Genomic DNA, 109784 nt, shown 5'->3' on the forward strand with positions numbered 1-109784 from the left:
GAAGGAAATGTCCGATCCTCAGCCCAGTCGCGTCGCCAGCCCCCCGGTGCACCGAACCTCGTCGCCCGCGGTGATCAGCAGCCCCTCGACGTCCGGCAGCGACTCCAGCCACGCCAGCCCCGCCCTCGACCCCATCGCGAACGCCGCCGTGGCCCAGCAGTCCACCCACGTCAGCCGTGGCCCGACCACCGTCACCGCCACCAGGTCCGTCACCGCCGGCCGGCCCGTGCGCGGGTCCACGATGTGCGCCCCGCGCTCGGCCGTACCGGAGGTCGCCACCGACAGTTCGTCCACCCCCGCGGCCGAGATCACCGCCGCCAGACCGCCCGGACGCAGGGGGTCGGCCACCCCCACCCGCCACGGCCGCTGCGGCTGCGGCGCACCCAGCATCTGGACGTCCCCGCCGCCGTTCACACTGACCCCGCACACCCCGTCCACCGCGGCCAGCAGCCGCGCCGCCCGCTCGGCGGACCAGCCTTTGACGATCCCGGTCGGATCCAGCACCCCCTGGTACCGCGTGCTGAACCACCCCTCGCTCACCCGCTCCGCCTCGACCGCCAGCTCCAGCACCTCGGCCACCTCCGGGGCGCACTGCGCCACGGTCAGCTCGTCGCGGGCCAGCCGCGACACCTCGCTGTCCTCGCGGTAGGTGGAGAAGAGCGCGTCGGCCCGGTGCAGGCCGGCGACCGCCAGCTCCAGGGCCTGACGTACCGCACGGGGTTCCCCGCCGCGGACGTCGAAGGAGAAGACGGTCCCCATGACCTCCTCCGCATGACGTACCGCGGCGGGAGCTTCAGCCGGCTCGGCCACGGTCTCAGCCACCGGCCTGGTCCAGCGCCGACTGGAGCGACTGCTTGTAGCCGGTGCTGGTGTAGGTGGCCCCGGAGACCGCGTCGATGTTCGCGGTCCCGGCCGCCACGGCCTCCTGGTTGAGCCTGGGCACGGCGAGCGCGGTCTTCTGGTCGCTGAGGCCGCCCTTGGGCGCCTGCACCGCCTCCGCCTCGGTGATCTTCCCGTTGCCGACCGTGATCCGGACCTGGACCGTGCCGTACTGGGTCTGGACGGCCTTGCCGGTCACGGTACGGGTCCGGGCCGAGCCCGAGGAGGAGCCGGAACCGGAACCGGACGACGAGCCGGAACCGGACGACGAGCCTGTGGACGCGCCCGGCGACGAGGACTTCGCCTTGTCCAGCGCCGACTGGAGCGACTTCTTGTACCCCGTGCTCGTGTACGTCGCCCCGGACACCGCGTCGATCTGCGCACTCTGCGCCGCCACGGCCTCCTGGTTGAGCTTGGGCACGGCGAGCGCGGTCTTCTGGTCGCTGAGGCCGCCCTTGGGTGCCTGCACCGCCTCCGCCTTGGTGACCTTCCCGTTCGCGACGGTCAGCCGCACCTGCACGGTCCCGTACTGGGTCTGGGCCGCATCACCGGTCACCGTCCCGGCGGACGGCGCACCGCCCGCCTGACCGCCCTGCGGCGACTCCTGCCCCGCCGGGTTCTGCTGCGCAGCCGCGCCCGCCGCCGACGCCGCGGCCGGATCCGAGGAGGGCTTGAGCGACAGCAGCAGCACGACACCGGACACGGTGGCGGCGGTGGCCAGCACGACGCGCCGGATGGGGTGGCTCTTCCTCATCGCTTGACAGCTCCCGCTCACATCTCGAACGACTCGTGGTGGATACGGCGCGCGGGGACCCCCGCGCCGCGCAGTGCCTCGAACACCGACTGAGCGAACCCGGGCGGGCCGCACATGAACACGTCGTGGTGATCGATGTCGGGGATCTTCCGCTGGAGGTTCTCCGCGGAGATGTCCGGCCGCTCGCCCTCGGGGCTGTTGACCGCGTACATCAGCCGGGCGCCCCGCTCCTTGGCGATCGCGGCCAGCTCGTCCCACAGGGCCAGGTCCTGGGTGGTGTTGGCCCGGTACAGCAGGGTGATGTCACCGGCCGCCCCGGGCAGCGTCTCGAACAGCGCCCGCATCGGCGTGATGCCGACCCCGCCCGCGACCAGCAGTACCTTGCCCTTGCTGCGCCGCTGCGCGGTGAGCGCGCCGTACGGGCCCTCCGCCCACACCCGGGTACCGGGGGTCAGCTCGCGCAGCCGGGCGCTGTGGTCGCCGATCGCCTTCACCGTGATCCGCAGCATGTCGGGGCGGGGCGCCGCCGACAGCGAGTACGGGTGCGAGCTGAAGCGCATCCCGGGGGCGAGGAAGCGCCAGCGGAAGAACTGGCCCGCCTCCGCGCCCATGCGGTGCAGCCTGCGCCCGCCGATCAGCACCGACACGATGCCCGGCGTCTCCTCGATCACCGCCTCCACCCGCATGCGGTGACGGAGGTTCAGCCGGATCGGGGTGAGGATCCGGTACCAGAGCACGAGCGCGGTGACCGATCCGTACAGCGCGTACCAGAAGGTCTTGGCGACGGGCTCGACCGCGAAGTCGTTGCCGGTGCTGATCTGGTGCCAGAACGTCAGGTACACCGCCGCGTACGTGAACAGGTGGACGTGGTACCAGGTGTCGTACGGGAGCAGACGGCGGATCCAGCCGGTCGACGTCAGCCCGATGACCACGAACAGGCCCATGCCGATGGCGGCCTTGCCCATGTCCGGCAGCTGGTCGACCGAGTCGATGGTCTGCTGAACGATGTCGCCGAGCGACTTGCCGGCCTGGAGCGCGTACCCCCACATGGTGAGGAAGACGTGCGCGACGATCAGGCAGAGCGTGTACCGGCCGCTCATCGCGTGCCAGCGGGCCACCCGGTCGGACCCGACGCGCCGCTCCAGCGCGGGAACGCGCGCCATCTGCAGGACGACCAGCGCCATGAGATAGCCGGCCAGCAGGCCGGTGATCCGGCCCGCGTTCAGGATCTTGCTGTTGTCGTCGGTGATGGACGGGGTGTTGTGCCACCAGAGCCACAGCACGGCCACCGCGCCCGCCCAGACCGCGAGCAGCAGCGGTACGGCCGGGGAGCGGCGCGGGCGGATGCGGCGCATCGTCTGGCGGCGGGCGGCACGTCCGCCTGCGAGCGTCGTGGTCACGGTTCCTCCGGTGGGACTTGACCCTTGGCCCACAGATACGCACCGCATGCGCCGAGTGTTCACAGGCCCGCGGAGTCGAGGGCGGACTGGAGCGATTGACGGTAGCCGTCGCTGGTGTAGGTGGCTCCCGAGACCGTGTCGATCTGCGCGCTCTGGGCCGCGAGTGCCTCGCGCCGCAACTGGGGGAGGGCGTAGCTGTTGATCTCCTGGTCGCGGGGGTTGTCCTGCGGGTAGCTGATGGCGGTGACGTCGGTCAGCCGGCCGCCCTTCAGCGTGACGCGGACCCGGACGGGGCCCCACCGGGTCCGGACCGTGTTCCCGGTGACCGTTCCGGTCCCCGTGGCGGAACCGGCTGCCGGGCCCGGACCGGCGGACGCGACAGGTGACTTGGTGCCCGCCGTCGCCACCGTGGGAGGCGTGTGCGGCTTCAGCGCCAGCAGCAGCACCATTCCGGAGACGGTCGCCGCACCGGCCAGCACGATGCGGCGCAGCGGGCGGTTCCTGTTCAACGCGTGCACGGCGGCCTCACATCTCCCGACACTTCGGTCCTCACAGCTCGAACGACTCGTGGTGGATGCGGCGGTCAGGCACCCCGGCCTCCCGCAGCGCCGCGTACACGTCCTGCGCGAAGCCGTGCGGGCCGCAGAGGTAGACGTCGTGGCCGGCCAGGCCCGGGAAGGCTGCGCGCAGCGACTCGGCCGTGATGCGGGGGCGCTCCCCGCGCGGCCCGTTGAGCACGTACCGCACCTGCGCGCCGCGCCACCGGGCGATGGCCTCCAGCTCGCCGCCGAGCGCGAGGTCCTGCGCGCTGTGCGCCCGGTACAGCAGGGCGACCTCGCCGGGCAGCGTCTCGAACAGCGCCCGCAGCGGGGTGATGCCGACACCGGCCGCGATCAGCAGGGACCGGGAGCCGGCGGCCCGGTCGGCGGTCAGGGAGCCGTACGGCCCCTCCGCCCACACCCGGGTGCCCGGCCGCAGCAGCCCGGCGGCCGCACTGTGGTCGCCGAGCGCCTTGACGGTGATCCGCAGGCGGTCCGTTCGCGGCGCCGCCGACAGGGAGTACGGCGTCGACGTCCGGCCCATGCCGTCGCCGAGGAACCGCCAGCGGAAGAACTGCCCGGGCCGCGCGCCCAGCTCGTCCAGGCGCCGCCCGCGCACGACGACCGAGTGCACGCCGGGCGCCTCCCGGTGCACCGACTCCACGCGCATCCGGTGCCGCAGGTTCAGCCGGACCGGGACGAGGATCCGGTACCAGACCACCAGGGCCGCCGCCGTGAGGTACAGCGCGTACCAGGCGGCGGTGGCCGCCGGCGCGCCGTTGAACTCGTCGCCGAGGGCCACCTGGTGCCCGAAGGCCAGGAAGACGGCCGCGTAGGTGAGCAGGTGGACGTAGTACCAGAACTCGTGGCTGGTGCGGCGGCGCACGGCCCGCACCGAGGTGACGCCGACCGCGAACAGGATCACCGTCCCGGCGGTGGCCTTGAGCATCTCCGGGTAGTCCAGGACGACCGTGACCGCCTCGTGCCACAGCGGGGCCCGGTCCTGGGCTGCGTATCCGGCGAGGATCAGCACCACGTGCGTGACCAGCAGACAGAGCGTGTACCGGCCGGCCATCGCGTGCCAGCGCGCGGCCCGGTCGGAGCCGATCCGCACCTCCAGCAGCGGCACCCGCGCCATCAGGCCGACCAGCACCGCGCAGGCGTAGCCGGCCAGCAGCCCGGCGATCCGTCCGGCCCCGGTCAGCCAGCCCGCCGCGGCGACCACGGGCCCCGCATCCGCCCACCAGAGGCCGATCACGGCCGCCGCCCCGGTCCACAGCACGGCCAGGACGAGCACCGCGGGGGAGCGGCGCGCGGCCGGCGACACGGGCGGGGCCGTACGCCGCTCGTCCACGGTGCTCATGACGCTGGTCCCTTCGTTCGTCGTGCTGGGCCACTGTGCGCGCCGAATCTCTGAGCGGCCTCTGAGCAGCCGCCGCAACCTGCAGACTCAGAGAAAACTCACAGCTGCCCGCCCGGCCCGCCGCCGTCCGCACGAGCGATGCTGGGAGACGCGATGAACACCACCCGCTCCGGCCGCCCGGCCCTCGCCCGCCCCGACGGCACCCCGCTGCGCGTCCTGGTCGTCGACGACGACCCCGACCTCGCGGAGGTGCTCACCGGCGCGCTGCGCTACGAGGGCTGGGAGGTGCGCGCGGCCGGCGACGGCGCCTCGGCGCTCACCACCGCGCGCGAGCTGCTGCCCGACGCCGTCGTCCTGGACGTGATGCTGCCCGACACCGACGGCTTCGCCGTGCTGCGCGGGCTCCACGAGGTGCGGCCGGACGTCTGTGTGCTCTTCCTCACCGCCCGGGACGCGGTCGAGGACCGCATAGCCGGCATCACGGCGGGCGGCGACGACTACGTCACCAAGCCCTTCAGCCTGGAGGAGGTCGTCGCCCGGCTGCGCGGACTGCTGCGCCGCGCGGGCATGGCCCGCCTGCTGGAGGAGGGCCCGCGGCTGAGCGTGGGCGACCTGGTCATGGACGAGGAGGCCCGCGAGGTGACCCGGTCCGGTGAGCTGGTCGAACTCTCGCCGACCGAGTTCGAACTGCTGCGCTTCCTCATGCGCAACCCGCGCCGCGTCCTGAGCAAGGCCCAGATCCTCGACCGGGTCTGGTCCTACGACTTCGGCGGCCGGGCCCATGTGGTCGAGCTGTACATCTCCTACCTGCGCAAGAAGGTGGACGCGGGCCGTGAGCCCATGATCCACACGGTGCGCGGCGCGGGCTACGTCCTGAAACCGGTGTCCCGGTGAATTCCGTGCGGCGCCTGCCCCGCCCCCGCACCCTGCGCGCCCGGCTGACCTTCGGCCTGGTGGTGCTGCTGGCGGTGAGCTGTGCGGCCGTGGGACTCGCCGCGGTCGTCGAACTGGACGGCTTCCTCACTCGGCGCCTCGACGAACAGCTCGCCCAGGCCGGCACCCGCTTCCCGGAGAGCCTGGAGCACCGGGGCGCGCTGCCGGACGACCACGACGGGGACGAGCAGGGCGACACCCGCCGGATGGCCACCGGCACCTTCGGCGCCCGTCTGCTGAACGGCACGGTCACCAACAAGGGCCTCATCCGCGGCGGTGATCCCTCGGCCGACCTGAACGCCGACCTGTCCGCCGCGGACCTGCGGCGGCTGGCCGCCGTACCGGTCGACGGCAGACCGCACACCATCGGTCTCTCCGCCCTGCACGACTACCGGGTCGTCGCCTCTGAGGGACGGGACGGGGACGTCCTGATGGTCGGTCTGCCCCTGGAGCCCGTCCAGGCCACCGTCCACCGCCTCGAACTGGTGGCGGGAGTCGTCTTCGGCCTGGCCCTCGTGGTGACCGGTGTGGCCGGTGCCTGCTGGGTCCGCTGGTCGCTGCGCCCGCTCAGCAGGGTCGCCGGCACCGCCACCCGGGTCAGCGAACTTCCCCTGGCCAGCGGCGAGGTGACCCTGCCGCCCCGCGCCCCGGACCCCGACCCCCGCAGCGAGGTCGGCCGGGTGGCGGCGGCCTTCAACCGCATGCTGGGCCACGTCGAGGACGCGCTGACCAAGCGCCATGCGAGCGAGGAGCGGCTGCGCCGCTTCGCCGCCGACGCCAGCCATGAGCTGCGCACCCCGGTCGCCTCGGTCCGCGGCCACGCGGAGCTGGCCCTGCTGCACCCCGGACCGGTGCCGGCCGAGGTCACCCGCGCCCTGGAGCGCATCGCCGCCGAGTCCTCCCGCATGGGCGAGATGGTCGACGACCTGCTCCTGCTGGCCCGCCTCGACGCGGGCCGACCGCTGGAGAGCCGTCCGGTGGACCTGACGCACCTGGTCCTGGACGCGGTCACCGACGCCCGCGCCGCGGGCCCCGGGCACCGCTGGGGCCTGGACCTGCCCGAGGACCCGGTGACGGTTGCGGGCGACGCCCACCGCCTCCAGCAGGTGCTGGCCAACCTGCTGGCCAACGCGCGTCTGCACACACCTGCGGGCACGAAGGTGACGGTGACCCTGGAGTCCGCGCAGGGCGCGGCCCGCCTCTCGGTCCACGACGACGGCCCGGGCGTCCCCGAGGACGTCCGGCCCGACGTCTTCGAGCGCTTCACCCGGGCCGAGCACCGCCGCCGCCCGGATGCCTCCGGCGCCGGAGCGGGGCTGGGCCTGTCGATCGTGGCGGCGGTGGTGGAGGCGCACGGCGGGAGCGTGGGCCTGGAGAGCCGGCCCGGGGACACGGCGTTCACGGTGCTGCTGCCCCTGGGGGAGGACGTCAGTACCGTGTGAGGGCCGTGGCACCGTCCACGGTGCCGATCGCGATGTGCGGCTTCGCGGCGGGATCCGCCCACGTCAGGATCTGCTGCATCGCGTCCTCGGGAACGGACACGCACCCGGCCGTCGCGGCCTGCCCGTTCACGTGCAGGAAGATCCCGGCTCCCCGTCCCCGCACGGGCCGGTCGTAGTTGAACCCGACGACCAGCCCGTACGCGTACTGGGTGCCGTAGGAGCTCATCTTCTCGGCCTCCGAGGACCGGCAGTCGGCCGGTAGCGGGTCCACCCAGCGGTTGTACGAGGTGGAGTCGTTGTCCTCGCACCACCAGGAGCTGTCCTGCACCGCCCGGTAGGCGACGCGGGTGCCGGCGGGCGCGGGCTTGATCCCGAACCCGAACGGGAGGTCGTACAGACCGGTCGGCGTCGTGCTCGTCCCCTGCACCCGCGCACCCCCCTCCACCAGCCCTTTCGACCCGAACCGGGCCGGTGCGGTCCCGGCCTGCACCCACTGGCCGTCCTTGAGGTCCCACCAGGTGAGCGTGCCGGACGTGGCGTCGGTGCCCGGTGCCTGGGCGGTGATGAGCTGGGTACCGCTCCCGGTGTCCGCCATCTGTGCGGGCAACGAGACCACCGTGGGGTCGGGCGCGAGGGCGAGGCCGCACAGGGACGCGGACACGAGGGCGAGGGCGAGGGCAGGGCGCATGGCTCAGAAGCTAGACGGCGGCAGCGGCAACGGCAGTGCGGGCAGGCCGTCCAGGCTGGTCGCGATGTGCTCCTTCCTGGTGAAGTACGCGCTCAGCGAGGCGTCGTCCTCGCGGGCGAAGCGCTTGCCGTGCAGTGTGCGGTCCTCCTCGTAGGCCATGTGGGGTACGGCGTAGCCGCAGCTGTCGCGGACCAGGTCGGCGCGGACGACGATGATCGCGCGCAGTCCGTGCTGCCGCGGGTCGATGCCGGGAAAACGCGCGAGCAGGTCTGTGAAGCGCGGGTCGTCGCGGAAGACCGGCTCGCCCCGGCCGTGCACCCGCACGATGTTCGGCGGACCCTGGAAGGCGCACCACATGAGGGTGATCCGGCCGTTCTCCCGCAGGTGGGCAATGGTCTCCGCGTTGGATCCGGCGAAGTCGAGGTAGGCCAGGGTGAATGCGTCCAGCACCGCGAACGAGCCCCTGAGGCCCTTGGGGGAGAGATTGATCGTGCCCTCGTCGGAGAGGGGGGCGGTCGCGGTGAAGAAGAGGGGCTGCTCCTCGATGAACGTCCGGAGCCTGCCGTCGATGCGCTCATAGGTCTTTCCCATGTCTAACGATTATGGGCGCATGTCGTTCGCTTGTCTAAGGAATTGCCGGATCCGCATGCAGGGAGCCGCCCCGGTCGCCCCGGTGGTCCCAGCCGTCCCGGCCGCCGCCCTCCCGGGGTGGTCATGCCCTCCCGGTCGGCCCGCTCGCGAAGCGCCGGGCGCCCGAGGGCGTCGATTGACGAATCATGCAGAGTTCTGCATACTCATGCATGTCAGCAAGTGCAGTGTGAGGAGAAACCCGTGACCGAGCGCGTCGTACTCGCCTACTCGGGCGGTCTGGACACCTCCGTCGCCATCGGCTGGATCGCCGAGGAGACGGGCGCCGAGGTCATCGCCGTCGCGGTGGACGTCGGCCAGGGCGGAGAGGACCTGGACGTCATCCGCAAGCGCGCCCTCGCCTGCGGTGCCGTCGAGGCCGAGGTCGCCGACGCCAAGGACGAGTTCGCCGACGAGTACTGCCTGCCGGCGATCAAGGCCAACGCCCTCTACATGGACCGCTACCCGCTGGTCTCCGCCCTCTCCCGGCCGACGATCGTCAAGCACCTCGTGGCCGCCGCGCAGAAGCACGGCGCCACGACCGTCGCCCACGGCTGCACCGGCAAGGGCAACGACCAGGTCCGCTTCGAGGCCGGCATCGTCGCCCTCTCCCCCGACCTGAAGTGCATCGCCCCGGTCCGCGACTACGCCATGACCCGGGACAGGGCGATCGCCTTCTGCGAGGAGAAGAAGCTCCCGATCGCCACCACCAAGAAGTCCCCGTACTCCATCGACCAGAACGTCTTCGGGCGCGCGGTCGAGACGGGCTTCCTGGAGGACATCTGGAACGCCCCGATCGAGGACATCTACGAGTACACCTCCAACCCCGCCACCCCGCGCGAGGCCGACGAGGTGATCATCACCTTCGAGCAGGGCGTCCCGGTCGCCGTCGACGGCAGGCCCGTCACCGTCCTGCAGGCCGTCCAGCAGCTCAACGAGCGCGCCGGCGCCCAGGGCATCGGCCGGATCGACATGGTCGAGGACCGGCTGGTCGGCATCAAGTCCCGCGAGGTGTACGAGGCGCCGGGCGCGATCGCGCTCATCACGGCCCATCAGGAGCTGGAGAACGTCACCGTCGAGCGCGAGCTGGCCCGTTACAAGCGGCAGGTCGAGCAGCGCTGGGGCGAACTGGTCTACGACGGCCAGTGGTTCTCCCCGCTCAAGCGTGCCCTGGAGGGCTTCATCAACGAGGCCAACCAGCATGTCTGCGGCGACATCCGGATGACCCTGCACGGCGGCCGCGCAGTCGTCACCGGCCGGCGCTCCGCGTCGTCCCTGTACGACTTCAACCTCGCCACCTACGACACCGGCGACACCTTCGACCAGGCCGCGGCCAAGGGCTTCATCGACATCTACAGCCTGTCGTCGAAGATCGCGGCCAAGCGGGACCTGGCCTGACGCGGGCGGCGTCGTCCGCGCGGGTCACCCGGCCCGTATCAGCCTGACAGCCGCCTCCCCGCCTGGAAGGGTGGGGAGGCGGTCGCACACAGCCAACTTCCCGAGGAGCAACGCAAGTGAGCAGCAACAGCGGTGACGTACGGCTCTGGGGCGGCCGTTTCGCCGACGGTCCCGCCGAGGCCCTGGCGAAGCTGTCCGCGTCCGTCCACTTCGACTGGCGGCTCGCGCCCTACGACATCGCCGGTTCACGCGCCCACGCGCGCGTGCTGCACCGGGCGGGCCTGCTCACCGAGGACGAGCTGACGCGCATGATCGCCGGCCTGGACCGGCTGGAGGCGGACGTCACCGACGGCTCCTTCGTCGGCACCATCGCCGACGAGGACGTCCACACGGCCCTGGAGCGCGGTCTCCTGGAGCGCCTCGGCCCGGACCTGGGCGGCAAGCTGCGCGCCGGCCGGTCGCGCAACGACCAGGTGGCGACCCTCTTCCGGATGTACCTGCGGGACCACGCCCGGATCATCGGCGGCCTGATCGCCGACCTCCAGGACGCGCTGACCGGCCTCGCCGAGGCCCACCCGGACGTGGCGATGCCCGGCCGCACCCATCTCCAGCACGCCCAGCCGGTGCTCTTCGCCCACCACGTCCTGGCCCATGTGCAGTCCCTGTCCCGGGACGCCGAGCGGCTGCGCCAGTGGGACGAGCGGACAGCGGTCTCGCCCTACGGCTCCGGTGCCCTCGCGGGCTCCTCCCTCGGCCTGGACCCGGAGGCGGTCGCCAAGGACCTCGGCTTCGAGCACGGCAGCGTCGGCAACTCCATCGACGGCACGGCCTCCCGCGACTTCGTCGCCGAGTTCGCCTTCATCACCGCGATGATCGGCGTGAACCTCTCCCGGATCTCCGAGGAGATCATCATCTGGAACACGAAGGAGTTCTCCTTCGTGACCCTGCACGACGCGTTCTCCACGGGCTCGTCGATCATGCCGCAGAAGAAGAACCCGGACATCGCGGAGCTGGCGCGCGGCAAGTCGGGCCGCCTCATCGGCAACCTCACCGGGCTCCTTGCCACCCTCAAGGCCCTGCCCCTCGCCTACAACCGCGACCTCCAGGAGGACAAGGAGCCGGTCTTCGACTCCTGCGACCAGCTGGAGGTGCTGCTCCCGGCCTTCACCGGCATGATCGCGACCCTCACCGTCAACCGCGAGCGCATGGAGGAACTGGCCCCGGCCGGCTTCTCGCTGGCCACGGACATCGCCGAGTGGCTGGTCAAGCAGGGCGTGCCGTTCCGTGTGGCGCACGAGGTCGCGGGTGAGTGCGTGAAGGTCGCCGAGAGTGAGGGCAAGGAGCTGGACGGCCTCACGGACGAGCAGTTCGCGAAGATCTCCGCCCACCTCACCCCCGAGGTCCGCTCCGTCCTCAACGTCCCGGGCGCCCTCGCCTCCCGCAACGGCCGCGGCGGCACGGCCCCCAGCGCGGTCGCCGTCCAGCTGGCAGAGCTCAAGGCGGACGTGGCGGTCCAGCACGAGTGGGCGGCAGCCAAGAAGCACGGCTGACGGCAGCGCCGGACAGGGGCGCGGGGAACTGCGCGACCGGCCACGGCCTCCGGTGCGGGCGCCGTCCAGCTGGCCGAGGCCACGAGTGGGCGGCGTCCAGGAGGCACGGCTGACGGCAGCGCCGGACAGGGGCGCGGGGAACTGCGCGACCGGCCACGGCCGACGCGCACCCGCCGACGGGCCGGTACCACCCGAGCTCCCGGGCGCCCGGCTCCCCGAACGAAGCGTCCTCGCGGGTTACGTTGGTCGCAAGCCGTACCGGAGCCGACCGAACGGAGCCCGCGATGCCCTTCGCCCGTCTCGCGCACGCCACGACGCCGACCGCCCACATCGGCCTCGGCCTCGCTGCCGTCGGCCGCCCCGGCTACATCAACCTCGGCCGGGACCACGACCTCGGACAGGACCGCAGCGTCGACGCGCTGCGCACCCGCACCCATGAACTCCTCGACGCCGCCTACGCCCAGGGCGTGCGCTACTTCGACGCCGCCCGCTCCTACGGCCGCTCCGAGGAGTTCCTCGCCGACTGGCTGAAGGCCCGCCCGGACGTCGACGACGTGGTCGTCGGCAGCAAGTGGGGCTACACCTACACGGCCGGCTGGTCCACCGACGCCGAACAGCACGAGGTCAAGGACCACGGCCTGGCGACGTACGAGCGGCAGCGCGCCGAGACCGACGCCCTGCTCGGCGACCGGCTCGATCTGTACCAGATCCACTCGGTGACCCCGGACAGCCCGGCCCTCACCGACAAGGAACTGCACGCCAGGCTCGCCGAGGCGGCCGCCGGGGGCCTCAGCATCGGCTTCTCCACCAGCGGCCCCGCCCAGGCCGAGGCGATCCGCGCCGCCCTCGCGGTGACCGTCGACGGCGAGCTCCTCTTCCGTACCGTCCAGTCGACGTACAACGCCCTGGAGACCTCGGCGGAACCCGCGCTCGCCGAGGCGCACGACGCCGGACTGACCGTGATCGTCAAGGAGGGCATGGCCAACGGCCGGCTCGCCGAGCCGTACGCCCCGGACGCGCTGAAGGCCGTGGCCGCGGAGACCGGCCTCGGCACCGACGCCGTCGCACTCGCCCTGATCCTGCGCCGGCCGTGGGCGGGTGTCGTCCTCTCCGGCGCCGCGACCGTCGCCCAGCTGGCCTCCAACCTCCACGCGGCGGCCGTGGACCTCGACGCGGACCAGCTGACCCGTCTGGCGACCCTGGTCGAGGACCCCCACGCCTACTGGGAGCAGCGCGGACAGCTGCCCTGGCAGTGACACTCGGCGCCACTGACACCACTTGCCACTGACACCACTTGCCACTGACAGCTGGGTGCGCCTGACACTTCAGCTCCACCGAAAACTCAGCGCGCCTGACACTTCAGCTCCACCGCCCCCACCCAGTGGCGCGGGCAGCTGCCCCGGCACGGACAAGTCGGCGGCTCTGACCAGCGTCGATGAGATACCCATGCCCACCATGAGACAATGATGTCTCACATGGGCTATGCTTGTCTCATGGCCTTGGATCGTGACCACGTGCTGCGCAGCGCAGCCGCCCTGCTGACCCGCAAGTCCACGGCGACCATGGACGAGGTCGCCAAGGCCGCCGGGATCAGCCGGGCCACGCTGCACCGTCACTTCGCCGGACGTGACGCGCTCGTACGGGCGCTGGAGGCGCTCGGCATCGCGGAGTGCGAGGCGGCTCTGGACACGGCCCGCCTGGACGAGGGTCCGGCGGGCGATGCCGTACGCCGCCTGGTCCGGGCGATCGAACCGGCGGCCGCCCTGCTCGCCTTCCTCTACACCGAGAACCAGCTGTTCGAGGGCGAGGAGCAGAACCAGGGCTGGACCCGCATCGACGAGCGCCTGACGGCCCTGTTCCGGCGCGGCCAGGAGAGCGGCGAGTTCCGTATCGACCTCACCCCGGCCTGGCTCACCGAGGCGCTGTACGGCCTGCTGGGCTCCGGCGCCTGGGCGGTGGCCGAGGGCCGGGTGGCCGCCAAGGACTTCACCTACATGATCGTCGAGCTCCTGCTCGGCGGCGCACGACGTACCGACGCACGACGTACGGACGGGCCACGTCGCGATGCACCACCACCCACCGATGCAGCACGCACCGATGCACCAGGCGCCGACGCATCGAGCGGCGACAGACCGCGCACCGAAACACCGCGCACCGACGCCCCACGAAGAGAGGAATCATGACCAGCACCCTGCAGCCGGCCCGCGCGGCGGAGACGGAGAAGCGCCCGGGCCGCTGGCTCGCGCTCTCCGTCCTCGTCCTGGCCGTGCTGCTGGTGGCCGTCGACGCCACCGTCCTCGGCCTGGCGACCCCCTACATCAGCGAAGACCTCAACCCCTCCGGCACCCAGCTCCTGTGGATCGGTGACGTCTACTCGTTCGTCATCGCCGGTCTGCTGGTCTCCATGGGCAGCCTCGGCGACCGCATCGGCCGCAAGCGGATCCTCCTCGGCGGCGCCACGGTGTTCGGCGCGATATCCGTCCTGAACGCCTATGCGACCACGCCCGAACTCATGATCCTGGCGCGGGCGCTGCTCGGCGTCGCCGGTGCCACCCTGATGCCCGCCACCCTCGCCCTGATCCGCAACATCTTCCACGACCCGCGCGAACGCAGCCTCGCGGTCGGCATCTGGGGCGCCACCGCCTCCGCCGGTACGGCCGTCGGCCCGATCACGGGCGGCTTCCTGCTGGAGCACTTCTGGTGGGGCTCGGTCTTCCTCATCAACCTGCCGGTCATGGCAGTCCTGGTGCTCGTCGGCATCCGCACGCTGCCCGAGTCCCGCAATCCGAACCCCGGCCCCTGGGACCTGATCAGCGTCGTCCTGTCCCTCGTCGGCATGATCGCCGTCGTGTACGCGGTCAAGGAGGCCGCCACCCACGGGTTCACCCTGCCCACGCTGGCCGCGGCCCTGCTCGGCGCGACGGCCCTGTACGGCTTCGTACGCCGGCAGCTGACCATGCCGGCCCCGCTGCTGGACATGCGGCTGTTCGGGCGCCGTGGTTTCAGCGGGGCGGTCCTCGCCGACCTGCTGACCGTGCTCGGCATGTCCGGCCTGGTCTTCTTCCTCTCCCAGTACCTCCAACTCGTCCAGGGCAGGCGCCCGTTCGAGGCGGGCCTGGCCGAACTGCCCGCCGCCGTCGGCGCGGTGGCCGCGGGTCTGGTCGCGGGCCGTGCGGCCCGGCGCTACTCGGTGCGGGCCGTGGTCTCGGGAGGGCTCGCGGCCGTGGGCATCGCCCTCGCCGTCCTCACGACCGTGGGCGGCTCGACCGGCTACCCGGTCCTGGGCGCCGCACTCCTGGTCGTCGGCATCGGCGCCGGCTTCTCCTTCACGGTGACGGCCGACGTGATCCTCTCCAGCGTGCCCAAGGACCAGGCGGGCGCCGCCTCCGCGGTCTCCGAGACGGCGTACGAACTGGGCGCTGCCCTCGGCATCGCCCTGCTCGGCTCGATCGTGACCGGCGTCTACCGCGACTTCACGGGCCCGGCCGGAACCCCGGCAGGGGCGCACGAGTCACTGGGCGCGGCGGTCGAGGCCTCGGCGCACATGCCCCACCACACGGCGGAAGCCATGCTGGACGCGGCCCGCGCGTCCTTCGTCCACGGCCTGCACCTGGCCTCGGGTGCGGGAGCGGCGGTCCTGCTGGCCACGGCACTGGCGGCCTGGTTCCTGCTGAAGGGCCAGAAACTGGAAAGCGCCGGGTGAGGTGACCGACCCAGGGGCGCGGGGAGCTGCGCGAGAGACCACGACGCACCCGCGCCCGCCGGACGGACAGAGCCACCAGGGCGATCAGGCGGCCTTCGCCTTCGTCGCATACATGTCCACGTACTCCTGCCCGGACAGCCGCATGACCTCGGCCATCACGGAGTCGGTGACGGCCCGCAGCACATAGCGGTCCCGGTCCATCCCCTCGTACCGGGAGAACTCCATCGCCTCGCCGAAGCGAACGGTGACCTTGCCGGGGCGCGGCATCCCCGCCCCGCCGGGCTGCAGCTTGTCCGTGCCGATCATCGCGAAGGGGACCACGGGCGCGCCCGTCATCAGCGTCAGGCGGGCGATGCCGGTGCGGCCGCGGTAGAGGCGGCCGTCGGGAGACCGCGTGCCCTCCGGGTAGATGCCGAAGACCTTGCCCTCCTCGAGGACGCGGCGGCCGGTCATCAGCGCCGCCACACCTCCGCGACCACCGTCCCGGTCCACCGGGATCATCCCGACGCCGGTGAAGAACCAGGCCATGAGCCGGCCCTTGAGGCTCTTGCCGGTGACGTACTCGTCCTTGCCGATGAAGAAGACCTGCCGGTCGCAGACCAGGGGCAGGATCATCGAGTCGATGAACGTCAGGTGATTGCCGGCCAGGATGACCGGGCCGTCCCCGGGGATGTGCTCCACGCCCTCCACCCGGGGGCGGAACATCAGGCGCATGATCGGTCCGAGCACTGCCTTGATGAGCGCGAAGCGGGACAACGGGTCCTCCGATGTCGAGGGAAGCGATATGTGTCTGTGCAGGTGAGGACATTACTCGCGGCTCCGTCGGTAGCGCACATCGGGTGCGCCCGGTTCACCGAGGTCTTACGTATTGTTGACGTTGGTTTACCTGCGGTGACGTCCCGGGGTGGCCCGTGACGCCCCGGTGGCGGTGTGACGGACATCGCGCGCGGAGCCCGTTCGGCCGGGTGCCCGCCCCGCCTCCGGTCATGCCGACGCCTCGTCACTTCCCGCCGCGCATCTGCCATACGGCGTCACCCGCGTGTTCGGTCCAGGGACTCCCGTCCGTCATGTGGACACCCCTACGATCGGCGCGCACTGAAAGGGCGGACGGCAGGAGAGCGCTCATGGACAAGGACCAGGCGAACGAGCAGACGCAGGGAACGGGACGGCGGGCGCTCCTCGGCGCAGCGGTCCTCGGCGCGGGCGGAGCGGTCCTCGGACTGCCCGGAGCCGCCAGAGCGGCCGAGCCCCGTGCCGCCGCGCACGGCGGGCGCGGGGTGAAGAGCCTGCCGAAGCCGACGATCATCGGCCACCGGGGTTCCAGCGGCTACCGCCCCGAGCACACCTTCGGCTCGTACAACCTGGCTCTCGACCTCGGCGCCGACGTCGTCGAGGCGGGCGACCTGGTGCCCACCAGGGACGGGCACCTCGTCTGCCGTCACGAGCCGGAGATCGGCGGCACCACGGACGTCGCCTCGCACCCCGAGTTCGCCGGCCGCAGGACCACCAAGGTCCTCGACGGCGTCCCGACCACGGGCTGGTTCACCGAGGACTTCACCCTCGCCGAGCTGAAGACGCTGCGCGCCGTCGAGCGCATCCCGGCGAACCGTCCGCACAACACCCTCTACAACGGGCGGTGGGAGATACCCACGTTCGAAGAGGTTCTCAAGTGGCAGGACGAGCAGACCCGCAGGCGCGGCAGGCAGGTCTGGATCTACCCCGAGACCAAGCACCCCACCTACTTCCGCAAGCTGGGCCTCGGCCTGGAGGAGCGGGTGGCGAAGCTGCTGCGCAAGTACGGCAAGGACGGGCGGAACTCGCCGGTCATCCTGCAGTCCTTCGAGCCGAGCAGCATCCAGAAGCTGAACCAGCTGGTCGACAACCCGCTGGTGGTCCTGCTCTCCACGGCGGACAGCCGCCCCTACGACTTCGTCGAGGCGGGCGACCCGCGCACGGTCGCCGACCTGATCACGCCGAAGGGCCTGAGGGAGATGGCCGGTTATGCGCAGGGCATCGGCCCGACGCTGGACCTCGTCATCCCGAAGAACGCCGACGGCACCCTGGCCGAGCCGACCACGCTCGTCGCCGACGCGCACAAGGTGGGCCTGATCCTGCACCCGTACACCATGCGCAACGAGAACCCCTTCCTCCCGGCCGAGTACCGCAAGGGCACCGCCCCGGACGCCTACGGCGACGTCTTCGGTGCCTTCAGGACGTACTTCGCGACCGGCATCGACGGGGTCTTCACCGACAACGCCGACACCGGCGTCCTCGCCCGCGCCGACTTCCTGGCCGGCTGAGCCCACCGCCCTGCCGGACCGCCGTCCCGTCGGCCCACCACCCCGTTCGCCCACTGCCCTGTCGGCGAACCGCCCTGCCGGTCCGCCGCCCTGTCGGCCGACGGGCCTGTCGGCTCGTCAACGGCGAGGCCGTACGGCACCCCGTTCGGGCTGACTCCCCGCCGCCCCGGAAACCTGCCGCCGGGGCGGTGCGTCGTTCCGCATATGACGCACGACCTGGTGACCACCCTGGGCCCGCTGCTCACCGCGGAGGCCTCCGCCGAGGCATGTTTCTCCGGAAGCGAGCCGGGCGACCTGGAACAGGCCGTCTGGCTCCGCCTCCTGGAGCGGCTGCAGGCCGACGGGCCTCCACGGGATCCGCAGGGCTGGCTGCGCAGGGCCGTCCGCGCCGAGGCCCGCCGCAGCCGTCGCACCACGCGGCGGGAACGCCCCTACGGCACCGAGCCGGCCGACGACCTGCGCCCCGGCCCCGAGCAGCTCGCCCTCACCGCCGCCCGCCACCGGGCCCTGCGCGACGCGGTCCGCCGGCTGCCCGGCCGCTGCCCCCGCCTCATGGAGGCGCTGCTCTCACCGAGGGACCTGACATATCGGGAGATCGCGGGGGAGTTGGGTATCTCACAGGGCAGTCTCGGACCGGAACGTTCCAGATGTCTTGGATGTCTGCGGCGATTGCTCGCGCCGGAGGTTGCGGCTCGCGAAGCGCGGGGATAGGAGTGGGGGACGACAGGCGATCAGGTGAGCGGGAGGCATGCGCACATGGGCATGAGCGTGACCATCTCGGTGGCGACCGAGCAGGACGCGGAGCAGATCTTCAAGCTCCAGTACCTGTGCTTCCAGAGCGAGGCGGCGCTGTACGGCAACTACCGGATCGACCCGCTCGTCCAGAGCCTCGACTCGGTGCGCCAGGAGGTCGGTGCCGACTGCGTCTTCGTGGCCCGCCTCGGGGAGGAGGTGGTCGGTTCGGTCCGCGGCAAGGTGACCGAGGACCAGGCGGCCGCCATCGGCAAGCTGTGTGTCCACCCCCGCCTGCAGGGCCACGGCATCGGCGCCAGGCTGCTGCGCGCGGCCGAGGCGGCGCTGGCCGAGGAGCGGGGCGCCAAGACGTTCCGTCTTTTCACGGGCCACCGCAGCGAGGGCAACCTCCGCCTGTACCGCCGCTCCGGTTACGAGGCGGTGGGCCGCTCCCAGGGTGCCGACGGCGTGGAGCTGATCGTCCTGGAGAAGCCGGCGGGGGCCTTCGTCCAGACGGCGTGAGGCGTAGCGCCCCGTGAGGGGCGCGGGGAACTGCGCGAGGAACCACGAACCGCCCGGACCCGCGGACGCTCCTCAGGCGCCCCTCTCCGTCCGTGCCTGCCGCAACCAGTACATCGCGGAGAGCGGCAGCAGCACGGGAATGAAGATGTAGCCCATCCCGTAGTCGGACCACACGGTCGCGTCAGGGAAGGCGGACGGCTCGACCAGCGTCCACGTTCCCACGACCAGCACACCCACCAGCTCGGCCGCGCAGCACACCTGTGCCGCCCTGCGGGCCGTCTCCCCGCCGCGGACCAGCGAGTACGTGATGAACCCGTACACGAGACCGGCCACCGCCGACAGCGCATAGGCCAGTGGCGCCCGCCCGAAGTCCGTCGCGATCTGGTACGCGGAACGCGACACCGCGCCGACCACCATCACGCCGTAGAACCAGACGAGCAGCATCCCCGGCCCGCTGATCAAGCGGGTCGGCGTCTCCTGCGGCGCCGTCATCTCAGCCTCCCCAGATGTCATAGAGCCGCACCTCCAGCACGGCCAGCACCACGCCGCCGGCCGCCACCGTCACCGAACCCCAGCGCGTGCGCTCGGCCAGCGACATGAAGCCCGCCGCCGGCACGCACGCGAACGCGCCCAGCAGATACGCCACGAAGATCGTCGTGCCCTGCTCCGGCTTCTCGCCCCGCGCCAGCTGCACGATCCCGACCGCCAGCTGGATCACGGCCAGCACCGACACCACGGCCATGCCGATGAAGTGCCAGTCCTTGGTCGGCTGGTCCCGGTGGGCGGCCCAGCCGCACCAGGCGGCGAGCAGCAGCGCGGCGACTCCGGTCACCAGCGTCAGGGCATTGAGCATGCGGTGACCTTATTACGGCCGAAATGGCCCGGCGCCGCCGACCCCGGCGTACGCCGTAGGGTCTAGACCATGACGATCCACGCGCAGGCCCTCCTCTTCGACAACGACGGCACCCTGGTCTCCTCCCTCGCCTCCGTCGAGCGCTGCTGGACGCGCTGGGCCGGGGAGTACGGCATCACCGCCGAGGAGTTCCGGCGCGTGGCGCTGCACGGGCGGCCGGCGGCCGAGATAGTCGCCGACCTGCTGCCCGCCCGTCTCGTACCGGAGGCGGTCGCGCGGGTCGAACAGCTGGAGGTCGAGGACGTGCCCGACGGGGGCGTGGAGCTGCTGCCCGGGACGCGGGAGTTCCTCGACCCGCTGCCCGCCGACCGCTGGGCCGTGGTCACCTCCGCCACCCGCCGGCTCGCCGAGGCCCGCCTCGACGCCGTCGGCATCCTGCCCAAGACGCTGATCTCGGCCGACGACATCACCCGCGGCAAGCCTGACCCCGAGCCCTATCTGCTCGCCGCCCGGCAGCTCGGGGTGGACCCGGCCCGCTGCGTGGTCTTCGAGGACGCCCCGGCCGGACTGCAGGCGGGCCGCGCGGCCGGCATGACCACCGTGGCGTTGGCCACAACCCACCGGCCCGAGGAGCTGGACGCCGACCTGGTGGTCGGGGACCTGTCGGCCTTGTCCGCACTGGTCACCGACGGGGGAGTGGAGATCACCGTTCGCGGTTGAGAACTGTCCGCCGCTGTCCAGCATGCGGACAGCGGCGGCGGGTCAGCACCGTAGGTCTGCTTTACTGATCACATGACCACGACGAGCTGCCGCACCCCTGCGACCGAGGCGACCCTGACGCCCGGTGCTCGTTGTCTGTGTCCGCGTCGAATGTGCGCCTTCTAGAGGGCCCCTGCACCATTTGAGCCTCGCGCCCCGAAGCGAGAGCCGTGGCCTGTCCGACGCCGATTCCCGGCATACGGACTGACGCCTTCCCCACTGCCTGCACGGCAGGGGGACCCCAGCGCACACGAAGTTCTCCCCGGTTCACCGCCACAGCGAGAACCGTGCCGCGTCCCTGAACGAATGCAACGCATGCACCCGTGCCCGGGCACACCCACGCCCGCGCACTCGACAGTGACGGAAATCCCTGTGATCACCACCTCGGGCCTGAGCAAGGTCTACCGCTCCCGCGGCCGTGAGGTCACCGCCCTCGACGGCGTCGATCTCCACGTCCGCGAAGGCGAGGTCTACGGCGTCATCGGCCAGTCCGGTGCCGGCAAGTCCTCGCTCATCCGCTGCGTCAATCTGCTGGAGCGTCCGACATCCGGGACGGTGACCGTCGCCGGACAGGACCTCACCGCGCTCGCCGGGCGCGGCCCCCGCGCCGGCCGCGAGCTCCGCCGGGCGCGCAGCCGGATCGGCATGGTCTTCCAGCACTTCAACCTGCTCTCCTCCCGGACCGTCCGGGAGAACGTCGAGCTCCCGCTCGAAATCCTCGGCAGGTCCGGCGGGGAACGCTCCCGCAAGGCGCTCGAACTCCTCGACCTCGTCGGCCTCGCCGACAAGGCCGGGGCCTACCCCGCCCAGCTCTCCGGCGGACAGAAGCAGCGCGTCGGCATCGCCCGCGCCCTCGCCGGCGACCCCAAGGTGCTGCTCTCCGACGAGGCCACCAGCGCCCTCGACCCCGAGACCACCCGCTCCATCCTCCAGCTGCTGCGCGACCTGAACCGGCAGCTGGGCCTGACCGTCCTGCTCATCACGCACGAGATGGACGTGGTGAAGTCGATCTGCGACTCCGCCGCCCTGATGGACAGGGGCCGGATCGTGGAGTCCGGCACGGTCAGCGAGCTGCTGGCCACCCCGGGCTCGGAGCTGGCCGCCGCCCTGTTCCCGGTGGGCGGCGAGGCCACCGGCGCCGACCGGACCGTCCTGGACGTCACCTTCCACGGCGAGGCCGCCACCCAGCCGGTCATCTCCCAGCTCTCGCGCACCTACAACATCGACATCTCGATCCTCGGCGCCGCCATCGACACCGTCGGCGGCCTCCAGATCGGCCGCATGCGCATCGAACTGCCCGGCCGCTACGAGGAGAACGTGGTGCCGATCGGGTTCCTGCGCGAACAGGGCCTGCAGATCGATGTCGTCGGCCACGAGGGCCAGGAGTCCCTGCTGGTGAAGGAAGGCGCGAAGTGACCTGGTCGGAGATGCAGCCCGTGCTGTCCCAGGCGTGTTGGGACACCCTCTACATGGTCGGCTGGTCCACGCTGATCGCCGTCGTCGGCGGGCTTCCGCTCGGCGTCCTGCTCGTCCTGACGGACCGGGGCGGACTGCTGCAGAACGTCGTCCTGAACAAGGTCATCGGGCAGGTCGTGAACATCGCCCGCTCGATGCCGTTCATCATCCTGATGGTCGCGCTGCTGACCTTCACCCGCTGGGTCACCGGCACCACCATCGGCCGCGAGGCCGCCATCGTCCCGCTGGCCGTCGGGGCGATCCCGTTCTTCGCGCGCCTGGTGGAGATGTCGGTGCGCGAGGTGGACGGCGGGCTCGTCGAGGCGGTGCAGTCCATGGGCGGCAGCACGTGGAAGGTCGTCCGCAGCGTCCTGGTGCCCGAGGCGCTTCCGTCGCTGATCTCGGGCGCCACCACCACGGTCGTCGCCCTCATCGGCTACTCGGCCATGGCGGGCACGGTCGGCGCCGGCGGCCTCGGCGACGTCGCCGTCCGCTACGGCTACCAGCGCTTCGAGACCGGCATGATGTGGATCACCGTGGCCATCCTCGCCGTCGTCATCTCCCTGCTGCAGGTCGTCGGCGACTTCGCGGCCCGCTCCCTGCACCGCCGCAGCGGCAGGTCCGGCGGCCTGCTCCTGTTCCGGCCGCTGAAGGGCGTCTTCCCCGGCACCGTCGCCGCCGACGCCGTGAAGAAGAACTGACCTCCCCGAGGAGAGAGCCGGGACGTCCCCCGTCACCCGGCAGTCAACCCCTCAACGCCGGCGCTTCGCGCCGTCGCCCCGAGACCCGGGGTCGCACCACCCTTAAGGAAAGGCACTTTTCGTGCGTAACACCGCCAAGTTCACCACCGCCGTCCTCGCCGCCGGAGCCCTCACCCTCGGGCTCACCGCCTGCGGCTCCGGCAAGGACTCCGCCTCCTCCGGCGACTACAGCGGCCCGCTGGTCGTCGCCGCGAGCCCGACCCCGCACGCCGAGATCCTGACCTTCGTCCAGAAGAACCTGGCGAAGAAGGCGGGCCTCGACCTGGAGGTCAAGGAGTTCACCGACTACATCACGCCGAACACGGCGACCGAGGACGGCTCGGTCGGTGCCAACTACTTCCAGAACCAGCCGTACCTGGACGACTTCAACAAGAAGCGCGGCACCCACATCGTGCCCGTCGTCACCGTGCACCTGGAGCCGCTCGGCCTCTACTCGCACAAGGTGAAGAAGGCCGACGCGCTGAAGAGCGGTGCGACCGTCGCCGTGCCCAACGACGCCGTGAACGAGGCCCGCGCCCTCAAGCTGCTCGCGGCCAACGGGCTCATCACCCTCAAGGACGGCGCCGGCACCGAGGCGACCCCGCAGGACATCGCCAAGAACCCCAAGAACCTCAAGTTCAAGGAGGTCGAGGCGGCCCAGACCCCGCGCTCCCTGGACGACGTGGACGCGGCCGTGGTCAACGGCAACTACGCGATCTCCTCGGGCCTCAAGCCCGCCAAGGACGCCCTCGTCCTGGAGTCCGCGAAGAACAACCCGTACGGCAACTTCCTCGCCGTGAAGAAGGGCAACGAGAAGGACCCGCGGGTCAAGAAGCTCGCCAAGCTGCTCACCTCGCCCGAGGTGAAGAAGTTCATCGAGGACAAGTACCACGGCTCGGTCATCCCGTCCTTCTGAGCCCGCTGACCAGCGGCTGACCCGGAACTGACGGCACGTAAGCGGCGTATCGCCACGCACGGGGTCCACTCCCTCACCCGGGGTGGGCCCCGTCGTGCGGTTCAGTGGTTTCATGCTGCATGCTGGGCAGTTCAGCGGGGTCCCGAGGGCCCTGATGCTCTCTCAAGTTTTTCCGAAGGTTACGGAGCGGCGCATGACTAGCACCTTCCCCACCATCTCCATCAGCACGGAGCGGTTGGTGCTGCGTCCCCTCGACGAGGACGACGTCCCCGCCCTGGCCGAGATGATGAACGACGAGCAGATCGCCGCCTGGACCGACGTCCCCCAGCCCTTCACCGAGGCGGCCGCCCGCCACTGGATCAGCGAGTACGCGCCCGCCGAGCGCGCCGCGGGCCGGGGCCTGGACCTCGCCGTCACCGAGTTCCTCACCCAGCGGCTGGTCGGCATCGTCCAGCTGGGCAAGACCGACTGGCACATCCGCTCCACCGAGCTGTCCTACATCGTCGCCCCCTGGGCGCGCGGCGAGGGCTACGCCTCCGAAGCCGCCCTCGTCACCGCGCAATGGCTCTTCGGCGACCAGAAGTTCGAGCGCATCGAGATCCGCACCGCCGCCGACAACACCGCCTCCCAGCAGGTCGCCCAGAAGATCGGCTGCATCAGCGAGGGCGTGCTGCGCAACGCCTGCATAGCCCACCACCGCACCGAGGACGGCGCCTGGGCCGACGTGCGGACCGACTTCATCATATGGAGCCTCCTCCCGGAGGACCTGGAGGGCGCCGACGGGCAGCTCGCCGACACCGGCGGCTTCGGGTCCTACCCCGACTGGAACTGACGCCGGCGAAGCGAGCCCGCAGCCGCCTGCGATCCCGGCCCACCGCGCGTCCGCTACCTTCACCGGGTACGCTCACGGAGCCCGCCCACGGGCCCGTACCCATGACGACCTGCGAAAACCTGGAGACTGACGACGATGGCCGACCGGGTCACGGTGATCGGCTGGGACGGCTCGCCGCTGACCGATGCGGCACGCGCCGCCCTCGGCGCCGCCACGCTCGTGGCCGGAGCGGCCCACCACCTGGCGCTGCCCGAGGTCCCACCCGCCGCCGAGCGCATCCGGCTCGGCAGCCCCGCCCTGGCCGCCCGCCGGATCGCCGCCCACCGTGGCACCGCGGTCGTGCTCGCCGACGGTGACCCCGGCTTCTTCGGCGTCGTACGGACCCTGCGCGCCCCGGAGTTCGGCCTGGAGCTGGAGGTCGTCCCGGCCGTCTCCTCCGTCGCCGCCGCCTTCGCCCGGGCCGGCATGCCGTGGGACGACGCCCAGGTGGTCGTCGCCCACCCGCGCACCCTGCGCCGGGCCGTGAACGTGTGCCGCGCCCACGCCAAGGTCGCCGTCCTTACCTCGCCCGGCGCCGGCCCCGCCGAGCTCGGCCTGCTGCTGGACGGAGTCCACCGGACCTTCGTCATCTGCGAGGAACTGGGCACCGAACGCGAGCAGGTCAGCGTCGTCACCTCCGACAAGGCCGCCGACCACACCTGGCGGGACCCGAACGTCGTCATCGTCATCGGCGGCCCCACCGGAGGGGGTGCCGCGGCCGAGAGCGGCGGCTGGATCTCCGGGCGCGACCCGGGCGCCGGACCGCGCGGCTGGGTACAGCGAGACGAGGAGTACACGGCGTACGCGGCCCAGGGCAGCCGCCTCGCAGAAGGGGAGACGGAGCTGCTCCGGGCCGCCCAACTCGCCCGCCTCGGACCCCGGATCGGCGATCTCGTCTGGGACATCGGCTCGGGCAGCGGCGCGTTCGCCACCGAGGCCGCCCGCGCCGGCGCGGCCGTCATCGCCGTCGACCGGGATCCCGGCGCCTGCGCACGCACGGAATCGGCCGCACGCCGCTACGGCGTCCAGCTCCAGGTCGTGCAGGGCACCGCCCCGCATGTCCTGGAAAACCTGCCCGAACCGGACGTCGTGCGGGTCGGTGCCGGAGGCGCGGCGGTGGTCTCCGCGGTCGCCGACCGGCGCCCGCAGCGCATCGTCGCCCACGCCGCCACCCGCGACGAGGCCGAGCTCGTCGGCCGCGGTCTGACCGAACACGGATACCGGGTCGAGTGCGCTCTGCTGCAGTCCGTCGAGCTCGACACCAGGGCCTGGACGGAGACCGAGCGGAACGTAGCGTTCCTGCTCAGCGGCGTACTGCCGGATCGCGCCCCGTGATCCTGTTGTCGTACTGCGCGCGGTAGGCTGGCCGATCGTTGTACCGCTCTGGTGGCCCGGAAATTCGTTCGTCAATGTCCGGAAAACACGCCCGTTTTGGGGTGGGTGTGGTACGGCAGAACCCGAGGACGCGCAACGTGGCGCAGTCCACAGCGGGCTGTCGCGGATCATGCTGTCGCGACGGCGGAACGGCCGGGACAATGCCACTGAATGGCTTTGTCGCCTTTTTTGGGCGGGTCGTTCGTGCCGCTGGGCACGCACGCTCGTTCTTCACTGCGGGGCGGTCGGTGCGCCGTCCCGGGTGAGCTGGACGTAGGAGCACTAACCGATGGGCGAGGGGTACGCATGACCGACACCGGCCAGGTCCCGGCCGAAGGGCAGCCGGAGAGCGCAGGCATGGTGGAACAGCCGGGCGTTCCTGCGCACGGCGCGTACACCTACCTCTCCGAAGCACCCGCCGAGGACGAAGACCTGCTGCTGCCGGGTGCCCAGGGCGCATGGGGCAACGAGGTGCCCCCTCCTGCCCCGGAACCGGTCGTCGAGGCCGTCCACGAGCCCGGCCCGCACGAGGTGAACGGCCGGGACAGCGGCTCCGTCGACCTCAGCGGCGTCCGGCTGCCGAATCCGGCGCCCCCGTCCGTGCCTCCCTCGCCGATCCTCTCCACCCCGCACGACCCGGCGGCGGCCGCCCAGTCGTCGCGACGGCCGCTGCACCTCGGGCCGCCGATCCCCGACGCCTCCGCCAGCCCGGTGCGCTCCCTCGCCGACCGCGGGCCCGCGGGCGCCCCGGTACGCCAGCCGATGGCGCCCCCGTCCGGCCCGGAGTACCTCGACGCCCAGCCGCTGCGCGACATGGCCCCCCAGAGCGCGGCTCCCTGGGGCGCCGCCCCGGCTGCCGTGGCCCAGGCCGCCACCGGGGCACCGGCCGCGCAGACGGTCGGTCCGGCCGCCGGTTCCTTCGCCGAACCGGACGACGCCGCCCAGGTCGCCATGGCCCGCCTCGCCACCCAGGCCGTCGCGCAGACGCCGGGCGAGGCCCCCCAGGACCTGGCCCAGGCCGGTGTCGTCCACGGCCACGACGGAGCACAGCCCGCCCACGGTCACGACGGTGTGTACGCAGCTCCGGTGGAGCGGGGCCCCGACGGTGCCCCTGTCCGGGCGGGGCAGGCTCCCGGCGACGTCCAGGCTGCCGCGGAGGCCGGGCAGGAGGAGCCGGTCGTCGCGCAGGCTGCGCAGGACGTACCGGCTGCGCCGGCCGGGCAGGTACCGGCCGAGGTGATGGAGGTGGATGCGGGCGGAACCGGCGCCGCCGATGCCGACGGCGCGCCCGTGGCGCAGATGTCGGCGGTTCCGGAGGCCGGACAGGTTCCGGAGGCGGCACAGCAGGCTGACGGCACGGCACCGGCGCCGACGGCCACCGAGGCCGGGCACGGCACCGAGACCGGGCATGGCACCGAAGCTGCACCGGTCGCGGAAACTCCGGCCGGTGCGCAGGAGTTGCCGGGCGGGATGCCTTCTGCCCCGGTGCAGGAGATGCCCCCTGCCTCTGTGCACGAGATGCCCCCCGCCGCCGTCCACGAGATGCCGCCCGCCCCCGTCCAGGGGACGCAGGGCGAGGCCGTACCGGGACAGCCGGCGCAGGCCGGGCAGGCAGCGGACGCCGTTCAGGTGCCCGAGGCCGCCGCCGTACAGAACGAGGGCGGCCTGCCGCAGTCCATCGAGGGCGCGCCGGTCGGCGACGCCGCGCAGTTCAGTGATGCCGCGCCGCTCGGTGACGCCGCGCAGGAAGCGGGTGCCGAGGGCGCCGACGCGGTGACGGGTGCGGCCGAGGCCCCGGCCCAGGATGCGGGTGCCGCCTTGGCGGCGCCCGTGGCCCAGGGTGCGGATGCCGGCGTCGCCGAGGTCGTGCCTCCGGTCGGGGGTGCCGTTCCGGCCGACGCCGAGGCGCAGGGTGCGGACGGCGTTCCGGCTCCGGCTGGAGCCGAGGGGACGGCCGTGGTTGAGGCCCACGGTCCGGCCGAGGACATGGGCGCGGTCGCCGCCCGGGCCGTGCCCCACGCGGCCGATGCAGCCGCCGTCGAGGGTGTGGCCCCCGCCGTCGTCGAGACCGTGGCCCCCGCCGCCGGTGCGGTCGCCGCCCAGAGCGTCCCCGCGGCCGCCGACCCCGCCGCTGCTCCGATGCCGCCCGGAGCCACCGGTGCCGTCGGGGCCGTCGAAGCCGCTGGAGCCGTCGGGGCGCAGACCGACCTGCAGACCCCCGACACCGTGGCCGGGGCCATGGTTGCCGAACCCGGCCCCGTTGCCGAGGGCACCCCCGCCGTCGAGGGCACCCCCGCTGCCGAACCCGCGCAGGCGCCCGTGCCCGAGCAGATCGCCGACCCCGGCCAGGCCCTCGCCGCCGCTCCCGCACAGAACGCCGGACCCGCACAGGACGCCGGCCCCGAGCAGGCAGGTCAGGCAGTGCCCGCCGAGCCGGTCGTCGCCACCGCGGCCGCCGAGCCGCAGGCGGAGACCGTTGCCGGCCCGGAGCAGGGTGCCGTGCAGGCCCCGCCCGACGGCGCCGCGACGCCCGCCGCCGGCACCCCCGCGGCCACCGAGGTGCCCGAACCGGTCCTCCTGCAGGCGCAGGGACCACAGCTGGCCGCAGCCGCATTCCACCAGGCCGCGGCCGTGTCGAACGAGGGTGAGGCCATGGCCGTCGCGCAGGAGCCGTCGCACGCGCAGGAGGCGGCCGCCGAAGGCGTCGCCACGGCCCCGCCGGGCCGGCCCTCCGAGTGGGTCCAGCCGTCCGAGCCGGTCCACTTCTCCGAGCCGAGCGGCCCGGCCGCCCCGGCCGGGCCGCAGATCCGGTCCACCGAGGCGGAGCCGGCCGTCGAGCAGGGCATCCCCGGGCAGCCCGTGCCCGGTGCCCCCGCGGACCCCCTGCCGCCCCACGTCCTGCTGGAGCCGCAGCCCGAGGAGCCACTCGGCCGGTTCGTGCCGGTCGAGGGCTCGGTGCCGACGGCCCCGCACCTGGCGCCGACCCCGCCCCAGCCGATCGTGCTGCCCGCCCAGGAGCAGCAGGAGCCCGTGGTCACGGTCCCGGCGCCGCGCGAGGCCGAGCCCGCCGCCGCGCCGGACGCCGAGCCCGCCCCCGATGTCGTACAGCACGCGGAGGACCTGGAGACCAGGGCCGCCGACCAGGAAGAGAGCACGGCCGCAGTGGAAGAGGTACGACAGTCCACCGGACCGGCCGCGCCCGCCTACGACGACGCCGAGCGCGAGGCCGTCCTGAAGGTGATGCGCGAGCGGCGCGACATCCGCAACGGCTTCCGCAACGACCCGATCCCGCACGAGGTGCTGCTGCGGGTTCTGGAGGCGGCCCACACGGCCCCCTCCGTGGGCCACTCGCAGCCCTGGGACTTCGTCGTCATCCGCTCCGCCGAGACGCGCCGCGCGATGCACGAACTCGCCCAGCGCCAGCGCGAGGCCTATGCCAAGTCGCTGCCGAAGGGCCGGGCCAAGCAGTTCAAGGAACTGAAGATCGAGGCCATCCTCGACACCCCCGTGAACATCGTCGTCACCGCCGACCCGACCCGCGGCGGCCGCCACACCCTCGGCCGGCACACCCAGCCGCAGATGGCGCCGTACTCCTCCGCGCTCGCCGTCGAGAACCTCTGGCTCGCCGCGCGGGCCGAAGGCCTCGGCGTCGGCTGGGTCAGCTTCTTCGACGAGCGGGAGATGGTCCGCGCGCTCGGCCTGCCCGAGCACCTGGAGGTCGTCGCCTACCTGTGCGTCGGGTACGTCGACGAGTTCCCGGACGAGCCCGAGCTGATGCAGGCCGGCTGGTCCAAGCGCCGCCCGCTGTCCTGGGTGGTGCACGAAGAGACGTACGGCCGACGCGCCCTGCCCGGAGAGGAACCCCACGACCTGCTTGCCGAGACCGTCGCACAGATCCGCCCGCTCGACGCCAAGGCGCTCGGCGAGGCCTGGGAGCGCCAGAAGCGCATGACCAAGCCGGCCGGTGCGCTGGGCATGCTGGAGATCATCTCCGCGCAGCTGTCCGGGCTGTCCCGGCAGTGCCCGCCGCCGATCCCGGAGCCCGCGGCCGTCGCCATCTTCGCCGGCGACCACGGTGTCCACGCCCAGGGCGTCACCCCCTGGCCGCAGGAGGTCACCGCCCAGATGGTGGCCAACTTCCTGGGCGGGGGAGCGGTCTGCAACGCCTTCGCCAACCAGGTCGGCGCCGAGGTGTGCGTGGTCGACGTCGGCGTCGTCGCCGACCTGCCGGCCACGCCCGGTCTGCTGCCCCGCAAGATCCGTGGCGGCACGTCCGACATGACCACGGGCGCCGCGATGACCCGCGAGGAGGCCAAAGCGGCCATCGAGGTGGGCATCGAGACCGCCCGCGACCTGGTGGCGGCCGGCAACAAGGCGCTGCTCACCGGCGAGATGGGCATCGCGAACACGACGGCGTCCGCCGCGCTGATCTCCGTCTTCACGGGCGCCGACCCGGCGGAGGTCACCGGCCGGGGCACGGGCATCAACGACGAGACCCTGGCCCGCAAGACCGAGGTCGTCCGGCGTGCCCTGGAACTGCACCAGCCGGACCCGGCCGACCCGATCGGTGTCCTCGCGGCGATCGGCGGCTTCGAGCACGCGGCGATGGTCGGCCTGCTCCTGGGCGGCGCCTCCCTGCGGACGCCCGTGATCCTCGACGGCGTCAGCGCCGGCGCCGCAGCCCTCGTCGCCCGCGCCATCGCCCCCGAGGTCCTCGCGGCCTGCATCGCCGGCCACCGCAGCGCCGAGCCCGGCCACGTGGCAGCCCTCAACAAGCTGGGCCTGCGTCCCCTGGTCGACCTCGACCTGCGCCTCGGCGAGGGCACGGGCGCGCTCCTGGCCCTGCCGCTGGTGCAGAGCACGGCCCGGGCGATGCACGAGGTGGCCACGTTCGATTCGGCGGGAGTCACCGAGAAGTAGGCGTCACCGCCGTGGGCGGTCCGGTGCCCAGGTGCCGGACCACCCGTGCGCCGGGACCCGCCCACACCTTAAAATCCGCACGTCAGGGCCGCTCCGGAGCCGCAGCGCGCCTACCGCACCGCGTCCGAGGAGCCGTCCCTCATGGCCGAACACCCCGCCTACCCCGTAGGCCTCCGCCTCTTTGGCCGTCGCGTGGTCGTCCTCGGCGGCGGTCAGGTCGCCCAGCGCCGCCTCCCGGCCCTGATCGCAGCGGGAGCGGACATCCTCCTCGTGTCCCCCGAGGCGACCCCGTCCGTGGAGGCGATGGCCGACGCGGGCGAGATCACCTGGGAGCGGCGCCCTTACGCGGACGGCGACCTCGCGGCGGCCTGGTACGCCCTGATCGCCACCAGCGACCCCGAGGCCAACATCCGGGCCTCCGCCGAGGCGGAGCGCCACCGCGTCTGGTGCGTCCGCTCCGACGACGCCGACCGGGCGACGGCCTGGACCCCGGCGACCGGCCACAGCGAGGGCGTCACGATCGCCGTCCTCACCACGGACGCCAGGGGCCGCGACCCGCGCCACACCGCCGCCGTCCGTGACGCGGTGGTCGAGGGCCTGCGCGACGGCACCCTCGTCGCCCCGCACCACCGCACCCGCACGCCCGGCGTGGCGCTGGTCGGCGGCGGCCCGGGCGACCCGGACCTCATCACCGTCCGCGGCCGCCGGCTGCTCGCCGAGGCCGACGTCGTCATCGCCGACCGGCTCGGCCCGCGCGACCTGCTCGCCGAACTCCCGCCGCACGTCGAGGTCATCGACGCCGCGAAGATCCCCTACGGCCGCTACATGGCACAGGAGGCCATCAACAACGCCCTCATCGAGCACGCCGCGCAGGGCAAGTCGGTCGTACGGCTCAAGGGCGGCGACCCCTTCGTCTTCGGCCGGGGCATGGAGGAGGTCCAGGCGCTCGCCGAGGCCGGCATCCCGTGCACCGTCGTGCCCGGCATCTCCAGCTCGATCTCGGTGCCGGGCGCGGCCGGCATCCCGGTCACCCACCGGGGTGTCGCCCATGAGTTCACCGTGGTCAGCGGCCATGTCGCCCCGGACGACGAGCGTTCCCTGGTCGACTGGCCGTCGCTGGCGAAGCTGACCGGCACACTCGTGGTCCTGATGGGCGTCGACAAGATCGGGAAGATCGCCGAGACGCTCGTCGCGCACGGCAAGTCGCCCGAGACCCCCGTCGCCCTCGTCCAGGAGGGGACCACCGCCGCGCAGCGCCGCGTGGACGCGACGCTCGCCACGGTCGCCGCGACCGTACGCGCCGAGGACGTGAAGCCCCCCGCGGTCATCGTCATCGGCGACGTCGTGAACGTAGGCCCCGAGCCCGCGGCTTGATCACCCGTAACCCGGGGTAACCCAACCCCTTCCCAGCCGTTGGCACCACACCCAGGACAAGGCAGTATCACCCTGTGGCCGATCTCATCACCGTTGAGGATCCCGACGACCCGCGCCTGCGCGACTACACGGGCCTGACCGACGTCGACCTGCGCCGCAAGCGCGAGCCGGCCGAGGGCCTGTTCATCGCCGAGGGCGAGAAGGTCATCAGAAGGGCCAAGGAAGCCGGCTACGAGATGCGCTCCATGCTGCTCTCGGCCAAGTGGATCGACGTCATGCGCGACGTCATCGACGAACTCCCGGCCCCGGTGTACGCCGTGAGCCCGGAACTCGCCGAGCAGGTCACCGGCTACCACGTGCACCGCGGAGCCCTCGCCTCCATGCAGCGCAAGCCGCTGCCGACGGCGGCGGAGCTGCTGCGCTCGGCCCGCCGGGTGGTGGTCATGGAGTCGGTCAACGACCACACCAACATGTGTGACACAGAATCATACACTCATGAACAAGGGCCTCTGACCTGCGACGATGCAACCCCGCCCCGCCGCATCGCCGTGCTGGAGGGCATCGTCGACCACACGAACATGGGGGCCGTGTGGCGAAGCGCCGCTGCCCTGGGCATCGACGCCATCCTGCTCTCACCCGACTGTGCCGACCCGCTGTACCGCCGGTCGATCAAGGTCTCCATGGGCGCGGTCTTCTCGATCCCCTACGCCCGACTCGACGACTGGCCCCGCGGACTCGAAGTTGTCCGAGACGCCGGCTACCCCATCTACGCTCTGACGCCGGACGAAAAGGCGACGCCGCTCAACGAGATGCCGGCAGAACACCTGGAAAGGTGCGCCGTGATGTTCGGATCCGAAGGGCACGGACTTTCCGCGGCAGCCCTTCGCGCAGCGGACGAGTGGGTGCGCATCCCGATGGCCCACCAGATCGACTCGCTCAACATCGCAGCCGCGGCTGCCGTCACCTTCTATGCCCTCGGGACTAGAGTCGGCTGAGTCCGGAAACGACGAAACCCCCGTGCTCCAGAAGGAGCCGGGGGCTTCATCACTTGCTTAGCCTGGAACGTTATCGCCGCTTGTCCCAGGACTCACGGACCTCTTTCTCGGCGCGAGCCTGTTCAATCTCCAGATCCTCAAACGCGCCAAGCGTGTGCAGCGACAGCTTCCCCATTGACGAGGTGAGGTCGAGGTCGTCCCATTCCACCACGTGCACCGCGACGCCGTGATTTCGTGCCGTCTCGGCTAGCGCGACCACCTTCGCCGTCCGCTGGCTGAATCGGTTGGTCTTACTGGCCACAACAGCGTCGAAGCGGCCGGCGGCGATGTCATTCAGCAGGTCGAGGAACTGGTCATCGCTGCCAGTGGACTGGTAGACGTGAGCTACTTCCATGCCACGCTTCTTGGCCCACTCCGTGCAGTCCTGCTCCTGCAAGGCGAGATCCTCCGGACCGCGACGCCCCTGACGGGTGTACACCGCCACGCGCTTCTCTTCGATCATTGCCTATCTCCCCGCTCTATGCCGGAACGTACCCGACGCTCAGGCGCCACCATTCTCCACCGCCCGGAGTGATCCGCCGGCTGATGTCCTCCGGCAGGAACGACGTCATCTCCGGGAGGAACCACACCGCCAGCGTCCCGCCGTGCGCGAGGGCCAGGGCCGCCCACCGACGGACACCCTCGTAAGGGGCGAGGGCGATGTGCGCGGTGCCGTCGTCGGCCAGGAACGTGACCGTGATCCGGCCGTCCGGCTCGATCGTCCACCGAGCCTGCGAGTCTCTCGCCCGCGCGACCTCGTCTCGCGGAGCGAAGTGGTGTCGCTTGAGAAACGCGTCGATCTCCTCACGCGAATCCTGCGCCGTACCCACGAGCGCGAGCGCCAGTTCCAGGCTCCCGTCGGCACCGGGCGCTCCGCTCGGCACGGCGGCCGTGGCAGGGATCCCGTTCATGGAGATGGCCGACACTTGCTGCTGTCTGCCCTTCTTTGTCACTCGCTCGCCTCGTCCTTCTTGCGGACCCACTCGGCATGGGCCTCGGCGATCCGCGCCTTCCACTCCTGCCACGCCGCGTACGTGGGCAGTTCGTTCGGGACGCCCTCACCGATGAGCGCGTTCGCGAGGTCGCCCAGGACGATCTCCGGCACCCCGCTGGAGAGCCAACCGTAGTGGCGGGCGCCCCGGATGGTGGTCTGTGTCGCCGAGTCCTCCTCCAGCACCTGGCGGATGAACCGGGGGTCAGGGGTGAAGCGCCAGTCGTGCTTCACCATGACCCGAAGCGTGTCCATCTCGTCCTCGGTCAGGCGGAGTCCCCGCCTGTGCTCGGTCATGCTCTCGCCTCTCAAGGAAGGGAGCCTGCCAGACGCCGCTGACAGGCTCCCAAGGGACAACTACCTGACCGGACGGACAACCACGTCCGCCGGCCCGCTTCCCGGCTCGTTCAGCCGGTGAGCGTTCACCCAGTGCGCCTTGCGCCACTTCAGCTTCGCCACCGAGCCGCCAGGGCCCGTGTGGTAGGTCTGCCACGTCGGTCGGCGCCTGTGAGGCCGAGGGCTACGCCTGGTCGCACCGTCACCGACCGGAGCCCGGCCAGCCTGCTCGTACCGCTGACGCTCCGCCCACAGCTCCGGACCGAGCCTCCAGCCCACCTTCACGAGGCTTTCGATGTCCCCGGCCCGCGGTCGGCGCTGCTTGCGGGCCTTCTGCTTCGCGGGGGCGGCCGGCTGGTAGGTCTCGACGTCCGGCTGGTCGGTGCACACATACAGCACCGAGCTGAAGACCTGCGTGACGTACCTCCGCAGCCACGCCTCCAGCCGGCTCGGGTCGGACTCCCCGAGGTCGGACGACCAGCGGAAACCCTTGACTGTCGCGGCCACGGCGTCATCGACGGACGTCCTGTCACCATCGAGCGGGACACTGCACCGAAGCACCAGGAAGTTCTCGGCCCCGTTGTCGATGATCTCTCCGGCGAACATGATGCCCAGGACATCCAGCCGCGGATCCGTGGTCGAGCACATGTACCTCCCACCGTCCCGCTTGCCGTAGACGAACGCGCCGGCCGGCAGCCCGATGTGGGTGCGGTAGTAGCGCGTCTCCTCGTCTTCGAAATCCGGGGACGGCAGCAGGACGAACGGGTTCGCGTGCGGGAGATCCCGCAGGATGTCCGTCGGAACCTTGTCTGCCGAGGACTCACTCAGCTCACCAAGCAGATAGTCGTCCATGGCATAGGCGACCTTGCTGCGCTCGAAGAGCCGGTAGATGGCCGCATCCGCCGAGTACGCCCGCACCTGACTGACCGTGCGCGGGTCGTCCTCGTAGACGGCGAGCTGACGGCTGAGATGTTCGGGAATCTCCGAGTCGCCGAGTGCCATCCGCTCGGCCAACTGCCGGACCACCGGGTAGCGCGCCTGCCCATCCTGCTTGTGGTCGGCGACGGACCCCAGCACCTCACGGACGCTGGCCAGAGCCTCCTTGTCCGTGCGTCGATTCACTGCTCTCTCCTCTCACAGAGCACAAAGAAGAGGGCCCCGCCGGAACCACCCGGCAGGACCCTCTCTCTGCTGCGTTGGGCTACTTGCCCTTGTTCGCCTTCTCGAAGGCGTCGCGGACCTCGGCCGGCACGCGACCGCGGCTCTTCAGGTCGGGCCAGCCGTTCGACCTGGCCCAGGCCCGGATCGTCGCCGAGTCAGCGCCGACCTCGACGGTCTTCGTGGCAGCCGGCTTCCGACGGCCCGAGATCTTCCGCCCCGCCCCCGTGTAGGGCTCCAGGACTCCCCGGAGCTTGTCCGCGTTGGCCGTGGTGAGGTCGATCTCGTACGTCTTCCCGTCCAGCGCGAAGGCGACCGTCTCGTCCGCCTCCCCGCCGTCCAGGTCGTCGACCAGCAGAACCTGAACCTTCTGTGCCACTTGCTCGCCTCTCCTCGCACTTCGTTGCAAGGCAAACTACCTTGCATGGGACCTTCTACTCCTGGCCCCTTCAGGCGCTCCCCGCCGGAGAAGAGAGCTGTGGTGACGGCGGGGAGAGCCTGAACGGATCAGGAGATGGTCGGGGCCTCCGGGAGGAGAGGTGTGGTGACCGGAGGCCCCTGGTGCCCGGACGGGGGATCGAACCCCGCTGCTGCCTCCCCGATCGTGAAGACTCGGGGCCGGGCGGTAGTGCTAGATGGTGTTCCTCGACACGAGGAGCTTGATCAGCTCCGTGTCGTGCTGCTCGTTGGCTCGCGCCAGTTCCGCGTCCAGGTCATGGTTGACCTGCTCGCCGTTCTCCGCGTTCCAGACCAGCCGCTTGACCGCGCCGTCGTAGGCGCCGAGGCGGCGCTCCAGCCGGCTGATCTCCAGCTTGAGCTTCTCAACGTCGTCGTCCGTGCCGTGCTCCTGCTCGTAGCGCTTGAGCAGGGTGGTGCAGACCGTGCAGTCCTCCGCCGGGAACTCGTCCAGCTCGGAGTGGATCAGGCAGTTGCCGTCGTTGCCGACCGGCCAGCCGTGGCGGTGCTCCAGCCAGTCGTTGTAGTCCATGCCCGTCAGTCCGAGGAACTCGTACTGCTCGGTGGGCTGCGCCTCCCACTGCTCGCGCAGCTTGGTCATGAACTCGGTCTTGCTCGGCTCCGTGTTGCCCACGAAACCCCCTCCTCTCACTGCTGCGGGCACCACGCCCGCATGGCGCCGGGGCGGGGGATCGAACCCCGCTGCTGCCTTCCCGATCGTCGAGACTCGGGACCCGGCGGTACTGCTAAGCGCGACGTGGCAGCATCAGATACGCCACCACGCCACGAGGGCCCACACCACAATCAAGGTCCAGCCCAGGTGCTTCAGCCAGACTCTGAACTGCTTCACGCGGACCTCGGGCGACGGCAACAGGCGCTTCCCGTCGTTTTCGTCGTTCACTGCTTCCTCCTTGGCACCACACGGCGCGCAAGGGGAACGTCAGTAAAGAACACCTCTGCGAGCCGTGTGGGTCTCTCTCCTCTCACGGCTGCGACAGAGGTAATGCCGCATGGCGCCCCGGCCGGGGATCGAACCCGGCGCTGCCATCAGGGCTGCTCTGTACCCAGAGCGTCTTGCATCTTCGCCACCTCTTGCGCGAGGTGCCGGCGCAATGCGCCGCGCTCCTCGTCAAGCTGGTGACGTCGTCGGAGAACCGCTGCGAGCTTGTCGGACAGCTCCTTCTCCTCCGCAGCCAACTTTTCGTCCTGCTCGTTCAGGGCTTGGAGGCGCTCCTGCGCGCGGGTCGCTGGCGAACGCGGGGTGGCGGACTTCTTGGTCCGCGCCTGGCGGGCGACCTCTTCCTGTATCCGCCGGTACTCGTCGAACTCCGTGGTGACGTAATACTTCGTGGTCACCGCTCCCCGCTTCGTCATGACGATGTCCGGGAAGTTCGCGTGCCGGCGGATCCAGCTACTAACGGTGCTGGGGTCGACGCCCACGCGCTTGGCCAGTTCTGTGACAGTGGAAAGCTCAGCCTCGCGGCCCTGAAACTCTTCCCGGTGCCACTCGACCTGCTCTTCCACGGCACTCCTCTCAGCAACGGCGGCTGGCATAAACCTACCCCCGCGCTGCGAGCGTGCTGACCAGGTCAGCCGCCCAGGATCGCAGAACATCGTCCGACATCGTCGGCCGGTACTCGGCGACCAGCTCGTCGATGCGGACCTCCCGCTCCATGCCCGCGGTCAGCTCGGCGTCCACGTCAGCGGACACCACGACACTCGGGTCCAAGGTGGTAATGCCGAGCGACACCGTCTGGCCGTCGTCGCCCAGAAGGATCGCGGCGTCCGCCAGTGGGCGCACCCCGTCCTCGCCGATCTTGACGAGACGGAGCCTGTTCAGTTCCTGCATGTTCTCTCCTCTCAAAGCTGACCTCAGCGGCTGCCGTCGTCAGGCCACGGGCACCACCCCGTGACGACCCCCGCAGGGGTTTCGGCGATGTGGAACAGGGTCAGAGGTCGACACCGATGCAGTGCCAGGGACCTCCGTTGATCGAGCGGTACAGCTCGCGACAGTGACGGACCACGTCCTTGTGAAGCCAGGACCGGTGCACGACCTTGATCCGGATATCTTTCACGCGGACGTCACCGCGGTCGTCTCGACGGGCTTCGCTTCGCCGGCCAGAAGGTCACGCCACGCCTTCGTCAGCGCGTGGCCGTCCTCCTCGTTGAGGCCGTAGAACCCGAAGCGTTCGAGCACATCACCGTCCGTCAGGAAGTCCAGGTGAGCCAAGGCGTACTCGTAGCCCTGGCCGTTCCCTTCCTCGGCGTAGACCTGACCGAGCACGCAGAAGTACCCGTGGTCGATGTCGAGCAGGCTGAGTTCGACCCGCTCACGCCAGTCCTCCGGACCAACGCGGTTCATGAGTACGAACCCGTTGGACGCGCGCTGCACCACGGACAGAGTGTCAATACTCAACTGATCTCTCCTCTCAAAGCTGACGGCTGCCGTCGTCAGGCCGTGGGCACCACCCCACGACGACGCCTCCCGGCGTTTCGGCATGTTGGATCAGTTCTCGGGCTTCTTGATCGAGGGGAGGACGGACAGCAGCAGCGCCGCCGCCGACTTCACCTCCTCGCTCACGTCCCAGAACTTCTGGAACCACTCCGTGACGATCAGCTTGTCCAGCGCCTCGGAGTCGGTCTCGTCACCGTGCTCGTCGCGGTACTGATCGCGGATGTCCACCCACGCGCCGTCCACGGACTCCCACGCCTTGACCTTCTCCGCGAGGCCGACAAGGTGCATCTCGGACGCCGGCTGGATGTCCAGCTCGTCGATCGCCTGCACGAGGTCGTACTCCTCGCGGTTTTCGTCGCTGTACATCAGGTGCTCGCGCACCTCGGACTCGATGTCCCCGATCACGTTCCGGACCACGTCCTCGGTCGTCCGTACCGTGCCCTCGCAGTCCATCAGGGAGGCGTCGACCACGATCTTTCCCGTGAAGTAGATGGCGACCTTCTCCGTGGGAACATCAACGTCGTTGCTCATGTGATCTCTCCTCTCAAAGCTGACTTCAGCGGCTGCCGTCATCAGGCCGTGGGCACCACCCCACGACGACCTCCCTCCGGGAGGTTTCGGCGATGTTGAGCTACTTGCTCGGAAGCACCTCGGCCGCGACCCTGCCGAGCCACTCCACCTTCTTGTCAGCCAGGTACCGGAAGTCGGTGACGGAGCGCTCCACACCGACCCGGTAGGCGTCCACCAGGTAGGCCACCAACTCGGGGGAGCGGGGGATGTCCAGGACCTCGGACAGGGAGTAGTCCTCGACAGGCGGAACCATTCCCAGCCTCGTGAACGCCTCGACCAGGGACCACCCCCACCCAGCGGACTTCTCCGTCGGGCACAGACCGGTCTCCATGTCGGCGTGCGTCATCACGAGGCAGACAGGCAGATCGGAGATGGCCTCCGCCATCTCCTCCAGCTCCATCTCGGTCTCCCAGGAGAACGAGAAGTAGCTGTTGTCCATCGGTCCGTTGCCGTCGTTCCCGATCACCATGTACTCCTCGGCGGGGTTCCTCAGCTCCACCTCACCGGTTGCGATGTCCCACGGGTCGTCGAACTCGCCCACGAAGTGGACGTGCCGGCCGGCCAGAGGCTTCAGCTCCGTCACGGGGGTCCGCTCGGGCTCCGGCACGTGGGACCAAGTCCACGCCCCTCCACCGATGTCGTACAGGTCGTCGTGGTCGGGGTCGACCACCGTGGTCATCTGCGAGGGCCTGTCCGACGAGTCCCACTCCCAGCTCACCCACAGAACGAGGGCTCGCCTTTCGGTGAAGTTCTCGTCGCCGGACCTCGGGAAGTCCATGTCGACGACGTGCACGCACTCCCAGCCCGTACCGTGCTGGCGGGCCATCGACTGCGTGTACTCGGCGACCTTGCGGACCTGGTCCAGCGTGAACCGGGGCCGCAGGTAGCCGTTCCACGTGTCGCCCAGATCGGCCATCGCCTCGAACAGGGGCGAGTCCTCGATCCGGACGCGTACAGACTGCATGCTCATGTGCTCTCTCCTCTCAAAGCTGACTTCAGCGGCTGCCGTCATCAGGCCGTGGGCACCACCCCACGACGACGCCTCCCGGCGTTTCGGCGATGTTGATCGAGGTCAGGCGACGATGGCACCCAGACCCTTGATGAGCTTCTTGACACGCTTCGCGGCGCGCGGGATGTCGTCCACTCCCCAGTCGCCGGCGAGGACCTGCTCGCCCTCGCGGTCGATGGACCAGGCCCAGTTGGGCCACGTGGTCACCCACAGGATGTCCTTGTCGGTGAGCTTGATGACCGAGGCCCAGCAACCGCCCCCGGTGCTCTCCAACTCGGCCTTGACGCCGAGCCGGATCAGCTCCTTGGTCATCTGCTCGCACTCGTCGTGCTCGGACAACTCCTTGGGCTCCTCGTCCTCGTCGTCCGGAAGGGAAACGGGGGTGAGTTCGCCCTCGAACGCAGCGGCGATCTTGTACTCGCCGTGCAGTTCCGTGAGCATCAGGTCGTGTGGCAGGCCGGTGTCGACACCGGGAAGTCCGCCGTCGCACTCCCCGTAGTACCGAGGGAACGACCGCTCGAAGACGTCCTGCGGGCTGTCGCCTCGGTCCGTCCACACGATCGGCTTGAAGTCCGGGTCGTGGTGCTTGATCACTACGATCGTCCACGACTTCCGCTCTTCGCCCATGTTGCTCTCTCCTCTCGTGAACTGACTTCAGCGGCTGCCTTCATCAGGCCCACGGCACCACCCGTGGACGACCCCCTTCCGGAGGTTTCGGCTTGTGTCGGATCAGATGTGACCGGCGTAGTGGGCGAGGTCCTCGACCATCGGGAACGCGTCCATCTCGTAGTTCCCGACCAGGTCGTCGTGGTCCTCCTGCTTCTCGTCGATGAGGTAACCGTCCTCGTCCCGATAGGGCTTGTCCTCCTCGTCGAACTTCTTGATCAGATCGACGATCTCCTGGAGCTTGGCCCAGAACGAGGACTGGAGCCGGAGGTCGTTCCAGTGGTAACCGCAGTTCTCGGCCGGCACACCCTCGTGGGACTTCTCGGGGACGATGAAGCAGTCCACGGACTCTTCGCGTCGGATGTGGGTCGACAGAGCCGTCGCCCACGCCTGCTGCTTCGTCTCGGCGGAGACCACGTACGTGTACGGAGCCTCGCCGTCGTGGCGCTCGGAGCCGGCGATCGTGACCGTCCAGTCTCGCTTCTCGCTCGGGTCCTCGTAGTGAAGCCCCTCGTAGAGCGGGTGGCTGTCGAACAGATCCGAGACCGAACCGCCGAGCAGGTTCCGCGTGTACAGAACGATCGAGGTGCTGGCCGCCTGCGCCCGCTTGTACGAGCGGAAGCCGAACACCTTCAGTCCGTCCCGACCATGAGGAAGCGCAGCCCAACCGCGGTTGGTCCTGCCCACGTACCCGAAGCCCTGGTTACCCAGGAGCGGGTCACCAGCAAGCAGGTACTCGTTGTCAGACATAGCTCTCTCCTCTCAAAACTGACTCAGCGGCTGCCGTCGTCAGGCCACGGGCACCACCCCGTGACGACGCCTCCCGGCGTTTCGGCATGTGTTGGATCAGACGTCGCGAAGGTCCCACGTCAGCGTCGGGAACAGCCGGCGCACCTGTGCCTCGGCCCAGGGGTGGACCGTGTCCCACGCCTCCTGGCCCGGCTCGGCGTGCCAGAAGTGCCAGCCCTCCGCACAGTCGGCGGACTCCTGCGCAAGGGTGCGCATGACGTCCTCGACCGTCAGCTCCTCCGGCAGCGGAGTACCGCTCTCGAAGGGCTTGCTGTACGCGGCGTAGAGCTTGGCGGCGATGTCGCTGCCGTCCATCGGATAGGTAACGGTGACCTTTGCGATGAGCGCCCCGTCCAGCTCCACGATCTCGTGGGCGGCAGGCTCGACCTTCGGTCGCTCGATCTTGACCATCTGTTCTCTCCTCTCGAAGCTGACTTCAGCGGCTGCCTTCATCAGGCCCACGGCACCACCCGTGGACGACGCCTCCCGGCGTTTCGGCTGTTGATCACAGTTCGAAGTGGACCTGGTCGTTGCGGATGAACAGGCGACCGACCGGCCACCGGCCCGCATCCCTATGCAGCGCACGTCGAGCCTGCTTGGGGAGTCGCCGGTCCACCCGGAAGCTGCGACTGGGGAATCCCCAGCGCCCCCGCTTGGACTGCCAGAACAACTGGCCCGCCGACTCTGCGGGGATGTTCGCGAGGTGCTCCTTGTGCTTCTCCACGAACTCGTGGCACATGCGCATCCAGCGCTCGCGCGCTCGGGCGTCGGCGATGTCGGCGACGGTCAAGTGCTCGACCGACTCCCACTCGTGCCCGCCCACCCCGTCCAAATTGGGGTCGGACTCGAACCACAGCGCCTCGCCCAATGCCCAGCGAGCGAACTCCTGGACGTAGGAAGACCACTGCGGATCGGCGACGTACGGGACCGGCTCGCGCCAGTCCTGCCAGTGCGGGGCCTCGATGCCGACCACGTTCGGGTCGATCAACCAGTAACCCTCGCACCCGACCACGACAGCGGAGCCCGCCATCACATGTCCGTCCGGATCGCACGGGGGGATGTGCGTGTCGCACTCCGTGCAGACGGAGGTCAGGTATGACTCGATAAGACCCAGCGGCGCCTTACGGACGGCCTCCAGGTACTCCTCCACCTTGGCTTCCATGTGCTCTCTCCTCTCAAGACTGACTGCGCAGTTGGCTGCCTTCGTCAGGCCGTGGGCACCACCCCACGACGACGCCTCCCGGCGTTTCGGCGATGTTGGAACGGATCAGGGGACGTTGATCCCCTCGACGAGCTTGAGAAGCGCGGCGATGTTCCGCGCGGCCTGAGCCGCATCGGTCTTCGGCCACGTGCCGCCGAAGACGCTCTCCTGATCGTTGTTCAGGATCTCCCAGACGTATCCGACGTCCGTTCCGTCCGGAGCGGAAGACCACAGGAAGTAGCCCGCCTCCAGCTCGATCTGGGCAACCATGCAGTTGCCCCCCGTGTGATACGGGTCGGCCGCGACGTCGTGCGCCTTCAGCTCCCGGATCAGCGCGGCGACGTCGTCCTCGTGCTCGACCTGGCCGTCCACGGAGTCCGGAATGGACTCCTGGAACTCAGCCCAGGCGTGCGAGAAGTCGAACTGCCGCTCCGTCCACTCTCGTCGGCTCGGAGCCGACGGGATGTAGCGGGGGAACGTCTCGAACAGAGTCGGGACGGCCACCGCCGTCGGAGTCTTCGCGCTCTGGCGGCCGGACATCCACTTGGCCGCCATGTCCTTCGACAAGTACTCCTGCATCCCGCTGATCGCCGCGTCGCGGACCTTGTCCTCGGCGCAGCCGTTCAGCCCGACGGTGACCTCCAGGACACCGACGAAGGGGATCGTGAGCTTCTTGTCCCTCATGGACTCGTGCATGTGCTCTCTCCTCTCAAAGCTGACCTCAGCGGCTGCCGTCGTCAGGCCACGGGCACCACCCCGTGACGACCCCCGCAGGGGTTTCGGCGATTGATTTGGGCTAGTTGGGTTGCTCGATCTGCCCCAGACCCCTCATGAGGGCACGGATCCGCTTGGCGGCCTTCTTGGGACCGATGCCCGGACCCCACCCACCTTGCGGGTTGCCGCCTGCCTTCTCGTGCTCGATCCCGTAGTAGTAGCCGTACTCCGGACCGTCGGGGCGGGACGCGCAGATCCGCCAGTCGTTGTTGAGGTGGACGTTCACGACCCAGCAGCCACCGCCCGTGTAGGAGATGTTGCTGTCGATGCCGAGCGCTTTCAGCGCTGCCTGCAACCGTTCCGTGCCGTCCTCATCCTTCTTGGACTTGGCCATCTGTTCTCTCCTCTCGAAGCTGACTTCAGCGGCTGCCTTCATCAGGCCCACGGCACCACCCGTGGACGACGCCTCCCGGCGTTTCGGCAATAGGGCATGACGGACCCGCCGGCCGGCGCGCATGGCAAGCCGGCGAGTCCTCTGCGTCTCTGTGTGTCAGGCTCCCTGGTGCGTGTCGATGCCACCGGAAGTGCACGCGGGGCACTTGCACGCCTGCGCGTTGTGCAGTTCGCGCGGGAAGTAGGCACCCTCGCGGCGCCACGGACCGGAGTCGTCAAGGAAACGCAGGACGACCATCTCGTCGCCGAACGTCTCCTTCACCTCCGCACGGGCGGTGAACGGGGAACGCTTGGGACGGAAAGATCCCGGACCGGACGGCTCGTGGTAGTACGGCCGGACGGCCACCACACGACCGACCAGCGACTCGCGCGCCTCGTCGGCGTGGGTCACCGGAATGAGGTCCTGCGCCTCCAGGGCGATGCCCTCGGCGACCTCTCGGAGGTGCTCGTCGCGGAGCGACTCCACGGACTCGTACCTACCGAAGTGCCAGCCCTCGATGACGATCCCCCACAGCGCGGCCTCATATCGAAGCTCGCCGTGGACCACGGCCACCATGCCGCAGACGGTCCACGCCCCGGACTCCAGCTTTTCGCGGCACTCGTTGATGAGCGCGTCGGAGTCGCTGAAGTTGTCCAGGTCGAAGTCGTCGTCCTCGACGATCGCGAAGCTGACCACAGTCGAAGCAGTCTGCATAGCTCTCTCCTCTCAACGCTGACTCAGCGATTGGCTGCCTTCGTCAGGCCGTGGGCACCACCCCACGACGACCCCCGAGGGGGTTTCGGCAAAAGGGCACGGCAGAGCTGCCGGCAAAGGGCACACCTCGCCGGCGAGTCCGCTACCGCGGTTCAGAACATGTCGGCGTCCGCATAGGACATCAGGATCAGTTCGCCCATGTCCCAGACGAACGAGAACCCCTCCGGAGCGTGGTCCTGGAGGTACTCCGTCGCCTTGTCGGACAGTTCGCCCTGACCGTGAATCGCGTCCCAGTGCTCTTCTTTCTCGGCGAACGAGAACGAAGAGCCGGACTCCCTGTACGCGTCCATCGCATCCCGATACTCCTCGGGCACGACGAACCCGTACTCCTCGGCCCGGAGGACGACACGGTAGGCGTTGTGCCAACCCATGTGCCCATCGAGCCAAGTTCCGGCCATGTCCGGAGTGATCTCCGGAGCCATGACATCGCTCATTGCTCTCTCCTCTCAGACCGACAATGGCTGCCATCGTCAGGCCCACGGCACCACCCGTGGACGACCTCCTTTCAGGAGGTTTCGGCATGTTGGATCAGGCGTTGATGGGCACGGCGTCGCGCTCGGGCTCGAAGTGACCCATGGCCTTCTCGATCAGGAAGTCGACGTCGACCCCGGCGGAGTGCACGAGGTGCAGGAAGTCCGCCAGGAAGTCGGTCAGAACCTCGTACGCACCATCCATCGGCTCCACGTTGCGCAGGTCGGACTCCGTGAGGTCGGTGGCCATGTGGCGCTTGCCGTACTCACGGACCGCCGAGAAGAGACGACGTCCCTTCTCGGCAGACTTCGACCCCGTGTAGATCCCGTCGGACGCGATGTACTCGCCCATGTGCTCTCTCCTCTCAAATAACCGACAATGGCTGCCATCGTCAGGCCCCGGAAACCACTCCGGGACGACCTCCTTTCTGGAGGTTTCGGCATGTTGGATCAGGCGTGACAGTCGAGGATGTGGTAAGTTCCCCCACCCTCGTACTTCACGTAGTAGTCCCCACCCATCAGGTAGTCGTGCGCCATGGACTCGGCGACGGCCTGTGTGTGGCTCTTGAACCTCTCCGGGAGTTCGGACTCGATCTCGTCGTAGAGGTACTCGGCGAGCGCCTTCGTGTCGTCACCCCAGCAGTCCTTGATGGTCGCGATGAAACCCTCCTGGATCTTGGGAAGAACCTCTTCCGGCTCCAGGTGGGAGTTCTCCGTGAAGTAGTGCGCGACCACGACGGAGGGGTACTCGTCCAACGCATTCGCGATGGCCGTGATCTTCTTCAACGACTCGTACTCGCCGAGGTTGAACTCCCCGAACCCGTCGTAGTCGTGAATGGCGTACTCCTCCGCCACGTCGCCGTACTGACGGGCCACAGGGGACGCCTTCAGCATCTCGGCGATCTCTTCGTGGATGGTGTCGACATCCTGATCGGCGTCTATCCAGCGTCCGTGGAGAATGCCGTTGTTGTAGTCGGACAGACTCGCCACGTAGATACGCAGGTCAGACATAAGCTCTCTCCTCTCGACACTGAATCAGACATTGGCTGCCATCATCAGGCCCCAAGCACCACCTTGGGACGACCTCCTTTCAAGGAGGTTTCGGCATAAGGGAATTCAGAACTGTGCGGCTTCGACACGCAGGTCGGTACCGCACTTGGGGCAGACGGGGTTGGCGACCAGGTCGTCGAACGACACCTCCGTGCCGTCGTCGATCTCCTCGCCGCTCTGGTCGATGCGCTTGACGCGCTGGCCGCCGGACTCGATGTCGAACACGACGTCGTCACACGAGGTGCAGAACACCGTGGCCTTGTCGTCGTCCAGCAGGTAGCCAGCGTCGTGACAGGACACGTGGAACACCATCGGACGCGTACGCGCTCGGTATCCCGTGCACTGCTGCCACAGGGCGACGTACGTCTCGTCCTCGTACCGGAAGAACTGGCCCTTGACGCCGTTCGGCATGAACGACTCATAGCCGTCCGTGTCGATGCCGGAGACGTAGGGGGATCCGAAGTACTCGTCCGTAATGGACTTTGCCCAGACTTCCAACGATTCTCCGTCCGCAGAGGACGGGTCACCGTAGACCGGAAAGTTCTGGCGGCTGTCCATGATCCACTGGACGAACCTCTCGTCCAACTCCCGGTGGTAGTCCACGCGCTTGGCGTAGAACTTCACACCGTCGATGACGATCGTGTCGTTGCCCTTGTCGAAGCGCGCGTCGACATGCGGCTCCGTAGCCGGCGGGGCCATGAACAGTTCGCTCAGGGCCTCCTCCGTGGAGTCATGCAGGAAGTCGGACGCAACCATTTCGAGGGTCTGCGTAGACATAGCTCTCTCCTCTCAAGCTGACTCAGCGATTGGCTGCCGTCGTCAGGCCCCAGGCACCACCCTGGGACGACGCCTCCCGGCGTTTCGGCAATTGGAATTCAGGCTGCACGCGCATAGCGCCGCTTCCACGCCCGCCGGATGACGGTATGGATGTGCTCCTCCTCCTCTTCGGAAAACCCGTAGAGGTGAGCGGACGGCTCGACACGCATTCCGTGCAGGTTCCACGAAACGTACGATCCGTCGCAGTGGTAGAACCAGTCCGCACCCTCGTCGTAGGCGCAATCCGCATCGCGGATCGCATCTATGGCGAGCTTCACCGGATTGTCTTCCGGTTCCGATGCCCAGGAGGGGGTGCAGTCCTCAACCTCGTACGTGTACTGAGGTCCCGGACCGAACTTCCCGTCGGGCAGAATGGACTGCCCGAGATCACCGTCATGGACCATGTCCTCATTGAAGTACGTCCGGTAGACCAAGACGAACTTGCAAGGAGTGCCATCCTTTTTGGTGTGCTCGGATCCACGCACGTTGCGACGCCCGCAGTTCTCGCAGGACTTACGCGCCGGAGCCTTCCGGCGGTACGTGATTTCCATAGCTCTCTCCTCTCAGAACCGACTCCGGCGGCTGCCATCATCAGGCCCCGGACACCACTCCGGGACGACTCCCGCAATTGGGAGTTTCGGCATTCAAATTCGGGCACGGGAAGGCAGGCCGGCATGAGGGCATACCCCAGCCGGCTTGCCTAGCCCGATTGTTTAGACCGCCTTACCCATCATGATGTCGTTCCACTTGGTCCGGCGCGTCGTTGCCGACTTCCAGATCTGAGAGGAGCGCGTGACACCGTCCGTGGTACGCGTGATCCAGAAAACCTCACCGTCGGGATTCGTGGCGGAGTGCTGCCGATAGATGGAGCCACCCAGCACGAATCGCTTGTCCTCCCCGGCAAGGAAAGCCGGGGACGTGACCATGACGGTCGTGAATTCCTCTTGCATTGCTCTCTACCTCTCAAGAAAGACAGGGCACCACCCCTGCCTCGCAGCACTGCTGCGACCCCGCACAGAGTGCGGACGCTCCCGGCCTAACGCCTATTTAGAGTCGCCGGGACGACTATCAGCCGTGATCCATGAAGAGCACACCGTAGGGCGTCTCTATGAATTCGGACATGCAGCCGTGATGGATGTCATCCAGCACAGCGGACCAGTTCGTCTGCCCGTTGTCCCCGACATTCTTGGGGTCCACGGACAGTTCTCCACTCCGGGCCGCATCCATGACCGCATCTATCTGGGTCTGACCGATGCCCCGATAGCGCTCCTCGTTTCCGAGGAACCACGAGAGATCGTCGTCCCAGTTGTACGGATCCTTCTCCACGGCTTTCTTGGCCGCCCACATCAGCGCGGAACGCTTGGACAGCACCATTTCAGCCATAGCTCTCTCCTCTCGAATGGCAGGACACCACTCCTGCGACCCCGACCCAATGGGTCGGACGCTCCCGGCCTAACGCCTATTTAGAGTCGCCGGGACGACTGATTTTGGGCATGGCAAGGCAAGCCGGCGAAGCGCATACTCCTCCGACTAGAACTTGATGGGTTCGAACTCGATCGGATCCGCGTACAGCTTGGTTTCGGGGTCCAGAACGGAAACTCTCACCTTGTCCACGCCCTTACGGTCCACGATGTGACGGGCATGACGGGCGGCATCCTCCGCAGACGCACCCGTGTGCATCTGGAAGGAAAAACCGCCCATGCTCAGCCACTCATTCCACGTATTGTTCGGGTCGAGCTTGACGTCGACCAGCACGTAGAACGGAGGGATAACCGTATTCTTGGGCATAGCTCTCGCCTCTCATGTGCGACCAACGGATACCAAGCCGTTGGCTCTCGGCTACAGCAGGGGATTCGGCTAATGAGACCTAGCACCCTGCTGCGCCGTAGTGCATGAGATTGTCCGTCGGTAAACGGACCAAACAGAGAGGGTAGGGGGCGCCTATTGCATAGGCGTAGTGTGGCCGGGACGCCCTCTCGGGCCCGGTACCCGTCGTCGCCTTGGTGAGCCGTTACCTCACCAACAAGCTGATAGGCCGTGCGCGCACCTCACTTGCGGGATCGGACATGCCGACCACTTACGCAGGGTTTTGGACTGCTGCTACGCACGTATTACTCCCACACATTGACGCCATAGGCGCCCCAGATCGCACCCGGATAAATCCGGGGCGATTGAGAGAGAGTGACGCTACGGGTAACGGTGGCGGTACCTCTGTGTTAGCTCTAGCCACCACGTATCCACTGACTGTCTGTCCCCAGTTCTGACAAAGCAACCGGACGTCCAGCCACGCGCAATATGGTCCACCCCTCTAAGGGTTCGGCGACAGTAGGCATACATCACCCCTGTGGCTTGCGCGCCCTATCGACTCGTTGGCCGATAGTGGGGAGTCCTCACTCCCCTTGCAGAAACGTCGTTACCGTTCCCGTGCGTCTTTATCCACTGTTGAGTTCTCAAGTAACGGCCGCTGCCTTTCTACTGACCCCGTAGGGCTTTCGTCCGGGCGGTTTTGCTGTCTTCCCTCGCCCCCCCGTTTCCGGTGGCCGCTTGTTCCGACACAGAGAACATTAGGGGGTGCCAGACGTCTGGCACTACCCCCTAGCGCCATTTGGTTGGCATGCAAGCCTCGCCAGGTACTTTGCACCCCATCTGACCTGCACTTTTATGGCTAATGTGACGTGGCTCACATTCCCTCGAATGCCCTTCGGCCACTGACCGGCTTGACCGGCGATGACCGGCTATATCCGTTTTGTTCCGCGAGGGGTCGCCGGCGACCTCCGCATGACCTTATGTGTGCATACCTAACTGAATGTCCGTTTCTTGCGCTGCTCGTCGGCAACGCTCGGCATGCCGCCGCATGCTCCGCAGCAGCTGCTAGCCACCCTGAAAATCGGGGGGTGAGGGGCGGTCGGCATGCTCCCTACGGCATGCACCACGTAGGGCATAGGCACGGCTCACGCTGCCTCGCTACGGCTCACGCTGCCTCGCATGCTCGGTACGCCTCACAGCGGCTCACAGCGGCGCCTAGCGGCTCACGTCCGGCACGCTGCCTAGCGGCGCCTGTAGCGGCTCACGCTGCCTCGCTACGGCTCATGCTCCGCCACATGCTCACGCTGCCTCACAGCGGCGCCTAGCGGCTCACAGCGGCGCCTGTAGGGAATTCCGGGGGAAGGGGAAGGGTTCGGCACTCTCCCCACACTCCCCATACACACAGTGAGGCAGTGACTACGTTGTGCCATGCTGCGCCGTGCGCACGCTCGGTAGCCAAGAAAGGTACTTTCGCTACTTTCTGCTATGCCGGCTCTCTGTAACTGCTGACATAGGTAAGCCTAAGTAGCTGACGCCTCATTGGTATAGTGCGCACGGTGACCGGCTCTAAGCCTGCGACCTGCACATATACACGTTGAGTAACTCTTTGCGTATCTGACGGTCCGTTTGTCAGGGGGTGGCCCCACAACCCCGCAACCCTGGGTTGACAGTACCCGTTCACGGTGCGTGACTATCGACTTTATGCAGAAAAAGGTGCTGCAAAAGGGTTGACGTGCGACCTGGCGACACTTTCTCAGATGGCCCGGCGAGGTTTTCCCAGTTGAGGGCGTACCCAAATGGGAATTTGGGAGTAACCCTTTTCGGGCAAGCGTCGACCTAAGCGACGTAGGGTGCGAAACGGGCACATGCACGTGCATGGAATAGTATGCAGCGCTCGGCATAATATGCATGCGCGTACAAAGGTGCGAAACGGACACCCCCACCCTTAAACGGGCAAAGCCGGCGAGTGCCCCCTGATGAGTCATGTAGCCGCCAGGTCGAGCAAATCTGACAGTAGCCGTGCGTGACTGGGGTGGGTTTCGCGATTTCGTAGACGGAGAGCCACGAAAGTCGTCGAAATGGTCACGCTGAGCATCTTTCTAGCACACGAGCCGGCAGCGCTGTCGAGTCGGGCTGCACTGAGCGTCACTATGGCGTCCGTCACACGATCGAGCGACGATGGGCGAAGGAGCTGCAAACCGCGGCTGGCCTGTGACAGATTCGGAAGCGTCTCCGTTCGCGATACGGAGACGGCCGTCCTAACGGTCAGCTTGTGTATCCGTGGTTCAGCTACAGGCTGTGCGGCCTGCCAGCCGTCAGCAGCGAGGGCCCCGCTTGGGAGGTAGCCAGGTGGGGCTTTCGTGTGTCTGGTGACGGTTCGGTCACGGTTGGCCTGGGCGAGTAAGTCCTGTGGAGGCGTAGCCGGCGCTCCTGGCCGTACGTTCCGCGCATGAGCGATGAGTTGCAGAGAGAGCAGGATCGAGCGCTGGTCGAACTGGCCGCGGAGAAGCTGCTGAAGACATCGAGCGCGGCGGTCCAAGAGCAGGGCCGGCGGCGGTACGTCCAGTCGCAGACGCGGGGGAGTGGTACCCCGGTGGTGGTCGACGACGTCGAGCGGCCGAGCTGCGTGATCGAGGTGTTCGCGCCGCGATACGAGTTCGTCCTGGAGCACCTGGCGCTGGTTGGTTCGCCGGGGGTCGGGTGGTCGATGGCTGTGTGGCTCGGGACTGTCGTGCGGCGTTGGGACGAGGCCAGTCGGGAGGAGCGGCATTCGGCGGTCGAGGTGGCGGCGGAGCTGCTGAAGTACCAGAAGCGGGACCTGGGCTTCGGCCGGCACCAGTGGATACCGATCCGGGCAGCCGCGGGCGAGGCTGCGTGAGCACCTGGCCGTCGAGCTGGGCGTGCGATGCGTCGGTCGGCTATGAGAGCGGTGGAGCCGCGGGTGCCTCGGTGCGCTGCGACCGCTCTGGCCGGCCGATGGGGCATGTGGTCGTCGTTCGATTCGAGCGGGACGTGGCCGGCAGTCCTTACTACGAGGTGGCCAACGTGCTCGCGACGGCGATGAGGGCCTTTTGTGCTGGCGCGCAGGCGCCTCTTATCTATGGAGACCTCGACGGTGTCGGTCGGGGGCTGAGGACGCTGCGGTCGTGGGGGCCAGCGGGCTACCCGGATCGTGTGCCGATGGAGCTGCGCCGGCTGCTGGAGGTGCTCGGCCCGGCGGTGGAGCGCATTCAGTACGAGCGTGTGCCGCGCAATAGCACGGAAGCGATGGCTCTGGTGGATCGTTCGGCGAGGTCGGCGATGCGTGGCCGAAACGTGCGGGGTGACGTCTGTGAGACCTCGTGCGCTGTGGTGGTGGAGAGCTACGAACGGCTCGTCCTGAAGCGTTAAGGGAGTACTAGATTCCGTGGTCTAGACCGGCGTGATGGTTCTGTGAATGCACAGGTCAGGTGTCCCGTACTGGTCGGTCGGTGAGCGTTAAGAGAGGGTTAACGGGCGCCTACCGGCGCCCGTTCATGTGAGCCTCGTCACTACAACCTCTGGGTCACCCGTGCGTCCCCGTGATCACTTTCTGGTGGCTGAATCGACACTGTCAGTGGCATATGCCCATGTCAGGCCGCTGTTACCTGTGGTTGCACCCCCTTACGTAACGAACATGGGGCGCTTTCGCGCCTGACGGACAACTAGAGGCACAACATGGTCAACAAGTAGTGCCGGTGATAGATGTGGAGCCCGCCATTCGGGAGGCCGACCGGAGGGGCAGGGGAGCATCGTTCACACGGGCGTGTCAGACGTCCGTATCGCTGGGGAGTGTGCGGCATGAGTGTGGTCGTCGGGGTGGAGGACTCGGGTGCGATTCCGGTCCTGACGGATGCCCAGCTGGGCCGGCTGGGGCCGTTTGTGCCTGCTGACGAGGACGTTCCCCATGAAGGAGCGCTTCCGAATCTGTATGGCCTGGAGGCTGACGCGGTGATCGAGGAAGCCATTGAGGCTGGTGGACTGCGGTGGTCGATCAACCTCCTGACGGGGGAGACGGTACTGAGCGTTCGAACCGAATAATCGAACGCCTGAATGGTTTGTGACCCAACTGGCTCTAGGTTGTGGAACAAGTAGGCGCACAAGTTGACCAACTCGTGGTTTATAGTTGCGGGCGTCGCTGCATGTAGTGAGGTCCGCCCAGAGCGGGTCAGCTTGAAAAATGCGCCGCTGGGCATCTCGCGGCACGGAAGGAGTACGCCATGGCGGAGACGCCAGGAGCGGCAAGGCATTGCAACCGGCTCGAAGGCCATGACGACACTGGTCGCGAGATCATCTGCGGCAAGCCGATCCCCGGTGCGCCGACGTACGTGATGATCAACGGCTCGCGGGCGATGAACCTGCTGCTGTGCCCGGAGCACAAGGCTGAGTGGTACGAGCTGAACGCTCCGTGGTTCTCCCGCGCCGAGGCCGCGAAGGTCGCGCTCTACAAGCTGTTCGAGGACCACCAGGGGAACCTGTTCACCACGTCCGAGATCCGCGACTATCTGCGGGCCATCTTGCAGAAGCGGGACGAGCTGCTGAAGAGCCCGCAGGAGCGCGAGCTGATCGAGACGCTCCAGGACAAGGGGAAGCTGAGCTTCGCTGTCGAGGACCTGTTCAAGGAGGTTCGCCGGCGCGAGTCCGCGCTCGAAGGTGACGACTGGGAGGAAGTCACTCCCTCCAAGGTGCGTGAGTACCTTAATACCGCGTTCGAGAACAAGGACCCGCGGCTGTCTCCGCAGGACATGCGTTTGATCGTGATGATGCCGGACACGGGTATGCCGGCGCAGCCGCTCATGGAGCTGTATGCGCGACTGCGTCGTGCGGACCTTGGGCTGGACGAGAACGAGGGATCGGCGGTACGGCGGTGAACTTATTACGGCGCCGCTCGGGCGGCCGTCCGAATCGGGGGAGGACCTAACTCAACAGGGGCCGAGGCGCTCGGGAGACCGAGGCCAGGCCCCTTTGCTGTATCGCTGACAGGAGATGTTCGGATGGGCGACTTCGAGGACCGTACCTCCGCGTTCGACAGGGTGATTCACCACGGCGCGGACTCCTGGCATCGGCTGGAGCGCACGGAGACTGCGGCGCGCAGGGAGCGCTCGGCGCGGAATCGTTCAGCCTCGCTGCGCCGGAACTCGCGTAACGGCCGTACTCAGACCACGGTGAAGGTGTGGCCGGAGGTTCTGAAAGTGGCCCTGGCGCAGGCCGGCGGGGATGCCAGCCGGCTGAGGATCGTCAGCGACACCGAGGTCTGGGTCATGTGAGCAACAACTTGAACAACAACTTGTGCCACAAGTTGTTCTTCTAGTAGGCTCGGAGAGTCACCAAGCAGCGTTGGGCAACGCGAAGCGGTGACATTCCGGGCCTTCTTGCTTGGCGGGCACCAAGCGCCGAGGGCCTTCCCAACTGGACGGTAGGAAGGCGGACATGGGCGCTCAGCTCGCTCTCGTAGAGAACGGTCGTATACAGCCGATCGCCGTGGCCGGCGCTTTCCTCCTGACCAAGAACGGGCGCACCCGCGAGGAGTACAGGCGCGACCTGCGCCACTACCTCACCTGGTGCTCCGAATACGGCCTGGACCCGTTCAACCAGAAGCGCGCCCAGATGGACGCCTTCAAGAACTGGCTCCTCGACCACTACGGCAACGGCTCGGTGAACCGTCACCTGTCCGTGGTGTCGGGGATGTTCAGGTACGCCATGGCCGAGCTGGAGGACGTCGTCTTCCGCAACCCGGCCGCGCTCGTCGACCGCCAGCCCGTCTCCACGATCAGCCAGGCCACCGGTCTGACCTTCGAGGAAGCGGAGCAACTGCTGCGCGGCGCCGAGGCGTACAACCCGCGGTGCTCTGCTCTCGTCCACGTCCTTCTCCTGACTGGCATGCGCGTGAGCGAGCTGGTCAACGCGAGCATCGAGGACCTGGGCGAGGAGCGCGGTCACAAGGTCCTGCGCATCACCCGCAAGGGCGGTCACACCCAGACCATCGTCATCCCGCCGAGCGCATGGGCGGCCCTGGAGAAGTACATCGGCGAGCGCACCAGCGGACCGCTGATCGTCACCTCCACCGGCCGACGCATCACCCGGCAGGGAGTCTGGGACACGATCAAGCGCCTCTGCCGCCGGGCCGGCGTCCGCACGATCCGCACCCACGACCTCCGCCACACCGCCATCACCCTGGCGCTGGAGAGCGGCAAGTCGCTGGAGTCGGTCCAGGACATGGCCGGTCACGCGGACCCGCGCACCACCCGGCGGTACGACCGCGCACGCAACAACCTCGACAACTCCCCGTCCTACGCGCTGGACGAGCAGCTCCGCGCCGTGGCCGCCCGCCGTGAGGCAGAAGCGGTGCTGGACGAGGCCGTCGAGGTCCTGGTCGACGAAGCTCTCCGCGAGGTGCTTGCCGCCGCGGAACTCGTCGCCGCCTGATCCGTGAGAGGAGAAAGCATGCCCGAGGTTTCACCGGACACGGTCCGGCTCTTCCGGGAGGACTACCCGTCGAGCGGGTCGTGCCCGGCCAAGGCCATCGACGACCCGTCCCAGCACCACGTCTGGGAGCGGACTCAGTACGGCAACGTCTCGTGCGCCGACTGCTTCGTCCCGCACCCGGATGAGCCGCTGGAGCGGCTCAGCCAGTCGGACCTGGACTTCCTTCAGAGCGTCTGTGACGCCACCGGGCCCCTGTACGGCGGGCGGTTCAACGCCGCACGCGGGATGCAGGAGTTCCACGGCATCGAGCTGTTCGACGATGAGGAGGGGGAGGACCTCACCTTCTACCTCGTCGCCCGCAACGCCATGCCCGCGCTCATTCACGCGTACCGCTGCCTGCTGGCGGAGACGCAGGAACGTTCTGGCGAGGTCATCAACGTCGTTCCCCTGCGGGAGGCGGCGTGATCCAGATCCCGGACACCTTCATAGGGTTCGACCTGGAGACCACTGGAGTCGACGTAGAGACGGACCGCATCGTCACGGGAGCATGGGTCGAGGTCCTGCACGGCTCCCTGCGCCGCTCGCGGAAGTGGCTTGTCGACCCCGGCATCCCGATCCCCGCCGAGGCCACGCGCGTCCACAAGATCACGACGGAGATGGCCCAGGCGGAGGGCATGAACCCCATCCGGGCGACCGCCCAACTCGCCGGCCGTATCTGGTCCGCGCTGAGCGAAGGCACCCCGCTGGTCATCATGAACGCCCCGTACGATCTGACGCTCCTCGACCGCGAATGCCGGCGCCACGACGTCACGCCCATCACCGAGATGATCGCCTCCGCCAAGGACGCCGTCATCCTCGACCCCTACGTCCTCGACCGCCGCATCGACCCTTTCCGCCCCGGCAAGCGGCAGTTGGAAGCGCTCGCCGGCTACTACGGCGTGACGCTGAACGGCGCCCACGAGGCCGGCGCCGACGCCCTGGCCGCGGTACAGGTCACCCAGCAGATCCTGCGTACCGCCGAGGACGAGCGCGCATTCAGCCGCAGCACCTACCACCACGAGGTGCACGGCCGCGACCTCGGCGAGCTGTACCAGCAGCAGAAGCTGTGGTTCGCCGCCCAGTCCGCCGGCTATCAGGACTGGCTGCGCCGCACCAAGAACCCCAACGCCGTCATCAACGGCTCCTGGCCCGTCATCCCCGCCCCCGAGAACGCCCCGAAAGTTGCTCATGTCGCCTAGCACCGCCCCCGTCGACTTCGAAGGCGCCGTCGCCGAGTTCCACCGCGCGTTCGACGTCGACAACCGCATCACCGACCCCGAGAAGCTCCGCGCGCTGTTGGAGGTCCGCACCACACTGATCACCGAGGAGTTCGAGGAGGTGCTCGACGCCGTCGAAAAGGCTCAGGCGGGCGTCGGCAACTCCCGATTTCCAGTGTGGGCGTTCGAGCACCTGGCCAAGGAGTTGGCCGACCTGCTGTACGTCGTCTTCGGCAGCGCGGACCTGCTCGGCATCCCGCTGGGCAAGGCGTTCGCCGAGGTGCACGACAGCAACATGTCGAAGCTCGGCGAGGACGGCAGGCCGATCCTCCGGGAGGACGGAAAGGTCCTGAAGGGCCCGCATTACCGGCCGGCCAATATGACGGATGTCGGAGTCGACATCCTCACGAATTACATCGGACAGCAGATCGCTGGATAACACAATGTGAAGTAAGCCGCATAGCATTGAGGGCGTGAGTCCTTGACGCTGAAGGCGGTTTGAATGCTTCACCACCTGCTCGCAGCAGCGGCCTCAGACGGCGGTGTCAATTTCGACAATCCGCTGATTCTGGGGCCGCTTGCTGCGTTTGTCTTCGCGATCTTCGTCAGCGAAGTCGTCGTCCCCGGAAAGACCTATCGCCGGGAGGTCGACGAGAACGCGAGGCTGAGGGATCTCGTGGAGCATGTGATTCCCCTGGCGGAGTCGATGACGACGACCGCACAGGAGATGGTCTCGGCGACAACCCGCGTCACTGACGTGATGGACCGCGTCGTCAACACACTGGCCGATCCCCGCCGTAACGGCTGAAGGGGGCGACCGTGGCCTTCTGGAACACCAAGCGTCGCCAGCACAACTCGATCGACCTAGCGGACGCCTCAGCACGCATGAAGGACGCAACCAGCGCGTTGCGCATCACCGCCATCAGGGCACGCCACGCCTCCAACGACGCCCGACGCTTCACCGACCGCGTCGAGGCCCAGATCGTGAACAACCAGGGAGCAGCATGACCGCCACCACTACCCGCAAGACCACGAAGGTCGCCGAGGCCGAGCCGCGCCACCACTGCGACAACCACCCCTCGCGCCCGGCGGCCCTGAGCACCACCAGCGGTGGCGCCCACAGCCAGGTCCACCTGTGCAAGGACTGCGCCAGAGCCGCAGGGAGGCTGTGATGCAGGTGTCCACGTGCGTGTGGTGGCAGGGCAAGCATGTGCAGGCCGGCCGCTTCTGCCCGCACCGCCCAGGCGTCGATGTTGACCCCGAGGGCCAGGAGCACCCCGTCGGATGGACCGTCCAGAACCCTGGAGGCAAGGATGCCTAACCGCGGATGGAAGCCCCCGCCCGTAAAGCAGTTGCCCGAGCCGGCACTCGGCGGGAACCGGTACTCCAAGAGGCAGGTCGACCGACTCCAGGCGTACGACGAGCGGGACATGCGGCCGAAGACTCGCGCCGCGCTGGAAGAGTTCCGGGCGACCGGCGACACCGACAAGCTGCTGACGTTCCACACCTGGCCGAACCACACCATCGACCGGAACCGGCCCCGCACGGTGTCCGCCGGCTATGACTCCAAGAGCCACACCCTCCGTGTCGAATTCCGTAACGGTGAGGACGGCCGAGGAAGTCGCGGCGGCCCTATCTACGAGTACTACCGCGTCGATCCGAACGTGTGGAAGAACGTCCGCCGTACCGGATCCGAAGGTCGGAACATCATCAACAAGGCCCTCGAAGGCCACCCCTACCGGCGGATCCGTTAACACATTCGGAGAATCGACATTAGGGTGCGGCGCATGATCAGACTTCCTTTCTTCATACGCCGCGTTCCCACCCTCAAGGGCTGGCCTTTCACCTACAAGACCTGGACCACGGAGGTGTCGGAGCCGTTTCGCCGCGGCGCGACCCGCGTGTTCCGTCTTCCGTTCCGGCAGGGATTCGGCATCGGCCGGTGGACCGAGACCCTCCCGAGCGAGGATCACGCCCTGGTGGCGGTCCTGGGCCACCCGAAGCCGTACATCCCCGGCCGCGATGACTGACGAGGACCTGGCCCGCCGGCAGGTGGCACGCAGGAGCGAGGACGCGGACGAGGAATGGGAGCTGCTAGAGATGCTGGGGCTGGACGGATGAAGCTGAGACGACTACTGGAACGACTCTGGCCGGCACATCGGCTGATGGAGAAGGCGGAGCGGCGGGTCAAGCTGCTTCCGCTCGTCGAGCTGCTCGACGCGGCCGACGTCACCGGCTCCACGATCGCCGCGGCGCTGTACCGGCACCGCAAGCAGCCGAGCGAGGAGGCCCTGGCCGAGGCCGTGGACGGAGTGGTCGCCCTCGCCGTCATCGTCCGCGAGCTGGAGGATCGCCAGAAGGCGTAGCAGAGCCCCAACCCGGGCTACCAGATTGGGGATGCTATGTCGATCAGCCCTGTTCGCAAATGCACCCCTTACAGTGCCGACGTTTTCTCCCGCGTGCTACCGGCTTACGGAAGTCCAGCCGTACTGGCCCAATGCGTACGCTCTCAAAGTGATACCGCGCAAACAGCGTGAGGTATCCGATGCTAGCGACTGGTATGGCGCCCAAATGCAAGATCTCTTGCATAGCCCAACTCCTCCTCCTTTTGGGAGCCTGAGCTGAGAACTTAAGCGCCCTGCACGAATGGCTGTGTGCACGAGGGGAAGTAGGTAACTCGCTGTTCGACATGTCCAGTCTGCGCCTGCCAGCACCGTTTTGTCCAGCATGGTGGCCACTAGGTAAGCGGGAACGCCCAGGAGACGCAGAAGATGTAGAAGACGAGGCTCGACGCGGCGATAGTGCCGGAAAGCGTGAGCAGGTGGACGCCGCCCTGTGCCCGGCGCAGCGATGCCTCGACGCGGCCGGCGTACGGGCCGACGTGGAAGCCCGCCCAGCGCCTGCGGCGGGTGAGGCGGAAGGCGATGCCCGTGTAGATGAGCACGGTGAGCGCCATGGGGGCGAGGGAGTCCCGGAACGAGCCGGAGGCGTGCCAGGTCTGGGCGCCGACGTAGACGGTGAGCACGGTGAAGAACGCGACGGCAGCCCGGTAGGCGAACACGATGCGCCGCTCGATGACGTTGCCGGCGGCCACCAGGTACGCCTGACGGTCGGTGAGTCCGTGTCCCGGCTCGGATCTGACTCGGTCGGCCTGTCCTATGACGGCCTGTGCGAAGTCGTCCTCGGCCCCCCAGTTGATTCCCATTTCCCGCCCCCTGCGTATGTGCGTGTTGTGTGAAGCAAGCGTAGTCCTGTTGTGGGCTTGACGTGCTAACACAATTCTCAAGTCCCTTTTTACCCTGATTGCACCGAATTGGAGCAATGTGGGGTAATGCATGACATCGACGGTTGAAGACGGGGCCCGAATAGATGACGACGAGGAGTTCAAGCTCCCTGTCAATGCCGAGGTGTCCCAGGAGACCGTCGACCGCATCATCGAGAAGATGCTGCTCGTCATCGACGAGCTGAGCGGACACCCCCTGCGCGACTACCAGGTGCCGCTCGCGCGCCGGATCCTGGAGTCGATGATCCTCGGCGACACCGCCAAGATCACCGCCTGCTGGGCCCGCCAGTCCGGGAAGTCCGAGACCCTCGCGAACACCCTCGCCGCCATCTTGATCATGTTCCCGCGCCTCGCGCCGATCTTCCCCAACCTGCTCGGCCGCTTCCGTGAGGGCGTCTGGCTCGGAGCCTTCGCGCCGGTCGACGACATGGCGGACAACATCTACGGGCGTATCGTCAGCCGGCTGACCTCCGAGCGCGCCCAGGAGCTGATGGCCGACCCCGAGATCGACGAGAAGGTCGTCGGCAAGGGCAAGGAACTGCGCTTGGTCAAGTGCGGCAGCCTCGTCCGCAAGCAGACCTGCCACCCGCGCGCCCAGATCGAAGGCCGCACGTACCACGTGGTGTTGATCGACGAGGCCCAGGTCGCCGACGAGAAGGTCGTCAACAAGAGCATCTCGCCCATGCTCGCCTCGACCCGAGGCTCCATGATCTTGACTGGGACCCCCACTTACACCAAGGGAATCTTCTACAAGATCATCCAGCAGAACAAGCGATTCGCCACCAGCCGCGGCGCACGGGCGAACCACTTCGAGGCCACCTGGAAGGACGTCGCGAAGGCGCACCCCGACTACGGCGTCTACATCCGCGGCGAGATGCTCACGATCGGCGAGGACAGCGACGAGTTCCGCCTCTCCTACCGGCTGCAATGGCTGCTCGATCGAGGAATGTTCACCACCTCCGAGCGGATGGAAGAACTGGGGGACCGGTCGATGCAGATCGTCCACGCCTGGCATCGCACGCCGGTCATCGTGGGCATCGACCCCGCCCGCAAGCAGGACAGCACGATCGTCACGGTCGTCTGGGTGGACTGGGACCGGCCGGACGAGTTCGGCAACTACGAGCACAGGGTCTTGAACTGGTTCGACCTGGCCGGCCTCGGCTGGGAGGAGCAGTACTACCGCATCTGTGATGCGCTGGCGAACTACAACGTCCTGGCTATCGGCATCGACGCAGGCGGCATCGGAGACGTGGTGGCCAGCCGGCTGCGTGTCCTTCTGCCCGGCGTCGACATCATCGACCTGCCCTCCGACCGCGGCGCCCAGTCCAAACGGTGGAAGCACCTGATGGAGCTGATGCGTACGGACAACATCTCCTGGCCGGCGCACTCCAAGGTCAAGCGCACCAAGACCTTCCAGCGCTTCCGCACTCAGATGGAAGACGCCGAACTCGACTTCCAGGGGCCGAACGTCATCGTCCACGCGCCCGAGGAGGCCGGAGCCCACGACGACTACGTGGACTCCCTCGCTAACGCCGTCTACATGACCGCCGACCTGTCCATGCCCGAGGTCCAGGAGGAGTCCAACTTCTTCTACGCCAGAGCTGCCTGAAAGGCCCTGCATGCCCCGTCCCGACGCAATCGTCACCGAGACGACCGGCGCCTCCAGATCCAACGACTCCTCCTACACCCGCACCCAGTACGACCCGCTCGGCGCGGCCGACCAGGTCCTCGCCCAGGCGAAGGCGTACGCCGACATCGCTGTGTCCTCCGGCGGCACCACAACCGGCGCGGTCCTGATCGACGCTGTTCCCGGCACCCTCGCCACACTGCCCGCCGGCCGCACCGGAGCCACCGCCACCGGACTGAGCCTCGGCTCGACCTACCCCAGCGACGACGTCGCAGGCGGCATCGACGGCACCGGCCGGCTCAACCTCTACAGCTACCAGCGCGCCTACGTGAACGGATTCGGCGAAACAATCCGCCACTTCCTCATGCGCAAGGACGCCAAGGCCATGGAAGCCTGGTACATGCCCAAGAACGGGTATGACGCCAACCGGGACCCGGTCGCCGGCTCCTGGCAGGCCGTCGCCTGGACGGGGGCGCACTTCGAGGCCAACTCCCACAGCGGACTGCACGCACACTGGGAGCTGGAGATCCCCGACTCCACTGGAGCGCTCCAGGGGCGGCTCGAAGCACCCTTCGCGGACCAGACGACCGGCGTCATCGGCCTGGACAAGACACAACTGCTGACCAACCTGGCCGATTTTGTCGTCCGCTGCCACGGCACCAGCTCAACGGGCGCAGACATGGTCCAGGTCCTGCGCCTCCAGGCCACCGCCGGCTTCGAGAAGTCGTTGGACTTCTCCAACGACACACAGGGCACCCAGCGGCGCTTCAAGATCCGCGTCACCAGCGACCCTGAGACCGGAGCCAACGCAGGCGCGAACTTCCAGATCCTCCGCTATGACGACGCTGGCACCAACATCGACCAGCCCTTCATCATCACCAGGTCGACCGGTGCCACAACGATTGGCGGACTCACCGGAACGGCCGGCGGGCTTGTGGTCAACCGCAACGGCACCGCCGCAGCACTCCAGGTCAACACCCTGTCCATCGCCGGCATCGGTATCGGCGTCACCACAATGGACACCACCGGCCGCGTGATCCAGGGCGACGTGACCGGCGACGCCAACCGGCGCCTGGTCATCTACGCCGACGGCAAGCACGAATGGGGCGATGGGACCACCACGCGGGACACCACGCTCTACCGCTCCAGCCCCAGTGTCCTCAAGACCGACGGCACCTTCCACGTCGTCGCCAACATCCGGGTCAACACCACCTCGGTCGGCAGCGGCGTCGGCGTCATCGGCATGGCCAACGCCACCACCATCCCCACCACCAATCCGAGCAGCGGCGGCGTGCTGTACGTCGAAGGCGGCGCGCTGAAGTACCGCGGCAGCAACGGCACCGTAAGCGTCCTTGCTGCGGCCTGATAGAAGGAACACCATGCACGCGCACGACCCCGAAATCGACCTGCCCGGAGAACCCTCCGCCTCCGCCACCGAGATCGACGCACTCACCGCCGCCCGCGCCCTCCTCGCGCAGGAGCAGCAGGACCGCATGCAGGCATGCGCCGGCGAGATCGAAGCCGTCCTCCAGCGCTACGGCATGCGCCTGGAGATCACCCCCGCGCAGATCACCCTCGCGCCGGCATAACCGCCAGGGGAGCAGATGACCATCGACCCCAGTTACCACAGCTACGACCCCAACGACCCGTACAACATCCCCGGCTGGACGGCGATCAACCAGCTCCCCGGCGTCGGAACCCCGACGACCAACCCGCCGGCACCCTTCCCCGCCGACGTCGCCGTCCAGAACGTCGTGGCGACCTACATGGCGGAAGGCGGCCAGCCGCTGCCCGGCAGCGTGCTCGTCCAGGCAGACCGCCGATACCGAGACAAGGCGACCGGGGACCTGGTCGTCCCCAACGCTCGCCGGCTGAAGGTGGTCAACGGAGCCCTCAGCGTCGACCTGCCGGCCAGTAACGACCCGGATCTCGACGAGCCGTTCTTCTACAGCGTGCACGAGGTCGTCCCCGGCGGACGGAAGTTCATGATCAGCGTCCCTTACAGCGCCACCGGTCCGCTCCGGCTCCACGACCTGGTCGTCGAGATGGACTACAAGGAGATCCAACCGCCTCGCATCTACTCCCTCAGCCCGCCGACAGGCGGCTTCTAACACATGAGCGCCCCGCCTCCACTACCGGAAGCGGGGCGCTCTTCGTCGTTCAGGCCCGCAGGTCCTTGACCATCACGGCGTACAACGGCGAGTCGGCGAACGGCCGCTGCTCGCCGACCTTTGCGTATCCCCAGGACTCGTACAGGTCCTGCACCTTCGGGTGGGTCACGTCGACCAGGAGCACGGCCAGGTCCTCGGTGCGCTGCTTCAGCAGGGCTTCATGCAGTCGATCGGAGATGCCCTGCTTGCGCCAGCGCGGGCGCACCATGACCTCCGAGACGGCGTAGGTAGAGGTGTAGCCGTTGTTGGGCTGGTAGTCGGTCTTGCGCCACCATTCGCGGCCCGGCTGGAGCGGGGCTCCGTAGGCGAAGCCGGTCGGCTCCTCGCCGTCGAATGCCACGACGCAGTTGAAGCCATTCATGGCCGACCAGTGGTCGACGAACCAGGGGAAGCGCTGGTTGAACTCGTCGTCCATGGCGTCGGCGTAAGCGTCCGCGTGCACGTCGATCAGCAGTTGCTTGAATCCCTCTGGCAGACTGCCGTGCTGGTAGTGCCGCAGGTCGATCACGCTGGTCACGCTCGACTCCATTCATCTCGCATACGATCTGCCCAGTCACGGGCGTAGGACGTGGACGGCGCCAGGCGGAATAGGTCTCGATGAAAGTCTCCAACCAGGGTCCGCATTCGTCCAGGTAGTCGCGCGCCATCCATGATGGCGAACACGTTAGCGGCCGTTTGCGTCGCCTGTTCCGGCTCGCCTTGCTGGAGCTGTGCGTGCGCGAGCTGGCACGTGGCCAAGGCCCGGTTGCGGCGGAACTCGACCGGGATCCTGGCGAGCGCCCGATGCGCCATAGCCTCGCCGTCGGCGTACTGCCCGTTGCGGTTCATGACGATCGCTGCGAGGTGGTTAAGCTCGGCTGTGCCGTAGAAGGCAGTCCACCGCGGGCGCTCTTCGTCAGCAGCCCTTCGGAACGTCTCTTGGGCGGAGCCGAGGGAGCGCTCGGCGGCCTTCGCGTCCCCGAGCGTCGCGTACGCCAGAGCGACTCGGACGCGGCCCATGGACCTGAAGAACGGATCCCGCCGTGCGGCCAGCGACGCCTGGGCCGCCTGGGCTGCCGCGAGTTGCTCCGGTCCGTTCTTGCGCTGGTAGGCGAGCATGGTCTGGTTCATCCAGACCCGCATCTCCGTCGGCGGATCCTGCGAGAGGCCGGCAAACGTCGTCGCCTCGTGGAGGTGCTTCTGTGCCTCGTCCAGTTCCCGCAGGTCGATGTAAGCCCACGCCGCGATGGTGGTGAACTCTGCGGCCAGCGCGTACAAGGCGTTGCGCACGCGCTGGCTGGCGTTGCGCTGTTGAAGGTCAAGGACCTCTGATCGTCCTTCGAGGGCAGCCGCCGCCAGCTTCGTGTGTCCGCCTTGGCGGTCGTCCGCTTCGATGAGCGCGTTCATCCCCGCCGTGGCGCGCTGCACGTCGGACATGCCGACCCCGCGTCGCTGTCTGATGAGGGGAGCCGCGCCGGCTGCCGATCCGGTGGTTGAGGCGAGGAAATCGCGACGCCGCACAGGGTCCTCCGGGGGGTGTTGCATGGAGCGTGGTGCGCTGAACCCTAAATCCTCGACGGGGCAGCCGAACACACGCTCAAGCGCTACGCACGTACGGCCGATCGGCCGCCGACTCGATCCATTGAGCAGGTTCCGGACCGTCCGTGCAGAGATATCCCCTGGTCGCCCAGTGATGTCCCAGAGCGCATCGTTGAGCTTGAACGCCAACTCGTCCTGATTAAGCCCGAGTTCATCCATCCTGCCTTTGAGGGCGAGGTTCACTCCCATGCAACGACGGTAGCCCCGAGTGACAGTCCGCGACCAGGTGTTAGGTAATGAGAGCTTAAAGTCTTCCGGTTGGGGTGCTTGCTACGAAACAGAAGTCTTCCTGTATTTCGTCGCGCGGCGGCCGTTGACTGGACATCAACCGCCGGGGCTTGCCATCCAGGTTCCCCCTACCCGGCGTTGTGGAGAGAGCCCGGCCCTGATCATCCGCCGACGGGGCCGGGCGACCCACCCCCACGGAGGGATCACCTCGTGACGATGACTGTTGCCAGAGCCGCTGGGACGGACGTCCCCAGCTACACAGAGACGTGGCCGTGCGAAGACGCGTCGGCGCCCAAGGCTCGCCAACTCGTCTCGGTGGCCCTGTCGTTGTGGGGGATAGGCGCGTCGGAGCGCGCGGAGGACATCCTCCTGATCGCCTCGGAACTCGTCGCCAACGCGATCACGCACTCCGGCCGTCGGGCCTTCCGGATCAGGGTGTCGCGGATCGACCGGACGACCGTCAAGGTCATTGTCGGTGACACGAACCGTGCGGTGCCGACACTCCAGCAGGAGGACTTCGACTCGGAGAACGGTCGCGGCCTGCGCCTCGTAGACGCGCTGAGTACCAACTGGGGGTACGACCCCAAGCCCTGGGGCAAGGTGGTCTGGGCTGAATTGCGGGTGCCGAACGAGTCCGCGTGCACGCAGGAGTCCTGATGTCTCAGCCCGTGTTAAGCCTGCATCCGAATCCAGACGTCATACCGAAGTGGCAGCCTCCCTTCGATCCCAGCCAACTGCGCGGCGTGCTGGCGAAGATGAGCGGGTGGCGGCCACTCGATCTGGATGCCGTCTACGACGACCTGGACCAGGTCCTCGGGGAGCACACGCCAGCGGCCGAAGACCTTGGCGCTGTCAGTGATCGTCTGCGAGATGTTCTCCGACAGCTCAGCAACATCGCATACGCAGACCCCGTGTTCAGCCCAGGACCGGAGATCACCGCGCTCGTCCAGCGCGGAGAAGAGCTGCGCAGCGAGGAACCGTCCCGTGACTACCGACAAGCCCTCGGGCAGTCCCGGCGGCTCGCCTTGACGACATCCGACCTCATCGACCGTCTCATCGAAGAGCGGCACATCAAGGACGACGACCAGACATGACCAATGCCTGCGGCACCGACCGAGAACGTGTGGCGGCCAACCTCAGACGCATCGCGGCACTACTCGACCCGCCGCCTCCCACCGTGAAGGACCGCTGCCGCTCCGCACGATACGCAGCGTGCGAGTGGTGGAGTCGGCACGTGACGCACCGCAAGCTGTACCGGCAGTTCGACTCAGTCCAGCGACTGATGGAGCTGAAACGGCAGCGGGACGGCCTGCCACAGATCGCCGACCCCACACGTCGGTTGAGAAACGACTTGTCCGTCGTACTGAGCGACCTCGACGACGGACCCATCTAAGCCCCCGCCCCGGTCGGTCTCACTTGGACGGTCGCCTGGCCGGGGCGGGTTCTCTGTTCCACCACTGCGATCCATAGGGAGAGGTATGTTCGTCCACTCTGACCGCTTGCCCGCCAGTCCCGCAGTCCCGCAGGGAACCATCACCCCGCGTCCGTGGGGGGTGAGCCGCATGGCGCCCTACCCCACGATGGCCCCTGGGTACGCGACCGCCGAACTCGACCCGAACACCCAGACCACCATCTTCTTCAACGGCGCCGGGCAGGTCATGGAGATGCCCGGCCACGGCACCAGCACCGGCACCACCCCGTCCACCGGCACCAGCCCCGACGGGCAGGGTCAGGGCAACACGGACTCCGACACGGGGAGCGACGGCGACCAGTGAGTGATCCACGTCCGGTGTTGGTCGTCACCAGCCTGTACGACCCCACCGCCGACGTGGTGATCAGCGAGCTGCACGACCGGGACATCCCGGTCGTGCGGCTCGACTCGGGGGACTTCCCCGCATCACTGTCGGTGGAGGCAGAGATCACCCCGCAGGGCATCCAGGGCCGCCTCCTCACGCCCTCCCGCACTGCGGACCTGGCCCACGTGCGTGCCCTGTACTACCGCCGGCCGTCGGGGTTCGCCTTCCCGCACCTGAGTGAGCAAGACGCGCGGTTCGCTGTCACCCAGGCCAGATACGGACTCGGGGGAGTGCTGGCGGCGCTGCCCGGCTGCCTCTACGTCAACCATCCGCACCGCATCGGGGACGCCGAGTTCAAACCGGCTGGGCTCGCGGCGGCAGTGGAAGCAGGCTTCTTGGTACCGCCCACGCTCATCACGTCCAGCCCCGACGCAGCCAGGGCGTTCGTCAAGCGGCACGACTCCGTCATCTACAAGCCGCTGTCGAACCCCGTGTACCTCATCGACGACGTTTCCTCCGTCGTCAAGGTCGCAGAGGTGGGGGCCGAGGACATCGACGAGAGCGTGGCCGGCACGGCGCACCTGTTCCAGCAGCGAGTCCCCAAGTCGGCTGACGTCCGTGTGACCGTCATCGGCTCCAAGATGTTCTGCGTCCGCATCGACTCCGACCTCCTGGACTGGCGCACTGACTACAGCCGGCTGCGCTACACGCCCGTGGAGCCGCCGCCGAGGATCGAGCCGGCACTCCACCACTACATGCGCCACTTCGGACTCGTCTTCGGGGCTTTCGACTTCTGCATCGACGAAGACGGGCAATGGTGGTTCCTGGAGTGCAACCCCTCCGGCCAGTGGTACTGGCTGGAGCCCGAAACGGGTCTGCCAATGCGCGCAGCCCTGGCAGACCTTCTGGAGAGGAAGACGTGACCGACGAAGCACACCTCCGCAAGCAGCTCCTCGACGCGCTCACGGCCAACGGCAGTCTGCGCACGGAGCCGTGGAAGCGCGCCGCCGAGAGAGTGCCCCGGCACGAGTTCCTGCGGGGCGGGTTCTTCCGCCGCGTGGAGGGGGCAGTACCCGGCGCGTGGGCGCCCGTCATGGAAAACGACGCCGACTGGCTGAGCGCCTGCTACGAGGACGAGTCGCTGGTCACCCAGATCGCTGGCACCGTCCTGCCTGCCGACATCCGCGGCCAGATCATGCGAGCGCCGACCAGTTCCAGCACGCTGCCGTCCCTCGTCCTGCGCATGCTGGAGGACCTCCGCGTCGAGCAGGACGCGCAGGTACTGGAGATCGGTACCGGCACCGGCTACTCGACCGCGCTGCTGTGCGCGCGGCTGGACGAGGAGCGCGTCACATCGATCGAGTACGACGAGACCGTGGCCTCGCGGGCACGGACCGCCCTCGCCAGGCAGGACATGTTCCCGGTGATCGTCACCGGAGACGGCCTCCTCGGCTACGCCCCATCAGCTCCGTACGACAGGATCATCGCAACCTGCGGGGTACGAACGGTACCCACCGCGTGGATCGAGCAGACCCGGCCGGGCGGGCTGATCCTGACGACCATCGGCGGCTGGCTCGACTCGTCGGAGCTGGCCCGGCTCACCGTCCATGACGACGGCACAGCGTCCGGACCACTCCTGAGCGGCCAGGTCAGCTTCATGCTCGCGCGCCCGCACATGGCTCCGTCCCTCGGTCTCCTCCCCGACCTGAACGAGGGCAAGGAACGCGAGGCCGTCATCGGCAGCGACGTGCTGGCCGACTGGACGACCCGCTTCGTCGTACAGCTCGCTGCGCCTCGCGCTCAGCGGCTGACGATGGAACGGGACGGACACCAAGAAGACGTACTGATCGACGCGGAATCCGGCTCCTGGGCAGCCATCTACGAGGACGCCGGCCGATGGATCGTGCGGCAGGATGGTCCCGAAGCCCTGTGGGACGCAGTCGAAGAACAACTCGGACGCTGGCACGCCGCTGGTACTCCGGCACTGGAGGAGTTCACGGTCAGCGTCACACCGGAAGGCCAGACCATCACCTGGTAGGTCCCCAGAGCGGCCCCGCCCCTCCGCTTCCCCCGTGGCGGACGGGCGGGGTCTTGCACCTTGTCTGACCAGGCTTACCGGTCTGCCGCTACCATCTGAGCGGCCAGTACCGACGTAAGGAACAGCCGGATGGACGACGAACCGCTGTCAGAATGGGCGGAGCGCCGTGACGCGAAGATCGGCCGGCTTCGAGCCGTCCCCATCGTCTCGGGCGACGGCCCCAGCGGTTCGCACCTGAAGCCGGATGCACCACGTGCGATCGAGCGGTGGAACGGGCACGCTTGGGAGCCCCACGGATTCGCACAGAACCTTGCCGAGGCGCAGCGCATCCTGTTCCCCGATGCCCAAGTGGCTGCGGCACCAAGCCCCGTGGTGAACCCGCTCAGTGCCGGCAAGGGCAGGCACAGGAAGCCGCCGGCATCGCGCTGACGAAGTCCTATAACACTTTCCTGAAATGCACCTCACCCTTGATCTGAGACGTCTCGCAAGGAATTGAGGAACGCATGGCAGGAAATCTCGCCCCGAACCCGAGTTTCCCGGAGAAGGGACAGTACGACTACGGCGTCAAGTCTGGCGTCAACACCGCCCGTCGGGGCCGCCTCCGTTTCGAGGAGGGCGTCGCCACCGACACCGACATTCCGCAGGAATTCGGCAAGGGCGTGATGCAGGGGTACAAGACTGCGCCGGGCCGGAACAACCACAACGAAAACGTCTTCGAGAAGCCGGCGGCCGAGACCATGCGCGAGCGGGCCCACGTCGGTTCCGCGGCCTGGCCCGAGGCTCCCGAGTTCCTCGGAGGCTTCGCCCACGGCGCCGGCCACGGCGCGGAGCAGCGCTTCGAGATGGTCGTCCGCGACGGCCGGCACCAGGAGCGACCGAACTACGCCAAGACCACCGACTGAGATCACACTGGTCAAGGCTGGTCGCAGGGCGCCTGCCGGGTGAGGATGGTGATGCACCACCGTTCCGCCAGCAGGAGGCACCATGGCCACCCCCGCAGACCTCTCCAACCCGACGCTCGTCAAGGAGTACGTCCTCGGCAGCACCGACGAGGCGATTGCCGCGAAGTACGGCCTGGACGCCGACGAGGTGGCACGACGCCGACACGCGATCGGGCTGCACAAGGTTTCGCCGCAGTAGCCGACCCGGCTTCCCGCAAAGGCCCTCCAACCGCTGGGGGGCCTTTGTGCTGCGCTAACACTCCCAGCGGCCCCCGTGTGAGGATTGGGCATAGCGCAATTCGTCACATCCATTCGTAGCACCGCGCCTCCCTACAGGTGCACCATTCGGTGCTTAGTCGAGGATGTGTCGGTTGTCCTTCGCCTTCTTTCCGCCGAATCAGCGCGCGGCTGGCTCGGACCTCACCATCTCCATCAGCCCGCTCGGCCTGGTGGAATTGTCGGATCAGGACTTTGAAATTCATGGCCCGCGCCTGAACCGGTATGCCACCAACTTTGCTTTCTTCCTCGGCCACCACTGGGCCTACAGGAGGGAAGCCGGCGAACCGCAGATCACCCTGAACTATGTGGCGACGTTCGCGCGCTACATCAACAACTTCTGCTTCTCCAAGGGTGTGAAGTTCGCGGTTCCCAAGCGGTACGAGCACATCGTGCCGGCGCTCCTGAAGCGGGTTTGGGAGGTAGACAACAGCAAGCAGGCCCTGCTGAACACCATCGGTGAGCAAGGTGGTGTCACGGGCGATTCTTTCGTCAAGGTTGCGTACGAGCCCGCGTGGGTCGATTCGGCTGGCGGTATCCATCCGGGCCGCGTCCGCATCCTTCCCCTGAACAGCGCTCACTGCTTTCCGGAATACCACCCGCACGACAGAGATCGTCTGGTCGCCTTTCGCCTCCGCTATAAGTTCTGGACAACTGGCGCAGACGGGGCTCGGGTAATGATGACTTACACCGAGCGGCTGACCGACACACAGATCGACGAGTTCCTCAACGACGAACTGATCGACTCCCGCCCCAATCCGCTCGGCATACTTCCGATCGCGCACATCCGGAACATAGCCGTGTCAGGCTCCCCCTGGGGACTCTCCGATATCGGCGACATCATCTCGATCAACCGTGAACTGAACGAGAAGATGACCGACATCAGCGACATCATCAACTACCACGCGTCGCCGACCACGATCATCCAGGGCGCCAAAGCGACCAACCTGGAGCGTGGTCCTCGGAAGATCTGGGGCGGCCTGCCGGAAAAGGCCAAGGTCTATAACCTTGAGAACGGTGTCGACCTTGCCGGCCCTATGGGATACGTCCAAACCCTCAAGACCGCCATGCACGAGATCATGGGCGTCCCGGAGTCGGCGCTCGGGCAGATGCAGCCGATCTCGAATACCAGTGGCGTGGCTCTGTCAATTCAGTACCAGCCACTGATGAACCGTAACAGCATCAAGCAGATGAACTACGGCATCGGCCTGAAGCGCATCAACGAGCTGGTGCTCCGGACGCTTTTCTGCCACGAGCCCGAGACGCTGCTGTACGACCCGCGCACCGAGGGCATCAAGACCGAGGAAGAGCAGCCGGACCTCATCGACCCCAATGACGCCGAGGTCTACAACGTCGACTGCGTCTGGCCGATGCCCCTGCCGGTTGACAACCTCGTCAAGCTCAATGAAATCCAGGCCAAGCTCGCCATCGGCCTGGAATCCAAGCGCAACGCCCTCGTCGAACTCGGTGAGGAATTCCCCGACGAGCGTCTGGAAGAGATGTTCAGCGAGCAGCGCCGGGATGTCATCGAGCAGGGGGCCCTGGAGCTTATCAAGGCAACCATTTCCTCTGCTATTCTCCAGATGACTGGAATTGCTACTGAGGAAAGTGGTAAGCCAGCCCCGTCAAGCGGGGGAAACCCGGACCAGTCCGGATCTCCCGCTGGCAATGCTCAGACCGGAGTTCTTCCCGGAGCAACCGGGATCGACCTCGGTGTGGACACCAAATCGTTGATCGACCAATTCGTGACCATGGCGTACGGCACAAAGCTGCCGCAGAGCCGGAATTCGGAGGATGCCAGTAACCAGGAGACGAGCTAATGACTGTTCCGGCCACCGCCACCGCCCCTGCCCCCAACAGCAACCTGAACGAGCCGGTGATCACCGTCCCGATCGTTCCCCAGGAGCCGACGACCCCGCCGGCTGAGGGCCGCTTCACCGCCGAGGACCTGGAGAAGGTCAGGCGCGAGGAGCGCGAGAAGCTGTACGGCCGCCTGTCCCAGCAGGACGAGATCCTGAAGGCGACCAAGGAGGAGCTGGAGGCCGTCCGCAAGGCCCGCGAGGAGAAGGAAGCCTCCGAGGTTTCCGCCCGCAAGAAGGCCGAGGACGAGGCAGAGGCGAAGCGACAGGCGGAGCTGTCCGCCAAGAGCCTGCTCAAGGAGCGCGAGGAGGAGTGGGAGCGCCGCTTCACCGACCTCCAGTCCAAGTACGAGCAGGACCGGGAACTCTTCGCACGCGAGCAGGAGTTCCAGCGGCTTCAGGCCGTGCGCAGCGAGCTTCTGGCCGCTGCTGCCGACGACATCGCGCCCGAGCTGGCCGATCTCGTCCAGGGCAACACCGAGGACGAGCTGCGCAACAGCGTCGAGTTGATGAAGACCAAGAGCGCAGCCATCGTCGCCCAGATCCAGCAGACCCAGGTCGCAGCGCGGGCCTCGATGCGAGGCACCGCTCCCACCGGTTACGGCGTCGGTCCGGCCGACACGGACGCCGGCTACCGCCAGTACTCCGCTGGCGACATCAAGAACATGTCCATGGGCGAGTACGCCAAGCTCCGCGGTCAGCTCCTGCCGGCCGCCGGCAACGCGGCGCGTCAGGGCATGTTCGGCTAATCCGCCGCACAAGTAAGGAAGCAAAGTATGGCATCTGCCATCACCGGTACGCCGCGTCTGTCGGCGTCTCCGACCAACTACTCCGGCTCGAACTCGCAGCTTTCTCCGGCCATTCAGGAACTCTGGTCGAAAGAAATCCTGTTTCAGTCGATGCCGATTCTCCGGTCTCGGGCCGCCTGACCCAGTGATGGGTCAGTGAGAACCACGCTGTATCGGTGAACCCCTCCTCCTCGTAGCACTCATTCGTAGCACGGGGAATACCGAGGGAACCCAACACCTGGGACTCCGTAGAGACTACACGCGAGGCACCTCCAACAGGTCCAGCTCTTAGGTGAGAAGTGAGCTGGAACTGGAGGCGAAGATATAGTCCGATCTTGCGGGATGGAAAACCGTAAGAGCCAGGCAGAAATGATCTGGCCCCGCATCCAGCGGGTAACAACGCGAATTGTCGAGCAGTTCGCAGTCAAGAAGACCGAGCTGGGCGTTTCCCCCGGCCTCGTGATCCACTTCATGCGGTACGACAACCTGGGCTCGGCGAGCCAGCTCGTCGAAGGCGTCCGCATGGAGACGCACGCGCTGACGGCGTCCCAGTTCTCCATCACCGTCTCCGAGCACGGCTACGCCATCGCGGTCAGCGAGTTGCTCCTCAACTCGTCCTTCGACGACGTGCTCGCGTCCGGCTCGCGGCTGCTGGGCCGCAACATGGCCAAGTACCTCGACGAGCAGGCGCGCGACACCCTGCTCCAGGCGTCGTCCGTCCTGTACGGCTACGACAAGTGGGCCACCACGGGTAACGCGATCACGCGTGTCTCCCCGTATGACAAGGGTGCGCCGGCCGCGAACCGCGCCGGACTGACCGGCAACTACCGCTTCACCTCGGCCCTGGTCAAGGACATGGTCGAGACCCTCGCGACCCGCAACATCCCGCGTCTCGGCGATGTGTACGTGTGCTTCGTCCACCCGCACCAGTCGCGCTGGCTGCGTGAGGACCCGACCTGGATCGAGTCCTCGAAGTACGCACAGCCGGGCGCGTTCAGCCTCGGCGAGATCGGCCGCATCGACGACGTGATTTTCATCGAGACCACACAAACGAAGAAGATCGACAACGGCAACGGCACGACCCCTGCGGACGTCTACCAGAGCATTTGCATTGGTGACAACGCCTTCGGTCACGCGATCTCCCTGCCGGTCGAGCTCAGGGACGGCGGTGTCCAGGACTTCGGACGAGAACACCTTCTGGCCTGGTATTCTATATTTGGACTCGGTCTAATCACGGACGCGTCCGTGGTCATCGCCGAGACCAACTGAGGCATTCGCCATAGCGAAGTAATTCCTTCGCATCTCTCTGACGAGCAGGCTCCGCATTGGAGCCTGCTTGTGAGAATCCCACAACACTGTCTTGAGTAGGAGAACCACATGGCGACTGCCCGCAAGCCCGCCGGAGACCTCACCGGCCGCACGGCGGAGAAGCTCGCGGCGGAGCGCGACGCCGAGGCCAAGGAGCGCGCGAAGAGCATGGCGACGGCGACGATCGTCGCGGAGGCCGAGAAGTCCAACACGGTCGTCGACTACGTCGACAAGCCCCGGCCCGAGGTGGAGGAGCAGCCGGTCGTCGTCGAGGAGTCACCGCGGGAGATCCGCGTGAACACCAACCTCACCGACGTCGTCATCGGCCAGGGCAACTACCTGACCTTCGAGGTCGGCGTGCCCTACCGGGTACCGGCGTACGTCGCCGACCACCTGGAGGAGAAGGGCCTGATCTGGCACTGAGCCAGCCCCTGAGCCCACGGGGGAGAGGGGTCTCCCTCTCCCCCTTTTCGTCTGCGCCTTTCCAGGAGAAATCTCGTGAGTGACATCCAGCTCGGTCAGCCCTATGTGCTGACGGCTGAAGGCGGCTACGGCAACGGTGTTGGCTCCGTCCCACAGGGCTCCGTGGTGACGCCGTTCGAGATCGTCCCGCCCGGCACAGCCGGCGTCGGCTACTGCGTTGAAGACGTCGTCCTCTCCGCCTACGAGGACACGGTCACCTTCCCCGGCGCGTCGGTCGACCGCACACTCGCCATCGCGGTCTCAACGTTCGACGGCGCCTTCACCCTCCAGACGGACCTGCCGGCCGCGCCGACCGAGCCGGAGCAGCCTGTCGTTCCGTCCGCCCCGGACCCCTCCCCGACGGGCGGTGTGTGATGGCCAGCGGATACCTCACCCGGCAGGCTGCGCATGCGCTGCTCACCCTCATGACCGGGGGCGGGGAGGACAGCACCTCCGGCACCGACGCCGTGGCCGACCGGCTGCTGAAGGCGCACCAGATTCGGCACTGGGGCGGGGGAGATGCGAGTGCCCCAGGAGCCTGGGCACCCAAGGCGTACCTCCTTCACCTCCTGGACCAGGTCGACGCGATGGGCTCCGCTGCCGTACGGACCACGGTTCAGGCACTGCCGGACGACCCGAGCGGGTCGGTGTACCTGGCGCTGTCGACGGCCGATCCGGGAGACATCGCCGCCAGCCTGGCGAACGAACTTGCGGCAGCCGGCTATCAGCGGCAGGTCGTACCCCTGTCCGCGCCCAAGACCGGTGGACAGTTCGTCATCCAGTCCGGGACACCCTCCGAGGTCGACCTCGTCGGCAGCGTCGTGTTCGGTCCGTTCACCGATCCCACCGGTTCCGGCGCTGCTGTGACGCACATGGCTCTGGTCACAGCTCCGACCGGCACCGACTACGCCGTGCTGGCTGTGTGGCCGCTGGACGTTCCTGTCACCGCCGCCCAGGGCGAATCGCTGCTGGCTCAGTCCGGCTCACTGACGATCAAGGTGAACTGATGCCCGGGTACCTCTCTCAACTCGCCGAGCGCGCTGCCCTCCAGTACGTGACCTCGACGTCCGGCACCAGCCTGCCCTCCCAGTCCATGCTGCGGAACTACATGATGCGGGTCTACCAGCAACAGGGACTGACGGGCCTGGCCGCCAGTCTGCCGGTCGCCTTTCTGAACTCTTTCGCCAGTCAGGCGAAGGCGGACACCAACGGCTCATGGCTGAGCGGCCTGATCGCTGGCCGGACAGACGTGAGTGGCTCCGCATACCTGGCCCTTCTGACCAGTGATCCGGGAAGGGCCGCCACGGCGACGGACCTTGCAGCAGTGGAAGTGTCCGCTACCGGTTACAGCCGGCAGCCGGTGACCTTCTCCCTGGCGACATCTCCTAGCGGTGGAGGTTCCGGTACCAGCAACTCCGCAGCCGTGATCTATGGCCCCTTTACCGGCAGCAGCGGCCTGGGCGCGGTCGTGACGCACGTGGCCCTGTCAACCGTCCCGGCAACCGGCGGAGGACTGATCGCTGTGTGGCAGCTCGACGTCCCCGTCTCTGCCTCCCAGAACGAAAACCTCATGCTGAACACCGCCGGCCTGGCGATTGGGCTCGACTCATGGCAGAGCTAACCCGACTCCTCGCCCGCATGCGCTCCGAACTCGGTGACTTCGGAAGCGGCTTTCGCGACGTCCTCGCCGGTACGGGGGAGTTGACGGACTACGACCTCAGTTCCGTCAACGTCACCCTGTCCCGCGTCAGCCTCCTCAACGGTCAGGCCCTCACCGACCTGGTCGCCGGCACCGACTACGAGGTCGACGGTCGCGAAGGGCGCATCACGCTCCTCGGCCAGCACGCACCGCTCCCGCTCGGGCAGACACTCATCGTCGAAGGCTCGGCCGCCGGCATGTTCACCGACGAGGAATTGGCTCAGCACCTGCGCGATGCCGTGCTCCAGCACTGCCACAACCGCCACGTCACTGTTCGGTACCGCTCGCCGAACGGCTTCATCCGGTACGCCGACGAGGCACTCACGCTGGACAACCTCCCGGACGTCGAGGAGCTGCCGCTGGTGCTCCTTGCCGTGGTCAACGCGCTGTGGGCGGTCGCCACCGATGCCTCAAGCGACGTTGACATCAGCACGGGCGAAGGCACCCACGTCAGCCGCAGCCAGCGCTACACCCAGGTCCTGCACCAGATCTCGGTGATGACCGACCGGTACGAGGAACTGTGCCGGCAGCTCAACATCGGGCTATTCAGGATCGAGATGGCCAACCTCCGCCGGGTCTCTCGCACCACCGGCCGCTACGTGCCCGTCTACGTCGACCGCGAGTACGACGACAACGCATACCCGGAGCGGGTGCTGCCGCAGATCGACAAGCATGACGTCGACCCCTCCGGCATCCCCAACCCCACCTACAACGGGTGGGCCGCATGAGTAGAGCCGACTGGAAGCGCGGCCGGTTCTCCGCCACGGAAGAGGGAGAGCGCATCGACCAGGGGCTGCGCGCGTGGCAGCGCCACGTCGGGGACGTCATCGCCTACTGGCGCTTCTCCCACAGCCGTTCGGTGAGCCACGACATCTACGACGAGAGCGACGAGGGTGGCCTGGCCTACGACGGCCCGTGGCCCGTGCCCGTCCTGCACGCCACACACGTCGAAGCCGGCGACCAGGAGAACGACCGCGGCTTCTACACCGTCGACACGCTGGAGATCTCGGCTGTCTTCGCCCAGGTGCAGAAGATCGGCCTCACTCAGGCCGACATCCACAACGACCAGTACCTACGGGACCGGATCGCCTACGACGGCCGGCTCTTCCGCATCACCCAGATGTCCATCCTCGGGCAGATCCGCAGGCAGGACGTCCTCGTGTCCATCACCGCCGTCGAGGTCAAGCCCGACGAGCTGACCGCGGACTCCGTCTTCGCCCAGTACATCCCCGCCGCGGGAGCCGGCGAGCGCTGAGCGCCCGGCACATCAAGGAGCCCCATTGGCCACCTACGAACGTCCTGACGCCTTCGTCGAGGAGCGTCTGACCACCTACGCGGACACCGTCACCACCGGCACCACCACCTCCACCGACTACGTCACCTCCGACCAGGCCGACGCCCGCTACCAGCAGCTCGGCCAGCCCGTGAACCTCACGCTGTCCGCGAGCCAGGGGCAGGCCATCACGGTGAAGCAGACCTCCGACACCAAGCCGCGCCTCCAGGTCGGCTCGGACGCCGTCGTCGCGTTCGGTACCGGCTCTGCGGACCCCGACGTGAACCTGAAGCGCGTCGGCCCTGGCCTGCTCGGTACGGATGGCTCCCTCTCCCAGGGCGGCCACACCGTCCTGGACGTCTCCCAGGTCGCCGTAGCCGGCGGGCTCGCCTCCCTCGGCACCGACGGAAAGCTCCTCGCGAGTCAGCTCCCGGCCAGCGCAGGGGGCGGCTCGTCGAACCCGAACACCGCCCTCGCCACCACGAAGGGCTACTACGTACCGCCGAGTTGGGGCGAGTTCTGGCGGGTCAAGCGCGACGCAGCGAAGACCGGGGCAGGCAAGGCGACCGTCGCCGTCGTCGGCGGTGCAGCCGCCGCAGGCTTCCCCGCATCCAAGCTGCGCGCCAAGGGCTGGCCGGGCGTCCTCACCACGTCGCTCCAGGGCACCTATGGCGACGGCGGAAGCGGCTACTACACCTCCCTGCTCAGCTCGCTGGGCATCATGGGCTACACCAGCACCGCCTCCTGGACCAGCGAACTGATCGGCCAGGTCGGCACCTGGGCCATCGGCGGCTTCATGGCGGGCCCCGGCTGGGGCTACGTGTACTCCAAGACGCCCGGCGACAACCTCACCTTCACGGTAAGAGGCACGAGCGTCACGATCTACACGCTCGGCGCGGACGGCCAGCACTCGCCCTGGTCCTACAGCATCGACGGCGCCACGGCGGTCGCCGTCACCGACACGGCCACCACCGGCCTCGCGGTCATCACCACCAAGATCACCGGCCTGGCCGTCGGCACACACACGGTCAAGCTCACGCACACCGGCACCGCGAGCCAGTACCTCTCCGTCTGCGGTGTGGCCGGCGAAAACGCCACGGGCGTCGTGCTCAACAACTTCGGCCGCCGCTACGCCATTGCGAGCGAATACCTGCCGACGCTGAAGGTCCCGTGGAACGGCGGACCGTCCTACCCGGCCGACGTCGTCATCTACGCGGTCAGCCTCGACGACATCGTCAGCGGAATCGACGCAGACGCCTGGGCGACCAACGTACGCCAGCACCTCAGCAACATCCGAGACGGCGGAGCCGCAACCGGCGCCACCGACATCGTCATTGTTCTCCCTCACGTCGGAACAGCAGACACCGCGACCTTCTGCTATCAGGACTTTGTCGACCGCGCCCACGCTCTCGCCCGCACTTTCCAGGCGGCAGTCATCGACCTCTGGGCTCTCGGTCGGAACTCGTGGAACTACTGGAACTCCCTGTCGTACTGGGGCGATACCGCAAATCCGGGCGCCGCAGGTACGGACGCATTCTTCATGTCAGACGCCGGCCACTCCTACGTCGCAGGAGTCATCAACGCGCTCCTTTCGAGCTGACAGAGAGTTCCCATGGTTATTCCTCAGATGCCGCTTGTCATAGCGGTAGCCAAGAGCCAGGTCGGCGTTCACGAAGGGTATGTCGAGGGCGGCTGGAACAACCTCACCCGATACGCCTACGAAGTCCCCACCCTCGCCTGGGCGGATGGCCAGTCGTGGTGTGACACATTCGTCTCGTGGGTAGCTATGCGAGCCGGTGTCGCCAGCCTCTTCCCTCGCACCGCGGATTGCTCTGCCTCCATTACCTGGTGGCAGGCGGCCAACCGATGGAGCTGGTATCCGGCGGTCGGGGCACAAGTCATGCTGGGCCCAAGTGGAGCTGACCACACTGGGCTCGTTTACGCCTTCGACTCCGTTTTCATTTACACGATCGAAGGAAATGGAAACGTAAACGGTACCGACGAAGGCGACGGCGTCTATCTGCGAAAGCGGAAGCGTACGGACACCAACGTTTACGGGTACGGCTTGCCGGCGTACGGCGAGGGCATCATCACCGCAGACTCCTCGCTGAAGGGCCTGGCGGGCTACATCTACGCGACCTCCCACACCGGCCCCGGTCCGGCCACTCTGCGCCAGGGCGCCTGGATGGTCGACAACCTGGTCACCGGCACGCTCGCCATCAACGGGCCCGCGAACGCGGGTCGCCTGTTCATCCAGCAGAACGACCCCGACACCGTCGGCCTGGAGGTCACGGCGGCGTCTTCGCCCAACCAGTCCCTCGTCAAGTTCCGGGACACCAACGGCAACGTCGCGTTCGAGATCAACGCCGCCGGCCAGATCATTCACCGAGGCCAGGCACTGCACACCAGCAGCATCCAGATCGGCTCCGCCACCCCCGACCTCGGCGGAGGCGGCGGTGTCCTCGGCATCAAGGACGCGTCCCCGGCCCCGACGACCAACCCCACGGGCGGCTCACTGCTGTACTCCGAGGGCGGTGTCCCGAAGGTGCGCACCGCGGGTGGTGCCGTCGTCGACCTGTCCACCGTTCCCAGAAACGAGTGGCGCCCCAGCGATCACGGCCTGGTCGCCTGGACGATGGACCCGGCCTCCTGCTCCACGGCCGGCACCACCCTCAGCACGGGATACATCTACTTCGTCGAGATCGTCCTGCGGAACGCAGCCACGATCACGAGCCTGTGCGCGAACCTCGGCAGCGGTGGCACCGGCCTGACCGCGAGCCAGTGCCTGGCCGGGCTCTACACCTCCAGCGGCACGCGCGTTGGCGTGACGGCCGACATGTCGACGACGTGGAATTCCGCAGGCGACAAGACCATGGCGCTCACGTCGTCGTACAGCGCGGCGGCAGGTAAGTACTACATCGCCTTCCTGGTGAACGGGACGACGAGCCCCACTTTCGCGTGTGGCAGCACCCTCGGCAGTTTCACCCCCGGAAATGCTCACCTCACCGCCGGCAATTACAGGTTCTGCCGTTCCGCGTCGGGCCAGACCTCGCTGCCGACGAGCTACACGATGACGAGCGCGACTCCGGACGCGAACAACGTCTGGGCTGCCGCTGCCTAAATCCGGGCCTGTAACAGATTCCTGCGAATGCTGTAATCCTGACTTCGGAGGAATCGTGACGTAATCACCGGAAGGCCCGAATAATGCCCTGGATAACCAACGAGGATGCCGCCATCAAGGTGAAGCTCCAGGGTTTGGTTGTCAAGGACACCAACGCACCCGTCGAGGGCCTTCCGGTCGATGTCCGATTCCGTCTCCCCGAAAACGAGCTGGCGACAGCGACCTTCCCGCTCATCGTCATCGAGCGCACCCGCGTAGAGCCCGACCACGATCGGGAACACCGCGGCACCGTCGAACTCGGATATACCCCGGAGGGATACGACAGCACCAAGTCCTACTTGGCGGCGGATCCCATCCCGTACATGTTCGAGTACCAGGTCACCGTCTACACGCGAAAGCAGCGGCACGCGGCGAACATCGCCCAAATGCTCTCCGCTAGGGACTATCTCCACCCGCGCTGGGCCTACCTGGAAGTTCCGCAGGACGGAACCGTAAGGCGTCTCGAAGTCGCAGGCGGACCCGAATTCAACGAGGGCCGCGACTCCCAGGGAAAGCGCCTGTGGCAGGTCGACTACCTGCTGCACGTGAGCGCTGAACTCCTCGACGAGATCGCCGAAATCAAGCCCGTCCAGACGGTCGAACTCACCACTCATCCCCTCGGCCAGTAGGCCCTTAAAGGAGCTTTCTCTATGGCGACTTTCCTGCGCCCCGGCATCTACGTGGACGAGACGCTGGATGCAATATCGAACCCCGTCACGTCGAGCCCCGGCGAGGCCATCGCCGCGTTCGTCGGCGCCCACAACTTCGGTCCGGCCGTCCCCACGCTGATCACCTCCTGGTCGCAGTTCAACCTCGTCTACGGCGGCTGGGGCAACGGCACCAACCTCCTGCCCTACGCGGTCTACTCGTACTTCGCCAACGGCGGTGGCAAGGCGTACGTCTGCCGCGCTGTCCCGTCCGACTCGGTCGCCTCCCACGTCACCCTGAACGACCGACAGGCAACCCCCGAGGCGCTGCTCACCCTCACCGCCCGCGCAGCCGGCGCCTTCGGCAACCAGATCTACGTCGACATCTCCAACGCCAACACGGGCGCCGGCCGATTCAACATGGCCGTCAAGGTCGGCGGCACCGGGGACGCGTACATCGCCGACCGGTACAACGACGTCTCCCTCGACCCGGCCGACTCCCGGAACCTGGTCGCGATGATCAACTCCCCGGTCACCGGCAGCGCGTTCGTCAAGGCCGACTATGTAGCCACCGACGCCTGGTCCGCCGCCCTCACCCCCGCCCTCCAGACCGGTACGCCACTGACGGGCGGTATCGACGGCAGCGCCTCGCCCGACCTGGTCGCCGCGACCAAGCAGCTCGAAGCGACCGGCGAGATCGTCAACATCAACCTTCCGGGCGTCACGGACACCGCGGTCCTCAACAACATCATCAGTTGGATCGAGGACTACGGCTACGGCTTCCTGGTGGTGGACGCACCGCAGACGGTGTCGCTGGACGCTCCGACGGCCGTCACCAACTACGCCAAGCTCTCGCCCGCGGCGAACTCCGGCTCCTCCCCGGCGCCTCTGACGTCCAGCTCGTATGTCGGCGTCTACGGGCCCTGGCTGGTGAGCGCGGACCCGGCCTCGGTCGCGTCCGGCGCCACCCGGATCCTCCCGCCCGGAGGCGCGGTCCTGGGCAAGATCTCCCAGACCGACACCCTCTACGGACCGCACCAGTCGGCCGCCGGCACCCTGAGCCGTCTCAGCGGGGTGTACTCCACCGAGCTGCGCTTCACCAACGCCCAGCTCGACAACCTCAACGCCTGGGGCATCAACGTCATCCGGCAGATCCCCCAGAGCGGCATCTGCATCATGGGCGCGAGGACCCTCAAGTCCGGCTACCCCGACCGCTACATCGCCGTTCGCCGGCTGCTGACGTACACGCGCAAGATCCTCGTCGACCTCACGCGCTCGGCGGTCTTCGCGCCCAACACGCCGGACCTGTGGCACTCCATCGCGGCCACCCTCACCCAGCAGCTCACCACGCAGGCCCAGGCGGGCATGTTCGCCAGCGCGACCCCGGACTCCGCGTTCCAGGTGATCTGCGACGACACCAACAACACCACCAGCACGGTGGACAACGGTGAGGTCCACATCGACGTGGGCATCGCGGTGGCACGGCCGGCCGAGTACGTCGCGATCCACATCAGCCAGTACGACGGCGGTGCGACGGTCACCGAATCCGCATAAGGAATCGGGGCCGGGTCAGTAACTGGCCCGGCCCCGCCGTAACCCCTTGAATCCCCACTCGGTCACCGCACACAGAGCACTACCCGGCGCACCTCGTGCTACGGGAGTAGTGAATGGCATCCACCCTCAAGACCGTCTCGCAGAGCCAGAGTCTGGCCGCGCGACAGACGGACCCCCTCCGCTCGTTCAAGTTCCACGTCCAGATCTCTCAGGTCGGGAAGCTCTCGCAGGCTTACCCGAAGCTGGGCTTCATGTCCGTCAGCGGGCTCAGCGTGACGACCGACGTCATCGCATACCGGGCCGGTGGCATGAACACGACCACCCAGAAGATGCCTCGAATTGACTGGGCCCTCGCTGCGTAAGTAGCGAGTGAAAATCCCGAGAATTGCTGGGACGTCCTGTTAGACCTCGGCGCCACAGCGTGGGGCGAAAGCCCGAGCGCGACGGCTTGAGAAGTCCGAGGGTAGGGAAAATCAGCAGCCGAGCCCGCCTGGGAAACCGACGGGAAGGTTCAGAGACTATGTACGGGACACCCCACAGGGGTGAAGATAGAGTCCGAACTCACGTGAGAGCGTGAGAGGCTGGCAGAAATGACCAGCCCGCTCCGGGAAACTGGAGAGGTAACAGCACCTGGGTCAGAGCGACTTCAGCCCCGTCACCCTTTCCAAGGGAATGATGCCGGGCGACCAGAACCTCGTGAACTGGATGTACCAGCTCTTCGATGTCATGCAGGGCAACGGCTCTGGCAGTGACACTGGCAGCGAATTCCGGGCCACGATCGACATCATGCTCATCGACCACCCGGTCACGAAGAGCAAGGCCGCCGTAAAGGCAGTGTGGCGTCTCTACAACGCCTGGCCTACCTCGGTTGCATTCGGCGACCTCGACGCCGGAAGCAATACATTCGCCGTTTCCCAGCTCACGTTCGCGCATGAGGGCTGGGACTTCAAGGTGGCCGACTCCTACGGCCCGAACTCCTACGCGGTCATCAAGTAATCCCCGGCACAAGGAAATCACTCATGTCTGAAATGCAGTACGACTGGACCTTCGATTCCCCCGCTGGTGGCCGGCAGGTCGACGTCCTCGGTGACACGCAGGGCGCGACCGCCGCCATCCAGAGCCTCCTCACCGACTCAGCCGGCGAGCCGCCGGCCATCCCTACGCCGCCCGACTGCCTCATAACCCTCCCCGCCGGACTGGTCCGCGAGAACCACGTCATCACCGAGGCCGAGGTGCGCGAGCTGACCGGCGCCGACGAGGAGGCCCTGGCCCGCGTCCGATCCAACCCCCTGCGCCTGCTGGAGACACTGCTGGAGCTGGGCACCGTCCGCATCGGCGACGTTCCGGCCACCTCCGATGTCCTGCCGCAGCTCCTGCTCGGCGACCGCGATGCCCTGGTCGTCGCCATCCGCAGGGTCACCTTCGGGGACGAGATGGAGTTCTCCGAGATCATCTGCCCCACATGCGGCGAGGACTTCGCGGCCACCATCTCCCTCGGCGACATCCAGCCCAAGACGGCAACGTCCAGCCGGCTGACGATTCCGATGCGCAAGGGCGGCTGCGCGATCGTGCGCTACCCGACCGGCGCCGACCAGGCCGCCATGCTCGCGCTCACCAAGGCGAACGACGCCGAGCGCAACTCCTTCCTGCTGGGGCGCTGCCTGGTGGAGGTCCGAGACGCACAGGGCAACGTCACGCCCGGCAGCGCGGACCTGACCAGGACGCTCGGCATGGGAGACATTCGCAACATCCTCAAGCAGCTCGCCGCCACCCAGCCCGGTCCCCGGCTGCTGGATGTGTCGATCGAGCACGAGGCGTGCGGAGGCGAGGTTCCGCTGCCGCTCTCGGTAGCGGACATCTTTCGCGATTTCTGACGCCCGAGCAGCACGGGCTGACTACACCACCCTCGCCTACGCCCACCCCGAGTGGCAGCTCAGCGAGATCAAGCAACTGACCGTCAGCGAGCGCGAGTACTGGCGCGACCTGGCCATGTGGGTCAAGGAGAGAAGGGAGGCGGCTTCCAGTGGCTGAGGACAACGAGATCAACCGCGGCGAGCCCACATTCGGGGGTCGCCTCCTCGGTACCAACGGGATGCAGCGGGCGGCCGACAAGGTCGCCAGCGACATCGACAAGCTCGGCGCCAACGTCGCAGCCCTCAACCGAGCCCTCCAGGGTGCGATCAACTCGGCCACGCGAGGGGCGGCCTTCCGTGGCATGCCGACGCAGGCATTCCCCGCCGCCAACCAGACGACCCGCATCAACCCTGCCCCGATCTCCCACCCGCCGGCCAACACCGTCACCCAGGCCGGGGGCACCTTCACGCACCCGACGACGGGACGGGTCTACAGCGGGCCCATGGCCGACCGCCTGGCCGCGCGGCACCAGGCCCAGATCGCGGCGCAGCAGAGTCTGTCTGCCGCGCGAGTCTCGCGGCAGGAGGCGTTCAGCCAGCAGGCCATGGTCGCCGCGCAGGGCTGGGGCTACCAGGACAACGGGCTGTCGCAGCACATGTCCGCTTCGTTGGCAGCGGCGCAGGCTCGGGAGGCCGGCCGGCAGCAGCGGGCGAAGATGCAGGCCCAGATGCAGGCCCAGTCCGCACAGGCGCGGGCCAGCCGCCAGCAGATGGTGAACCAGCAGGGCCTGGACGCGCAGCAGAACTTCGCGGCCACCTACGGTTCGCAGGCAAGCCAGCAGTACCAGCAGAACATCTCTGCGTCCCAGGCGGCAGCCCAGGCTCGCGCGGCGGCGCGACAGTCTCGTCAGCAGAGCCGGAACCCTGGCATCAACCCGGCCCTGGTGTCCCGCGTTACGCCGGAACGAGTGGCGCAGGCCCGTCAGACGAACGCCGACGCCTACTACGGCTCCCTCTTCGACGAGGCGATACGACGGCAGAACATTGCCAACAACCCGACGTACGGCCTGCGCATCGGCCAGCGGATGTGGTCCTACAACCGTAGTGCCGGCCTCTCCAGCGCCCGAGTCAGCGGCGGCGGCGTCTACGCCACCCGTAATGGCTCGGTCCTGAACCTGGGCCAGCAGCAGCAGAACTACACCGCGCCTCCGCCGCAGGGCTTCTCCGCGACGGTGCCGTCGGACGAGGCGACCAACGGCATCGACGGCAGCCCTCCCTCGACCCTGGGCAAGGGGCCGGCCAACGCCGTCTACCAGCAGGCGGTGAAGTACGGCGACCGTATGAAGCCGCAGATGGAGGAGATGGACCGGTACACCAACTGGGCCTCCATCGCCTCCGGTGGCGCGCCGTCGGGCTACGACAAGTGGGGCTGGAAGAACGCAATCCGTGACCACAGCTACGGCATGGTCGTCGCCAAGTCCACCGAGGACGCCAGCAACGCGAACTTCCTCCTCGACAAGAACTTCGGCCTGACCTACGGCACATCCGCGCAGTCCGCTGTGCGCGGCAACGCCTTCGGTGCCGCGTACGTCGCCGGCTTGGACGCGGAGACCGGCGCCAAGCTGTACTCCAGCCTGTACAACCCGCAGGCGTCGCTTGCGGCGAAGCGTCTCGGCTACGGGCCCACCATTGGCCGGGGCGGCAAGGCGACGGGCATCGGCACGCTCGCCGACAACATCATGTCCCGCACCTTCGGGTCGAAGTCGATCTCCAGCAAGAAGTTCGCGGCGGCCACCGCTTCGGGCCAGGTGCTCGACTACAACGTCGACCAGCTCGGGCAGGCATCCGGCTGGGACGCCGACACGATCGACAACCTCAAGGAGTACATGCGGGGCAGGAACACCTTGCTCCAGAACTCCCACATGTCCTCCGCCGCAGCCGACAAGCTCATCGCCGACGCATCACAAACCGGCAAGAAGGGCGAAGCGGCCCGCAGCAAGCTGAGCAAGTACGGCGTCTCCGAGAGTCTGGGGCAGACGCGCAAGGACTTCGAGGCGCAGGAGCGGCAGCACGACGCCAACATGGGCGACTCCTTCGCACACAACCTGGAGACGGCCACCCACGCCGTCCAAAAGTTCGAGGGCGCGATCAACAGCTTCCTCGAACTGCCGGGCATCAAGCAGGTCGTCGGTGCCTCGGGTGCGTGGGCTACGGCCACCAAGGAGCCGGTTAGCCAGATCAAGAGCATCTGGAACTTCGGCAAGAGCCTGCTGCCCACCGGCATCTTCGGTGGTGCCGCAAGCTCCGCGTCCTCCTCGTCCTCCGGCGGCCACGACAAGACCTCCAAGCCCACCGCGGGCCATGTCGCCAACGGCAACGCCGGCAAGGCCATCTCGGCTGCCCTCACCCAGGTCGGCGTCCCTTACGTATGGGGCGGCGAGCAGGAAGGGAAGGGCTTCGACTGCTCCGGACTGATGCAGTGGGCCTTCCGCTCGGCTGGCATCAACCTGCCTCGGACATCGCAGAGTCAGATGAAGGTCGGCGTCGAGGTCGACAAGCAGCACATCCAGCCCGGTGACCTCCTTTTCCCCGAGCCCGGCCACGTGATGATGGCGATCGGCAACGGCAAGCTGGTCGAGGCGCCGCACACGGGCCTGGATGTACGCGTTCGCTCTTACAGCCTCGGTGAGATCAAGGCCGTCCGCCGGGTCGCCAGTTCTGTCGGCGCCGTGGCGGACTACAACACCGGAACCAACCAGACTGATGCTGACGGGTCCGGCAACTCTGGCTCGTACGCGGGAGTGGGCACCAGCGCCAGCCAGGAGGAAGTCGACGCCATCGCCGCTGCTCTCGCCGGCGGCGGGGCCTACACCATGGGGCCCCAGACCAATGGCACCGGGACGTCGATCAACGCCGACAGTGCCACCACTGTGGCCAGCGCCCCCTCGAACCCGAAGGGCAACGCCGCACTCGGCAAGAAGCTAGCGGCGAAGCGCGGCTGGACGGGGAAGGAGTGGAACGCGCTTTACCAGCTGTGGGACCACGAGTCCAACTGGGACGAGAAGGCCACAAACCACAGCTCAGGCGCGTACGGCATTGCCCAGGCGCTGCCTGCGAGCAAGTACGCCTCCAAGGGCAAGGACTGGAAGACGAACCCGGCCACGCAGATCGAGTGGGGCCTGGACTACATCGCCGAGCGGCCGGACTACGGCAAGCCGTCGAAGGCGTGGGAACTGTGGCAGAAGCGCAGCCCCCACTGGTACGCCTCGGGCGCCTGGGAGATCCCCCAGGACCTCACCGCGCAGGTCCACAAGGGAGAAATGATCATCCCGGCGGCCAAGGCAGAAACGATTCGCCAGGCGCTCATCAAGGACTCGGTCAACGTCGTATCCCCGGCCGGCGCCGCGGCATCGGCTGCCACGGGATCGGCGGGCGGCGGTGTGTCCCTCTCCTTCGCCCAGGGCGCCATCCAGATCCACGTCACTGGAGCGATGTCCGACCGCGCGGCTTCCGACGCCGCCAAGAAGGTCGTCGACTGCATCGCCGCAGACAACCGCATCAAGCAACTCGGAGTAGGTGTCTGATGGCCGTCAACCCGAAGAACCCGCAGTTCGACCCCCGCATGCGGAGCATCCCGGCACTCGGGGTGGCCGCGAAGAAAGACTCGGGGTTCTGGCGAGGATCTATCTATCGCGAAGAGAAGACCGTCACGGGCGGCTACCTGACGCTGGACTTCCTGTTCAACCCGTCCACGATCAGCATCAGCCACAGTCTGGGATACAACCTGTCCGCGGCCGACCGGTCGACGGACGGAAACGTCATCGGCGCTCAGGGCATCGGTACGCTCCAGTTCGACTTGCTCTTCGACCGGACGTACGAGATGTACGGGGCCAGCCCGAACTTCTACGACGAGGCCGCAACGAAGGGCGTGCTCGCCGATGTCGAGGCCCTCTACAACATCACCGGGGCCTACGACGTCACCGCGAAGGGCGCGCAGCAGAAGTCGCTCCAGGCGATGCAGCCCAACGCATGCAATTTCTTCTTTGGCGGGTCGTCGTCCGGTGCCGGCCTGCTGGCGAACAACACCCTGTCGTACTACGGGACTGTGACAAGCCTGACCGTCACCTACACCCATTTCTCGCGAGAGATGATTCCCCAGCGCTGTGCTCTCAGTCTTTCGGTTGACCTGTCGACGAAGGTGAACTAGTAGCCGTGATTCCCGCGAACTCTCGATATGCGGCCAGCGCCACCACGATCATTACCGGAAGCGACGGAAAGTCCCGTAACGTGATCCTTCCGGAGGGTCCAGGAGTTCTTGCCGCAACAGTGCAGATATACACCTGGGCTGAAGGTGACAGAGCGGATCTGGTGGCCTACCGAAACTACGGCGACGCCTCCCAGTGGTGGCGGATAGCCGAATTCAACCCTCAGATCCTGGACTGGACGGAAATAGCCGTCGGCACAAGGGTGAGGATCCCGATTGTCTAGCAAGTGGCCGCTCATATCCCTGGAAACCCCCGCGCTCAGCGGAAGGAAATGGGTCACGGATGCCGTGATCACCCAGGGAGAAGCGCTGCACGAGGTCGCCCAGATCACGGTGCTCCACCAGGTGCAGCGCGGCGTCTCCAGCAGCTCCGGCTGGTCCCTGGACCTCACGGGCGTGATGACTGAGGGCACACCCGTCGCCCTACGCTTCGGCGACACCGTCCGTTCCACGACGTTCTACGGATACGTCTCCTCGGTCGCCGTCCGGGGCAGCGACACCCACCAGTCACTCGCCGCGTCCGTGAACGTGCCGGTCGTCTACACCTGCATCGGGCCGACCTACTACATGCAGTCCCAGACCAACCGGCTGTGGCCCTCGGCGACCGCGTCGTACGTGGCGCGGAACCTCACGCGAAGCGCCGGCCTGCGCCCGCAGGTGCAGCAGAGCAGCAGGCTGTTCGAGAACCTTCCCCAGCAGGCCACGAGCGACTTCCTGTTTCTCCGGGACCTGGCCGACGAAGTCGGGTTCCGGATGGTCCCGAACGGAACGACCATCTCGGTCACCGACCCCCTGGTGTCCCTGCGCGAGACGGGGGAAGACCGGCCGGCATTCAACTACGCGAAGGCACCCACCGACTCGGTCAAGACCTGGAAGTCGACTGCCGGGCAGCTCGACCCTCTGGGCGGCACCCGCACCCGACGCGAGGGCTACAGCTTCAACACCACCACGGGCGCGCTCGTCCGTGTGGTCGCCGACGGTACGCAGGACGCCACCGTCACGCAGTACAGCACCGGACGCCCGTTCGCGTCGCAGGCAGAGGCCGCAGAAGCACTCGCCGCCGAAGTCCGCCGCGAACGCCTGTGGGTCCACGGCGAGGGCACGCTGCGCGGGGACAGCCGGCTACGGCCCGGCGTCGAGCTGGAGATCGACGGCAGCGCGCTCGGCCCCAACGACGCGGGGCTGTGGATGGTGCGCTCGACCACACACCGCATATCCGTGATGCCCAACGAGCCGTCAGCCGGCGTGTATTGGACCGACGTCAGCCTCGGCCGCAACCGCATCGACGGACTCGACTCCGTCCCCAAGACCGGGCTGGTCGACGTCATCCAAGACGGCTCATCACTGATCGACGGGCGCTGGCGCGCTCGGCACGTTGGGAGGGCCTGACCCATGGCACTCGCCTCCACCAGCACCGACATCTACGGTGCGATCATCACGCACGCCCAGGACCCCCAGGGCCTCGGGCGCGTCCGCCTGCGCATACCGCAGGTCTCCGGAGACGCCGTCACCGGCTGGGCCTACCCGTCCGGGCAGGTCACCCGGCAGGCCGCTGTCGGCGAACGCGTCTGGGCCACCTACGACGGCGGCGGCCGGCGCCTCGTGTACTGGCCAGCCGAACCGGGACAGGTCACCGGCCCACAACTCGCCGCGAACGCCCTCGACGGCATGATGGTGTCGGCCAGCAACCCTCTGCGCGGCAGCGACACATGGACCAACCCAACGCTGACGACCGGCTGGGCGACGACCACCGCCTTCGGCGGAACCACAGGTGTCCAACCCATCCAGTTCCGCCGGGACTCCTGGGGCAACCTGCACATCTGCGGGGCCCTGACCGTGACCGACGCGGCAGCAACCTCCACCGCGTTCACCGTGCCCGACGGCTACTACAACCCCAACTACCGCGTCGGATACCCGGTCGTGGAACAGAAGACCGACGGCACGTTCATCACGACCTGGGGCTACGTCAACGCCATCGGCGCAGTCCACTTCGACAAGCCGGCCGGCTTCACCCGCAATGCAGGGGACGCCTTCTACGTCAACGCGCGGGTCCACCTGGGCATCATCACGTAAGGACCGTCCCCTTGAGCGACACCTACTCCAGCTACGCAGACCTCGCCGCGCACCAGACGTTGGGCACCGATTACCTCATCTCATCGCGGGTCGTACCCGAGGCGCGCGGCGCGCACATAGCCATCCACGGTGGCGGCATCGAAGCGCCGACCACCCAGCTCGCCGACTACTGCGCCGCCACCCAGACCTCGTCCTTCTACTCGTTCCAGGGCATCCTGAGCAGCGGCAACTCGACACTGCACATCACCAGCACCCGGTTCGACGAACCCACCATCTTCCAGGTCCTGCGCAACGTCGAGTGGACGGTGTCGTGGCACGGCACCAGCGGCAGCGACCAGACCACGTACCTGGGCGGCCTGGATACAGAACTCGGGGCCGCGATCAAGGACCGCCTCACCGCGGCAGGCTTCACCGTCTCCGCCTCCCCACAGGAGATCGACGGCAACGACCCGCTCAACATCGCCAACCGCAACTCGCGCGGGCAGGGCGTCCAGCTTGAACTCAGCCGAGGACTGCGGGAGAGCTTCTACGTCGGCGGCAGTCTGACCCTGGCGTCCATCGCCGATCCCTCCCGGCGCACCGACCTCTTCTACACCTACGCCTCAGCGGTCATGGCGGCCGTCGCCGAGACCTGGCCCCAGAGCCGTCCAGACGCCGGCTCGACGAACCAGCCTGTCGCCGGCACCGAGACAGTCACCAGCGTCGCCGGCTACCCAGGCGCGGGCTCCGTCCAGATGCGGATGCCCTTCCAGCTCGACGCCATGGGCCGGGTCGCCGTCATCACCAACCCCGACAAGATGCTCGTCCAGCGCTCGCGGGCTGTGGTGGCCACCGTGCCCGGCGAGTACGTCGGGGAGCCCGCCTTCGGATCCAACGTCTCCGCCGCACTGTTCAGGCCCAGCGACCCCATCGCGCCGGCCATCCTCGCCGAAGCAGTACGGGACGCCATGGCGCGATGGGAGCCCGGCGCCGTCATCACCGAGATTCGCCCGGTCGTCAACGACGACCAGGAGGGCATCGTGGACGTCGAGGTAGGCGTCGCACTGACCACCACGCCGGCCGCCGAGGTGGAACAGACGGAAAGCGTACGCATCGTGCCTGGCGGGCGCGTGGTCGGCGGCTCCCTATAACACTCCGGGTTTCCGGCCTCATAAACTGATCCACATACGGTGCACGAATTGGGACCCATTCCGCTGTCCCAATTCAGGAGAAACTCACCGTGGCGGATCTTACGTCCAGTTCGCCGGCGATCGACTACACCTCGAAGGACTTCGAGGGCTTCCGGCAGGCCATGCTCGACCACGCCGCGCGTGTCTATCCGGAATGGTCCGGCCGGAACACGGCAGATTTCGGCGTACTGCTCGTCAACCTCTTCGCGTATATGGGCGACATTCTCTCCTACTACGGAGACGCTGCCGCGCGCGAAGCCTTCCTGGAGACCGCCACCCAGCGCTCCTCCGTGCTCGCGCACGCCGCACTCCTCGGATACACACCGGCTTCTGCGGCCCCGGCCACCGGATCCGTCACCTTCGTCACCGACGCAACCCAGACGACGGATGTCATCATCCCGGCCGGCACACAGGTGACAACCGCGTTCATCGAGAGCCTCGACGCTCCGCTCACCTTCGAGACGGACGCAGCCGTCACCGTCCCTGCGGCGGCTGGCAGCGCCACGGTCGCCGTCACCGAGGGGGCGACGGCCGGATCGCAGACCATCACACTCAACGCGGACACGGTCACGGAGACCCTCGTTCTCGTCGACAGCCTCGGCACGTCCGACGGCACCGGCAGCCAGGCGTTCACCCTGCCGTCCGCTCCCGCGCTCGTCGACAGCGTCCGCGTCTTCGTCGGCAGTGATGCGCCTGTCGAGTGGCAGGTCTCCACCGACATCCTGACGGCAACGGCCACGGACAAGGTCTTCACTCTGACCAGTTCGGACACCGGCACCGTCACGATCACCTTCGGGGACGGAACGCTCGGCGCCATCCCGGACCTGGACGTCCCCATCTACGCCGCCTACCGGGTCGGCGGAGGCGCCCGCGGCAACATCGACGCCAACCAGATCATCGACATCTCCGTAGGCATCGCCGGCATCTACATCGCCAGTTCCTCCGCCATGACGGGTGGCCGGGAAGTCGAGAGCACCGAGTCGATCCGGACCAACGCACCCAAGGCGTTCCGCGCGCAGGACAGAGCCGTGAGTCTGCGCGACTTCGAGGACCTGGCCCTCGCCGTTCCCGGCAACGCGAAGGCCAAGGCTGTCGGCGCCCACTACAGCGCCATCACCATCGCCACCGTCGGCGCGGACAACGCCGTGCCCTCCGACGACCAGCTCACCGCGACGGCCCGCTACGTCCAGGCGCGCACCCTGACCGGGGTGTATGTCGACGTCGTCCCCGGCACGCTCGTCGGCGTCAACATCGGCTCGACCAGCAGCCCTGTGGTCCTCGGCATCTACTCCACCTTCCGGGCCTCCGAAGTTGTCCTGGCCGCGCAGAAGGCACTTCAGGACCTCCTGTCCAGCCAGCGCTCCTCCTTCGGCCAGCGCATCCCGGCATCCAAGCTCTTTGCGCTCCTCGACTCAGTCCCCGGTGTCGAGTACGTGACCATCCCGCTCCTGGCCCGCGCCGACGGACAGCAGAGCGGTGTCCAGGACATCATCTGCCGCGACTGGGAGATCCCCGTGGCCGGCCAGATCTACATCACTTCAGACGGCGGCCAGTAAGGACACCATGAGCAAGGTCTACCCCAACGCGATCCGTACGTTCCCGACCCACCAGGACGGCCGGGACTTCGTCCTGGCCGCCGACGTCAACGAGATCCAGGACGAACTCACCGGCGTCGAGACGGCCTTCGGGACCAAGCCGCAGATCTACACCGACGCGGCAGGCAAGACACATGCCTACAAGGACGTCGCCAGCCGGCTGGACGCCATGCAGCGCTACGACGACCAGGTCGCCACCACCGTGAACCAACTGGTCGACGCCAGCAACACCGGCTGGAACCTCCCCGTCGGCTCCGTCCGCTCCACCGGCAGTTCCATCGCGCCGACTGTCGACCAGCTCGACGTCGACATCACGAAGGACTGGCACCCGGTGACCTGGAACCGGAAGTTGACCGACCTCGGCATCCCCACCAAGTTCTTCCCCTGGCTGAACAGCCCCACCATCACCTGCCCGCGAACCGGCTGGTGGATCATCACCATGCGCCTGATCGCCACCATCCCCACCGGGCCGAACTCCCTGGACCACATGTGCTACGCGCGCATGTACCTGTCCGACCACGACACCGACGTGGCGACGGGGGAGTCCACCAACCCGCGTGGCACCCACGGCTACCACCGAGCCGACCTCACCTACAGCGGCGAGTGGTTCCAGGGCGAGCGGCTCCAGCTCCAGATCCGCCACATGGACTCCATGCGGGTCCACAACCGTGCGAGCTACCCCAACCCGGTCGGCAACATCACCGCCTGGGCCTGGTGCGGCATGACCTACATCCGGGCGCTTCCCGGTGACATGACCAGCCGCCCCATCGACGACATCGACCCGGCCCTGCCGTCGGCCTGAACACGGCTCACACCCAGGAGACACACACATGGCCGTGTACGGCTACGACTACTACGGCAAGAGCCTGTACGGCGCCGACACGGCAGTCCAGTACAGCGTCGAGCCGGTCACCGCGACGTCCGTCGCCCCCGGCCACATCCAGCTCGCCTGGGGAGCCGCGTCCCAGAACACCTGGAGTGTTCTGCGGATCGTCCGCAACGCCTACGGTGTGCCGGCGCACGGCGATGACGGCACCGTCGTTGCCGAGATCCCGCAGAGCGCTCCAGGCCGTACCTGGGACGACCTCGACCTGCCCCAGGGCCGGGTCTTCTACTACGGGATCTTCCTGGGCGTCACTGCCTGGTCGAGCACCGCCACGTACGCAGCAGGCGACGTCGTCAGCTACAACGGCGTGAACTACGGCGCCATGGTCGGCAGCACCGGCATCACACCCGGCAGCGACACCAACTACTGGGAGCCGGCCACCCTCACCGAGGACTGGGTCCGGGCCGGCGCAGCCGCTGGCCTGTCCGTACTCGACGCCGGCTATGCGCTGCGCCTGTACGAGTCGATCCCTCGTGCCTACCGCCTCGACACCACCGAGGTCACCGGCTTCGAGGACGGCGTCACCAACCCCGAGCTGTACAAGTTCCTCTCGATCTTCGGGCACCAGCTCGACACCATCGCCACCGAGACAGGCATCCTGCGCGACCTGCGACGGATCGACACGGCACCGAACAGTGCCATCGAGCACCTGGCGCACCAGTTCGGGGTGTCCACCGAGGTCAGCGACGAGCCCCTCCGCCGCCGTCTGCACACCCGCAAGGCCGTCGACCTGGCTAGAAGCCGGGGCACAGATGCAGGCATCGCCGACCTCATCAACACCCTCACCGGCTGGGACGTCGAGATCGACGACAGCAGCAACCTCATGCTCAACCAAGACCAGGCCACCTTCGCCAACCCGATCTACCTCGACTGGAACAAGGACCTTACGTACCAGGGTGGCGAGGTCGTCGACCACAACGGCGCCCTCTGGACCGCGGTGAAGTCCGTCAGCACCCAGACGCGAGCCGACACCCTGACCGTGGCAGCAAGTTCGGGCACCGTCACGAAGAACCCATCCGGCGGCACCGCCCAGGGCACCAACGGTGCCTTCATCCTGAGCGTCAACCCCAACCTCTCGCTCAGCGGCCCGGTCAACTCCTACGTCACGCTGAACTTCACCATCGCTGCGGACGGCGTCTACGACCTGTCCGTCGCCGCCATCGACGGCACGTCCTACGGCAAGACGAACTACTACATCGACGGCGTGCAGAGCAGCATCGGTACGGTCGACCACTACCTGTCAACGCTCCTCGGCAAGCCGCGCATCTGGTACTCGACCCGCTACCTCGGCCGCTACACCCTGACTGCGGGCACGCACACCTTCATGATGAAGGTCGTCAGCAAGAACGCGGCGGCGACGGGATACAACGCCGGACTCAACACCTTCATCGTCACCGGCACCGTCGACCCCTCGCACGGGCAGGAACCCGTGGCCGGCAGCGGATGGTGGAGCAAGGTCACCGACTCCACCCGGCTCGACGTCGGCAGTGCACTGACCAATCCCATTACCCTGTCGCCCTCGACGTGGAGCCTGCAAAACCTCACGACGGGCGCCTACCCCGGCGGCCTGAGTGTCGCCGCGGGCCTGACCGCCGTCACCGGGACCGCCACCGACAACAACGCTGGCACCGTAACCAACCAGGGGGCGTCCGCAGCCACCCTCGGCGTCCGCTCGGTCGGTACGCCCGTGGCGCCGACCTGGTCGTCGACCACGGTCTACGTCCTCGACAACCTCGTTCGGGACTCCGGCGGTACGGTCTGGCGAGCGCTGGTCAAGAACACGGGAGTACAGCCCGGAACCAACCGTGATGTGTGGGAGGTCGCCGACACTCAGGGGAGCGCTCCGCTCCCGATGCAGACCATGGTGCGTCAGTGGGGTGCCCCGCTCAACCGGAACCCGCAGTGGAGTCCCCAGGTCGGCTACGTAGCCGGCGACCGCGTGGCCTACAACAACTTCGCGTACACGGCGCGCGTGGACTCCCGGAACAAGCAGCCGGACGGAGACGCGGCGGACAACACCTACTGGGCCTTCGCCGGTTCGGCGCAGCAGAGCTTCACCGTCTCTGCGTACACCAAGCTGCTCGCCGGAACCACCAGCACGGTCGCGCGGCCCTTCGTCGAGTGGTACGACGAGCAGGGCAACCTGGTGATCACGAACTACGACCAGCGCACCGTCGGCCAGGTGTTCTTCCAGCGCTTCAACGAGCCGAACTCCAGCCTCAGCGGAGACCGCAGCTACTCCATCAACAGCTCCTTCTGGCTCACATCGAGCGCCTGGACGACGAGTGGCACATGGGTCGTCTCCGACGGCATGCTGTCCCCGGTCACGCCGAGCACCACCCCGTACAAGGTGTGGGCTCTGAACACGATCCCGTGGGGCGCCCCGATCGGTGACCAGCGGCTCTTCATCACGTTCATGAGCCGGCCGCGGCTCGGCGCGGGCGCGGAACACGGCATCGTCTTCCGCTGCAACAGCGACGCCAGCAGTTTCTGGATGGCCTCGCGCACCCGGCTGACCAAGACGGTCAGCGGCACCATCACGGTCATGGCGACCTGGCCGGAGGTCCCCGACGGCGGACGCATCTACGTCAACCACGTCGGCAGCCTGATCGAGGTCTACCAGTACGTCGGTCCCGGCATCGCGCCGCGCAAGCTGGCCTCGGTCGCACAGGCCACACCCGACGGCGCGTTCTTCGGCCTGCTCGAAAGGAGTCTGTGATGCCGGTCCTGTCTACCCAGCCCATCCAGGCGACCACCTCGACCACGGGCAGCGACCCCGTCGTCCAGTACTCGCTGGTGATCAGCGGCACAGCCACGAGCACCTCAAGCGGCACGGGCGCCATCAACACCCTCATGCCGGCCGGAGGGTTTGCCGACCTCGGCATTGCCAACCCCGCATGCCCGGACCCAGCCATGTCGTGGATCGCCGGCTCGGAGGCGCTGACCGCCGTGACGTCCGCGTGGCAGAGGACCAGCCTCACTGCCACAGCGCCGATCGACTACAACCGCGGCGAGGCAGGCACGCTGTGGAACGGGGCCGCCTACGCGAGTGTGGGCCTGCGCTGGGACGGCATGCCGGCCTCCAGCACGATGGCGTTCGACCGCATCCAGCTCGCCCAGGCTCCGTTCGGCAACCTGCTGGACCGCTCCGCGGCCGTGCACGACGACCACATGTGCTACGAGTCGTACAACGGCACCATCGCCACCCGCACCCAGGAGCGCGCGATGGTCGGCGCCTACTCCGCCAAGTCCACGATCCTCTACATCCCCAGCGGCTCGACCGGATGGGGACTCGACCCGCACACCGACGCCCTCGCCCCGCTGAAGGCCGGCAGCGGACGGATCGCCGCTCGCGTCTCCGTGTCGACGGATGTGTCCCGGAAGTGGCGCGTCTGGGTGCGCTGCTACGACGCCAACTACAACCTGGTCTACGACGGCCTCTCGTCGGCTGCGGACAACACCAGCCTGCCCAACGGCATCTGGTCGACCGCGCAAGTCAGCGTCACGGCCCCGAGCACAGCCCGGTACGCGTGCGTGACGCCCTTCGTGTATTACGGTTCCGGGTCTCCCCAGATCGGCTGGTATTTCTACGCCGACGCCCACTTCATCGCATACGAATCCGCAGACCCCGCTTACCAGGTTCCGGACTGGGTGGCGCCGAGAAAGCTGAACATCAAGGTAAAGCCCAAGCGGGTCAACCTCGTCAACAATCCCGGATTCAATTCCGGCACCTCCCGCTGGGGATTCTTCGGTCCTTCAGGAGTGACCAACACATTCACCTGGGACAGCGCCACCGGGCGGACCAAGAGCGGGTCGGTGAAGTTCCAGAGTCCGGCAGGTGGGACTCCGGGGTCCCAGGTGGGCATCGCCGCGCTCGGTGGCATCAACCCTGGCACCAAGGGCGGAGACCTGCTGCATACCGGCGTCCCGCACACGATCTCGGCGTGGGTGAACGTCCCCGCCGGCTACCCGCCGGTCAGCGCCGCCGTCTGGGATCCGCTCGCCGCGGCCTACCAGTTCGGGCCCAACTCGGACTGGATCAAGGCCAACCGACCCGACCTGGTGGACGGGAACTGGGTCCGTGTCTACAACACCTGGACCCCGCCGGCCACCAGCACCCGACAGGTCTACGGGGGCGTCATGGTGCCCAAGGCCACGTACCAGGCGAGCACCAACGGCGTCCTCTTCTGGATGGATGACGTCCTGCTGGAAGAGGGTACGGAGCTGGGTGATTTCTTCGACGGGTCCGACCCTTCTGCGGATTACCTGTGGCAGGGAACGAACGACGCCTCGAAGAGTCTGTATTTCCCCGGAAGGGCGCGGCACGCGCAACGCCTCACGGAAATTCTCCAGGACAATGTGCCGTGGGGGACAACGTTCAATCTCGACTTCTCGTAAGAATTCCGGAGTGCCAATGGACAAAGTAAGCCTTGTCAATGTGCTGGTCGGTGCCGTCCTTCCCCTGCTGGTCGCTTTTGTTTCCAAGGAGAGCTGGGCCGGCTGGGTCAAGGGCACCATCCTCGCCGCGCTGTCTGCGGCCGGTGGTCTGGGTACCGAGTACGTGGCTGGCCCCGCCAACTTCAACCTGACCATCGCCGGCTGGTCCGCAGCCTCGGCCTTCGTCTTCGGTGTCGCTGCGCACTACGGCGTCTACAAGGACACAACCCTCCAGGAGCTGCTGGCCAAGGCGCTCTACAAGGCTCCGGTCCCGGCGGACGCCGAGGGCTGATCGAGCACGGCCGTCCACGAGCCCGCCCCGGATTCCGGGGCGGGCTCACTTGTTGGTCAACTTGTTCCACAAGTTGAAGCACTTGTACGTTAAGATGTTCCACAAGTCTTTGATCTTCCGGCGCGTCCGTCCGGACGGCGTGACGTGCCCGTACAAGGAGCACATTTGGCCACCATCCACATCGCAGTCGCCGGCTACGGGCCCGTTGACAAGGGCACCGTCACCGAACTGTTCGACGACTGGCTCGGCATCGACAGCAAGGGCCGTCCCACCAACGACGACGAAGTGCAGCTCGTCCTCCCCGCTGCCGCCGAGCACGTCACCCCCGCCGTCAAGGCCGTCTACAACTGGTCCGGCGAGGTCGACCCCGAGGTGCCCTACACCGCGGTCGTCGCCCAGACCCTCGACAAGGCGTCCAAGGTGATCCGCGACAACGCCGAGAGCGCGGTCCCCGCGCGGGACGAGGAGGTGTACACCGTCCTCGGCAGCACCCTCGCCGAGCGCGACGGCGACCGCTACCTCGTGGTGGCGGGCGACGAAGGCGACGACGACCTGCGCGACCTGGTCGAGTACGCCCACGGCGAGGACATCACGGTCCTGGACCTGCGCGACGCGCTGAAGCAGATCAACCCGCCGGAGCCCGAGGCCGAAGCCGACGAAACCGCGGGGGAGGACGAGGGTCCGGCCGACGACGAGGGCACCACCGAGGAGGAGCCCGAGGCCGACGAGGAGCCCTGCGCGGGCGGCACCCAGACCCTCGTACCGCTCCCCGAGCAGCCGCCGGCCGTCGAGCCGGAGGGGACGCTGGAGGAGGAGGTGGCCGCGGCGCACCGCGACGTCGTCCACATCGAGCGCTACCAGCAGCCCAACGAGGACGTCGTCGAGGTCCTGGAGGCCGTCGTCCGGCACCTGCGCCTGGTCGACGAGTCCAACGCCGCCGCCAACCTCGCCGAGGTCCGCTACCGCCCCATCACCGCCCTGGCCATCAAGGGCCTGGAGAAGGTCAAGGCCGGCGCCGTCCAGGCCGCCGAACCGGTCCTGTCCGAGGCGGTGGAGGAGCCGGCGAAGCGGGCCACCGGCAAGGTCCGCAAGGAGTGGCTGAACCCGAAGACGCAGCAGTGGGAGCCCCTGCGCGGCCGACCCCGCAAGGACGTCGAGATCCGGGAAGTCGCGGCCTGACAAGGCCATTCAGCGGGGCGGTTCCGGCCGCCCCGCTTCCCCTTGCCCCACCGCTATCGAGGTGACCACATGAGCCACGACGACTTCCCGACGGGGACCCTCCAGGGCTGGGCCAACGCGCCCGTGAGCATCCCCCGCGAGATCGCCGCCGACACCCGCATCTCCTGCGGAGCACGCGGCCTGTACGCCTACCTGCTGACCCGCGAGGAGGGCGCCACCATGACGCCCGCAGCACTCGCCGAGGAGCTGCCCGACAGCCTGCCGAAGATCAACGGCTGGTGGATCGAGCTGAAGTCTGCCGGCCTGATCACCTCTGCGGGTGGCCGGTGACCGACGCGCAGCAGGAGGACACGCTGCAAGCCCACGAGCTGTGGGTCAAGGCACCGCACGTCTTCATCTTCGACACCAGCATCTCCGAGCAGGCGCGCATCTTGGGACTCGCCCTCGCCAAGTACGCCGGCCGCAACGGCTGTGCCTTCCCCAAGCAGAAGACGCTGGCCGCAGCCTTGTGCTGGTCCCTGCGCACCGTCAACCGCCGCATAGCCGAGCTTCGTGAAAGCGGCTGGCTGCGCGTCGAGCGGCGCTGGGCGGGTGGCCCGTGCAACTACTACCTGGCAGACCCGGAGGAGAAGGCAGGTCACGCCAAAACTGACGTAGGGGTCACGCCAAATCTGGCGCAACAAGAAGGAGATTCAAAGAATCTCCTTCCTTCGGAAGGGCCGCACGCTCCGCGAACGGCGCCGCGCAGGGTCTCTCGACGGGCCGAGGAGCAGCAGCGGGCGGCTGAGGAGGACCAGTACGACCCGGCCAAGGCCATGGGCCTGTGGGACGACGAGAAGCCTGCTCAGGGCGACTTGGAGGGCTCGCGGGGCAGCTGGGGTGCCGGTCGGGGGGATCGGGCCTCCAGTGGCCGTCGGCCGGGTCCTGACACCGGCCCTGGGCTGGCCCGGCACTGGCGCGACACCGTCGGGGCGCAGCCGTGGGCGTTCGGCCTGGAGTCCAATGTGAAGGCGCTCGCCAGCCACTTCGTGAAGTTGAAGCAGGCCGGCTTCACCCCGGACGAGCTGCGGGCAATGTCGGAGCTGTACGCCACCACGGAGGGCCTGCGGAACCCGCGTGCGCTCCCGTGGCAGGACTTCATCGGCAAGCGTGCGCTGCTCATCGACGCGGTGCGCAAGGACCGTGAGGCGCGGGCCGCGAACGAGCGCCCGGACGAGGTCTACCACGGCTGGGACAAGCCTGCGGAGAACCAGCCGGCGGCCGAGTGGACGTGGTGAGTAACAACTTGTGCTTCAAGTTGAGCAACAAATTGTGGTTCAATGTGGTCCTCAACCCACCGGAGGAGGAGGACCGTGCAGACCGCCGAGGCACCGGCCAAGGACATGAGCCTTGTCTGGAACACCGCCAAGCTCCCGGTGCAGCACTGGGGGCTGGGGATCGACACCCTCACCCGGCTCCAACCGCACGTACGCAAGGCCGTCGAGGACTTCGTCGCCACCTGGCGCCAGAGGCACATCCCGGACGGCTCGACCATGGCCGACATCCCGGCAGACCGCAGCCGCATAGGCCGGGGCCTGCTGCTCTTCGGCAACGCCGGCACCGGCAAGACGACCACGGCATGCGCCCTGCTCACCACCATCCGGCAGCAGAACCCCGGCGGCGCCGGCCGCATTCTGTTCGTCCCGTTCGCTGACTACGTCCAGGCCCTGATCGAGCACCGCAACTGGCGCGACCTCTACCAGGCCACCGGAGACGAGTACGCCCGCGAGAAGTTCATGGCCCTCCAGAAGCTCCTGGAGAAGGTCCTCACCTGGCCCCTCGTCGTCCTCGACGACATGGGCAAGGAGCACCACACGGCATCCGGCTACGCCGCCGACGTCTTCGACGCCCTGATCCGCGGCCGGTTCCGCAACGCCCGGCCGACCATCCTGACAAGCAACAACAAGCCCGGCGACTGGGACAAGGTCTACAACGCCTCGATGCAGTCCTTCCTCTCGGAAGCGTGCGACGTCATACCCATGACCGGCGAGGACCTGCGGCGTGCCTGAGACCTGCGACGGAGCCCACCTCTACCAGCACAGCTTCGAGCTGCCGGCCTGGCTGCCTCGGCACCAAGTGCGCCGAATCGAGCGCTCCGGACTCGCAGTCATCCTCGCCCAGATGCGCCTGGATGGCGTCGAGCCCGACTGGTCCACCTTCCGGCTCCACGTCGAGTGGCCGAAGCGCACAGGCAAGACGGTCCTGATCAACACCATCATCACGGCACTGAAGGGGGGAAGCGCGTGACCGCGGTCCTGTCGCACGAGCACAAGCTCCTGTGCAAGGTCATCGCCACGGGGGACATCACCACGGTCCTCAACGCCAAGATCAAGCCGAGACACATCACCAACGGCGACATCCGGCGTGTCTTCGAGGACATGATCGCCTACAACGCCGAGTACGGCACGGCGCCCACCCTCGACGCCGTTCGGGCCGACCACCCCACGTTCGAGGTCGCCCAGGTCGACGAGCCGATCGACTACCTCATCGACCGGATCCGCGACCGACGCCGCACCGCTCTGACCGAGCGCGGCCTCAACGCGGCCGTCGAGGCGCTCGTCAGCCAGGGCGACACCGACCACGCCCTCGACATCGTCCGAGCACTGATCAGCAAGGTCGCCGAAGACACTCCGGTCGGGAACGACTTCAACTGGGCGCGCACGGTCGACGACCGCCTCGCCACCTACCGCTCCTACGCCGAGCGGGAGGAAGGGGAGCTGATCGGTCTTCCTACCGGCTTCCCCTCGCTCGACCGACTCACCCTCGGCCTCCAGGCCGGTCAGATGGTCACCCTCACGGGCCTGGAGAAGTCGAACAAGACCACGACCCTTCTGGCCATCACCCGCGCCATGCACTCCGTCGGTGCTCGCCCCCTGCTCTTCTCCTTCGAGATGAGCGCCATGGAGATCTCCGAGCGCCTGGACGCCTTCCTGGCCGGCATCAGCCAGCGCAAGCTCCGAGCTGGCGAACTCAACGAGCTGGAGTGGAAGCGCCTGGAGAAGGCCATGCGGAAGCTGGAGGGGATGGGCGACTACATCATCGCCGAAGACCCTTCCGCCCGGATGACCCTCGACAACGTCCAGGCCAAGATCGACGAGTACCAGCCGGACTCGGTCATCATCGACGGCGCGTACTTCTTCGTGGACTCCGTCTCCGGCGAGCAGCAGACCCCGCTGGCCATGACCAACATCAGCCGCGGCATCAAGCGCATGGCCGCCCGCAACGGGCTGCCGTTCGTCGTTACCACGCAGGCCCTGCGCTCCAAGCTCGGCTCCAACGGCCTCAACTCCGGCTCCATGGGCTACACCTCGGCCTTCGCCCAGGACGCCACCCTCGCGCTCGGCGTCGAGCAGACCGACGACCCCATGTTCTACAAGCTCAAGGTCCTGGCCGGCCGCAACGTCCCCAAGGACGAGTGGTTCGTGAAGCTCGACTGGGAGTCCGGCTCCCTGATCGAGCAGCAGGGCGACCCCTTCGGTGAGGAGGCGAACGACGATGTCCCGGCGTACGCGGGCTGGTAACGAGGACCTCTTCGACGCACCCATCCCCGGCGACGTCATCTCGGCACTCGGGAAGCTGGGCATCGAGATCGTGGGGGAGGACTCCGAGAACTGGCGGATCCCCTGCCCCGCACACCTGCGGCGGAAGGGGAAGGAAGACCGAAACCCTTCCTGCTACGTCCACAAGGACACCGGAGTCTTCCTCTGCTTCTCCTGCGACTTCCGGGGCCCCTTCGTCCGGCTCGCCGAGGAGATCCGCGGCCAGGGCGAGGACGACGCCGTCCAGTGGGTGAGCGACCAGGGCGTCATCGACCGGGCTGTGCGCCTCCTCGCCGGCGAGACGTACGCCAAGAAGCGGGAGGCCGAAGAGGTCACCGAGTCGCACCTGGCGCTGTTCACCGAACCGCCGGCCAAGGCCCTCGCCGCCAAGGGCATCACCGCTGAAGCAGCGAATCGCTTCGAGATCCTCTGGGACCCGAAACGGCAGTACTGGATCTTCCCCGTCCGGGACGAGCGCGGGAAACTTCTGGGCTGGCAGGAGAAGGGGAAGGGACACTTCCTCAACTACCCGGAAGGCATGCAGAAGGGCGACTCGCTCTTCGGCCTCCAGGCCCTCGACGGTGAGGAAGGCGTGCTCGTCGAGTCGCCCATCGACACAGCCGTCCTGTGGACGGCAGGTGTAGCCGGCGGGCTCGCGAGCTACGGCGCCATCCTCACGCCCAAGCAGTTCCACATCCTCGGAGGGCGCCTCAACCGGCTGGTCGCCGCCCACGACAACGACCACGACGGCAAGCGCGAGCGACGCAAGGTCTTCGACCACTTCCACGGCACCGGCTTGATCGTTCGCTACTTCGACTACGGCGACCTGACCGTGAAGGACCCCGGCGAGATGACGCCCGAGCAGAACCGGGCCGCATACGAGGCCGCCTACCACCCGATGATGCGCCGCCTGTCCGCCTTCGGGAGGCGCTGATGTTCGTGGGACTCCTGCACCCCTACCAGGCCGACGACGTCGACCGCATCGTCGACCGCGGATCCATGCTCGCCGCCTACGGCATGGGAACCGGCAAGACCGTGATGGCCATCGCCGCCGCAGAGATGCTCATGGACACCGACAGGCACATCACCTGCATGGTCGTCGTGCCGGCCGCCCTGAAGTGGCAATGGGCCGAGCGCATCGCCCAGTTCACCGACGTCGACACCAAGCACCGCAAGGTGGGCAAGGCCCACATCGTCGTGCCGGCCGACCACCACTGCACCGTCATCGACGGAACCCCGCAGCAGAAGAGGAAGCAGTTCGACTACATCCAGCAGCACCAGCCGGACTACGTCGTCACCGCCTACGAGAACCTCGTCCACGACTGGGCCGACGTACGGAAGATCAAGCCGGGCATCGTCGTCGCCGACGAGGCGTCCCTGATCAAGACATTCAACGCCGAGCGGACCCGGAAGATCAAGCGCATCAAGGCCGACCACCGCATCGGCCTGACCGGAACGGTCATGGACAACGGCAACCCGGAAGAGCTGTTCAGCGTGTTCCAGTGGGTCGACCCGGAAGTCCTCGGGCCCTGGGAGTACTTCGACCCCGCCTTCATCGTCCGCAGCAAGGGGAAGGGCAGGACCGGCTTCCCCGTGGCGTACAAGAACCTTCCCCTTCTCCACCAGAAGGTCTCCGTCGCGATGGTCCGCAAGACCCGCGAAGACCCCGAGGTGGCGAAGTACATGCCGACAGTCGAGCGCAGCAACGTCCTCGTCGACCTCGACCTGGCCACCGCGAAGGTCTACCGCCGTATCGCCAAGGACACCCTGTTCGAGGTGTCCAAGGCGGCCGGCCATGGCTCCGGCAGCATCGACCTGGCCGCGCTCTACTCGGGCAAGGCCAAGCCCACCGAGGACACCGCCCAGGGCCGCGTGATGGGCCGGCTCCTGGCCCTTCACATGCTGGTCAACCACCCCGGACTCATCAGGGACTCGGCGGAGCGCTACCTGGCCGGCAAGGGCGGCAGCAAGTACTGCCTGACCCTGGCGGAATCCGGGGTCCTCGACGGGCTGGACCACTCGCCCAAGCTGGAAGAGCTGACCCGTCTCCTGCGCAAGGAACTGATGCGGGACCCGGACCTGAAGATCGTGGTCTTCTCGTTCTTCAAGGGCATGCTCAAGCTCATCGGCGAGGCCATGCCGCAGTACCGCTCGGTGATGTTCACCGGAGACCACAACGCGCTCAAGAAGGCAGAAGCCAAGGCGCTCTTCTCCTACGAGAAGGATGTGCGTCTCTTCCTGGCTTCCGGGGCTGGCGGCTACGGGCTCGACCTTCCGGAGGCCCGTGTGCTCATCAACTACGACCAGCGCGATTCAGCCGGCGCCCAGGACCAGCAGGACACCCGGCACGTGCGCGCCTCCAGCCAGCACGACACCGTCCAGGTCATCGACTTCATGGCGGCTGGCACAGTGGAGGAGCGGCGCAACCAGCGTCGGCAGTTCAAGAACCGCACCACCTCGGCCATCCTCGACGGCCGCGGCGCCGATGCCGACGGAATGGTCGTCAACGACGTGGAGACGCTCCGGGAGAACCTGGAGCGCTCGCTTCGTCAGCTCTCGCCGGCTGCCTGAGCTTCCAGAGCAGCCCGAGCCCGTTGGTACCACTCGGCCGGTACCAGGGCAGCGACCTCTTTGCCGTGCCTGGTGATGACCGTGATCTGGTCATCCTGCACCGCAGCGTCGATGTGGTCCCGCAGCTTGTCGCGCGCCTGCTGCACGCCAACGGTCTCGATCTTCCCCATGTCGGTAGCGTACCGGCCTGGCAGTTCTGTAAGGTCTGGAAGGTCTGAAAGGCTTTCAGCCCCAGACGCCACGTACCCACACACGAAAAGACGGCTCTGGGCGCGCACCCAGAGCCGTCGGAGACAGGAGCCGTAACTCCCATGCAGAACCCTATCCGCCGCCGGTCGAAGCCGGAGCCCGAGGCCAAGAAGCAGGACAGAGTCCCCGGCGAGCGCTTCACGGTCTACTTCGTCATGACGATGACCGTGTCCGCGATCCTCCTGGCGTTCCTCTTCGACTTCGGCAACGTCTGGGCGCTCGCGGCCCGGCTCGGCGTCCCCGAGCACGTGCAGGCCCTCGTCGCCCCGGCCGTCAGCCTCTCCTACCTCGGCCTCATGGTCGGCCAGCAGTACCTCGGCCTGCGTGGCTGGAGCGACGCCGAGCTGCGCCGGCCGCGGATCTGGCTCGGCCTCATGGGCGTCATGACCTACGGCCTCAACTGCGCCGACGCCTTCATGCGCCGTGCCTACGGCGAGGGCCTCTTCGACGCCGTGATGCCCACCCTCCTGCTGATCTGGGGCGAGATCGGCCCCTGGCTCATGCGTCAGGTCCACTTCGCCCGCACTGAGTACGCCGACTCCCAGACCGCGCCGCAGCAGGCCGTCGAGGACGGACGTGTGGATGACCTGGAGCGCACCGTCGAGGAGCTGCTCGCGGAGTTCATGGCCAAGGATTTCGAGCAGGGGGCGCGCAAGAAGGGCGGTCGGCGGGAGTCCAAGCTGCGGCCCACGGCGCGCGAGTTCATCAAGCAGTGGCTGGCCTCCGGCAAGACGTACGACGACCACCCGGCCGCTGCGTGGCACAAGGTGCTGGTGGCCGAGATGGGTGAGGACGATGCGCCGACGGTGGTCCGCTGCCGGCAGATCATGCGCGACGAGTTCCCGGTGATCGAGGCGGAGTGGAAGGCCGCCAAGACCGACAAGGACAGCGTGGATGAGCGGATCGGCGAGATGGAGGAGGCGCTGACCGCCTGACCCTCGCCGCAGAGCCCCGGTGGACGCATGAGCCGCCGGGGCTCACTGCTGCCCTCCAACTTGTTGCTCAACTTGTTCTTCAACTTGAGCAACAAGGGTGTTAGTCTGTGATCAGTCGCCAGGGCGAGCCCCCGATCTGCGGCGGTCCGCGTTACCGCGCAGTCAGCCGCCCTGGCGACGACTGTTCCCTACTCGTACTTGAGGAGCACGGCGTGGATTTCTCTGACGCCCCGGCAGGGTCGGTACTGACCGCGAACACGCCGGAATCCGCATTCGAACGCAAGGCTGCTCAGTGGTTCCTGATCAAGGGCCGCGTCGACACCCAGACGACCCTGCTGAACAAGCTGCGCGACGACATGTCCGACGACCTGCGCGCAATCGGGGTGAAGGACGAGAAGGGCAGCTACATCATCGAGCTGCCGCGCCCGCTCCGTGTCGGCGACAAGCAGTACAAGGGCCTGAAGCTGGAGCGCTACACCAGCGAGGGGCTCGACGAGGACGAGGCTGAGACCATCGCCCGCGACCTCGACACCCAGGCCGCTGAGAAGGGCGACGACGCCGTCATCTACGACCGGCTCTTCCCCCTGGTCCGGCAGTTCGACCCCCAGGAGGCATACGTCCTCTACCAGGAAGGACTCCTCTCGGAAGAGGACCTGGAGCGGATCTTCCCGGAGAAGGAAGGCTTCCGGTTCGTGCGGGTGGCTGCATGAGGGACTGGGACAGCGAGTTCGCCAGCATCGCCGGCGAGACGCCCACGACACAGTTCTACCCCGGCTCCACCCGACGCATCTCGCGCCGGCCGGTGCGCACCCAGATCGACCCCCGGTCCGCAGAGCAAGCCCGCCACGACGACACCGACGGATGGGACGCCAAGCCGCAGGTCCGCCCCTACAAGGGTGGCTACCGGGAGTTCTTCGGCATCGGACACCTGGCTAAGGCGCTGCGACGCGACGCCGTGACCCTGCGCAAGTGGGAGAACGGCGGGGTCATCCCCAAGGCCACCTACCTCATCAAGGGCAAGACCGCCAACGGCGACCGCCGCCTGTACACCCGCGAGCAGATTGAGGCGATCGTCCAAATCGCGGCGCAGGAGGGCCTGTTCGACGGCGATCCAAGAGGCATCCGCATCACGGACACCAACTTCACCGAGCGGGTGAAGGAAGCGTTCGAGGCGCTCAAGAGCAAGGAGGCGGCGGCGTGAAGCCGGTCCTGGAGTACGAGAAGACGGTCACCGAGCGCTACAACCTCGGCTCCTACGAGCACATCGAGGTAACCGCCCGGGTCAAGTCCACCGATCCGCGCGTCCTGGACGACGCGATCGACGAACTGCTCGCGCGCGAGCGGCAGATGGCGGCCGACCTCACCACCGAAGAGAACAGCTTCGCGCACGTCCACCCCGCCACCGACAACGAGGACTGATCTATGGCCCGAGGCAATCTCGACGACATCTTCGAGGAAGACGCAGCACCTGCCGCCCGACGTGCCGGCCGCAGCC

The 109784-nt window shown here is 67.7% G+C and carries 127 protein-coding genes, 16 other RNA genes, 1 pseudogene and 1 other annotated feature (1 of these 145 running past the window's edge); of the genes and pseudogenes, 87 read left to right on the forward strand and 57 right to left on the reverse strand.

The window, feature by feature from the left end; translation table 11 throughout:
• Positions 1 to 18: 18 nt before the first annotated feature.
• Genes ACFZCP_RS14035 through ACFZCP_RS14055 form a run of 5 tightly spaced genes read right to left on the reverse strand, consistent with a single transcriptional unit; the run spans position 19 to position 4935 of the window.
• Positions 19 to 822: an FAD:protein FMN transferase gene (locus ACFZCP_RS14035; protein WP_391427097.1), complete on the reverse strand. Its 804-nt coding sequence runs from the start codon at positions 820 to 822 to the stop codon at positions 19 to 21.
• The gene (locus tag ACFZCP_RS14040) at positions 815 to 1633 is read right to left on the reverse strand and encodes an FMN-binding protein (protein ID WP_391427099.1); all 819 of its coding nucleotides are present in this window, start codon (positions 1631 to 1633) and stop codon (positions 815 to 817) included. The genes ACFZCP_RS14035 and ACFZCP_RS14040 overlap by 8 nt, the downstream gene beginning before the upstream one ends.
• A gap of 17 nt (positions 1634 to 1650) precedes the next feature.
• A complete protein-coding gene (locus ACFZCP_RS14045) occupies positions 1651 to 3033 on the reverse strand; it encodes a ferredoxin reductase family protein (RefSeq protein ID WP_362686594.1) in 1383 nt (460 codons plus the stop codon).
• 59 nt (positions 3034 to 3092) lie between these two features.
• Entirely contained in the window at positions 3093 to 3551 is a 459-nt protein-coding gene (locus tag ACFZCP_RS14050; protein ID WP_391427102.1) for an FMN-binding protein, read from the reverse strand.
• A 31-nt stretch (positions 3552 to 3582) separates the two neighbouring features.
• Complete coding sequence (locus ACFZCP_RS14055) at positions 3583 to 4935, reverse strand: ferric reductase-like transmembrane domain-containing protein (protein ID WP_391427104.1); 1353 nt, start codon at positions 4933 to 4935, stop codon at positions 3583 to 3585.
• Between the two features lie 153 nt (positions 4936 to 5088).
• On the opposite strand from ACFZCP_RS14055, the gene ACFZCP_RS14060 reads away from it, so the two are divergent.
• Positions 5089 to 5829: a response regulator transcription factor gene (locus ACFZCP_RS14060; RefSeq protein WP_362686603.1), complete on the forward strand. Its 741-nt coding sequence runs from the start codon at positions 5089 to 5091 to the stop codon at positions 5827 to 5829.
• Between the two features lie 5 nt (positions 5830 to 5834).
• Positions 5835 to 7310 carry an ATP-binding protein gene (locus tag ACFZCP_RS14065; RefSeq protein WP_391427107.1) on the forward strand — a complete coding sequence of 492 codons (1476 nt, stop codon included), beginning with the start codon at positions 5835 to 5837 and terminating at the stop codon, positions 7308 to 7310.
• On the opposite strand, the gene ACFZCP_RS14070 is transcribed toward ACFZCP_RS14065, so the two are convergent.
• Entirely contained in the window at positions 7297 to 7998 is a 702-nt protein-coding gene (locus tag ACFZCP_RS14070; RefSeq protein ID WP_391427109.1) for a L,D-transpeptidase family protein, read from the reverse strand. The two genes, ACFZCP_RS14065 and ACFZCP_RS14070, sit on opposite strands and share 14 nt — an antisense overlap.
• Positions 7999 to 8001: 3 nt before the next feature.
• Positions 8002 to 8589 carry a pyridoxamine 5'-phosphate oxidase family protein gene (locus tag ACFZCP_RS14075; protein WP_391427111.1) on the reverse strand — a complete coding sequence of 196 codons (588 nt, stop codon included), beginning with the start codon at positions 8587 to 8589 and terminating at the stop codon, positions 8002 to 8004.
• A 240-nt stretch (positions 8590 to 8829) separates the two neighbouring features.
• On the opposite strand from ACFZCP_RS14075, the gene ACFZCP_RS14080 reads away from it, so the two are divergent.
• From ACFZCP_RS14080 to ACFZCP_RS14100, 5 genes and pseudogenes are all read left to right on the forward strand, one after another.
• A complete protein-coding gene (locus tag ACFZCP_RS14080) occupies positions 8830 to 10023 on the forward strand; it encodes an argininosuccinate synthase (protein WP_391427113.1) in 1194 nt (397 codons plus the stop codon).
• 116 nt (positions 10024 to 10139) lie between these two features.
• Entirely contained in the window at positions 10140 to 11573 is a 1434-nt protein-coding gene (gene argH, locus ACFZCP_RS14085) for an argininosuccinate lyase (protein ID WP_391427115.1), read from the forward strand.
• A 284-nt stretch (positions 11574 to 11857) separates the two neighbouring features.
• The gene (locus ACFZCP_RS14090; protein WP_391427117.1) at positions 11858 to 12829 is read left to right on the forward strand and encodes an aldo/keto reductase; all 972 of its coding nucleotides are present in this window, start codon (positions 11858 to 11860) and stop codon (positions 12827 to 12829) included.
• Positions 12830 to 13066: 237 nt separating this feature from the next.
• Positions 13067 to 13615 (forward strand): annotated as a pseudogene (locus ACFZCP_RS14095) (TetR/AcrR family transcriptional regulator); the annotation flags it as partial.
• A gap of 137 nt (positions 13616 to 13752) precedes the next feature.
• Positions 13753 to 15276, forward strand: a complete 1524-nt coding sequence (locus ACFZCP_RS14100) for an MFS transporter (protein WP_362686624.1) — start codon at positions 13753 to 13755, stop codon at positions 15274 to 15276.
• An 84-nt stretch (positions 15277 to 15360) separates the two neighbouring features.
• On the opposite strand, the gene ACFZCP_RS14105 is transcribed toward ACFZCP_RS14100, so the two are convergent.
• Positions 15361 to 16032, reverse strand: coding sequence for a 1-acyl-sn-glycerol-3-phosphate acyltransferase (locus ACFZCP_RS14105; protein ID WP_391427120.1), 672 nt, complete (start codon positions 16030 to 16032; stop codon positions 15361 to 15363).
• Between the two features lie 368 nt (positions 16033 to 16400).
• On the opposite strand from ACFZCP_RS14105, the gene ACFZCP_RS14110 reads away from it, so the two are divergent.
• The 3 genes from ACFZCP_RS14110 to ACFZCP_RS14120 all read left to right on the forward strand — a co-directional run bounded on the left by ACFZCP_RS14110 (position 16401) and on the right by ACFZCP_RS14120 (position 18830).
• Positions 16401 to 17576, forward strand: a complete 1176-nt coding sequence (locus ACFZCP_RS14110) for a glycerophosphodiester phosphodiesterase family protein (RefSeq protein ID WP_391427122.1) — start codon at positions 16401 to 16403, stop codon at positions 17574 to 17576.
• A gap of 204 nt (positions 17577 to 17780) precedes the next feature.
• Positions 17781 to 18287, forward strand: a complete 507-nt coding sequence (locus ACFZCP_RS14115; RefSeq protein ID WP_391427124.1) for a sigma-70 family RNA polymerase sigma factor — start codon at positions 17781 to 17783, stop codon at positions 18285 to 18287.
• 45 nt (positions 18288 to 18332) lie between these two features.
• On the forward strand, positions 18333 to 18830 hold the full coding sequence (locus ACFZCP_RS14120; protein ID WP_362686635.1) for a GNAT family N-acetyltransferase: 498 nt from the start codon (positions 18333 to 18335) through the stop codon (positions 18828 to 18830).
• A 72-nt stretch (positions 18831 to 18902) separates the two neighbouring features.
• Here the strand turns inward: ACFZCP_RS14120 and ACFZCP_RS14125 are convergent, their stop codons facing one another.
• Complete coding sequence (locus tag ACFZCP_RS14125) at positions 18903 to 19322, reverse strand: hypothetical protein (protein WP_391427127.1); 420 nt, start codon at positions 19320 to 19322, stop codon at positions 18903 to 18905.
• A 1-nt stretch (position 19323) separates the two neighbouring features.
• Positions 19324 to 19683, reverse strand: a complete 360-nt coding sequence (locus ACFZCP_RS14130) for a hypothetical protein (protein WP_362686641.1) — start codon at positions 19681 to 19683, stop codon at positions 19324 to 19326.
• A 69-nt stretch (positions 19684 to 19752) separates the two neighbouring features.
• On the opposite strand from ACFZCP_RS14130, the gene ACFZCP_RS14135 reads away from it, so the two are divergent.
• The 9 genes from ACFZCP_RS14135 to ACFZCP_RS14175 all read left to right on the forward strand — a co-directional run bounded on the left by ACFZCP_RS14135 (position 19753) and on the right by ACFZCP_RS14175 (position 33087).
• The gene (locus tag ACFZCP_RS14135) at positions 19753 to 20403 is read left to right on the forward strand and encodes an HAD family hydrolase (RefSeq protein ID WP_362686644.1); all 651 of its coding nucleotides are present in this window, start codon (positions 19753 to 19755) and stop codon (positions 20401 to 20403) included.
• A gap of 411 nt (positions 20404 to 20814) precedes the next feature.
• Positions 20815 to 21858: an ATP-binding cassette domain-containing protein gene (locus ACFZCP_RS14140; protein ID WP_391427130.1), complete on the forward strand. Its 1044-nt coding sequence runs from the start codon at positions 20815 to 20817 to the stop codon at positions 21856 to 21858.
• Positions 21855 to 22598 (forward strand): methionine ABC transporter permease, encoded by a 744-nt coding sequence (locus ACFZCP_RS14145; RefSeq protein ID WP_362686650.1) that lies wholly within the window; start codon positions 21855 to 21857, stop codon positions 22596 to 22598. The genes ACFZCP_RS14140 and ACFZCP_RS14145 overlap by 4 nt, the downstream gene beginning before the upstream one ends.
• 121 nt (positions 22599 to 22719) lie before the next feature.
• Entirely contained in the window at positions 22720 to 23553 is an 834-nt protein-coding gene (locus tag ACFZCP_RS14150; protein WP_362686653.1) for a MetQ/NlpA family ABC transporter substrate-binding protein, read from the forward strand.
• Positions 23554 to 23746: 193 nt separating this feature from the next.
• Positions 23747 to 24385 carry a GNAT family N-acetyltransferase gene (locus tag ACFZCP_RS14155; RefSeq protein ID WP_391427133.1) on the forward strand — a complete coding sequence of 213 codons (639 nt, stop codon included), beginning with the start codon at positions 23747 to 23749 and terminating at the stop codon, positions 24383 to 24385.
• Between the two features lie 135 nt (positions 24386 to 24520).
• Positions 24521 to 25759, forward strand: coding sequence for a precorrin-6y C5,15-methyltransferase (decarboxylating) subunit CbiE (gene cbiE, locus ACFZCP_RS14160; protein ID WP_391427136.1), 1239 nt, complete (start codon positions 24521 to 24523; stop codon positions 25757 to 25759).
• A gap of 345 nt (positions 25760 to 26104) precedes the next feature.
• Positions 26105 to 30718 carry a nicotinate-nucleotide--dimethylbenzimidazole phosphoribosyltransferase gene (gene cobT, locus ACFZCP_RS14165; protein ID WP_391427138.1) on the forward strand — a complete coding sequence of 1538 codons (4614 nt, stop codon included), beginning with the start codon at positions 26105 to 26107 and terminating at the stop codon, positions 30716 to 30718.
• A gap of 141 nt (positions 30719 to 30859) precedes the next feature.
• On the forward strand, positions 30860 to 32092 hold the full coding sequence (cobA, locus tag ACFZCP_RS14170; protein ID WP_391427140.1) for a uroporphyrinogen-III C-methyltransferase: 1233 nt from the start codon (positions 30860 to 30862) through the stop codon (positions 32090 to 32092).
• A gap of 74 nt (positions 32093 to 32166) precedes the next feature.
• The gene (locus tag ACFZCP_RS14175) at positions 32167 to 33087 is read left to right on the forward strand and encodes a TrmH family RNA methyltransferase (RefSeq protein ID WP_391427142.1); all 921 of its coding nucleotides are present in this window, start codon (positions 32167 to 32169) and stop codon (positions 33085 to 33087) included.
• Positions 33088 to 33157: 70 nt separating this feature from the next.
• On the opposite strand, the gene ACFZCP_RS14180 is transcribed toward ACFZCP_RS14175, so the two are convergent.
• The 43 genes from ACFZCP_RS14180 to ACFZCP_RS14390 all read right to left on the reverse strand — a co-directional run bounded on the left by ACFZCP_RS14180 (position 33158) and on the right by ACFZCP_RS14390 (position 48802).
• Positions 33158 to 33589: a recombinase family protein gene (locus ACFZCP_RS14180; RefSeq protein ID WP_391427144.1), complete on the reverse strand. Its 432-nt coding sequence runs from the start codon at positions 33587 to 33589 to the stop codon at positions 33158 to 33160.
• A gap of 16 nt (positions 33590 to 33605) precedes the next feature.
• Positions 33606 to 34037, reverse strand: coding sequence for a hypothetical protein (locus ACFZCP_RS14185; RefSeq protein WP_391427146.1), 432 nt, complete (start codon positions 34035 to 34037; stop codon positions 33606 to 33608).
• Positions 34038 to 34075: 38 nt separating this feature from the next.
• Positions 34076 to 34414 carry a hypothetical protein gene (locus ACFZCP_RS14190; RefSeq protein ID WP_391427148.1) on the reverse strand — a complete coding sequence of 113 codons (339 nt, stop codon included), beginning with the start codon at positions 34412 to 34414 and terminating at the stop codon, positions 34076 to 34078.
• A gap of 60 nt (positions 34415 to 34474) precedes the next feature.
• On the reverse strand, positions 34475 to 35575 hold the full coding sequence (locus ACFZCP_RS14195; protein WP_391427150.1) for a hypothetical protein: 1101 nt from the start codon (positions 35573 to 35575) through the stop codon (positions 34475 to 34477).
• Between the two features lie 79 nt (positions 35576 to 35654).
• Positions 35655 to 35990 carry a histone-like nucleoid-structuring protein Lsr2 gene (locus ACFZCP_RS14200; RefSeq protein WP_391427152.1) on the reverse strand — a complete coding sequence of 112 codons (336 nt, stop codon included), beginning with the start codon at positions 35988 to 35990 and terminating at the stop codon, positions 35655 to 35657.
• 252 nt (positions 35991 to 36242) lie between these two features.
• Entirely contained in the window at positions 36243 to 36701 is a 459-nt protein-coding gene (locus ACFZCP_RS14205; protein WP_391427154.1) for a hypothetical protein, read from the reverse strand.
• Positions 36702 to 36833: 132 nt separating this feature from the next.
• On the reverse strand, positions 36834 to 36968 hold the full coding sequence (locus tag ACFZCP_RS14210) for a hypothetical protein (protein WP_391427156.1): 135 nt from the start codon (positions 36966 to 36968) through the stop codon (positions 36834 to 36836).
• Between the two features lie 146 nt (positions 36969 to 37114).
• Entirely contained in the window at positions 37115 to 37591 is a 477-nt protein-coding gene (locus tag ACFZCP_RS14215) for a hypothetical protein (protein ID WP_391427158.1), read from the reverse strand.
• 34 nt (positions 37592 to 37625) lie between these two features.
• Entirely contained in the window at positions 37626 to 37916 is a 291-nt protein-coding gene (locus tag ACFZCP_RS14220; protein ID WP_391427160.1) for a hypothetical protein, read from the reverse strand.
• A 24-nt stretch (positions 37917 to 37940) separates the two neighbouring features.
• Positions 37941 to 38003, reverse strand: an RNA gene (locus ACFZCP_RS14225) — hammerhead ribozyme type II.
• Positions 38004 to 38138: 135 nt separating this feature from the next.
• Complete coding sequence (locus ACFZCP_RS14230; protein WP_391427162.1) at positions 38139 to 38483, reverse strand: hypothetical protein; 345 nt, start codon at positions 38481 to 38483, stop codon at positions 38139 to 38141.
• Positions 38484 to 38503: 20 nt separating this feature from the next.
• Positions 38504 to 38566: hammerhead ribozyme type II (locus tag ACFZCP_RS14235), an RNA gene on the reverse strand.
• Positions 38567 to 38573: 7 nt separating this feature from the next.
• Positions 38574 to 39053, reverse strand: coding sequence for a hypothetical protein (locus ACFZCP_RS14240; RefSeq protein ID WP_391427165.1), 480 nt, complete (start codon positions 39051 to 39053; stop codon positions 38574 to 38576).
• Positions 39054 to 39079: 26 nt separating this feature from the next.
• An RNA gene (locus ACFZCP_RS14245) (hammerhead ribozyme type II) lies at positions 39080 to 39145 on the reverse strand.
• Positions 39146 to 39153: 8 nt separating this feature from the next.
• A complete protein-coding gene (locus ACFZCP_RS14250; protein WP_391427167.1) occupies positions 39154 to 40062 on the reverse strand; it encodes a hypothetical protein in 909 nt (302 codons plus the stop codon).
• 26 nt (positions 40063 to 40088) lie between these two features.
• Positions 40089 to 40151, reverse strand: an RNA gene (locus ACFZCP_RS14255) — hammerhead ribozyme type II.
• 13 nt (positions 40152 to 40164) lie between these two features.
• Positions 40165 to 40728, reverse strand: a complete 564-nt coding sequence (locus tag ACFZCP_RS14260; protein WP_391427168.1) for a hypothetical protein — start codon at positions 40726 to 40728, stop codon at positions 40165 to 40167.
• A 28-nt stretch (positions 40729 to 40756) separates the two neighbouring features.
• An RNA gene (locus tag ACFZCP_RS14265) (hammerhead ribozyme type II) lies at positions 40757 to 40821 on the reverse strand.
• A 9-nt stretch (positions 40822 to 40830) separates the two neighbouring features.
• Positions 40831 to 41517, reverse strand: a complete 687-nt coding sequence (locus ACFZCP_RS14270; RefSeq protein WP_391427170.1) for a hypothetical protein — start codon at positions 41515 to 41517, stop codon at positions 40831 to 40833.
• Between the two features lie 24 nt (positions 41518 to 41541).
• An RNA gene (locus ACFZCP_RS14275) (hammerhead ribozyme type II) lies at positions 41542 to 41604 on the reverse strand.
• 9 nt (positions 41605 to 41613) lie between these two features.
• Positions 41614 to 41967: a hypothetical protein gene (locus ACFZCP_RS14280; RefSeq protein WP_391427172.1), complete on the reverse strand. Its 354-nt coding sequence runs from the start codon at positions 41965 to 41967 to the stop codon at positions 41614 to 41616.
• Between the two features lie 26 nt (positions 41968 to 41993).
• Positions 41994 to 42056, reverse strand: an RNA gene (locus ACFZCP_RS14285) — hammerhead ribozyme type II.
• A gap of 5 nt (positions 42057 to 42061) precedes the next feature.
• Entirely contained in the window at positions 42062 to 42718 is a 657-nt protein-coding gene (locus ACFZCP_RS14290) for a hypothetical protein (RefSeq protein ID WP_391427174.1), read from the reverse strand.
• Positions 42719 to 42747: 29 nt separating this feature from the next.
• Positions 42748 to 42810: hammerhead ribozyme type II (locus ACFZCP_RS14295), an RNA gene on the reverse strand.
• Positions 42811 to 42823: 13 nt separating this feature from the next.
• Complete coding sequence (locus ACFZCP_RS14300) at positions 42824 to 43453, reverse strand: hypothetical protein (RefSeq protein WP_391427176.1); 630 nt, start codon at positions 43451 to 43453, stop codon at positions 42824 to 42826.
• Positions 43454 to 43479: 26 nt separating this feature from the next.
• An RNA gene (locus ACFZCP_RS14305) (hammerhead ribozyme type II) lies at positions 43480 to 43542 on the reverse strand.
• 11 nt (positions 43543 to 43553) lie between these two features.
• Positions 43554 to 43865 (reverse strand): hypothetical protein, encoded by a 312-nt coding sequence (locus ACFZCP_RS14310; protein WP_391427178.1) that lies wholly within the window; start codon positions 43863 to 43865, stop codon positions 43554 to 43556.
• A gap of 26 nt (positions 43866 to 43891) precedes the next feature.
• Positions 43892 to 43954: hammerhead ribozyme type II (locus ACFZCP_RS14315), an RNA gene on the reverse strand.
• 67 nt (positions 43955 to 44021) lie between these two features.
• Entirely contained in the window at positions 44022 to 44618 is a 597-nt protein-coding gene (locus ACFZCP_RS14320; RefSeq protein WP_391427180.1) for a hypothetical protein, read from the reverse strand.
• A gap of 28 nt (positions 44619 to 44646) precedes the next feature.
• Positions 44647 to 44709, reverse strand: an RNA gene (locus tag ACFZCP_RS14325) — hammerhead ribozyme type II.
• A 61-nt stretch (positions 44710 to 44770) separates the two neighbouring features.
• The gene (locus tag ACFZCP_RS14330; protein WP_391427182.1) at positions 44771 to 45112 is read right to left on the reverse strand and encodes a hypothetical protein; all 342 of its coding nucleotides are present in this window, start codon (positions 45110 to 45112) and stop codon (positions 44771 to 44773) included.
• Between the two features lie 21 nt (positions 45113 to 45133).
• An RNA gene (locus ACFZCP_RS14335) (hammerhead ribozyme type II) lies at positions 45134 to 45199 on the reverse strand.
• A gap of 7 nt (positions 45200 to 45206) precedes the next feature.
• Positions 45207 to 45500, reverse strand: a complete 294-nt coding sequence (locus tag ACFZCP_RS14340) for a hypothetical protein (protein WP_391427184.1) — start codon at positions 45498 to 45500, stop codon at positions 45207 to 45209.
• Positions 45501 to 45525: 25 nt separating this feature from the next.
• Positions 45526 to 45591, reverse strand: an RNA gene (locus ACFZCP_RS14345) — hammerhead ribozyme type II.
• A 7-nt stretch (positions 45592 to 45598) separates the two neighbouring features.
• The gene (locus ACFZCP_RS14350) at positions 45599 to 46159 is read right to left on the reverse strand and encodes an antirestriction protein ArdA (RefSeq protein ID WP_391427186.1); all 561 of its coding nucleotides are present in this window, start codon (positions 46157 to 46159) and stop codon (positions 45599 to 45601) included.
• A 29-nt stretch (positions 46160 to 46188) separates the two neighbouring features.
• Positions 46189 to 46255, reverse strand: an RNA gene (locus ACFZCP_RS14355) — hammerhead ribozyme type II.
• Between the two features lie 9 nt (positions 46256 to 46264).
• Positions 46265 to 46975, reverse strand: coding sequence for a hypothetical protein (locus tag ACFZCP_RS14360; protein ID WP_391427188.1), 711 nt, complete (start codon positions 46973 to 46975; stop codon positions 46265 to 46267).
• Positions 46976 to 47002: 27 nt separating this feature from the next.
• Positions 47003 to 47065, reverse strand: an RNA gene (locus tag ACFZCP_RS14365) — hammerhead ribozyme type II.
• A gap of 8 nt (positions 47066 to 47073) precedes the next feature.
• Positions 47074 to 47565 (reverse strand): hypothetical protein, encoded by a 492-nt coding sequence (locus ACFZCP_RS14370; RefSeq protein WP_391427190.1) that lies wholly within the window; start codon positions 47563 to 47565, stop codon positions 47074 to 47076.
• A gap of 25 nt (positions 47566 to 47590) precedes the next feature.
• Positions 47591 to 47657: hammerhead ribozyme type II (locus tag ACFZCP_RS14375), an RNA gene on the reverse strand.
• Positions 47658 to 47727: 70 nt separating this feature from the next.
• Positions 47728 to 47964, reverse strand: a complete 237-nt coding sequence (locus tag ACFZCP_RS14380; RefSeq protein ID WP_391427192.1) for a hypothetical protein — start codon at positions 47962 to 47964, stop codon at positions 47728 to 47730.
• A gap of 118 nt (positions 47965 to 48082) precedes the next feature.
• Entirely contained in the window at positions 48083 to 48397 is a 315-nt protein-coding gene (locus ACFZCP_RS14385) for a hypothetical protein (RefSeq protein ID WP_391427194.1), read from the reverse strand.
• 147 nt (positions 48398 to 48544) lie between these two features.
• Positions 48545 to 48802 (reverse strand): hypothetical protein, encoded by a 258-nt coding sequence (locus ACFZCP_RS14390; RefSeq protein ID WP_391427196.1) that lies wholly within the window; start codon positions 48800 to 48802, stop codon positions 48545 to 48547.
• A 173-nt stretch (positions 48803 to 48975) separates the two neighbouring features.
• Positions 48976 to 49132 (reverse strand) — a sequence feature (16S ribosomal RNA rRNA prediction is too short).
• Positions 49133 to 51269: 2137 nt separating this feature from the next.
• Here ACFZCP_RS14390 and ACFZCP_RS14395 point away from each other — a divergent pair.
• The 15 genes from ACFZCP_RS14395 to ACFZCP_RS14465 all read left to right on the forward strand — a co-directional run bounded on the left by ACFZCP_RS14395 (position 51270) and on the right by ACFZCP_RS14465 (position 58886).
• The gene (locus ACFZCP_RS14395; protein ID WP_391427198.1) at positions 51270 to 51698 is read left to right on the forward strand and encodes a hypothetical protein; all 429 of its coding nucleotides are present in this window, start codon (positions 51270 to 51272) and stop codon (positions 51696 to 51698) included.
• Positions 51695 to 52210, forward strand: a complete 516-nt coding sequence (locus ACFZCP_RS14400) for a hypothetical protein (RefSeq protein WP_391427200.1) — start codon at positions 51695 to 51697, stop codon at positions 52208 to 52210. The genes ACFZCP_RS14395 and ACFZCP_RS14400 overlap by 4 nt, the downstream gene beginning before the upstream one ends.
• Before the next feature lie 429 nt (positions 52211 to 52639).
• Complete coding sequence (locus ACFZCP_RS14405; RefSeq protein WP_391427202.1) at positions 52640 to 52879, forward strand: hypothetical protein; 240 nt, start codon at positions 52640 to 52642, stop codon at positions 52877 to 52879.
• 179 nt (positions 52880 to 53058) lie between these two features.
• Complete coding sequence (locus ACFZCP_RS14410; RefSeq protein WP_391427204.1) at positions 53059 to 53709, forward strand: hypothetical protein; 651 nt, start codon at positions 53059 to 53061, stop codon at positions 53707 to 53709.
• Positions 53710 to 53832: 123 nt separating this feature from the next.
• Positions 53833 to 54105, forward strand: a complete 273-nt coding sequence (locus ACFZCP_RS14415; protein ID WP_391427206.1) for a hypothetical protein — start codon at positions 53833 to 53835, stop codon at positions 54103 to 54105.
• 163 nt (positions 54106 to 54268) lie between these two features.
• Positions 54269 to 55264 (forward strand): tyrosine-type recombinase/integrase, encoded by a 996-nt coding sequence (locus tag ACFZCP_RS14420; RefSeq protein ID WP_391427208.1) that lies wholly within the window; start codon positions 54269 to 54271, stop codon positions 55262 to 55264.
• Between the two features lie 18 nt (positions 55265 to 55282).
• Positions 55283 to 55729, forward strand: a complete 447-nt coding sequence (locus tag ACFZCP_RS14425; protein WP_391427210.1) for a hypothetical protein — start codon at positions 55283 to 55285, stop codon at positions 55727 to 55729.
• Complete coding sequence (locus ACFZCP_RS14430; RefSeq protein ID WP_391427212.1) at positions 55726 to 56502, forward strand: exonuclease domain-containing protein; 777 nt, start codon at positions 55726 to 55728, stop codon at positions 56500 to 56502. Before ACFZCP_RS14425 ends, ACFZCP_RS14430 begins: the two co-directional genes overlap by 4 nt.
• Positions 56492 to 56959, forward strand: a complete 468-nt coding sequence (locus ACFZCP_RS14435) for a MazG nucleotide pyrophosphohydrolase domain-containing protein (protein ID WP_391427214.1) — start codon at positions 56492 to 56494, stop codon at positions 56957 to 56959. Before ACFZCP_RS14430 ends, ACFZCP_RS14435 begins: the two co-directional genes overlap by 11 nt.
• A gap of 63 nt (positions 56960 to 57022) precedes the next feature.
• On the forward strand, positions 57023 to 57328 hold the full coding sequence (locus ACFZCP_RS14440; protein ID WP_383539718.1) for a hypothetical protein: 306 nt from the start codon (positions 57023 to 57025) through the stop codon (positions 57326 to 57328).
• Between the two features lie 11 nt (positions 57329 to 57339).
• Complete coding sequence (locus ACFZCP_RS14445) at positions 57340 to 57528, forward strand: hypothetical protein (RefSeq protein ID WP_391427217.1); 189 nt, start codon at positions 57340 to 57342, stop codon at positions 57526 to 57528.
• The gene (locus ACFZCP_RS14450) at positions 57525 to 57692 is read left to right on the forward strand and encodes a hypothetical protein (protein WP_391427219.1); all 168 of its coding nucleotides are present in this window, start codon (positions 57525 to 57527) and stop codon (positions 57690 to 57692) included. Before ACFZCP_RS14445 ends, ACFZCP_RS14450 begins: the two co-directional genes overlap by 4 nt.
• A 141-nt stretch (positions 57693 to 57833) precedes the next feature.
• Positions 57834 to 58274: a KTSC domain-containing protein gene (locus ACFZCP_RS14455; RefSeq protein WP_391427221.1), complete on the forward strand. Its 441-nt coding sequence runs from the start codon at positions 57834 to 57836 to the stop codon at positions 58272 to 58274.
• A 33-nt stretch (positions 58275 to 58307) separates the two neighbouring features.
• Entirely contained in the window at positions 58308 to 58550 is a 243-nt protein-coding gene (locus ACFZCP_RS14460; protein WP_391427223.1) for a hypothetical protein, read from the forward strand.
• 135 nt (positions 58551 to 58685) lie between these two features.
• The gene (locus ACFZCP_RS14465; RefSeq protein ID WP_391427225.1) at positions 58686 to 58886 is read left to right on the forward strand and encodes a hypothetical protein; all 201 of its coding nucleotides are present in this window, start codon (positions 58686 to 58688) and stop codon (positions 58884 to 58886) included.
• A gap of 371 nt (positions 58887 to 59257) precedes the next feature.
• Here ACFZCP_RS14465 and ACFZCP_RS14470 read toward each other — a convergent pair whose 3' ends face one another.
• Entirely contained in the window at positions 59258 to 59725 is a 468-nt protein-coding gene (locus tag ACFZCP_RS14470; protein ID WP_391427227.1) for a hypothetical protein, read from the reverse strand.
• Between the two features lie 130 nt (positions 59726 to 59855).
• On the opposite strand from ACFZCP_RS14470, the gene ACFZCP_RS14475 reads away from it, so the two are divergent.
• Genes ACFZCP_RS14475 through ACFZCP_RS14490 form a run of 4 tightly spaced genes read left to right on the forward strand, consistent with a single transcriptional unit; the run spans position 59856 to position 63541 of the window.
• A complete protein-coding gene (locus ACFZCP_RS14475) occupies positions 59856 to 61412 on the forward strand; it encodes a hypothetical protein (RefSeq protein WP_391427229.1) in 1557 nt (518 codons plus the stop codon).
• Positions 61413 to 61422: 10 nt separating this feature from the next.
• A complete protein-coding gene (locus tag ACFZCP_RS14480; RefSeq protein ID WP_391427231.1) occupies positions 61423 to 62796 on the forward strand; it encodes a hypothetical protein in 1374 nt (457 codons plus the stop codon).
• Positions 62797 to 62809: 13 nt separating this feature from the next.
• Positions 62810 to 63019 carry a hypothetical protein gene (locus tag ACFZCP_RS14485; RefSeq protein ID WP_391427233.1) on the forward strand — a complete coding sequence of 70 codons (210 nt, stop codon included), beginning with the start codon at positions 62810 to 62812 and terminating at the stop codon, positions 63017 to 63019.
• A gap of 15 nt (positions 63020 to 63034) precedes the next feature.
• Positions 63035 to 63541, forward strand: coding sequence for a hypothetical protein (locus ACFZCP_RS14490; protein WP_391427235.1), 507 nt, complete (start codon positions 63035 to 63037; stop codon positions 63539 to 63541).
• Between the two features lie 49 nt (positions 63542 to 63590).
• Here ACFZCP_RS14490 and ACFZCP_RS14495 read toward each other — a convergent pair whose 3' ends face one another.
• Positions 63591 to 64118, reverse strand: coding sequence for a GNAT family N-acetyltransferase (locus ACFZCP_RS14495; protein ID WP_391427237.1), 528 nt, complete (start codon positions 64116 to 64118; stop codon positions 63591 to 63593).
• Positions 64115 to 65368 carry an XRE family transcriptional regulator gene (locus ACFZCP_RS14500; RefSeq protein ID WP_391427239.1) on the reverse strand — a complete coding sequence of 418 codons (1254 nt, stop codon included), beginning with the start codon at positions 65366 to 65368 and terminating at the stop codon, positions 64115 to 64117. The genes ACFZCP_RS14495 and ACFZCP_RS14500 overlap by 4 nt, the downstream gene beginning before the upstream one ends.
• A 255-nt stretch (positions 65369 to 65623) precedes the next feature.
• Here ACFZCP_RS14500 and ACFZCP_RS14505 point away from each other — a divergent pair, with 255 nt between their 5' ends.
• The 44 genes from ACFZCP_RS14505 to ACFZCP_RS14720 all read left to right on the forward strand — a co-directional run bounded on the left by ACFZCP_RS14505 (position 65624) and on the right by ACFZCP_RS14720 (position 107105).
• Complete coding sequence (locus ACFZCP_RS14505) at positions 65624 to 66064, forward strand: ATP-binding protein (RefSeq protein WP_391427613.1); 441 nt, start codon at positions 65624 to 65626, stop codon at positions 66062 to 66064.
• Positions 66064 to 66501: a DUF6415 family natural product biosynthesis protein gene (locus tag ACFZCP_RS14510; protein ID WP_391427241.1), complete on the forward strand. Its 438-nt coding sequence runs from the start codon at positions 66064 to 66066 to the stop codon at positions 66499 to 66501. The genes ACFZCP_RS14505 and ACFZCP_RS14510 overlap by 1 nt, the downstream gene beginning before the upstream one ends.
• A gap of 384 nt (positions 66502 to 66885) precedes the next feature.
• Positions 66886 to 67182: a putative ATP-grasp-modified RiPP gene (tgmA, locus tag ACFZCP_RS14515; RefSeq protein ID WP_391427243.1), complete on the forward strand. Its 297-nt coding sequence runs from the start codon at positions 66886 to 66888 to the stop codon at positions 67180 to 67182.
• Positions 67179 to 68126 carry an ATP-grasp ribosomal peptide maturase gene (gene tgmB / locus ACFZCP_RS14520; protein ID WP_391427245.1) on the forward strand — a complete coding sequence of 316 codons (948 nt, stop codon included), beginning with the start codon at positions 67179 to 67181 and terminating at the stop codon, positions 68124 to 68126. Before tgmA ends, tgmB begins: the two co-directional genes overlap by 4 nt.
• The gene (tgmC, locus tag ACFZCP_RS14525) at positions 68123 to 69241 is read left to right on the forward strand and encodes an ATP-grasp peptide maturase system methyltransferase (RefSeq protein WP_391427247.1); all 1119 of its coding nucleotides are present in this window, start codon (positions 68123 to 68125) and stop codon (positions 69239 to 69241) included. The genes tgmB and tgmC overlap by 4 nt, the downstream gene beginning before the upstream one ends.
• 129 nt (positions 69242 to 69370) lie before the next feature.
• Positions 69371 to 69670, forward strand: a complete 300-nt coding sequence (locus tag ACFZCP_RS14530) for a DUF6087 family protein (RefSeq protein ID WP_391427249.1) — start codon at positions 69371 to 69373, stop codon at positions 69668 to 69670.
• A gap of 74 nt (positions 69671 to 69744) precedes the next feature.
• Positions 69745 to 70143, forward strand: coding sequence for a hypothetical protein (locus tag ACFZCP_RS14535; RefSeq protein ID WP_391427251.1), 399 nt, complete (start codon positions 69745 to 69747; stop codon positions 70141 to 70143).
• Between the two features lie 82 nt (positions 70144 to 70225).
• Positions 70226 to 70381, forward strand: coding sequence for a hypothetical protein (locus ACFZCP_RS14540; protein ID WP_391427253.1), 156 nt, complete (start codon positions 70226 to 70228; stop codon positions 70379 to 70381).
• Positions 70382 to 70553: 172 nt separating this feature from the next.
• Positions 70554 to 72278 (forward strand): phage portal protein, encoded by a 1725-nt coding sequence (locus tag ACFZCP_RS14545; RefSeq protein ID WP_391427255.1) that lies wholly within the window; start codon positions 70554 to 70556, stop codon positions 72276 to 72278.
• Positions 72278 to 73066 carry a hypothetical protein gene (locus ACFZCP_RS14550; RefSeq protein WP_391427257.1) on the forward strand — a complete coding sequence of 263 codons (789 nt, stop codon included), beginning with the start codon at positions 72278 to 72280 and terminating at the stop codon, positions 73064 to 73066. The genes ACFZCP_RS14545 and ACFZCP_RS14550 overlap by 1 nt, the downstream gene beginning before the upstream one ends.
• Before the next feature lie 27 nt (positions 73067 to 73093).
• Positions 73094 to 73246 carry a hypothetical protein gene (locus ACFZCP_RS14555; protein WP_383539653.1) on the forward strand — a complete coding sequence of 51 codons (153 nt, stop codon included), beginning with the start codon at positions 73094 to 73096 and terminating at the stop codon, positions 73244 to 73246.
• A gap of 201 nt (positions 73247 to 73447) precedes the next feature.
• A complete protein-coding gene (locus ACFZCP_RS14560) occupies positions 73448 to 74374 on the forward strand; it encodes a N4-gp56 family major capsid protein (RefSeq protein WP_391427260.1) in 927 nt (308 codons plus the stop codon).
• Between the two features lie 108 nt (positions 74375 to 74482).
• Complete coding sequence (locus ACFZCP_RS14565; RefSeq protein WP_391427262.1) at positions 74483 to 74836, forward strand: hypothetical protein; 354 nt, start codon at positions 74483 to 74485, stop codon at positions 74834 to 74836.
• A 75-nt stretch (positions 74837 to 74911) separates the two neighbouring features.
• Positions 74912 to 75250, forward strand: a complete 339-nt coding sequence (locus tag ACFZCP_RS14570; protein ID WP_391427264.1) for a hypothetical protein — start codon at positions 74912 to 74914, stop codon at positions 75248 to 75250.
• Positions 75250 to 75882 (forward strand): hypothetical protein, encoded by a 633-nt coding sequence (locus ACFZCP_RS14575; protein WP_391427266.1) that lies wholly within the window; start codon positions 75250 to 75252, stop codon positions 75880 to 75882. The genes ACFZCP_RS14570 and ACFZCP_RS14575 overlap by 1 nt, the downstream gene beginning before the upstream one ends.
• Entirely contained in the window at positions 75882 to 76496 is a 615-nt protein-coding gene (locus ACFZCP_RS14580) for a hypothetical protein (protein ID WP_391427268.1), read from the forward strand. The genes ACFZCP_RS14575 and ACFZCP_RS14580 overlap by 1 nt, the downstream gene beginning before the upstream one ends.
• Positions 76484 to 77302, forward strand: coding sequence for a hypothetical protein (locus ACFZCP_RS14585; RefSeq protein WP_391427270.1), 819 nt, complete (start codon positions 76484 to 76486; stop codon positions 77300 to 77302). Before ACFZCP_RS14580 ends, ACFZCP_RS14585 begins: the two co-directional genes overlap by 13 nt.
• Entirely contained in the window at positions 77299 to 77829 is a 531-nt protein-coding gene (locus ACFZCP_RS14590) for a hypothetical protein (protein ID WP_391427272.1), read from the forward strand. Before ACFZCP_RS14585 ends, ACFZCP_RS14590 begins: the two co-directional genes overlap by 4 nt.
• Positions 77830 to 77854: 25 nt before the next feature.
• Positions 77855 to 79447 carry a hypothetical protein gene (locus ACFZCP_RS14595; RefSeq protein ID WP_391427274.1) on the forward strand — a complete coding sequence of 531 codons (1593 nt, stop codon included), beginning with the start codon at positions 77855 to 77857 and terminating at the stop codon, positions 79445 to 79447.
• A 465-nt stretch (positions 79448 to 79912) separates the two neighbouring features.
• Complete coding sequence (locus ACFZCP_RS14600; protein ID WP_391427276.1) at positions 79913 to 80968, forward strand: hypothetical protein; 1056 nt, start codon at positions 79913 to 79915, stop codon at positions 80966 to 80968.
• 83 nt (positions 80969 to 81051) lie between these two features.
• Positions 81052 to 81636: a hypothetical protein gene (locus ACFZCP_RS14605; protein ID WP_391427278.1), complete on the forward strand. Its 585-nt coding sequence runs from the start codon at positions 81052 to 81054 to the stop codon at positions 81634 to 81636.
• Positions 81637 to 81657: 21 nt separating this feature from the next.
• On the forward strand, positions 81658 to 83208 hold the full coding sequence (locus ACFZCP_RS14610) for a hypothetical protein (protein ID WP_391427280.1): 1551 nt from the start codon (positions 81658 to 81660) through the stop codon (positions 83206 to 83208).
• 113 nt (positions 83209 to 83321) lie between these two features.
• Positions 83322 to 83570, forward strand: coding sequence for a phage tail protein (locus tag ACFZCP_RS14615; RefSeq protein ID WP_391427282.1), 249 nt, complete (start codon positions 83322 to 83324; stop codon positions 83568 to 83570).
• A gap of 268 nt (positions 83571 to 83838) precedes the next feature.
• The gene (locus ACFZCP_RS14620) at positions 83839 to 84204 is read left to right on the forward strand and encodes a phage tail protein (RefSeq protein ID WP_383539924.1); all 366 of its coding nucleotides are present in this window, start codon (positions 83839 to 83841) and stop codon (positions 84202 to 84204) included.
• 23 nt (positions 84205 to 84227) lie between these two features.
• Complete coding sequence (locus ACFZCP_RS14625) at positions 84228 to 85082, forward strand: hypothetical protein (RefSeq protein WP_391427284.1); 855 nt, start codon at positions 84228 to 84230, stop codon at positions 85080 to 85082.
• 149 nt (positions 85083 to 85231) lie between these two features.
• Complete coding sequence (locus tag ACFZCP_RS14630; RefSeq protein ID WP_391427286.1) at positions 85232 to 88645, forward strand: NlpC/P60 family protein; 3414 nt, start codon at positions 85232 to 85234, stop codon at positions 88643 to 88645.
• Positions 88645 to 89268, forward strand: coding sequence for a hypothetical protein (locus ACFZCP_RS14635; RefSeq protein WP_391427288.1), 624 nt, complete (start codon positions 88645 to 88647; stop codon positions 89266 to 89268). The genes ACFZCP_RS14630 and ACFZCP_RS14635 overlap by 1 nt, the downstream gene beginning before the upstream one ends.
• A 5-nt stretch (positions 89269 to 89273) precedes the next feature.
• Positions 89274 to 89549 carry a tail protein X gene (locus ACFZCP_RS14640; protein WP_391427290.1) on the forward strand — a complete coding sequence of 92 codons (276 nt, stop codon included), beginning with the start codon at positions 89274 to 89276 and terminating at the stop codon, positions 89547 to 89549.
• On the forward strand, positions 89542 to 90714 hold the full coding sequence (locus tag ACFZCP_RS14645) for a hypothetical protein (RefSeq protein ID WP_391427292.1): 1173 nt from the start codon (positions 89542 to 89544) through the stop codon (positions 90712 to 90714). The genes ACFZCP_RS14640 and ACFZCP_RS14645 overlap by 8 nt, the downstream gene beginning before the upstream one ends.
• A 3-nt stretch (positions 90715 to 90717) precedes the next feature.
• Entirely contained in the window at positions 90718 to 91398 is a 681-nt protein-coding gene (locus ACFZCP_RS14650) for a hypothetical protein (protein WP_391427294.1), read from the forward strand.
• Between the two features lie 11 nt (positions 91399 to 91409).
• Positions 91410 to 92528 (forward strand): poly-gamma-glutamate hydrolase family protein, encoded by a 1119-nt coding sequence (locus ACFZCP_RS14655; RefSeq protein WP_391427296.1) that lies wholly within the window; start codon positions 91410 to 91412, stop codon positions 92526 to 92528.
• A gap of 89 nt (positions 92529 to 92617) precedes the next feature.
• Positions 92618 to 94123 carry a baseplate J/gp47 family protein gene (locus tag ACFZCP_RS14660; protein WP_391427298.1) on the forward strand — a complete coding sequence of 502 codons (1506 nt, stop codon included), beginning with the start codon at positions 92618 to 92620 and terminating at the stop codon, positions 94121 to 94123.
• Between the two features lie 7 nt (positions 94124 to 94130).
• Positions 94131 to 94964 carry a hypothetical protein gene (locus ACFZCP_RS14665; RefSeq protein ID WP_391427300.1) on the forward strand — a complete coding sequence of 278 codons (834 nt, stop codon included), beginning with the start codon at positions 94131 to 94133 and terminating at the stop codon, positions 94962 to 94964.
• Positions 94965 to 94992: 28 nt separating this feature from the next.
• On the forward strand, positions 94993 to 97767 hold the full coding sequence (locus ACFZCP_RS14670) for a carbohydrate-binding protein (RefSeq protein ID WP_391427303.1): 2775 nt from the start codon (positions 94993 to 94995) through the stop codon (positions 97765 to 97767).
• Positions 97767 to 99446 carry a hypothetical protein gene (locus ACFZCP_RS14675; protein WP_391427306.1) on the forward strand — a complete coding sequence of 560 codons (1680 nt, stop codon included), beginning with the start codon at positions 97767 to 97769 and terminating at the stop codon, positions 99444 to 99446. Before ACFZCP_RS14670 ends, ACFZCP_RS14675 begins: the two co-directional genes overlap by 1 nt.
• 16 nt (positions 99447 to 99462) lie before the next feature.
• Positions 99463 to 99777, forward strand: coding sequence for a hypothetical protein (locus ACFZCP_RS14680; RefSeq protein ID WP_391427308.1), 315 nt, complete (start codon positions 99463 to 99465; stop codon positions 99775 to 99777).
• 165 nt (positions 99778 to 99942) lie between these two features.
• Positions 99943 to 100956 (forward strand): hypothetical protein, encoded by a 1014-nt coding sequence (locus tag ACFZCP_RS14685; RefSeq protein ID WP_391427310.1) that lies wholly within the window; start codon positions 99943 to 99945, stop codon positions 100954 to 100956.
• Between the two features lie 69 nt (positions 100957 to 101025).
• Positions 101026 to 101286, forward strand: a complete 261-nt coding sequence (locus ACFZCP_RS14690) for a hypothetical protein (protein ID WP_391427312.1) — start codon at positions 101026 to 101028, stop codon at positions 101284 to 101286.
• A complete protein-coding gene (locus ACFZCP_RS14695) occupies positions 101283 to 102233 on the forward strand; it encodes a helix-turn-helix domain-containing protein (protein WP_391427314.1) in 951 nt (316 codons plus the stop codon). The genes ACFZCP_RS14690 and ACFZCP_RS14695 overlap by 4 nt, the downstream gene beginning before the upstream one ends.
• Before the next feature lie 75 nt (positions 102234 to 102308).
• Positions 102309 to 103004 carry an ATP-binding protein gene (locus ACFZCP_RS14700; protein ID WP_391427316.1) on the forward strand — a complete coding sequence of 232 codons (696 nt, stop codon included), beginning with the start codon at positions 102309 to 102311 and terminating at the stop codon, positions 103002 to 103004.
• Positions 102997 to 103242 carry a hypothetical protein gene (locus tag ACFZCP_RS14705; protein WP_391427318.1) on the forward strand — a complete coding sequence of 82 codons (246 nt, stop codon included), beginning with the start codon at positions 102997 to 102999 and terminating at the stop codon, positions 103240 to 103242. The genes ACFZCP_RS14700 and ACFZCP_RS14705 overlap by 8 nt, the downstream gene beginning before the upstream one ends.
• Positions 103239 to 104516 carry a DnaB-like helicase C-terminal domain-containing protein gene (locus tag ACFZCP_RS14710; protein WP_391427320.1) on the forward strand — a complete coding sequence of 426 codons (1278 nt, stop codon included), beginning with the start codon at positions 103239 to 103241 and terminating at the stop codon, positions 104514 to 104516. Before ACFZCP_RS14705 ends, ACFZCP_RS14710 begins: the two co-directional genes overlap by 4 nt.
• Positions 104491 to 105468 carry a toprim domain-containing protein gene (locus tag ACFZCP_RS14715; RefSeq protein WP_391427323.1) on the forward strand — a complete coding sequence of 326 codons (978 nt, stop codon included), beginning with the start codon at positions 104491 to 104493 and terminating at the stop codon, positions 105466 to 105468. The genes ACFZCP_RS14710 and ACFZCP_RS14715 overlap by 26 nt, the downstream gene beginning before the upstream one ends.
• On the forward strand, positions 105468 to 107105 hold the full coding sequence (locus ACFZCP_RS14720) for an SNF2-related protein (RefSeq protein ID WP_391427324.1): 1638 nt from the start codon (positions 105468 to 105470) through the stop codon (positions 107103 to 107105). The genes ACFZCP_RS14715 and ACFZCP_RS14720 overlap by 1 nt, the downstream gene beginning before the upstream one ends.
• On the opposite strand, the gene ACFZCP_RS14725 is transcribed toward ACFZCP_RS14720, so the two are convergent.
• The gene (locus ACFZCP_RS14725) at positions 107084 to 107275 is read right to left on the reverse strand and encodes a type II toxin-antitoxin system Phd/YefM family antitoxin (RefSeq protein WP_383539565.1); all 192 of its coding nucleotides are present in this window, start codon (positions 107273 to 107275) and stop codon (positions 107084 to 107086) included. The two genes, ACFZCP_RS14720 and ACFZCP_RS14725, sit on opposite strands and share 22 nt — an antisense overlap.
• A 141-nt stretch (positions 107276 to 107416) precedes the next feature.
• Between ACFZCP_RS14725 and ACFZCP_RS14730 the strand changes: the two genes are divergently transcribed.
• From ACFZCP_RS14730 to ACFZCP_RS14750, 5 genes are all read left to right on the forward strand, one after another.
• The gene (locus tag ACFZCP_RS14730) at positions 107417 to 108289 is read left to right on the forward strand and encodes a hypothetical protein (RefSeq protein ID WP_391427327.1); all 873 of its coding nucleotides are present in this window, start codon (positions 107417 to 107419) and stop codon (positions 108287 to 108289) included.
• A 212-nt stretch (positions 108290 to 108501) separates the two neighbouring features.
• Positions 108502 to 108999, forward strand: coding sequence for a hypothetical protein (locus tag ACFZCP_RS14735; RefSeq protein ID WP_383539561.1), 498 nt, complete (start codon positions 108502 to 108504; stop codon positions 108997 to 108999).
• Positions 108996 to 109490 (forward strand): hypothetical protein, encoded by a 495-nt coding sequence (locus tag ACFZCP_RS14740; protein ID WP_391427329.1) that lies wholly within the window; start codon positions 108996 to 108998, stop codon positions 109488 to 109490. Before ACFZCP_RS14735 ends, ACFZCP_RS14740 begins: the two co-directional genes overlap by 4 nt.
• A complete protein-coding gene (locus ACFZCP_RS14745) occupies positions 109487 to 109708 on the forward strand; it encodes a hypothetical protein (RefSeq protein WP_391427331.1) in 222 nt (73 codons plus the stop codon). The genes ACFZCP_RS14740 and ACFZCP_RS14745 overlap by 4 nt, the downstream gene beginning before the upstream one ends.
• 3 nt (positions 109709 to 109711) lie before the next feature.
• Positions 109712 to 109784, forward strand: the 5' portion of a protein-coding gene (locus ACFZCP_RS14750; RefSeq protein WP_391427333.1) for a hypothetical protein. It continues 785 nt past the right edge of the window; the window shows 73 of its 858 coding nt (coding positions 1-73); its start codon is at positions 109712 to 109714; its stop codon lies off the right edge, out of view.

The sequence above is a fragment of the Streptomyces sp. NPDC007971 genome, from assembly GCF_042958635.1.
GTDB lineage: Bacteria > Actinomycetota > Actinomycetes > Streptomycetales > Streptomycetaceae > Streptomyces.

What these genes read in the sequence shown, in the direction of transcription:
- ACFZCP_RS14040 (WP_391427099.1), bottom strand. Translation starts at nt 1,633, where the DNA reads ATGAGGAAGAGCCACCCCATCCGGCGCGTCGTGCTGGCCACCGCCGCC.
- ACFZCP_RS14055 (WP_391427104.1), bottom strand. Translation starts at nt 4,935, where the DNA reads ATGAGCACCGTGGACGAGCGGCGTACGGCCCCGCCCGTGTCGCCGGCC.
- ACFZCP_RS14060 (WP_362686603.1), top strand. Translation starts at nt 5,089, where the DNA reads ATGAACACCACCCGCTCCGGCCGCCCGGCCCTCGCCCGCCCCGACGGC.
- ACFZCP_RS14070 (WP_391427109.1), bottom strand. Translation starts at nt 7,998, where the DNA reads ATGCGCCCTGCCCTCGCCCTCGCCCTCGTGTCCGCGTCCCTGTGCGGC.
- ACFZCP_RS14075 (WP_391427111.1), bottom strand. Translation starts at nt 8,589, where the DNA reads ATGGGAAAGACCTATGAGCGCATCGACGGCAGGCTCCGGACGTTCATC.
- ACFZCP_RS14090 (WP_391427117.1), top strand. Translation starts at nt 11,858, where the DNA reads ATGCCCTTCGCCCGTCTCGCGCACGCCACGACGCCGACCGCCCACATC.
- ACFZCP_RS14100 (WP_362686624.1), top strand. Translation starts at nt 13,753, where the DNA reads ATGACCAGCACCCTGCAGCCGGCCCGCGCGGCGGAGACGGAGAAGCGC.
- ACFZCP_RS14110 (WP_391427122.1), top strand. Translation starts at nt 16,401, where the DNA reads ATGGACAAGGACCAGGCGAACGAGCAGACGCAGGGAACGGGACGGCGG.
- ACFZCP_RS14115 (WP_391427124.1), top strand. Translation starts at nt 17,781, where the DNA reads ATGACGCACGACCTGGTGACCACCCTGGGCCCGCTGCTCACCGCGGAG.
- ACFZCP_RS14120 (WP_362686635.1), top strand. Translation starts at nt 18,333, where the DNA reads ATGGGCATGAGCGTGACCATCTCGGTGGCGACCGAGCAGGACGCGGAG.
- ACFZCP_RS14125 (WP_391427127.1), bottom strand. Translation starts at nt 19,322, where the DNA reads ATGACGGCGCCGCAGGAGACGCCGACCCGCTTGATCAGCGGGCCGGGG.
- ACFZCP_RS14130 (WP_362686641.1), bottom strand. Translation starts at nt 19,683, where the DNA reads ATGCTCAATGCCCTGACGCTGGTGACCGGAGTCGCCGCGCTGCTGCTC.
- ACFZCP_RS14135 (WP_362686644.1), top strand. Translation starts at nt 19,753, where the DNA reads ATGACGATCCACGCGCAGGCCCTCCTCTTCGACAACGACGGCACCCTG.
- ACFZCP_RS14155 (WP_391427133.1), top strand. Translation starts at nt 23,747, where the DNA reads ATGACTAGCACCTTCCCCACCATCTCCATCAGCACGGAGCGGTTGGTG.
- cbiE (WP_391427136.1), top strand. Translation starts at nt 24,521, where the DNA reads ATGGCCGACCGGGTCACGGTGATCGGCTGGGACGGCTCGCCGCTGACC.
- cobT (WP_391427138.1), top strand. Translation starts at nt 26,105, where the DNA reads ATGACCGACACCGGCCAGGTCCCGGCCGAAGGGCAGCCGGAGAGCGCA.
- cobA (WP_391427140.1), top strand. Translation starts at nt 30,860, where the DNA reads ATGGCCGAACACCCCGCCTACCCCGTAGGCCTCCGCCTCTTTGGCCGT.
- ACFZCP_RS14180 (WP_391427144.1), bottom strand. Translation starts at nt 33,589, where the DNA reads ATGATCGAAGAGAAGCGCGTGGCGGTGTACACCCGTCAGGGGCGTCGC.
- ACFZCP_RS14185 (WP_391427146.1), bottom strand. Translation starts at nt 34,037, where the DNA reads ATGAACGGGATCCCTGCCACGGCCGCCGTGCCGAGCGGAGCGCCCGGT.
- ACFZCP_RS14190 (WP_391427148.1), bottom strand. Translation starts at nt 34,414, where the DNA reads ATGACCGAGCACAGGCGGGGACTCCGCCTGACCGAGGACGAGATGGAC.
- ACFZCP_RS14220 (WP_391427160.1), bottom strand. Translation starts at nt 37,916, where the DNA reads ATGCAGGAACTGAACAGGCTCCGTCTCGTCAAGATCGGCGAGGACGGG.
- ACFZCP_RS14240 (WP_391427165.1), bottom strand. Translation starts at nt 39,053, where the DNA reads ATGAGCAACGACGTTGATGTTCCCACGGAGAAGGTCGCCATCTACTTC.
- ACFZCP_RS14250 (WP_391427167.1), bottom strand. Translation starts at nt 40,062, where the DNA reads ATGAGCATGCAGTCTGTACGCGTCCGGATCGAGGACTCGCCCCTGTTC.
- ACFZCP_RS14260 (WP_391427168.1), bottom strand. Translation starts at nt 40,728, where the DNA reads ATGGGCGAAGAGCGGAAGTCGTGGACGATCGTAGTGATCAAGCACCAC.
- ACFZCP_RS14270 (WP_391427170.1), bottom strand. Translation starts at nt 41,517, where the DNA reads ATGTCTGACAACGAGTACCTGCTTGCTGGTGACCCGCTCCTGGGTAAC.
- ACFZCP_RS14280 (WP_391427172.1), bottom strand. Translation starts at nt 41,967, where the DNA reads ATGGTCAAGATCGAGCGACCGAAGGTCGAGCCTGCCGCCCACGAGATC.
- ACFZCP_RS14290 (WP_391427174.1), bottom strand. Translation starts at nt 42,718, where the DNA reads ATGGAAGCCAAGGTGGAGGAGTACCTGGAGGCCGTCCGTAAGGCGCCG.
- ACFZCP_RS14300 (WP_391427176.1), bottom strand. Translation starts at nt 43,453, where the DNA reads ATGCACGAGTCCATGAGGGACAAGAAGCTCACGATCCCCTTCGTCGGT.
- ACFZCP_RS14310 (WP_391427178.1), bottom strand. Translation starts at nt 43,865, where the DNA reads ATGGCCAAGTCCAAGAAGGATGAGGACGGCACGGAACGGTTGCAGGCA.
- ACFZCP_RS14320 (WP_391427180.1), bottom strand. Translation starts at nt 44,618, where the DNA reads ATGCAGACTGCTTCGACTGTGGTCAGCTTCGCGATCGTCGAGGACGAC.
- ACFZCP_RS14330 (WP_391427182.1), bottom strand. Translation starts at nt 45,112, where the DNA reads ATGAGCGATGTCATGGCTCCGGAGATCACTCCGGACATGGCCGGAACT.
- ACFZCP_RS14340 (WP_391427184.1), bottom strand. Translation starts at nt 45,500, where the DNA reads ATGGGCGAGTACATCGCGTCCGACGGGATCTACACGGGGTCGAAGTCT.
- ACFZCP_RS14350 (WP_391427186.1), bottom strand. Translation starts at nt 46,159, where the DNA reads ATGTCTGACCTGCGTATCTACGTGGCGAGTCTGTCCGACTACAACAAC.
- ACFZCP_RS14360 (WP_391427188.1), bottom strand. Translation starts at nt 46,975, where the DNA reads ATGTCTACGCAGACCCTCGAAATGGTTGCGTCCGACTTCCTGCATGAC.
- ACFZCP_RS14370 (WP_391427190.1), bottom strand. Translation starts at nt 47,565, where the DNA reads ATGGAAATCACGTACCGCCGGAAGGCTCCGGCGCGTAAGTCCTGCGAG.
- ACFZCP_RS14380 (WP_391427192.1), bottom strand. Translation starts at nt 47,964, where the DNA reads ATGCAAGAGGAATTCACGACCGTCATGGTCACGTCCCCGGCTTTCCTT.
- ACFZCP_RS14385 (WP_391427194.1), bottom strand. Translation starts at nt 48,397, where the DNA reads ATGGCTGAAATGGTGCTGTCCAAGCGTTCCGCGCTGATGTGGGCGGCC.
- ACFZCP_RS14390 (WP_391427196.1), bottom strand. Translation starts at nt 48,802, where the DNA reads ATGCCCAAGAATACGGTTATCCCTCCGTTCTACGTGCTGGTCGACGTC.
- ACFZCP_RS14395 (WP_391427198.1), top strand. Translation starts at nt 51,270, where the DNA reads ATGAGCGATGAGTTGCAGAGAGAGCAGGATCGAGCGCTGGTCGAACTG.
- ACFZCP_RS14405 (WP_391427202.1), top strand. Translation starts at nt 52,640, where the DNA reads ATGAGTGTGGTCGTCGGGGTGGAGGACTCGGGTGCGATTCCGGTCCTG.
- ACFZCP_RS14410 (WP_391427204.1), top strand. Translation starts at nt 53,059, where the DNA reads ATGGCGGAGACGCCAGGAGCGGCAAGGCATTGCAACCGGCTCGAAGGC.
- ACFZCP_RS14415 (WP_391427206.1), top strand. Translation starts at nt 53,833, where the DNA reads ATGGGCGACTTCGAGGACCGTACCTCCGCGTTCGACAGGGTGATTCAC.
- ACFZCP_RS14420 (WP_391427208.1), top strand. Translation starts at nt 54,269, where the DNA reads ATGGGCGCTCAGCTCGCTCTCGTAGAGAACGGTCGTATACAGCCGATC.
- ACFZCP_RS14425 (WP_391427210.1), top strand. Translation starts at nt 55,283, where the DNA reads ATGCCCGAGGTTTCACCGGACACGGTCCGGCTCTTCCGGGAGGACTAC.
- ACFZCP_RS14435 (WP_391427214.1), top strand. Translation starts at nt 56,492, where the DNA reads ATGTCGCCTAGCACCGCCCCCGTCGACTTCGAAGGCGCCGTCGCCGAG.
- ACFZCP_RS14440 (WP_383539718.1), top strand. Translation starts at nt 57,023, where the DNA reads ATGCTTCACCACCTGCTCGCAGCAGCGGCCTCAGACGGCGGTGTCAAT.
- ACFZCP_RS14450 (WP_391427219.1), top strand. Translation starts at nt 57,525, where the DNA reads ATGACCGCCACCACTACCCGCAAGACCACGAAGGTCGCCGAGGCCGAG.
- ACFZCP_RS14455 (WP_391427221.1), top strand. Translation starts at nt 57,834, where the DNA reads ATGCCTAACCGCGGATGGAAGCCCCCGCCCGTAAAGCAGTTGCCCGAG.
- ACFZCP_RS14460 (WP_391427223.1), top strand. Translation starts at nt 58,308, where the DNA reads ATGATCAGACTTCCTTTCTTCATACGCCGCGTTCCCACCCTCAAGGGC.
- ACFZCP_RS14465 (WP_391427225.1), top strand. Translation starts at nt 58,686, where the DNA reads ATGGAGAAGGCGGAGCGGCGGGTCAAGCTGCTTCCGCTCGTCGAGCTG.
- ACFZCP_RS14470 (WP_391427227.1), bottom strand. Translation starts at nt 59,725, where the DNA reads ATGGGAATCAACTGGGGGGCCGAGGACGACTTCGCACAGGCCGTCATA.
- ACFZCP_RS14475 (WP_391427229.1), top strand. Translation starts at nt 59,856, where the DNA reads ATGACATCGACGGTTGAAGACGGGGCCCGAATAGATGACGACGAGGAG.
- ACFZCP_RS14480 (WP_391427231.1), top strand. Translation starts at nt 61,423, where the DNA reads ATGCCCCGTCCCGACGCAATCGTCACCGAGACGACCGGCGCCTCCAGA.
- ACFZCP_RS14485 (WP_391427233.1), top strand. Translation starts at nt 62,810, where the DNA reads ATGCACGCGCACGACCCCGAAATCGACCTGCCCGGAGAACCCTCCGCC.
- ACFZCP_RS14490 (WP_391427235.1), top strand. Translation starts at nt 63,035, where the DNA reads ATGACCATCGACCCCAGTTACCACAGCTACGACCCCAACGACCCGTAC.
- ACFZCP_RS14500 (WP_391427239.1), bottom strand. Translation starts at nt 65,368, where the DNA reads ATGGGAGTGAACCTCGCCCTCAAAGGCAGGATGGATGAACTCGGGCTT.
- ACFZCP_RS14505 (WP_391427613.1), top strand. Translation starts at nt 65,624, where the DNA reads ATGACTGTTGCCAGAGCCGCTGGGACGGACGTCCCCAGCTACACAGAG.
- ACFZCP_RS14510 (WP_391427241.1), top strand. Translation starts at nt 66,064, where the DNA reads ATGTCTCAGCCCGTGTTAAGCCTGCATCCGAATCCAGACGTCATACCG.
- tgmA (WP_391427243.1), top strand. Translation starts at nt 66,886, where the DNA reads ATGTTCGTCCACTCTGACCGCTTGCCCGCCAGTCCCGCAGTCCCGCAG.
- ACFZCP_RS14530 (WP_391427249.1), top strand. Translation starts at nt 69,371, where the DNA reads ATGGACGACGAACCGCTGTCAGAATGGGCGGAGCGCCGTGACGCGAAG.
- ACFZCP_RS14535 (WP_391427251.1), top strand. Translation starts at nt 69,745, where the DNA reads ATGGCAGGAAATCTCGCCCCGAACCCGAGTTTCCCGGAGAAGGGACAG.
- ACFZCP_RS14540 (WP_391427253.1), top strand. Translation starts at nt 70,226, where the DNA reads ATGGCCACCCCCGCAGACCTCTCCAACCCGACGCTCGTCAAGGAGTAC.
- ACFZCP_RS14550 (WP_391427257.1), top strand. Translation starts at nt 72,278, where the DNA reads ATGACTGTTCCGGCCACCGCCACCGCCCCTGCCCCCAACAGCAACCTG.
- ACFZCP_RS14555 (WP_383539653.1), top strand. Translation starts at nt 73,094, where the DNA reads ATGGCATCTGCCATCACCGGTACGCCGCGTCTGTCGGCGTCTCCGACC.
- ACFZCP_RS14560 (WP_391427260.1), top strand. Translation starts at nt 73,448, where the DNA reads ATGGAAAACCGTAAGAGCCAGGCAGAAATGATCTGGCCCCGCATCCAG.
- ACFZCP_RS14565 (WP_391427262.1), top strand. Translation starts at nt 74,483, where the DNA reads ATGGCGACTGCCCGCAAGCCCGCCGGAGACCTCACCGGCCGCACGGCG.
- ACFZCP_RS14575 (WP_391427266.1), top strand. Translation starts at nt 75,250, where the DNA reads ATGGCCAGCGGATACCTCACCCGGCAGGCTGCGCATGCGCTGCTCACC.
- ACFZCP_RS14580 (WP_391427268.1), top strand. Translation starts at nt 75,882, where the DNA reads ATGCCCGGGTACCTCTCTCAACTCGCCGAGCGCGCTGCCCTCCAGTAC.
- ACFZCP_RS14585 (WP_391427270.1), top strand. Translation starts at nt 76,484, where the DNA reads ATGGCAGAGCTAACCCGACTCCTCGCCCGCATGCGCTCCGAACTCGGT.
- ACFZCP_RS14590 (WP_391427272.1), top strand. Translation starts at nt 77,299, where the DNA reads ATGAGTAGAGCCGACTGGAAGCGCGGCCGGTTCTCCGCCACGGAAGAG.
- ACFZCP_RS14605 (WP_391427278.1), top strand. Translation starts at nt 81,052, where the DNA reads ATGCCCTGGATAACCAACGAGGATGCCGCCATCAAGGTGAAGCTCCAG.
- ACFZCP_RS14610 (WP_391427280.1), top strand. Translation starts at nt 81,658, where the DNA reads ATGGCGACTTTCCTGCGCCCCGGCATCTACGTGGACGAGACGCTGGAT.
- ACFZCP_RS14615 (WP_391427282.1), top strand. Translation starts at nt 83,322, where the DNA reads ATGGCATCCACCCTCAAGACCGTCTCGCAGAGCCAGAGTCTGGCCGCG.
- ACFZCP_RS14625 (WP_391427284.1), top strand. Translation starts at nt 84,228, where the DNA reads ATGTCTGAAATGCAGTACGACTGGACCTTCGATTCCCCCGCTGGTGGC.
- ACFZCP_RS14635 (WP_391427288.1), top strand. Translation starts at nt 88,645, where the DNA reads ATGGCCGTCAACCCGAAGAACCCGCAGTTCGACCCCCGCATGCGGAGC.
- ACFZCP_RS14650 (WP_391427294.1), top strand. Translation starts at nt 90,718, where the DNA reads ATGGCACTCGCCTCCACCAGCACCGACATCTACGGTGCGATCATCACG.
- ACFZCP_RS14665 (WP_391427300.1), top strand. Translation starts at nt 94,131, where the DNA reads ATGAGCAAGGTCTACCCCAACGCGATCCGTACGTTCCCGACCCACCAG.
- ACFZCP_RS14670 (WP_391427303.1), top strand. Translation starts at nt 94,993, where the DNA reads ATGGCCGTGTACGGCTACGACTACTACGGCAAGAGCCTGTACGGCGCC.
- ACFZCP_RS14675 (WP_391427306.1), top strand. Translation starts at nt 97,767, where the DNA reads ATGCCGGTCCTGTCTACCCAGCCCATCCAGGCGACCACCTCGACCACG.
- ACFZCP_RS14680 (WP_391427308.1), top strand. Translation starts at nt 99,463, where the DNA reads ATGGACAAAGTAAGCCTTGTCAATGTGCTGGTCGGTGCCGTCCTTCCC.
- ACFZCP_RS14690 (WP_391427312.1), top strand. Translation starts at nt 101,026, where the DNA reads ATGAGCCACGACGACTTCCCGACGGGGACCCTCCAGGGCTGGGCCAAC.
- ACFZCP_RS14715 (WP_391427323.1), top strand. Translation starts at nt 104,491, where the DNA reads ATGTCCCGGCGTACGCGGGCTGGTAACGAGGACCTCTTCGACGCACCC.
- ACFZCP_RS14720 (WP_391427324.1), top strand. Translation starts at nt 105,468, where the DNA reads ATGTTCGTGGGACTCCTGCACCCCTACCAGGCCGACGACGTCGACCGC.
- ACFZCP_RS14725 (WP_383539565.1), bottom strand. Translation starts at nt 107,275, where the DNA reads ATGGGGAAGATCGAGACCGTTGGCGTGCAGCAGGCGCGCGACAAGCTG.
- ACFZCP_RS14730 (WP_391427327.1), top strand. Translation starts at nt 107,417, where the DNA reads ATGCAGAACCCTATCCGCCGCCGGTCGAAGCCGGAGCCCGAGGCCAAG.
- ACFZCP_RS14740 (WP_391427329.1), top strand. Translation starts at nt 108,996, where the DNA reads ATGAGGGACTGGGACAGCGAGTTCGCCAGCATCGCCGGCGAGACGCCC.